The following is a 111,968-nucleotide window of genomic DNA, read 5'->3' as shown; positions in this document are numbered from 1 at the left end:
CCATCCTGTCGAGGGAGAGACGATGATCGAGCGGTTGACGGCGACGGAATCGTCGGTCCACTGCCGACGACGGCCGGTTCGAGCGGGGTGACGACGACCAGAAGCCGCCGCGTGCAGCCGGAGGGGGCGGCTCGTCCGCTCGGCTTCCGTCGGTCCGGCGGACGCGGCGCGGTCCGGCACCGTCGTCGACGGGATCGAGCCGGACGGCGTTCCCGCCGCGACGGCGCTCGACGTGGTCATGTCCGCTTCCTCTCTCCGTTGAGTACCGACGCTGCGAGCGACCAGGGATAAAACCTAGCAAAGTGTGGTTTTGAGTATTCCCGCCCGAGCGCCGATGCGCAAGCGGTCGTCTCGCGCGAGCGTTCGCGTGGTGGACGCGACTCCGTCCGCCCGCTTCCGGACATGACCGCTAGAGGCTGTTGTCACCGCGACCGCGCACCTGCCAGGGTTCGCAGAGCGACCGACGACGGTCCCCCGACTCGAAGGACCGGCTCATGAACGACTCCTCCTCGACCGAGACCAGCGCGAGTGAGATGACGCCCGAGATCCTCGCGGCGTTCAGCGACGCCTGGGCCCGCCACGACCTCGAGGCTCTGATGAGCCACATCACCGACGACTGCGTCTACAGCGCGTCCGTCGGTCCCGAGCCCGGCCGCACCTGGACCGGCCGGGAGCAGGTGCGGGAGGGCTTCGCGCTCATGCTCGCCTTCGACACCGGGCAGGAGCGCCACGAGGACGCGCAGCCCCTCATCGCGGGCACCCGCGGTGCGGGCACGTGGTCCTTCACCGGGACGGGCCCCGACGGCGAGGTCCAGGTGACGCGCGGCTGCGACATCTACGAGTTCCGCGGCGGGAGGATCGCACGGAAGGACGCGTTCCGGAAGGTGTACAGGGCCGACGACGAGTAGCCCCCTTCGCCGATCGCGGATCGGGACCCGTCTACTGCAGCGCCGGCAGCACGACCGAGCGGATCGCCTCCGCGAAACGGTCGTACCCGGCGTCGTCGAAGTGCAGGCCGTCCTCGACGAAGAGCGACGGATCGATCGCTCCCTCCGAGGTGAGCAGCGCCTCGGCCGTCGGCACGAACACGACGCGGTCGTCGGTGTCGGCGTACGCGCGGATCAGGTCGTTCGCGATCCCGACCTCCTCGCGGACGGCCTCGCGCGCCGGCGTCTCGGCGATCTCGACGTAGAAGACCTCGGCGTCCGGCGCGACCTCCTCCAGCCGGCCGAGGTACTCGATGACCGCATCGGCGGTCTCGGCACCGGAGAGCCCGTCGGCGTCGCCGCTGATGTCGTTCGCGCCGACGTAGACGAGGACCGCGCGCGGATCGAACGGCGCGATCATGCTGTCGAGGTGGGCCAGGTGATCGGCCACGGTGGTGCCGCCGATGCCGAGGTTGTAGGTCTCGAGGGGGCGCAAGTCCTCCTTCGACGTCGTCCACCGGCCGAACGACGAGCTTCCCGTGAGCAGGATGCTGTGCTGCGGGTAGCCGTCGGGGAAGCGCTCCGCGATCGCGGCGACGCGCTCCTCCATGTCGACCGTCGAGCGCGACGAGGTCGCCCCGTCCCTCGGCACGGCGACGGCCACGACCACCCCCGCGACTCCGGCGAGCAGCAGGACGCCGAGCAGGGCGAGGAGGACGGGACGTCGGCGACCTCCGTCGCCGATCGGAGGCGTCGCGCGAGTCATACGACGATCATCGGGCACGGCAGTCGGCGGGTGACGCCTCCGCCCCCGTCGGGGGGCGCGTGCTCGGCACTCCCCCGCACCGGGCCCGACTGTCACATGCCCGTAACGCACCGAGCCGCTGAACCACTTTCAGGGGCCCCACAGCCGTGCAACACTTGCTCGGCACCGACGCCACTGTCATCGATGATCACGACGGACGAGGGACCATGGCACGCACGCGCATCACCTGGGTGGATACGGCGAAGGGGATCGCCATCATCCTGGTCGCCCTCGCGCACTCGGTGCAGTGGACGATCTCGGCCGGCATCGCCCCGCGGGCCTGGGACGACATCAACCTGCTCCTGATCGTCTTCCGCATGCCGCTGTTCTTCCTCGCCTCCGGGCTCTTCGCGGGCTCGGTGCTCAAGCGCTCGTGGCGCGAGCTCTGGCGCTCGCGCCTCAGCCTCCTCGTCTGGGCGTTCCTGCTGTGGACGCTCGTGCGCTTCCTCTTCTTCACCGTGGTCCCGAACCCCGGAGGAACCGACGAGACGAACCCGATCGACCTGCTGCTGTCGCCGCTCATGCCGCACAACGGGCTCTGGTTCCTCTACGCCCTCACCATCTTCTTCGTGCTCGCGAAGCTGGCCGACGGACGCGTCGACTGGCGCGTGCAGGTAGGCATCGCGACCGCGATCGCCGTGGCCTGGTACGCGATCCGCTCCACGACGTCGGAGGGGACGGGCAACATCGCCTGGGACGGCATGTCCCGCTACCTGATGTTCTTCCTGATCGGGCTGCACCTGCGCACGGCGATCCTCGCGTTCGTCGAGCGCCGCGGACTGCTGAGCGGGATCGGCTTCGGCGTGCTCTTCCTGGTGGCCGCGGCCGGCATCCTCGTCGCCCGCGGACCGTTCCCGCTGCTCACCGTGGGCCTCGTGCTCGTGAGCGTGCTCGCGGTCCTCGCCGGCCTCGTCCTCGCGCGCTTCCTCTCGGGAGTGCGCGCCGCCGACTGGATCACGTACATCGGCCGCAACACCCTGCCGGTCTACGTGGTGCACGTACTGTTCGTCTCGCTGACCACGAGCTTCCTGCTGCTCTTCGAGGGGCAGCGCTGGCTGGACGCCATCGGGCCGGCCGTGCCCCTGATCGTCTGCGGCGTCGCGGTCGCGGCGGCGCTCGGCTACTGGCGCCTCACCCGCGACCTCCCGGTGCTGAAGTACGGCTTCCAGGCGCCGCGCTGGTTCTCGGGCAGCCGCGAGAGCGTGGAGTCGCGCTCGGTCTGAGCGCGGGGAGTCAGTCCGCGTCGAGGACGTCGAGCACCGCTCCGGTCAGGCTCTCCTCGATGTGCGCCCGCGCCAGGGCCGCGGCTCCCTCGACGTCGCCGGCGACGACCAGGTCGAGCAGCTCGCCGTGCTGGCGGTGGTCGACGGTGCGCGGCTCGTCCCCCGACGGCAACTCGAGCCCCCTCCGCCGGTACCGGTCGGACTTCGCCCACAGGTCGTCGAGGAGCCGTACCAGCGCGGCGTTGTGCGAGGCCCGGTACATGGCTCGGTGGAACGCGGAGTGGGCGAGGATCGCCTCCTCCCCCTCCTCGCGCGTGACGGGTCGGAGGGCGGCGGCGGCCTCGCGCATCCGCTCGAGGTCCTCCTCGGTGCGGCGCTCGGCGGCGAGCGCCGTCGCGGCAGGCTCCAGTGCGAGGCGCACCTCGAACAGCTCGCGCCCCTCCTCCGCGCTGAGCCCGGCGACCCGCACGTCGCGGTGGGCGTCGAGCTCGACGAGGCCCTCGCTGGCGAGCCGCCGGAGCGCCTCGCGCACGGGGGTGATGCTCATGCTCAGGTCCTCGGCGAGCTCGTACTGCGGCACGCGGGTCCCGGCGGCCAGATCGCCCATCAGGATGCGGCGGCGCACCTCGCTGTAGGCGACGTCGCCCTTGCTGGAGAAGACGGTGACGGTCACGGTTCTCGCTTCCTGTCTAGCGGTCCGGAGGCACTCAGCATACGGTGGTGATCGCATCTTATAAGATGCATCCAGCAATCGGAGGAGCATACGTGAAGATCGTCGCCGCCCATGTCGGAACCATCCCCATCAGCTCGTCGATGCGCAACGCGTACATCGACTTCTCGAAGATGGACAGCTCGATCATCGCCCTGGTGAGCGACGTCGTCGTCGACGGGAAGCCGCTCGTCGGCTACGGATTCAGCTCGAACGGCCGCTACAACGCCACGCCGATCATCCGAGAGCGCCTGCTCCCCCGCCTCCTCGCCGCCTCGGACGACGAGCTGCACGACGAGAGCGGCGAGTTCTCACCGACGAGGGCATGGACCGTGATGATGGCCAACGAGAAGCCCGGCGGTCACGGCGAGCGCTCGGTCGCGGTCGGCGTCGTGGACATGGCGCTGCACGACCTGGTGGCGAAGGTCGCGGGCGTCCCCCTCTACCGGTGGATCTCGGACCACTACGGCGACGGCTCCCCCGACGACGACGTGTTCGTCTACGCCGCCGGCGGCTACTACGCGCCGGGTAAGACCACCCGCGACCTGCAGGACGAGATGCGCCGCTTCCTCGACTCCGGCTACGAGGTCGTGAAGATGAAGATCGGCGGCACCGATCTCGCCGACGACCTCGAGCGCATCGAGGCGGTCATCGACGTCCTGGGCGGAGACGGCTCCCGCCTCGCCGTCGACGTGAACGGCAAGTTCGACCTCGCCACCGCGCTCGAGTACGGCCGCGCGATCGAGCCCTACGACCTGTTCTGGTACGAGGAGGTGGGCGACCCGCTGGACTACGCGCTGAACGCCACGCTCTCGGAGCACTACTCCAAGCCCATCGCCACCGGCGAGAACCTCTTCTCGATGCAGGACGCCCGCAACCTGCTCCGGCACGGAGGCATGCGCCCCGACCGCGACTACATCCAGGTCGACCCGGCGCTGTCGTACGGGCTGGTCGAGTACCTCCGCGTGCAGGAGGAGCTCGCCCGGCACGGCTGGTCCTCGCGCCGCTGCGTGCCTCACGGCGGGCACCAGTTCTCCCTCCACATCGCCGCCGCGCTGCACCTGGGCGGCAACGAGTCCTACCCGGGCGAGTTCCAGCCGACGGGAGGCTTCACCGACGACGCCGTGATCGACGGCAGCCGGGTCGCTCCGGGCGAGCTGCCGGGGATCGGCCTCGAGGGCAAGAGCGCGTTCTTCCGGATCCTGAAGGACCTCGTGGAGTGAGCGGCGGGTGGTGCGTCAGGCGGGGACGCGCCGCCCCGCCGCGAGGCGCACCGCCAGCGTCGCCACGAGCACCACCACCGCCGCGACCAGCGCCGCGATCCCCGCCGGAACCGAGATCAGCTCGCCGCCGAACCGGCCGACCGCCACCCAGACCAGTCCCCAGCACAGCGAGAGCATCGGAGCGAGGCGACCGCGTCCGGCCACGGCGAGCGCCACTCCGATCACCGCGGCCACGGCCAGCACGACGACCGCCCAGACGTCCGCGCCCGGGCCGTCCGCACTTCCGACGCCGGAGCCCACGAGCGCCGCCGTGACGTTGGCGACGGTCGCGACGCAGACCCAGCCGAGGTAGAGGCCGAAGGTGCCGTCGGTGACGACCGCGTCGACCTTCCCGGAGGTGCGCGTCGTACGCAGCAGGACGAAGATCCGCGCGAGGACCGCCAGCAGGAGGACGATCACGACGACGCTGAGCACGAGCAGTCCGGCCTGCACGACCAGGATCCACGCGGCGTTCAGGAGGAGGCTCGCCGCGGCCCAGTAGCCGAGGCGGCGGTGACGGGTCCGCGCGGCCTGGGAAGGGAGGAACTGCCAGATCGCGTAGGCGATCAGTCCGGCGTAGATGACACTCCAGATCGCGAAGGCGGGGCCGTCCGGAGCGACCGGGGTCGAGGAGGCGCTGAGCGCGCCGCCGGCGGCGTCGGCGATCTGCGTGCCTCCGGCGGCGCCGGAGCCGAGGAAGGAGCCGACGAGGGCCAGGACGGCGCTGACGGCGACGACCGTCTGCCGGATCCGGTCGGCGCGGGTGGGGGTCTCTGCGGCGGACATGTCGCTCCTCGATCGATCAGCTAGCTGACTATTTACAGTAGCGCGCTTCTGGCTGCGACGGACCGGGGCTCGCGGTCCTCAGTCGGCCAGCACCCACGGGAACGCCTTCGCGGGCGACCGCGCACCCTGCCGCGCCTTCGACCGGTTCGGCTCGCCGAGCTCCTCCAGCAGGCTCTCCGACTGACGGACCAGCGCCGCGAACGCCGCGGTGTCGAGCCACTCCGGTCGCATCGCGAAGAGCAGGTCCTCGGAGGCGGTGTTGCCGCTCGCACCCGGCGCGAACGGGCAGCCCCCAAGTCCGCCGAGCGCTCCGTCGACGACCGAGGCGCCCGCCTGCACGGCGGCCAGCGCGTTCGCGACGCCCGAGCCCCAGGTGTCGTGGCCGTGGAACACGATCTCGCGGGGCGGGGTCTCGGCGGCGACCCGCGCGACGAGCGATGCGACCTGCCCCGGATGCGCCTGACCGAGGGTGTCGCAGATCACGACGTCCTCGGCACCCTCGGCCCGGGGGTCGTTCGCGATCGCGAGGACGCGCTCCTCCGGCACCGCCCCCTCGAACGGGCAGGTGAAGGACGTGGCGATGCAGAGCTGGATGCGCCCGCCGACGCCGTGGGCGAGCGCGACCGCCTCCGGCATGGCGTCCAGGCTCGCCTCGGTGGGGCGGCCGATGTTCGCGCGGTTGTGCGAGTCGGAGGCCGAGAAGCAGTACTGGAAGTTCCGCGCTCCGGCCGCCGCGGCCTTCTCGATGTGCCGCGGAGTCGCGACCCAGACCCAGCTCCGCTCGAGCTCCTCCGGCGTCAGCGCCGCGATCACCTCGAGCGTGTTCGCCATCGGAGGCACCACGTCGCCGCGGGCCATCGAGCCGATCTCGAGCTCGGGCACCCCGGCGGCGAGGAGCGCGCGGGCGAGGCCCACCTTGCGCTCGGTCGACAGCATCCGGCCCGTGAGCTGCAGTCCGTCGCGCAGGGTCACGTCGCGCAGGCGCGCGGTCATCGGGCGTCCGCCTCGGCGGCGCGGGGGGTGGGGGTCGCGCCCTGGAGCATCGCCAGGACCTCCTCGGTGTCGTGCCCCAGCTCGGGGGCGAGTGTGCGGATCGGGAGCGATCGGCCGCCGAGCACGGGGACGACGCCGGGGAAGCCGACGTCCTCGATCGTGCCGGCGCCCGTGTCGACGTCGAACTTCTGGATCATGTCGCGCGCGGCGTACTGCTCGCTCGCGCTGATGTCGGCCGCCGTGTAGATCGGGCCGGAGGGGACGCCGCTCTCGTCGAGGACCGCGAGGGCCTCTGCAGAGGTCTGGGTCGCCGTCCACGCGCCGATCGCGGCGTCGAGCTCGTCGCGGCGCCGCCAGCGCAGGTCGTTCGAGGCCAGGCCCTCGTCGGCGGCGAGATCCTCGCGTCCGATGATCTCCATGAGGCGCTGGAAGATCGCGTCGCCGTTGCCGGCGATCACGATGCTCGACCCGTCGGAGCAGGTGTACGCGTTGGTGGGCGCGATGCCCTCCATCCGCCCGCCGACGCGCTCGCGGACGACGCCGTGGGCCTGGTAGTCGGGGATCAGCGACTCCATCATCGAGAACATCGCCTCGTTCAGGGCCACGTCGATCACCCGCTCCTCGAGCGGTGCGGGGCCCAGGCCCGCCGCCCGCCGCGTCTCGCGCTGGAAGAGCGCCATCATGACTCCGTACCCCGCGTAGAGGCCGGCGATGGAGTCGCCGATCGAGACGCCGACGCGCACGGGCGGCCGGTCGGGGTCGCCGACGAGCTCGCGGAACCCGCCCATCGCCTCCGCCACCGCGGCGAACCCGGGGCGCTCCGACAGCGGGCCGGTCTGCCCGAACGCCGAGATCCGGCCGATCACGAGGTCGGGGTTCGCCTCGTTCAGCACGTCGGGCCCGATCCCCCAGCGCTCGAGGGTGCCGGGCCGGAAGTTCTCGAGCACCACGTCGCACTCGGCGGCCAGCCGGCGGACGGCGTCGCGGCCCTCCTCCGTCCGCAGATCGAGGGTGATCGACTTCTTGTTGCGGTTGATGGTGTGGAACAGCATCGACGTCGTCGAGCCGGCGTGCAGGCGCCACTTGCGCAGCTCGTCGCCGGTGCCGGGCCGCTCGACCTTGATCACCTCGGCGCCGAAGTCGGCCAGCAGCCGGCCCGCGGTCGGAGCGGCGATGAAGTTGCCCAGCTCGAGCACGCGGAGCCCGTCGAGCGGAGCGATGCGGGGTGCGGTGGTCATGGACTGCCTTCCGGTCGGATCCGACGACGGCGTCGGGGCTCGGGCGGTGCCCAGCGCACCCCTGCGTCGTGCTCCCGTCGAGTCTGCCGCGTGGAGCGCCTCCGCACCGCACCGGAACCCCTGCCCGGTGTCGGAACCCGGACGTACACTGACGAGACACCATGCGCAGACACACCTCGACCCCGCGTCCGGAGTGGCGCGCCCGCCTCGACGAGGTCGGTTTCAGCTTCTACGACCTGCCGTCCGAGGGCGGCCGGCCCTACTGGAACGAGCTCGCGGCCTACAGCTTCGCCCCGGCCGAGATCGACCTGCTCGAGGGCGTGACCAAGGAGCTGTTCGACCTCTGCATGGAGGCGTGCGAGAAGGTCGTGCGCGAGGGGCGCTTCGCCGAGTTCGGCATCCCGGAGCGGTTCCACGAGCTGGTGCGCACCTCCTGGGACGAGGACGACCCCACCGTCTACGGCCGCTTCGACCTCGCCTACGACGACCGCGGCGCGGTGAAGCTCCTCGAGTTCAACGCCGACACCCCGACCTCGCTCGTCGAGACGGCCGCCGCCCAGTGGCAGTGGCTGATCGACGTGCACGGGCCCGATGCCGACCAGTTCAACAGCCTGCACGAGCAGCTCGTCGAACAGTGGCGCCACCTCCGGCTCGAGCGCTGGACACTCGACGAGGGGGCCCGGCTGCACCTCGCGTCGCTCCGCGACTCCGGCGACGGCGAGCTGATCGTGGAGGACGCCGACACCGTCGCCTACATGGCCGAGACGGCGGCGCAGGCGGGCTTCGACCCCAAGCTGATCTTCGTCGAGGACATCCGGTACGAGCTCGACGGCGCGGGCTTCGTCGACGCCGACGGCGAGCCGATCCGCCGCATCTTCAAGCTCTACCCGTGGGAGTGGATGCTCGGCGAGCAGTTCGGCGGGCTCCTGCTCGACCGGCGCGAGCGCACGCGCTGGGTCGAGCCCGCGTGGAAGCTCCTGCTCAGCAACAAGCAGCTGCTCGTCGTGCTCTGGGAGATGTTCCGCGGGCACCCGAACCTGCTCCCCGCCTCCGCCGAGCCGCTCGTCGGCACCGCCCAGGTGCGCAAGCCCCGCCTCGGCCGGGAGGGCGCGAACGTCACGGTCCTCGACGCCGACGGCTCGGTCGTCGCCGAGAACGGCGGCGTCTACGGCGAGGAGGGCTTCATCCACCAGGCACGCGCCGAGCTCGCCCGCCTCGACGGCAAGACGGTCGTGATCGGCAGTTGGATCGTCGGCGAGACCCCCGCCGGGATCGATGTGCGCGAGACGAGCGGCCTGATCACGGGCGATCTCGCCGAGTTCGTGCCCCACTACATCGAGGGCGGGCGGAGCGATCCCGCCTTCGGCAGTCCCGAGCCGACCCGCCCCCAGGACGCCCGCGACGACCGCCCGCAGGACGAGGAGACCCGATGACCGACCCCGAGAACCGTCCCCGCGACGCCGCCACCGAGGACGACGACAGCGCCGTCCGCACCGACCGCCGCCGCTCCGCCGACGTGGGCATCAGCGGCATCGCCTCCAAGCGCCGCGGCCTGATCATCGGCGGAGTCGTCGCGGTCGGGGCGATCGGCCTGGCCGTCGCGCTGAGCGCGGGCGATCCGTCGTCCGACGGCGTCGTGACTACCGGAGCCGACGGCGAGGACTACGTGATCCCCGAGAACGCCGAGCGCCCGGTCTACGCCAGCCGCGAGGACTGCCTGGCCGACGTCCGCGAGCAGATCGCGAAGCTGCAGGCCGAGGGCGAGACCGTGGCCGACGATCCGGAGCAGCTCTGCGAGGCGACCGACGAGTACCGCGGCCACTACGCCGGCGGCTTCTGGCTCGGGCCGCTCATCTTCGCGTCGTCGCGGTGGAACTCGACCCGCGCGACCAGCTGGGCGCCCGTCACGAGCGGCGGATTCGCGGCGCGCGGAGCGACGCAGCCCGACGTCGTGCAGAAGGCGCCGGCCGGAGCGACGGTCGGCTCCAAGCAGACCCTCTCGGGCGGCTTCGGCAGCACGGGCAAGTCGGGCTTCGGCTCGAGCGTCGGCGGCTGAGCGGGGGCTCCCGCGACGGGAGCCCTCGCCGTCGTCAGGCCGCCGTGCCCGTGGCGACCTCCTCGAGCACCGTCGCCCCGTCGTGATGCGGGGTGCTGGAGCGGACGAACACCACGGCGAGCATCGCGGCGATCGCCGCGACCACCGCGGCGGCGAGGAACGCGGTGTGCAGCCCGCTCAGGAACGCGTCGGCGGCCGCGGCCGCGACGTCCGGTGCAGCGCCGGCGGGGACGAGCCCCTGCGCGACGCCCTCGCGGGCCGACTCCGAGAGCCCGAGCCCGCTGGTGCCGGCACTCGCGGCCGCCGCGACGACCGCGGCGAAGACGGAGGTGCCGAGCGCACCGCCGAGCTGCAGCGACGTGGCCTGGAGCCCGCCCGCGACGCCGGCCAGGCGGACGGGTGCGCTGCCGACGATCGCGTCGGCTCCGGAGGTCATGACCAGGCCGACCCCGAGGGCGAGCAGCACGAACGGCACGGCCATCGCGAGGTAGGCCGAGTCGGTCGTGAGGAAGGTCAGCCCGAGCATCGAGACGGCGATCAGGCCGAGCCCCGTCGTCATCGTGGGCCGGATGCCCCACTTCGCGACCAGCATCGCTCCGAGCGGCGACGCGATGATCGACACCCCGCTGAGCGGCAGGAGCATCACGCCGGCTTGCACGCCCGCGACGCCGCGCAGGTTGAGCAGGAACAGCGACAGGAAGAACGTCGCTCCGAACAGGGCGAAGAAGTTGACGGCGATGGCGACGGCCCCGACCGAGAGCGTCGGGTTGCGGAACAGCGACATCGGCACCAGAGGCGTCCCGACGCGGTTCTCGACCACGACGAAGGCCGCGAGCAGCGCCAGGCCGAGCGCGATCGCGCCGAGCGTCAGCGGACTCGTCCAGCCCCACGACTCCGACTGGACGACGCCCAGCACGAGGCCGAAGAGGCCGAGAGCGAGCAGGGCCACGCCGGCGACGTCGAAGCGGCCGCGGGTCGGAGCGGTCGACTCCGCCAGCACGCTGCCGCCGAGGATCAGGCCGACGACGGCGATCGGGGCGTTGATGAAGAAGACCGACTCCCAGCCGAAGAGCGCGACGAGCGCCCCTCCGACGATCGGGCCCGCCGCGATGGCGACCGACGAGACGCCGCCCCAGATGCCCACCGCCATGCCGAACTTCTCCTTCGGGAAGGTCGAGCGCAGCAGGGCGAGCGTCTGCGGCATGAGCAGCGCGGCGCTCAGCCCCTGGAGGGCGCGGAAGGCGATGACCCCCTCCGCGGACCCGACCAGGCCGATCGCGACCGAGGTGACGGCGAAGGCGGCGACGCCGATCAGGTACATGCGGCGGCGGCCGAAGCGGTCGCCGAGCGTGCCGCCCAGGATGAGGAACACCGCGAGGCCGAGCAGGTACGCGTTGGTGATCCACTGCAGCTCGGCGAACGAGGTGCCGAGCGAGGCGGCGATGGCGGGGTTGGCGATCGAGACGACGGTGCCGTCGAGTCCGACCATGAAGAGGCCGAACGAGACGGCGGCGAGGGTGAGGCCGGGACGGCCCCGACGAGGAGTGCGGCGCGCGCTTTCGGGCGCGCGGGAGGGCGTGGGCACGGGTGTTCCTGACGGGAGAGGGTGACGGGGATGCGGGAGCGGTGCTCCTGCTATCCGGGTCCGGCCGTCGGCCCCTTCGTCCGTCGTCCCGTCGCGGCCGGCGCCAGCACCGGCAGCACCCACGCCGCGAGCAGCGCCTCGAGCTCGGCCGGGGTCGCCGCGGCGCCCGTGGCGACGGCGCGGTCGACCGTCAGCGCGATCAGCGCCTGCGCGGCCAGCGCGGTGTCGGCGTGCGCGTCGATCACTCCGGCGTCGCGCAGTTCGTCGAGGGCGGCCGCGGTGCCGCGGTGCAGCGGCACGACGAGCTCCTCGTGGACCGTCGCGCGGATGTCGGGGTCGTCGACCGCCGCGGTGGTCAGCGCGGTGACGAGGCGGCCCAGCCGGCCGACGGTCATGGACCGCAGGCTCTCGAGGACGGCGCGCAGTGCGTCGGCGGCGTCGGCGTCGACCTCGGCCGGGACCGTCTCGACCTCGACCAGCGCGGCGGCGGCGCGCACCAGCTCGGTCTTCGTCGCCCAGCGCCGGTAGATGGTGGCCTTGGACGCGTGCGCCCTCGTCGCGATCATGTCGACGGTCAGGCGGGCGAAGCCGACCTCGGCGAGAACGTCCAGCGTCGCCTCGAGCACCGCGTCCGCGCGGCGGAGCGAGTAGGCGGACACGGCAGGCTGCACGAACAAAACTGTACCATACAGTTCTGTTTCCGAGGCCGGTCGCGTGGCGGCGACCCCTGGACGCTACTCGGGGCTCAGGCGCGCGCTGCGCGCAGCGCCTCGAGCGACTGCTGCACCGCGCGGCGGACGTCGCGGTCGGGGTCGCGCAGCATCGCGGTCAGCGTCTGCTCCACGCTGGCCGCGAACTCGCCCTTCTCGTCCCGGCCGGAGCCGATGCCCGCGATCGCGACGGCGACCAGCGCCCGCGCCCCGGCGCTCCGCACGCGGGCGTGCTCGTCGGTGGTGAGGCGCGACAGCTTCTTCTGCCCGCCGAGGATCCGCTCGGCGCAGACCCGCGCGCACATCTCGCGGACCCGCCACGACGCGTTCGAGAGACCCGCGACGACGGCGTCGGCCGCCTGCTCGTCCCACACGTAGAGCAGGGCGCGAGCACCCCACAGCTCCGGCCAGTACAGCGACGGCGCGCCCTTCAGCACGCCGTCGGCGTGCTCGCCGCCGACGGTGAGGAGGAACGACTCGCCCTCGTACCCGCCCGTCAGCAGCGACGCGGAGCGCAGCGCCACGGTCTGCTCGCCCTGGCGGGCGACCTGCGCGCGCAGGCGCTCCTCGAGGGGGTCGGTCAGGGTGACGGGGTACTCGCTGTCGGATGCCATGTGGCTTCCCAGCGTAGTCACGCGGGTCGGATCCGGCCCGTCCCGCTAGCGCGGTCGCCGCGTCAGGACGAGGTGCACCACTCCGGACGGCGAGGGCGTCGCCTCGACCGAGTAGCGCTCCTCCAGGCCCTCGAGTCCGTCCCAGAGCCGCTCGCCCCGGCCGAGCACGATCGGCATGACCACCACGTGGAGGTGGTCGATCAGATCCGCCTCGAGGAACTGCCGCACGGTCGCGACCCCGCCGCCGATCCGCACGTCGCCGCCGCCCGCCAGCTCCCGCGCCGTCGCGAGGGCGGTCGCCGGATCGGCGTCGACGAAGTGGAAGCTCGTGCCGCCCGCCATCTCGAGGGTCGGCCGCGGGTGGTGCGTCAGGACGACGACCGGCGTGCGGAAGACCGGATCCTCGCCCCACCAGCCGCGCCACTTCTCGTCCTCCCACGGTCCGCGCTGGGGCCCGAACTTGTTCCGGCCCATGATCTCGGCGCCGATGCCCTCTCCCCAGGCGCTCGCGAACGCGTCGTCCACCCCGCGCGAGCCGGGCCCGTCGCCGGGCAGCCCCATGTCGCGGAAGGTCCGGGTGCCCATCGCCCAGCCCATCAGCCGGTGGCCGGCGTGACCGAAGGGGGCCTCGAGCGTCTGGCCCTCCCCCGCGCCGAAGCCGTCGAGCGAGATCGAGAAGTTGTGCACGCGGACGAGGGACACGGGAGCCTCCGGAGGTCGGGTTCGCCGCTCAGAGTAGGGGCGCCGTGCACCGGAGGGGAAGCGGCTCCGCGTCGAGGATCAGCGCTCGTACACGTCGCGGCGATGCCCGACCGTGACGACCACGACGACGAGCACGCCGTCGTCGACCGTGTAGAGGATTCTGTAGTCACCCACGCGGACCCGCAGGCCGGGACGCCCCTGGAGCGCTCGTGCACCCGGCGGTCGAGGATCCTCGCCGAGCAGTGCGATCACCCCCTGCAACCGCGTGCGGTCCCTCGCGTCGATCCGGCGCAACGCCTTCACTGCGGCCGGCCGCAGCTCGATCCGGTAGCGGCTCATCCCCAGCCCAGGTCGGCCTTGGCCTGGGCCCAGGGGATGTTCTCGCCCTCCTCTGCGAGCGCCTCATCGAAGGCCCTGACGTCCTCGAGCTCCTCCAGCGCGTCCCGCATCCGCTCGTACTGCTCCGGGCTGACCACCACCGCCTCCGGCCGGCCGTGCCGCGCGAGGATCACGGCCTCGAGACGGGACTGCTCGAGGACCTCGGAGAAACGAGCGCGTGCTTCGGAGACGGAAACGGTCGACATACCCGGATCGTACGTCCTCGACATTCTTTTGTACAGAAAGCGCCTCCCTCACACCGCGTTCCGCCGCACCCGCGCCACCACCAGCACCGGGATCAGCAGCAGCGCCAGCAGGCCCCCGCCCAGGCTCAGCACCGCGAAGTCCGAGCTCGCGACGACCACTCCGGAGGCGGCTCCCGCGCCCGCCCCGGACAGGGCGACCAGCACGTCCAGCGACCCCTGCACCCGGGCGCGGTCGGCGGGCGAGGTGCCCTCGACGACGAGGGCGGTGCCCGAGATCAAGCCGAGGTTCCAGCCCAGCCCGAGCAGCGCGAGCGCGGCGATCAGCAGGGCCAGGGAGTCGCCGGGCGCGAGGGCGGCGATCGCTCCGGCCCCGAGGAGCACGATCCCCGAGGCGCCCGCCACGGCCGTGGGGCCGACGCGGTCGACCAGCGGACCGGTGACCAGCGACGGCAGGTACATCGCTCCGATGTGGATCCCGATGACCAGCCCCACGTCGCCGAGGTCGTGATCGTGGGCGAGCATGTGCACCGGGGTCATCGTCATGATCGCGACCATGGCGATCTGCGTGAGCACCATCACCGTCGCTCCCACCGGCGCCGCCCCGCGCCGCACCGGTGCCGCCGCGACGGGCGCCGCCGTCGCGCCGAGGCGGCGGGCGAGCAGGAGCGGGTCGGGCCGCAGGAGCAGGAGGAGGGCGGCGCCCGCCGAGAGGTAGGCCGCCGCGGCGAGCAGGAACGGCCCCGCGAGCGCCGGCAGCCCGAGGCCGGTAGCGACGACGCCGAGGGGCTCGACGACGGCCGGGGCGGCGACCGCTCCGAGCGTCGTCGAGACCAGCGCGGTGCTGATCGCGCGGCCGCGGTGCGAGGGCAGCGCGAGGTCGGTCGCGGCGTAGCGGGCCTGGAGGTTGGTGGCGCTGCCCGCGCCGTAGACGACGAGCGAGGCGAACAGCAGGGCGGCACTGCCGGTGGCCGCCGCGACGACCACGCCCACCGCGCCGAGCCCGCCCGCGGCGAAGCCGAGCCCGAGTCCGAGCCGACGGCCGCGGCGCTGCGCCGTGCGCCCGACGAGGAACGCGGCGAGCGCCGATCCGAGCGTGAGGAGCGCCGTCGACAGCCCTGCGAGCCCCTCGCCGCCGAAGAGGTCCTGCGCGAGCAGCGCGCCGACGGTCGCTCCCGCCGCCAGGCCCGCCCCGCCGAGCACCTGCCCGACGACGACCACGATCAGCGTGCGGCGCTGGACGCGGGCGCGCTCCGTCTCGTCGTGCATCCGCCCGGCACCTCCCGCGTCGCGTTCAGGCTACGCGCGCAGTCGCGTCACCAGCTCGCCCACCGCGTCGAGCCGCCGCCGGGACAGCAGCCCCAGGTGATAGAGGTACAGGTCGTCGAGATCGCGGAGCCGCTCCGCCCAGCCGGGCACCGCCTCCGGATCGACGGGCGGGAGCACGGGCAGGTAGCCGCCGACGCGGACACCGGGCGGTACCGCAGGACGGACCCCTCCGTCGAGCGCGAGATCGGTCACCGGGAGCACGACGCCGTCGACGCCCGGCGTGTCCAGGAGCGCCGCGAACGGCCCGGTCGCCCACGGGTCCGCCTGCGCGTGGAACAGCAGTCGCCGCGCGCCCGCCGCTCGTGCCGCGGCCGTCACCTCTGCGGTGAGCTGTCGGCGGGAGTGGTCGCGCACCTCCAGCAGCAGCGGCGCCGCCTCCCCCAACGCGTCCTCGACCCGGGCCGCTCCGGTGCCGACGGCGGCGAGCACGGTCGCGGCGACCGCCTCCGGTTCGCCCCCGCGCGAGCGGATCGACGCTCGGCACGCCGCGCAGAAGCACAGCGAGAGCAGGTCCTCGTCGACCCGGGACCAGTCGGCGCCCGCGGTCTTCTCGTGGTGGCCGAGGTGCCCGAGTCCCAGCGGCCCGCACGCCTCGATCATGAGGGTGTCGACGCCGCCGAGCAGCACCGTCTCGGTCACGACCGACACCGCGTAGGCGCGCACGTCCTCGTGGGACGGGCAGAGCGCGTACGGGTAGACGTCGCCGGCGGCGCTCCGCACGCAGAGCTCGGGATGCGCGGTGCCGAGGACCGACGAGTGCGTCAGCACCACCCACGCCTCGACGTCGAGTCCCGCGCGGCGGGCCGTCGCGGCGGCGCGCTCGAACGCGTCCTCGCCCGCCCACGGTGCGGCCGATCGGGGCACGAGCCGCCCCCACGCCTCCGGGCGCACCGGCAGGTAGAAGGCCGCGGTCGCCGCATCGACGACGCGGTGGCGGGGGTGCAGCGGAGTCGCGGCGCGGACGGAGTGGTACGCGGCCGCGATCGCGACGCCCGAGACGCCCGCGGCGAGCGCCCGGTCGGCGGCCGCCGGGTCGTCGGCGAGGTCCCACGAGTAGGCGCAGAAGCGGGTGAGCGGGTTCACCGCACGCCCGAGCGCTGCAGGGTCGTCGCCAGCTCGTCGGCGATGTCGCGCACTGTCTCGGCGACGTGCGCGATCTCGTCGTCGCCCGCGCGGTCGAGCGGGATCGAGACGCTGATCGCGTCGGTCGCCGGGATCCGGTACCGCACGGGGACGCCGATGCAGCAGACGCCGGGAGTGTTCTCCTCGCGCTCCACGGCGTAGCGGCGGGCGTGGACCTCGTCGAGTTGCGCCTCGAGCGCCGCGCGGTCGGTGATCGTGTGCGGGGTCAGCGCCACGAGCTCGCCCTGCCCGAGGGCCTCGGCCCGCTCGACGCTCGTGCGCTCGCTGAGCAGCGCCTTGCCGAGCGCGGTGGCGTGGGCGGGCAGGAACCGGCCGACGCGGGAGGTCCGGCGACGCGACTCCTGGGCCTCGCGGGTGGCGAGGTAGAGCACGTCGGAGCCGGTGAGCCGGGCGTAGTGCGCGGTGTAGCCGACCTGCGTGCGCACCCGTTCGAGGGCGGCGACCGCCCAGGGCAGCGCGGGGTCGTGGTCGAGGTACGACGTGCCGACGATGAGGGCGCGGGAGCCGATGGCCGCGTGCGCGCCGTCGGCCGTCATCGCGATCCAGTCGCTCGCGGCCATGGTGTGCAGCAGCTGGTGCAGGCTCGAGCGGGGATAGCCGGTGAGCCGATGCAGCTCGGTGATCGCGAGGGGCCCCGGATGCGCGGCGAGCACCTCGAGCAGGCGGAGCGTGCGCTCCGACGACTTCACCGCCCGGACGGCGGCCGCCCCCGCCTCGTCGCGCTCGCTCACCAGACTCCTCCCAGCGGATGCTCGTCATCCGCGAACGCGCCGCCGATCAGTCCGTGGGACACAGGCGGCTCCCCCTGCGTCGACGCCTCGATCTCCGGGGCGAAGCGCTCGGCGTCGTCCTCGGGACGGTACCCGATCGCGAGGCCCGCTTCGAGCGGGAACCAGCCGCGGGTGTTCGCCGAGACGGCCCAGACCACGTGGAAGCCGCTCCGCTCGGTCGTCGCCGTCGCCCCGATCAGCCGCACGAAGTCCTCGAACGAGAGCCAGGTCGAGAGCGAGCGCCGCCCGCTGGGCCGCTCCTCGATCGTGCCGATCCGCGCGGCGACCACGGTCGTGCCGAAGCGGTCGGCGTAGACGCTGCCGAGTGACTCCATCGCCGCCTTGGACACTCCGTAGAACGTGTCGGGACGGGGCTGCATCACGTCGACCGGCGTGCCGACGGGGTGGAAGCCGACTGCGTGCGTCGAGCTCGCGAGCACGATGCGCGTCACCCCCGCGAGGTGCGCCCGCTCGAGCAGGAGCTGCGTGCCGCCGATGTTGACCTCGGCGATGTCGGGCCACGGCCGCTCGCGGGAGAACCCGCCGAGGTGGACGACGAGGTCGATACCGTCGAGGGCCGCGTCGAGGACCGCGGCGTCGGTGATGCTGCCCTGCACCACGGTCTCGGTGGGCGCCGCAGCAGCGATCGGGGCGATGTCGAGCAGCACGACGCGGTGGCCGAGGGCGGCGAGCAGCGGCCGGATTCCCGTGGCGGCGGCACCCGCGGCGCCGGTGAGGAGGATGCGGTTCGGCATGCGCCTGACTCCCTGGTCTCGATCGGGGAGCGGCTCTCCGCTCCGCATTGACAACGTCGTCGATGCGTACATACGCTACCACTCGCATTCACAAGGATGTGAACGGTTTGCATATGCGAATGGAGATTCGATGAAGAACACCATGCGAACGCGGCGGCTCGTCGGGGCGGTCCTCGCGGCCGGCCTGGTCGCCTCCGTGGCCGGCTGCTCGAGCGAGCCCGCCGACGACGCCGCAGAGGGCGAGCAGAGCCTCGAGGTCTGGACCCGCAGCGCAGCGGAGTCGGCCGCGTCCTACCAGATGGTGTTCGACGCCTTCACCGAGAAGACGGGCGTCGAGATCGACTACCAGCCCGTCGTCGAGTTCGACACCCAGCTGCAGGCCCGCGCCTCGCAGAAGGACCTCCCCGACGTGCTGATCAACGACGCGTCCTCGCTCGGCACCTACGTGGCGCAGGGCCTGATCCTCCCGATCGAGCGCGACTCGATCGAGGGCCAGGGCGACATCGCCGACGAGACCTGGGAGCAGAACGTCGGCCTGGACGGCGCGACCTACGGAGTGCCGTGGTCGCGTCAGGCCAACGTCACGATCATCCGGAAGGACTGGCGCGAGAAGCTGGGGCTCGAGATCCCCACCACGTGGGACGAGCTCTCGGCCCTCGCGAACGCCTTCGCGACGCAGGATCCCGACGGCAACGGGCAGGCCGACACCTACGGCATGGTCGTCCCCGGCAGCGCCAAGAACGGCTACATCGCCCGCTGGGGCAACTCCTACCTCTGGCAGGCCGGCGCCGACATCCTCGAGGAGGACGGCGAGGGCACGTACGCCTCCGTCATCGACTCCCCCGAGGCCGAGGAGGCGATGACCTTCATCCGCGACCAGTTCTGCACCCCGGGCAACATCGTCCCCGGCTCCGTCAACCTGACCACCGCCGAGACCCCGTTCTTCGCGCAGGGCACCGCCGGCATCTACCTCACCGGCCCTTACAACATCAGCTCGTTCGACGCCGCGGTGGGCGCCGAGAACGTCGAGGTGATCCCGATGCCGTCCGGCCCCGAGGGCAGCACCACCTTCGCCGAGGGCGAGAACATCTACTTCGGCGCCAGCTCCGAGAAGGCCGACCTGCAGAAGCAGCTGGCCGAGTTCCTGATCACGCCCGAGGCGCAGGAGATCGCGATGAAGATCGAGACGAACGCGGCCGGAATCACCTCCCAGCCGGTCGTCCGCCTCCCCGTCAACGACCAGGTCGACGTCGCGGCGGTGACCGGTGACGACCGGTGGAGCATCGTGGCCGAGGACTACGCGAACGACTCGAAGACGTTCCCGTGGAACATCGACTTCACCGCGTTCCGCCAGATCCTCGCCGACAACATGAACGCGATGGTCGCGGACTGCGACAGCGACATCCCCGCGGGCCTCGCCACCATCGACGAGCAGTTCCAGGCGCAGCTCGAGGCCCAGGACCTCGTGAAGTGACAGCCCCCCTCGTCACCGGCGCGGTCGCGGGACCGCCCGCTCGGGAGCCTCAGCGCTCCCGGGCCGGGCGGCCCGCGGCCCGCCGCCGCCCCTGGACCGCCCGGTCGCTGATCCCCTGGGCGTTCCTGGCGCCGGGCCTGCTGCTGGGCCTGGTCTTCAAGTTCTACCCGATGATCGAGGGCTTCCGGATGAGCACCGTGAAGGTGCAGCCGTTCCTCGGCGACATCTTCGTCGGCGCGGACAACTACGTCCGCGTGCTCTCGGACACCCGCTTCCGCGACGCGCTCGGCCACACCGTGGTCCTCGGGCTCGTGCAGACGATCGGCGCGCTGGTGTTCGGAGCGGTGCTCGCCCTCCTGCTCGAGGGCCAGGCCCGCCGCCTGTGGTTCGTCCGCACCGCCGTCTTCCTCCCGGTCGTCACGGCCCTCGCGGTCGTCGGCGAGATATGGCGCATCCTCTACTTCCCGACGGAGTCGGGCTTCCTGAACCAGGCCCTCGGGCTCATCGGAGTGCCGCCGCAGCAGTTCCTCAGCGACCCGTCCACGGCGCTGGGCTACATCGCGGTCGTCGGCATCTGGACCGGCGCCCCCTACAACATGGTCATCATCCTGGCGGGCCTCACCGGCATCGACCGGACGCTCTACGAGTCCGCCGCCCTCGACGGGGTGAGCGTGCGCCAGCGCCTGCGCTTCATCGTGCTGCCGGCGCTGCGGCCCGCCGTCTCGGTGGTGCTCACCCTCGCGGCCATCCGGAGCCTGCGCACCTTCACCGAGGTCTACGTGCTCACCGGCGGCGGCCCGGCCGGCAGCACCGAGGTCTGGATGACCCGGGTCTACTCGCTCGGCTTCCAGGCGAACGATCTCGGCGTCGCCTCGGCGGCCTCCGTCCTGCTCCTCGTCGCCACTCTCGTGCTCACCGTCGTGGTCCGCACTCTCTCGAACCGGAAGGCGTCCGCATGACCGCCCTCTCGCCGCGCCGTGCCCGTAGCACCGCGCAGAACACCCAGTTCGACAGCGCGATCGGCTGGCGCCCGGGCTTCTCGGTCTCGAACGTCGTCCGCTTCGTGCTCTGCGCGCTGGTCGTCGTGATCTTCGCCGTGCCGTTCGTCACGATCCTGTCGGGCGCCTTCGACTCCAACGCCGACTCCACGAGCCTCAGCCTGTTCCCGGCCGCGCCCTCGCTCGAGCCGTTCCGCGTCGCGACCGAGAAGGGCGTGTGGGGCTACTTCCTCAACTCGCTCGTCATCGTCGGCGGCGGCCTCGTCCTGCAGATCGCCGTGTCGATCCTCGCCGCGTACGCGCTGGCCCGGCACCGCTTCCGCGGTCAGTCGTTCGTGCTGCTGCTCTTCCTGCTCACGATGATGCTGCCGGAGGAGGTCATCGCCGTTCCGCTCTCGCAGGTCATCGGCGACGTGCCGCTGCTCGGCATCAGCCTCCGCGGCACTCCGTTCGGCGTGATCCTCCCTGTCGCCGTCTGGGGCTTCTCGATCCTGCTCATGACCGAGTTCATGAAGGAGATCCCCGACGAGATCGAGGAGGCCGCCCGCCTGGACGGCATCGGCGAGCTCCGGATGCTGTGGCAGATCATCCTGCCGCTGTGCACGCCGGTGCTCGGCGTCGTGACGATCTTCGGCTTCATGATGATCTGGGACCAGTACCTGCTCCCGCTCATCGCCGCCGACTCCCCGGACGACTACACGCTCACCGTGGCCCTGAGCATCCTGCGCGTCGATGCGCAGGTCGGCACGGGCGTCCTCCTGGTCGGCGCGCTCCTCGCACTCCTCCCCAGCCTGGTCATCTACCTGCTCATGCAGAAGTCGCTGATCCGTGGCATCACCTCCGGCGCAACGAAGGGCTAGTCCGCAGTGATCATCCGCGATCTCCTCATCACCCCCATCGCCTTCCGCGATCCTCCGCTCCTCAACTCCGACGGCGTGCACGAGCCGCTCGCGCTGCGCACGATCCTCCAGCTCGTCGTCGACGGCGGAGTGATCGGCCTCGGCGAGGGCACGGGCGGAGCGGTCGTCCTCGACCGGCTCCAGCGCGTGCGCTCCGCCGTGATCGGCCGCAGCGTCTTCGACCTCGTCGGCATCGAGCGTGCGATCAGCACCGCCCTGCTGCACGACGAGCCCGACCTCGCCCGGCGTGAGCAGCGCACCGTCTTCTCGATCGTCGAGGTGGCCTGCCACGACGCGCAGGGGCACCTCGTCGGCCTGCCCGTCGTCGACCTCCTGGGCGGAGCGGCGCGCGACCGCGTGCCCTACAGCGCGTACCTCTTCTACAAGTGGGCGGCGCATCCGGATCTCGACGGCAGGAGGGACGTCCCGGCCGACGAGTGGGGCGAGGCGCTCGATCCCGACGGCATCGTCCGCCAGGCCCGGCAGCTGATCGACCGCTACGGCTTCCGCTCGATCAAGCTCAAGGCGGGCGTCTTCGCCCCGGAGCAGGAGATCGCCGCGATCCGCGCGCTCGCCGAGGCGTTCCCCGGCTACCCGCTCCGCATCGACCCCAACGGCGCGTGGACCGTCGAGACCGCCCTCCACGTCGCCGACGAGCTGCGCGACGTGCTCGAGTACTTCGAGGACCCGGTCCTCGGCATCGACGGCATGGCCGCGGTCGCCCCGGGCGCCGGCCTCCCGCTCGCGACCAACATGTGCGTCGTCGCGTTCGAGCACATCCCCGAGGCGGTGGCGAAGGGCGCGGTGCAGATCGTGCTCTCGGACCACCACTACTGGGGCGGACTGCGGCACACCCGCGAGCTCGGCGCGATCTGCGAGACGTTCGGCATCGGCATGTCGATGCACTCGAACTCGCACCTCGGCATCTCGCTCGCCGCCATGACGCACGTCGCCGCGGCGAGCCCCGAGCTCAGCTACGCCTGCGACACCCACTACCCGTGGAACCGGGGCGACGACATCGTCCGGCCCGGAGCCCTCGAGATCGTCGACGGCGACATCGTCGTGCCCAGGGGTCCCGGCCTCGGCGTCGAGCTCGACGAGGAGGCGCTCGAGCGCCAGCACCGCGTCTTCCTCGAGTCCGGGCGCAGCCGCCGCGACGACACCGGCTACATGCGCCGCATCGATCCCACCTACGACCCCACCCTGCCGAGGTTCTGATGACCACCCTCACGAGGAGCACCCCGATGACCGACGCGACCACCGAGGCACCCGGGGGCGTCCGCGCTCTGGACGGCGTCCTCTTCTTCCCCGTCACCCCGTTCGACGAGCACGACCGCGTCGACGTCGAGGCGCTCGCCGCGCACGTGGGCGGAGGAGTCTCGGCCGGAGCCGGCGGAGTCTTCATCGCCTGCGGAACGGGCGAGTTCCACGCGCTCGGCATCGACGAGTACGCCACGACCGTCCGCACCGGTGTCGAGGCCACCGCGGGTCGAGTGCCGGTGATCGCCGGAGTCGGCGGCCCGCTCGGCCACGCCCGCGCCTGCATCCGCGCGGCCGAGGAGAGCGGCGTCGACGGCCTGCTGATCCTGCCGCCGTACCTGGTGCGCGGGCCGCAGGAGGGCATCGCGCGCTACGTCGAGCAGCTCGCCGCATCCACCTCGCTGCCGCTGATCGCCTACCACCGCGGCACCGCGGCCTTCAGCCTCCGCACGGCCGAGCGCCTGCTCGCCCTGCCGACCCTCGTCGGCATCAAGGACGGGGTCGGCGACATCGCGCTCGCCCAGCAGTTCGTGAATCTGGCCGCCCGCGTCGGCCGCGAGGACGTGCAGTTCTTCAACGGACTGCTCACCGCCGAGGCCAGCCAGGCCGCGTACCGCGCGATCGGCGTGCCGCTCTACTCCTCCGCCGTGTTCGCCATGGCGCCGGACATCGCGCTCGCCTTCTACGCCGCCTACCGCGACGGCGACGTCGCCGTGCAGCGCCGGCTGCTCGACGGCTTCTACACGCCCCTGATCCAGCTGCGCGACACCACCCCGGGCTTCGCCGTCTCGCTGATCAAGGCGGGAGTCCGGCTCGGCGGGATCGACGCCGGCTCCGTGCGCGCGCCGCTCGTGGATCCGTCGCCGGCGCAGCTGTCGGTGCTCTCCGGGCTGCTCGAGACCGCGCGGGAGATGGTCGCGTGAGCGCCGTGGACTCCGCCGTCCGGGCGGCCGTCGCTGCAGCCCCCGCGGCCCGCCGCGCCTCCGACGCCGAGCGCGCGGGCTGGCTGGTCGCCGTCGCCGACGCCCTCGACGCCGCCTCGGCCGAGCTCGTCGCGCTGGCCGACGCCGAGACCCACCTGGGCTCGCCGCGCCTGCCCGGAGAGGTCGCCCGCACGACCGCACAGCTGCGGCTGTTCGCGTCGGTCGTGCAGGAGGGCTCGTACCTCGAGGCCGTCGTCGACCACGCCGACGCCACGACCACCCCGCCCCGCCCGGACCTCCGGCGGGTGCTCGTGCCGCTGGGCCCGGTCGCGGTGTACGCCGCGTCGAACTTCCCGTTCGCCTTCTCGGTGGCGGGCGGCGACACCGCCTCGGCCCTGGCCGTCGGCTGCCCCGTCGTGGTGAAGGCGCACCCGGGCCACCCGCGCACGTCCCTCCGCACGGCCGCGATCGTCACGGAGGCGCTCGCCGCCGCGGGCGCTCCCGCCGGGCTCTTCGGCATGGTCGAGGGGTACCAGGAGGGGATCGACCTCGTCGAGCACCCCGGCATCACCGCCGCGGCGTTCACGGGCTCCGTCCGCGGAGGCCGCGCGCTGGCCGACCGGGCCGCCGCGCGACCGGCTCCGATCCCGTTCTTCGGCGAGCTGGGCAGCGCGAACCCGGTCGTCGTGACCGCGGCGGCCGACGCGGCGCGCGGAGGCGAGCTCGCGGCTGGACTCGCGGGCTCCTTCACACTCGGGGTCGGCCAGTTCTGCACCAAGCCGGGCATCGTCTTCGTGCCGGAGGGCTCCGCTCTCGAGCAGGCACTGCCCGCGGCCGTCACCGCGCCGGCCGCGACCATGCTGACCGGATCGATCGCCGACGGGTTCGTCCAGGGCTCCACCGCGCTGGCCGGGGTCGAGGGCGTGCAGACGCTGCTCGCGTCCTCCGGCGCCGGCAGCCCCGGTGTCTACGCCGTCGACAGCGCCGTGTTCGTCGACCAGCACGAGGTGCTCGGCGCCGAGGTCTTCGGCCCGGCCACGCTGCTCGTGCGCTACGGCGAGCGCGACGACCTGCTCGCCGCTCTCGACGGACTCGAGGGCTCGCTCACGGCGACCCTCCACTCCGAGGCCGACGACGACGTCGACGACGTGCTCGCCGCGCTCGTCGACCGCAGCGGCCGGGTGCTCTTCGCCGGCTGGCCGACGGGTGTCGCCGTCTCGTGGGCGCAGCAGCACGGAGGGCCGTGGCCGGCGACCACCTCGCAGCACACCTCGGTCGGAGCGACGGCGGTCCGCCGCTTCCAGCGTCCGGTCGCGTTCCAGGACGCTCCGGAGCGCCTGCTGCCGCTCGCCCTGCGCGAGGGCAACCCGCTGGGTGTCCCCCGTCGGGTCGACGGCGTGTACCTCGCGTGAGCCACCGGCGGGTCGAGCCCGCGTAGCGTGGAGCGCATGGAAGCCGCCTCGATCGAGATCGTGCGGTTCGTCGTGTCGCCGCTCCACCGCTACGAGGGCCGGCCCGCCGACGGGGCGATCCCGTTCGAGGGCAACGAGCAGCCCGATCGGATCGAGATCCGCGCCGGGCTCGGCATCGTCGGCGACCGCTACTTCGCGCAGCGGGCCCATCGCACCGCCGCGATCACCCTGTTCGCGATCGAGTCGCTCGAGCACGCGGCCGCCGAGCTGCGGGCGGCGCCGTTCGATCCGGCGGATGCACGCCGCAACATCACCCTGCGCGGAGCGGACGTCGACGCGCTCGCCGGCCGCACCTTCGCACTCGAGCAGGACGACCAGCGGATCGAGTTCCAGGGCGGCCGTCCGGCGAACCCCTGCGCGTGGCTCGACGTCGCGCTCGCCCCCGGCGCTCACAAGGCGCTGCGACGGCGCGGCGGCGTGCGGACAGCACCGCTGGGCAACGGCGTCCTCCACCTCGGCCCGGCCCGGCTGATCCTCCACCGTTCGGAGGACATGCTGATCTGAGCGCTCGGACGAGCCTCTAGGCTCGCTCCGACCACTCACCCCCGATCGAAGGAGGCGCTCCGTGCCCCGAGGCCTCCGCTCACTCGCCCTCGGTGCCCGCACCCGCGTGCGCGAGGCGTTCGCCACCGCCCGGTCCCGCCGCCGCGATCCGCGCCGCCGCTACAAGCGCACCGACGTCTCGGTGCAGCGCGTCCGCCACGAGGACGTCTGGGCCCGGGTCAGCACCGTCGGCCGCACCGGCGAGCGCACCTTCGTGCTGGTCCCCGGCATCGGAGTCGCGGCCACGTACTTCGAGCGCCTCGCGCCCGCGCTCAACGAGTTCGGCCCCGTGCACGCCCTCGATCTACCCGGATTCGGCGGCGTCCCGCACCCGCCGCACGCCCGGCACATGAGCATCCCCGACTACGCCGCGCTCGTCGGGCGCGTGATCGACGAGCTGGGCCTCGTGGACCCGGTCGTCCTCGGCCACTCCATGGGCACGCAGGTCGTCGCCGAGCTGGCCGCCCAGCGCCCCGAGCTCACGACGATCGTGCTGCTGGGCCCCGTGATGAACCGGCACGAGCGCCGCGTCCCGATCGCGGGCCTCCGCTTCGCGCAGTCGAGCCTGCGCGAGCCCCGCCGGGTGGCCCTGCTCGCCGTCGGCGCCTACCTGCTCTGCGGTCCGCGCTGGTTCTCGCGCGTGCTGCCCGAGATGATGCACTACCCGATCGAGGACACGGTGCCGCGGATCCGCGCGTCCGCCCTCCTCATCCGCGGCGAGCACGACCGTCTCGTGCCCCGGGAGTGGATCGAGGAGCTGGCGGAGTCGATGCCGCACGCCCGCGCGTGGGAGATCCCCGGCGCCGCCCACTCCGTCATGCACGCGCACGCCGAGGAGGTGGCGAGGCTCTGCGTCGAGCACGCCCGCGCTCCGCAGCCCGATCGCGACGAGGCCGAGCTCCAGCGCTACCCCGACGCCGAGATAGACCGCTCCGAGGAGGACGCTCCGATCGCCGATCCGCTCGGCGCCGCCCGCGGCCGCGTGACCGAGCTGGTCGGCATCCTCACCGACGACGACTCGCTCATCGCCGAGGGCAAGACCCAGCACGCCGAGGCGACCGATCCGGCCGCGCTGCGCGACGACGCCTAGGGCCGCTCAGGACTCCTCACCCACGATCTCCTCGCGGATCCGGCGCAGGTCCTCGGCGAGCGCCCCCACGAGGATCCAGTGCTCGGGGTGCGGCGTCGCGATCACCAGCGGCGCCGTCAGCGCGGGCAGCTCGTCGGTGATGACCTCCGGCTCCGGCACGTCGACCGCCGACTGCACGAGCAGCCGCAGGTCGTGCGCCGCCCGGTGCAGCTGCACCGCGATGTCGGCGATGGTGGGTTCGCGCACCAGCTCCACGTCGTAGAGGTCGTGCACGGTGCGGGTCATCCCGCGCACGCGCGTGACGATCCGGCCGAGCCGCGGAGTGACGGAGTCGAGCGCCTCGAGGCGGTCGCGGTGGGCGGAGCGGCGCGGATTGAGGCGGAGCGACTCCTCGCCCGTGACGATCGCCGCCTCGGCCTTCCCCTGCATGGTCTGCAGCAGCCGCGCGTTGATCAGCAGCTCGTCGAGGCGCCGCCGCTGGACCGGCGCCTGGAGGGCGTCGGCCAGGTCGTCGAGTGCCGCGGCGAGCTGCGCCGTGAGGTCGCCGACCGCCCTCTCGGCGGGCCCCAGCGCGACCGGTGGCACGAGGAGCCCGTTGACGACGACTCCGACCGCCGCACCGATCAGCGTCTCGACGATGCGGTCGAACGCGTAGTTCGGAGTGACCGCGCCGACCGAGAGCACGAGCATCGCGCTGATCGGGATCTGCACCGCCGAGGCCGGCGTCAGCCGCACCGCCCAGCCCACCGCGATCGCGGCCACGATCGCGATCAGCACGATCACGCTCTCGCCGCCGAACAGCGTCCCGATCACCGAGCCGAGGACCACGCCCAGGATCACGCCGACGCTGCGCTCGAGCGCCTTCGCGAACGACTGGTTCACGCTCGGCGCGACGACGAGCAGCGCCGCGATCGCGCCGAACACGGGCAGCGTGCCGGGGAACACCGCGGCTGCGATGCCCCAGGTGACGACGGTCGCGACGGCCGTCTTGACCAGCTGCAGCAGCGGCGGCCGGGTGGCCACGGTGAAGCTGGAGGTCAGGCGCATGCCCCCACGGTAGCGAGCGCGCCGGAGCGGAGGCCGGGGGATCTCAGCGCTCGTGCGCCGACTCCACGCTCGCGAGCACCGCGCGGAGCGAGCGCGCCGCCTCGGCCCGCTGCGCCGCGGACACGCCCGCCAGCAGCTCGCGCTCGACCGCGAGCACCTCGGGGAACGCCCGGTCGATCAGCTCGACACCGTTCTCGGTGAGCGCGATCAGCGCCCCCCGCCCGTCGGCCGGATTCGCCGACCGCACGACGAGCCCGCGCTTCTCGAGCGCGTGCAGCCGCTTCGTGATCGCGGGAGCGGAGGCGAGCCCGATGGTCCGCAGTGCGCTCGGCGACCGCGGCTCACCCGCTCGCCGCAACGTCGTCAGCACGTCGAACTCGCCGCGGGTGAGCCCGTGGGCGGCGAGCCGCTCCTCCGTCGCCCGCACGACGAGCGCGGAGGCGCGGATCAGCCGGCCGATCACGTCGACCGCCTCGGTGTCGAGCTCGGGCCGCAGCGCCGCCCACCCGTCGCGGATCTCGTCGACCGCGTCGCGCGCTGGACTCCCCAAGTGATTCACGAGTAAAGTATATCTGATTCACCCGTGAAACACTTCCGGCCGGTGCCGCTCGGATCCGCCCGCCGACCCGAGGACGCCATGCCCACCACCCTGCTGCCACCGCTCCCCCACCCCAAGGAGCTCGTCGCTCTCGGCCCGCACGCCGGCGCCCATCGCGTCGCGCTCCGTGCAGGCATCTCGATGGCCGTCCCCCTCCTCGTACTGTGGGCCTTCGGACGCACCGACCTCGCGCTGTACGCGACCTTCGGCGCCTTCACCGCCCTCTACGGCCGCCAGCACACCCACCGCCCGCGCCTGCGGATGCAGCTCTCGGCCGCCGCCTACCTCGTCACCGTGGTGACCGTCGGCACCGCCGTCGCTCTCTCCCCCGCCCGCGAGTGGCTGATCATCCCCGTTGTCGTCGCGGTCGCCGTCGCCGCCGCGTACCTGAGCGACGCCCTGCACTGGCACCCGCCCGGCCCCCTCTTCCCGGTCTTCGCCGTGACGGCGTGCGCCTCGGTCCCCACCGATCCCGCCCGCATCCCGGAGGCGTTCCTCCTCTCGGCCGCGTCCGCCGCCTTCGCCCTCCTCGTCGGTGTCGCCGGAGTGGCCTCCCCTCGCGCCCGCCGCCTTCCGCCCACCCCGTGGCGCACCTCGTTCCGCGCGGCCGCCGCCCGACCCTCGACGCGCGCAGCGATGCTCCGCTTCGGCGCCGTCGTCCTGGTCTCCGGGGCGATCCCCACCGCCACCGGCCTCGGCCACCCCTACTGGGCGATGGTCGCCGCGGTCGCCGCCGTCTCGGGCGCCGACACCGCCGCCCGCCTCGTCCGCGCGGGCCACCGGATGCTCGGCACCGTCGTCGGCGTCGCGATCGCCGCCGCCCTGCTCGCCCTCCCCCTGTCGCCGCTGGCCACGATCGCCGTCGTCGTCCTGCTCCAGGTCCTCGCCGAGCTCTTCGTCGGCCGCAACTACGGCGTGACCCTCGCCTTCGTCACCCCGCTCGCGATCCTGATGGTCGAGTTGGCCCACCGCACCGACGAGCTCGTCCTCCTCCGCGACCGCGCCCTCGAGACCGCCGTCGGCGTCGCCGTCGGAGTCGTCGCCACCCTGCTCGCGCACGCGGCGTCCTCCCGCCGCCGCTGACGCCGGCCCGTTCCGGAACGTCAGCCAGGACCACCCGTCAGCCACGATCGTGGCTGAGCACCACTCCTGGCCGAGGTTCTGCGCGTCGGACCGCGGAGACAGCGACCGGACCCTTTCGCGAGATGCGCGAGCGGAACCGCGCCCGCCACCGCACTCCAGAGGACGGACGGCAGCAGAGCCCAGCGCTCCTCCGCCATGAGCGCCTGCTGCTGCGCTACGCCTCCCTCGCTCGAGATCGGGGAGCTCTCGAGGACGACGAGCAGCACGGCAGCCACCGCCGCTCCCGCCAGCAGGCCGGCCGACGCCCCCGCCCACCAGCGTCGGCGCCCGATCAGTCGGAGCGTGCCGACGAGGACGAGCATCCAGAGCACCCCGAGCGGGAGCGACAGCGCCGCTCCCCAGACGAGGCCGATCACGCCGCCGACCACTCCTGTGATCAGGTCACCACCGTGCAGGGCGTAGCGAAGACCTCCGAGGAGGACCGTCCCTGCAAGCGCGAGCAGGCCCGCGGTCGCTCCGTACGTCACCGGTCGCATCCGACGAGTGTCGCAGCGAGCCTCCGTCGACGGGCGACGAGCGCAGGACGTCGTTCGTGAGCCGAACGGACCGGTCCACGCTCTCGCCGCCTCCGCCGAGGAGCTCGGCGAGCCGAACACGATGAAGGCCCCCGCTCACGGTGAGCGGGGGCCTTCATCCGACCGTCGAACGGGTCCTCTTCGCGGTTACCTCGCCACTGCCGCCGTCGCCGTGGAGGTGCGCGTCGCCGTGGTGTACGCGGTCTTCTTCCCCGTGACGGTAACCGTGATCGTCTTCCCCACGGTCGCGCTGGTCGGCTTGTAGGTGGTCGCGGTCGCGCCGCTGATCGCCGTTCCGTTCGCCTTCCACTGGTAGGTCAGCGCCACCGGCGCAGGCCCCCACGTTCCGGCGGTCGCGGTGAGAGTCGAGCCGACCTTCGCGGTGCCGGTGATCTTCGGGGTCACCGCGGTCAGGGTGCCGGAGGCGACGGCCGCAGTGGCCGCCGACGTCCGAGTCGCCGAGGTGTAGCCGGCCTTCGTCCCGGACACCGTGACCGTGATCGTCTTGCCCAGGGTGGCCGCTGACGGCTGGTAGGTGCTGCCCGTCGCGCCGGAGAGCGCCGTTCCGTTCGCCTTCCACTGGTAGGTGAAGGCGACCGGCGCGGGACCCCACGCGCCCGGCACCGCGGTCAGGGTGGAGCCGACCTTGGCGGTGCCGGTGATCGTCGGCGTCACCGCGGTCAGAGTGCCGGCCACGACGGCCGCGGTGGCGGCGGACGTGCGACTCGAGCCGGTGTACCCGGTCTTGCTTCCCGTGACCGTGACGGTGATCTTCTTGCCGAGAGTCGCACTGGACGGCGTGTAGGTACCGGCCGTCGCTCCCGAGAGTGCGACGCCGTCGGCCTTCCACTGGTAGGAGAAGGTCACGGGCGCAGGACCCCACGTCCCCGTGTTCGCGGTGAGGGTGGAGCCCACCTTCGCCGTGCCGGTGACGGTCGGAGTCGCCGCCGTCAGCGCGCCCCCCGAGACCGCCGCGGTCGCGGTCGAGACCCGCGTCGTCGACACGTACCCGCTCTTGGAGCCGGTCACCGCGACGGTGATCGTCTTCCCCGCATCCGCCGACGCGAGCCGATAGGTGCCCGCGGTCGCGCCGCTGATGGCCGTGCCGTTCGCGCGCCACTGGTACGCGAGCGCCACCGGAGCCGGCCCCCACGTTCCGGCGTTCGCCGTCAGGGTCGACCCGACGGTCGCGGTGCCGCTGATGGTCGGAGTGGGGGCGGTGAGCGCGGACCCGCTGAGCGCCACGACCGTCGAGGTCGGCGAGCTCTCTCCGCCGGCGTTGATCGCCGTGACGCTGAGCGTGTAGGTGCCTCCCGCTGCGAGGTTGGTGAAGGTGTACGACCGAGCGCTTGAAGCGACCACGGTCGACCACGGACCGGAGCCCGCGTTGTCGACTCCGCTGCGGGAGACGCGGTAGCCGGTGATCGCCGGGTTCCCGGGGCTCGTCGGCGGCATCCACCCGATGGTCGCCGTGCGAGCCGTGTTGTTGACGGTTCCACCTACCGATGTCGGCGTGGAAGGCGGCGAGTACGGGTTGGAGACACCCTCGACGGATAGGAAGGGGCCGACTCCGATCGCATTGATCGCCTGCACCGTGAAGGTGTAGTTCGTGTTCGAACGCAGATTGGTAAAAGTCTGCGATCGCTTGTCGGCGGAGACGGTCGTCGACCAAGGGCCGTTGCCCGACGCATCCACCCCGGTGCGGGCAACTCGATAGCCGGTGATATCGCTACCGCCGTCGGTGTAGGGCGAGCGCCATCCAACGGTGATCGATGTTCCGACAGTTTCTGACCACACGTCACCCGGCTCCGAGGGTATTGCCCTCCCGGTACCGAACAGGACGCAAGATTCCGGGGAACTAGCATATTCAGTGTACTCATCCCCGTAATAACCCTCGAACGGAGACGACGCCCAAATGCAGAACTCGTATCGATGGTTAGTTTCGAGTTGGACGGTCTTTGATGAAGTCGTCGGTTCCAGCCAATCGACGTCCGGGTCGGACCCGTAGTCATCGTCCGACACGTACGTGTCACGCACATACGAGCGATACGACTGGAAGTCGCAGGGCTGGCCTGCGAGAGACGGCGCTTCCCAACGGAGAGTCGTAAGCCCAGTGTCTGTATCCGCTGCCGCTGTCACGTTGATAGGCGCCGGCACAGCACCGAAATGATAGAGCTTCGTGGTTGCGGAGATACTCTGAGTCGACGAACTCTGAAGCGACTCCCCATTGGCCCCTCCTGTAAAAGGAGCGGACATATTCGTGACGGCCGCAACTTCGATATGAAGTTCGCGGTCGTACCGAGGAATCTTTACGACGGCCGAAGTCCGACCGGCAACGTCCAGCGAAGCGAGAGTGTACCGTTCGTCTCCATAGTATTCCCCACCTTCATAGATCTGCTCGATTCCGTAGATGTGAATACGGTAACCGGCGACTGCCTGAGTGGACGCAGTCCACGAAAGCGTCACCGTATCGGTGCAACCGTCGTCTGTTGCGACGACATTCGTGGGCGGGGAGGGCGATCCTGCGGCCTGCGCTGGGGCGGCCACAAGCAAGGACATCACGAGGGCGAGCAAGAGGGAGAAGCTGAGTGCGGCTTTGCGCATGAAAGTCGGGATCTTCCGGGTTCGTCGAGTGAGCGGGTCGACGATCGCCGAGTCCTACCGGATCGTCCCACCCCGCCGCATTCCGCCCTAGACCCCGTTCAAGGGGGACAAAACTCGCTACACGAGCGGCTTGTCCCCACCCTGAGGACAAGGCGTCCGAGCCAATCAGGATCAGCGGTTCCGAGCAAGACGAAAGGCCCCCTGCTTCCGTGGAAGCGGGGGGCCTTCTCGTGGCGGTACCGGTGGGATTTGAACCCACGGTGGACGCAAGCCCACACATGTTTTCGAGACATGCTCCTTCGGCCGCTCGGACACGGTACCGGGGTCGAGTGTACGCGACGCTCTCAAGTCGCGCCAATCGGCGCGGACGCGAGGCGCCGGACGGTCGGTGGCCGCGAGCAGGGGCGGCTCAGACCGCCGCGAACAGGAGGAACGACAGCACGCGGTCCCATTCCGAGACGGCCAACAGGTGGCCGCGGCCCGGGACGACCTCGAGGCGGGAGTCGGCGAGGCGCGCGGCGTACCACTCGCCGTGCACGCGGCCGACCTCGGGGTCCTCGGCGCCGTAGAGGAGGAGCGCGGGCGACGCGACCTGGTCGACCGCGAAGCCCCAGTCGAGCAGGGTGTAGCCGACGATGTCGGCGGCCATGCCGGTGGTGCCCTGCGCGGCGGCGCGTTCGAGCATGCGGAGGAGGCGGTCGCGGACGCCGGGTGCCTCGAGGAGCGGGGCGTCGGCGCCGGCCGCGCCGAGCATCCCGAGGAGGGCGGCCGGGTCGGGGGCCGGGCCGAAGGCCTCGCCGAGCATCGTGTCGAGGGCACGGACGGCGTCGGCGGACGGCAGCGCCCGGAGCGATTCGAGCATCGCCCGGTTGGCGTCGCCGACCCACGGCACGGCGTCGTCGGGCGCCGGAGTCGCGAGGACGGCCACGCGCTCGACGAGACCGGGGTAGTTGGCCGAAAGGGCGAGCGCGACGCGGCCGCCGGCCGACCAGCCCGCCGCGGTGACCGAGGCGATGCCGATCGTCGCGAGGTACTCGGCGATGTCGGCGGCGGCCTGCTCGGGGGTGGCGGGGGCGCCCGCGCCGGCCTGGTCGAGATCGTTCAGCAGCTCGGACGCGCCGTACCCGGGACGGTCGACCGAGAGCAGGCGCACGCCGTGGCGCGCGGTCGCCTCGGGGTCGGGGTCGAAGTCGGCCGATCCGGGAGCGGGATGCGCGAGCACGACGACGTGCTCGGCGTGCTCCGGCCCCGTCCAGGTGACGCCGAGCGCGCGGCCGGACTTGAGGTGGTGCACTGACGACGACATGGGGTCAGTCTCGCGCAGACCTCCGACAGCTCGGGCTCGCCGCTCCACGAAGCGGCGCTTCTCCCCAGGCCTCGATCCCGAGCACTTCTCCCCGGGCCGGGCGCGCTGCGGACGAGTGTCGGCGGTGGCGGCTATCGTCGAAGACACGTTCGAAGGAACGCTCCGATGTCGGAGGCCGCTCGTAGCCTCGCTGACGCCGATCCACCCCCACCCAGCCCCGCTCCGAAAGGACCTCATGGCCGCCTCGAAGACGCGCACCGCCGCCTACCGCTGCTCGGAGTGCGGCTGGACGACCGCGAAGTGGGTCGGCCGGTGCGGCGAGTGCCAGCAGTGGGGCACGGTCGTCGAGAGCACCGAGCGCACCGGGCTCGTACGCGCGGTCGCGGCTGTCGCCCCCTCGGCGAACCGCGTCGCCCGCCCCATCACCGAGATCCCGACCACCTCCGGCGCCCGCCACCGGCCCACCGGGGTCGGCGAGCTCGATCGCGTGCTCGGCGGCGGCATCGTCTCGGGTGCCGTGGTCCTGCTCTCGGGCGAGCCGGGCGTCGGCAAGTCCACGCTGCTGCTCGAAGTGGCCTCCCGCGCCGCCGCCGAGGGCCAGCGCGTCCTCTACGTCAGCGCCGAGGAGTCGGCCGCGCAGGTCCGCATGCGCGCCGAGCGCACCGGCGCGATGCACGACAGCCTCTACCTCGCCGCCGAGACCGACCTCGCGACGGTCCTCGGTCAGATCGACGAGGTGCAGCCCGACCTCCTCATCGTCGACTCGGTGCAGACCGTCGCGAGCGACACCGTCGACGGCCTGCCCGGCGGTCCGAGCCAGGTCCGCGAGGTCGCGGCCACGCTCATCCGGGTCTGCAAGGAGCGCGCGCTCCCCCTGGTGCTCGTCGGCCACGTCACGAAGGACGGCTCGATCGCCGGCCCGCGCCTGCTCGAGCACCTGGTCGACGTGGTCTGCCACTTCGAGGGCGACCGGCAGACGGCCCTGCGCTTCGTCCGCTCGCTCAAGAACCGGTTCGGCCCGACCGACGAGGTCGGCTGCTTCGAGATGACCGCCGAGGGCATCGCCGAGATCCCCGACCCGAGCGGCCTGTTCCTCTCGCGCACCCGCTTCCCCACCCCGGGCATCTGCGTCACGGTGGCGATGGAGGGCCGACGCGCCCTGCCCGTCGAGATCCAGGCGCTCGTCATCGCGAACGACGGCGAGCACCCGCGCCGCGTCACCAACGGAGTCGACGCCTCGCGCGTCGCGATGATCCTCGCCGTCCTCGAACGGCAGGCCGGCATCCCGCTGCGCCGGTGCGACGTCTACGTGTCGACGGTCGGCGGAGTGAAGCTGATGGAGCCCGCGGCCGATCTCGCCATCGCCGTCGCGATCGCCTCCGCCCACGCGTACACGCCGCTCCGGCCCGGCATCGCCGCGTTCGGCGAGATCAGCCTCTCCGGAGACATCCGCCCCGCCTCCGGAGCCAAGCAGCGCGCCAACGAGGCCACTCGCCTCGGCCACTCCTCGCACCTCGACTCCGGCGCCTTCACGCTCTCGAGCGCCATCACGCACGCCCTCGTGCCGGTGCCCACGCGCATCCCCGAGGGCCGCTCCGGCCCGCGATCGAGCATGCAGGGCGCCTAGACCGAGCACGGCTCGGATCGGCCAGCGCCCGTCATGCAGGGCGCCTAGACCCCGCCGCCTCCGCCACCCCCGCCGCCTCCGCCCGAGCTGCCGCCGCCACCGGCACCACCGCTCGACGAGCTCGTCGACGAGCCCACGAAGCTCGATGCCGACGACGAGAACGACGACACGCTGCTCGCGAACGCCGCCGCCTGGAATCCGCTCGACCCGGAGTACCAGACCGGATCCTCGCCCGCCTGCTCGTACGCGACCGACAGCGCCGTCGCCCACTCCGACTCGAGCCCCAGCAGCACCGCCCACGGCAGCAGCCGCTCGGTCACCTCCACGACCTCCACCGGTCCGAGCATCCGGCGCTGCGCGCCCTCCGGCGACTGCAGAACGGCGAACCGATCCGCCTCCGCCAGCTTCAGATACAGCTCCAGCCCGCGCAGATGATCGCGCAGCTCCGCCCCCGCCGCCATCACGGGCACCTTCGCCAGCAGCACGCACACCAGCGCCCCGATCGCGATCGCCACGAGCACCAGGACGAACGGCAGCGCCCCACCCAGCGACGCCGCGAGCAGACCCGCCCCGCCGACCACCGCGACGATCACCGCCACGACCGTGGCCAGGATCAGCCAGACCGATCCGCGCACCGTCCCCGGCCGCCGCAGCCCCTCCTCCTCGGCCCGCTTGGGCAGCGTGCTCAACAGAGCGGTGACCTCCTTGCCGAACGCCTTGTCCTTCTCGGCCAGATCACGGACTGTCCCGGGCGCCGGCGACGGACCGAACGCGATATCCCGGAAGCGCTGCTCGTCGACCGCCAGCGGACGCGGCCGCCCGGCGCGCCGCAGCGACACCTCGGCCGGATCCAGTACCCGCAGGAGGAACGACGGCTTCCCCTTGCGCCCCTCGACCTCCTCGATCCGCGCGAACCGCCGCACCGCGGAGTCGACCAGCGCCGCCGCGGCGGCCCGCGTCGTCTTCGACCTCAGCTGCGCCGACAGGAACAGCCCCTGCACCGGAGGCTCGTACTCGGCGATGATCGTCGGCCTGCCCGGTGCGTCCTTCAGCACCGTGGCACGCCGTCGCGCGGCAAGGACAAGCAGCACCAGCGACGCAGCCAGTCCGATCAGCTGCACCCACCCCCAGGCGGCCGCGAAATAGCTGTCGTCGCGCGGGGTGAACGTGCCCGGCGCGAACCCGACCGCGATCGTGACGTTCTCCCCCGCGGCGAGGTCGCTGCCGGAGGCGGTGACCACTCCGTCGGCCTCGTCGAGCACGCAGCCGTCCGTCGAGCCGGCGACGCCCCGGTAGCAGGACGCCGTCCCGGTCGCGGCCTCCGCGAGCCCCGGGCCCAGCTCCACCCGGATCCGGTAGCCGTCGAACGGCTGGCGCCAGGCGGTGCCGTTCGCGTCCCAGTAGAACTCGTCCTCTCCGCTCGACGTCCCCGAGGCGGGCAGTGTCACGTTCCGCTGCGTGTAGGTGAACACGTAGGTCTGGCTGCCGCTGACGTAGTCGTCCGCGGCGCTCGTGACGATCAGGAAGCCGTCCTCCGACTCCGTGTCGACGGGCCGGGGCGCGCCGTCGCCGTCCGTCACCGAGACGAGATCGACGTCGGTCGGCCGCCCCTCGAACTCGAGCGGGATCGCCCGCTGCATCCCGCGGTTCTGGTTCGACGGGAACTCGGCGACGAACGTCTCCTCCGTCGTCAGGATCGATCGGCCCTCGGCGTCGCGGTCGAGCACGAAATCGGCCGAGTACTCCGAGAAGCGGAAGACGTCCACGCCCGCTCGCAGCGCATCGGCCGCAGCGGCCGGCGCTGCGAGGAGCGCCGCGAGGAGCAGCCCACCGGCCGTGGCAGCGGACAGGACAGCGGAGAGAGTGGCCCTCATGTCCCCGAGCGTAGGCGCGGAACGTGGCGCGCCGCGTCCGCCGAGCGGGCGAGACCTACCGCAGCAGGAACTGAGTGGTCGACCCGGACGGGATGCCCGCGATCGACACCGAGAGTGCGTAGGCGGCACCCTCGCCGGGGACCGCCTCGCGTCCGCCGTCGCAGGTGTCCGGCGAGGAGCGGGTGCGATCCCAGGTGATCGGGCTCCCGGTCACCGTGCGGCCCGACTGCAGCAGCACGTCCAGGTCGGAGGCGCCGGTCTGGCAGTCGGTCGACGACCAGATCGGGTCGGAGCCGCTCGTGATCGTGAAGACCTGCTGCGACGTCCCCGCGTTGATCACGCAGTCCGAGTTCGAGATGTTGGCGAGCGAGAGCGAGAGCTGCGGATTCTCGTCCGAGGAGTAGCTCGTCGAGTCCGTCACCGCCGTGACCGCCACCATGTCGGCGGTGCAGTCCGGCACGGCTCCCGAGGCCGTCGGCATGGTCGAGGGGTAGAGCGTGGGCAGCGGGCTGCTCGACGGACCCGCGTCGTCGGCCGCCTCCCGCGATCCCGCCCACGGCCGGAGGGACAGCAGCACGACCAGGCCCGCCACGATCACGAGGAGCGCCAGCAGCACGCCGGCCCTGCGCCTGCGGTAGACCCGGGAGGGCAGGCGGCGGGGCGGCGGAGTCACCGGAACAGGCTACGACGCCGCAGCCGTCAGAGCGTCTTCAGCATCCGGGTGTTGCCGAGCGTGTTCGGCTTCACCCGGGCGAGGTCGAGAAACTCCGCGACACCCTCGTCGGGAGAGCGGAGCAGCTCGGCGTACACCTCGGGGTCGACGACCTTCTCGCCGATCGGCGCGTAGCCGTGGCGCTGGAAGAAGTCGACCTCGAAGGTCAGGCAGAACAAGCGCTTGAGCCCCAGCTCGCGGGCGTCGTTCTCGAGCCGCTCCAGGATGTGGTGGCCGACTCCGCGGCCGAGCCAGTCCTGCGAGACCGCGAGAGTGCGCACCTCCGCGATGTCGTCCCACATCACGTGCAGCGCGCCGCAGCCGATGGCGTTGCCCTCGCCGTCCTCGGCGATGCGGAACTCCTGCACGGCTCCGTAGAGCACCACTCGGTCCTTGCCCAGGAGGATCCGCTCGTTGACGAGGGGCTCGCTCAGCTCCTGGATGAAGGGGACGTCACTCGTGCGCGCCCGGCGCACCGGGTACTTCCAATCGGCCATCGGACCAGCGTAGGGCCTGGTGAGCACAGGGCCCGGTGAGCGCAGGGCCGAACGACGACGAGCCCGCCCCTCCGGAGGGAGGAACGGGCTCGTCGAGGTGGTGCGGGTTACGCCATCAGGTCGGGCGTCGCCGGGCCGGCGGTCGCCGCTCCGGTCGTCGCACCGGCGCTGATCGAGATGAGGCGCGGAGTCGTCGTGAAGACGAACTTGCCCTCGGCGAAGTCCACGTGGATGTGGTCTCCGGAGCCGAGCTGGCCGTGCAGGATCTGCTCGGACAGCTGGTCCTCGATCTCGCGCTGGATCGCACGGCGGAGGGGGCGGGCACCGAGGGCCGGGTCGAACCCGACCTCGATGAGGCGCTCCTTCGCCGGCTGGGTCAGCTCGACCGTCATGTCGCGGTCGAGCAGGCGGTCGCTCAGGCGCTTGATGAACAGGTCCACGATCTGGAGCAGCTCGGGCTTGGACAGCTGCGGGAAGACGATGACGTCGTCCACGCGGTTGAGGAACTCGGGCTTGAAGTGCTTCTTGAGCTCCTCGTTGACCTTGCCCTTCATGCGGTCGTAGCCGGTGGCGTTGTCGCCCTCGATCTGGAAGCCGACCGGGCCGCCCGCGATGTCGCGCGCACCGAGGTTGGTGGTCATGATGATCACGGTGTTCTTGAAGTCGACCACCCGGCCCTGACCGTCGGTCAGGCGTCCCTCCTCCAGGATCTGGAGGAGCGAGTTGAAGATGTCGGGGTGCGCCTTCTCGATCTCGTCGAACAGGACCACGCTGAACGGCTTGCGGCGGACCTTCTCGGTGAGCTGGCCGCCCTCCTCGAAGCCGACGAACCCGGGAGGGGCGCCGAAGAGCCGCGAGACGGTGTGCTTCTCGCCGTACTCCGACATGTCGAGCGAGATCATCGCGTCCTCGTCGTCGAACAGGAACTCGGCGAGCGCCTTCGCGAGCTCCGTCTTGCCGACGCCCGTGGGGCCGGCGAAGATGAACGACCCGGAGGGGCGCTTGGGGTCCTTGAGGCCGGCGCGGGTGCGGCGGATGGTGCGCGAGAGGGCCGCGATGGCCTCCTCCTGACCGATGACGCGCTGGTGCAGCGCCTTCTCCATGAAGACGAGCCGCGAGGACTCCTCCTCGGTCAGCTTGAACACCGGGATGCCGGTCGCCTGGGCGAGGACCTCGGCGATCAGGCCCTCGTCGACGACACCGGTCGCCTTGACGTCGCCCGACTTCCACTTCTTCTCGAGGCGCAGGCGCTCACCGAGCAGCTGCTTCTCCTCGTCGCGGAGCGACGCGGCCTTCTCGAAGTCCTGGTCCTCGATCGCGGCCTCCTTCGCGGCGCGGACGACGGCGATGCGGTCGTCGAAGTCGCGCAGCTCCGGCGGGGCCGACAGGATCGACAGGCGCAGGCGTGCGCCGGCCTCGTCGATCAGGTCGATGGCCTTGTCGGGCAGGAAGCGGTCGCTGATGTAGCGGTCGGCGAGGTTGGCGGCCGAGACGATCGCGCCGTCGGTGATGGACACCTTGTGGTGCGCCTCGTAGCGGTCGCGCAGGCCCTTGAGGATGTTGATCGTGTGAGGGAGCGACGGCTCCGCCACCTGGATCGGCTGGAAGCGGCGCTCGAGAGCGGCGTCCTTCTCGAAGTGCTTGCGGTACTCGTCCAGCGTGGTCGCGCCGATCGTCTGCAGCTCGCCGCGGGCGAGCAGCGGCTTGAGGATCGAGGCGGCGTCGATCGCGCCCTCCGCGGCCCCTGCGCCGACGAGGGTGTGGATCTCGTCGATGAAGGTGATGATGTCGCCGCGGGTGCGGATCTCCTTCGTCACCTTCTTCAGGCGCTCCTCGAAGTCACCGCGGTAGCGGGAACCGGCGATGAGCGAGCCGAGGTCGAGCGTGTAGAGCTGCTTGTCCTTCAGCGTCTCGGGCACGTCGCCGCGCACGATCGCCTGGGCCAGACCCTCGACGACGGCGGTCTTGCCGACGCCGGGCTCGCCGATCAGCACGGGGTTGTTCTTGGAGCGGCGCGAGAGGATCTGCATCACGCGCTCGATCTCCTTCTCGCGCCCGATGACCGGGTCGAGCTTGTTGTCGCGCGCGGCCTGCGTGAGGTTGCGGCCGAACTGGTCGAGGATCTGCGAGCCGCCCTGGGGCTGCTGCTGCTCTCCTCCGACCGCGACCTGCTCCTTGCCCTGGTAGCCGGACAGCAGCTGGATGACCTGCTGGCGCACGCGGTTGAGGTCGGCGCCGAGCTTGACGAGGACCTGCGCGGCGACGCCCTCGCCCTCGCGGATGAGCCCGAGCAGGATGTGCTCGGTGCCGATGTAGTTGTGGCCGAGCTGCAGAGCCTCGCGGAGCGAGAGCTCGAGCACCTTCTTGGCGCGCGGCGTGAACGGGATGTGGCCCGTCGGCTGCTGCTGCCCCTGGCCGATGATGTCCTGGACCTGCTCGCGCACCGCGTCGAGCGAGATACCGAGGGACTCGAGCGCCTTGGCGGCCACTCCCTCGCCCTCGTGGATCAGCCCGAGCAGGATGTGCTCGGTGCCGATGTAGTTGTGATTGAGCATCTTGGCCTCTTCCTGGGCCAGGACGACGACGCGCCGTGCGCGATCGGTGAATCTCTCGAACATGCTGTCACTCCCTACGGAACCCGCAGGGGTGGGCTCCGATAGGACGACTGTAACCAGCGCTCCCCCGGGTCGGACCCCCTGTTCGCCCTGGGCGTGCAGCCGATCCCGCCCGGGGCCGCGGTCCATGCGCAGGCATACACTTCCCGCATGAGCAACCTGGAGAAGCACCCGGACGAGCACCCGGTGTCCTCCGCCCGCGGCGCGGCGGTCGGCTCACCCGGCATCGAGGTTCTGGAGGCGCGCCTCGTGCCCCTCGGCGGCCCCCGCGCCATCGAGGTGCGGCGCACGCTGCCGCAGCGATCGCGGTCGACGATCGGCGCCTGGTGCTTCGCCGACCACTACGGGCCGGTGGCGCTGGGCGAGGAGGCCGGGATGGACGTGCCTCCGCACCCGCACACGGGACTCCAGACGGTCAGCTGGTTGTTCGAGGGCGAGATCGACCACCGCGACAGCGTCGGGAGCCACCAGCTCGTGCGGCCGGGCGAGCTCAACCTGATGACCGCGGGCAGCGGCATCTCGCACTCCGAGGTCTCGACCGGAGGCGCTCCCGTGCTGCACGGCGTGCAGCTGTGGGTCGCCCTGCCCGAGAGCGCGCTGGCCATCGATCCGTTCTTCGAGCACCACCGCGGCGTCCGCGTCGACCTGCCGGGCGCGGTGGTCCGCGTGTTCCTCGGAGGGATGCTGGGCGCCTCCGTGCCCGCGAGCACCTTCACTCCGCTCCTCGCCGCGCAGATCGACCTGGAGCCGGGCGCGTCGATCGATCTGCCGATCGACTCCGGCTGGGAGCACGGCGTGCTGGTCGACTCCGGTCCGGTCGTCGTCGAGGGGGTCGAGGTCGCTCGCGCGGATCTGGCCTACGTCGCACCGGGACCCGAGACCCTGCGCCTGTCAGTGGGCGACGCGGGCGGCCGCGTGGTCCTGATCGGCGGTGAGCCGTTCGAGGAGGACCTCGTGATGTGGTGGAACTTCGTCGGCCGGCGCCACGACGACATCGCGGCGGCGCGCGAGCGCTGGCAGGCCGACGTGATCGACGAAGGAGACCCCGCGGGTCCGTTCGGCACCGTCACCGGCTACGACGGCCGCGCCCTCCCGGCGCCGACTCTCCCGACGGTGCGGCTCAAGCCGCGCCGCCGGGTCTGATCGCGCCGGGCCGGACCGCTCAGGGCCGGGCCGCTCAGGACTCCGTCGCAGCACTCGCCTTGTCGGCGCCGCTCTGCTGCTCGCCGCTCTCCTGGCCGGCGCTCTCCTGGCCGGCGCTCTCCGCTTCCTTCTGAGCCGCCTTCTCGGCCGCCGCCCGGTCGGTCGCCTCCGCCGACTCGCGGAAGGCACGCCGCGGATCCTGCGTCGCGCTCATCGGCGAGAGGTCGCGCGAGCCGATCGCGTCGACGACCCAGCCCGAGATCACGCGCCACTTGCGATCCAGGGTCGGCATGGCCGCTCCGTGGTACGCCCGGTGGGCCAGCCAGGCGAGCGGACCCCGGAGCTTGACGCCCTTGATCACGCCCGCGCCCTTGCCGATGCCGTACTCCGCGACGGTGCCGACGGACGCGTGCCGGTACTCCTCGACGGTGCCGCCGGTGAGATCGGCGACGATGTTCGCCGCGAGCAGCTTGGCCTGGCGGACCGCGTTCTGCGCGTTCGGCGGGTAGTACGCGGGCTGCTTCTCGGAGGTGAGATCCGGGATCTGCGCTCCGTCGCCGGCCGCCCACGCGCCGGGCACCGGAGTGCCGTCCTCGCGGATCACGCGCAGCCGCGCATCCGCCATCACGTGGCCGCGGGGGCCTCGGGGCGCGTCGGTGGCGTCGAGGACAGGGTTCGGCTTCACTCCCGCCGTCCAGACGATGGTCGCCGACGGGATCCGCTCGCCGCTCGAGAGCTCGACGACGCCGTCCTCGCACGAGGGCATCGTGGTCTTCAGGTGCACGTGCACGCCGCGGGCGCGCAGGTGCTCGAGCGTCCACTTCGACAGCTCGGGGCCGACCTCGGGCGCGACCCGGTCGAGCGCCTCGACGAGGTGCCAGGTCACGTCGCCCATCGAGAGCGAGGGCTGCGCGGCGAGCGTGCGGCGGCTGAGGTCGAGCAGCTCACTCAGCGCCTCGACGCCCGTGTAGCCGCCGCCGACGAAGACGAAGGTGAGCAGCCGCCGGCGCTCCGCCGAATCGGTCGTGAGCGCCGCCCGCGCGATGTTCTCGATGACGCGGTCGCGCAGATGGGCGGCCTCCTCGAGGGTCTTGAAGCCGATGCCGTGCTCGGCGAGCCCGGGCGTCGGGAAGGTGCGCGTCACGGCGCCGAGGGCGAACACCACCTGGTCGAAGGCGATCGTGCGCGTCGAGCCGTCGAGTGCGGCGACCTCGGCGCTGCGCTCCTCGAGGCTCACTCCGGTGATCGATCCGCGGATCACGCGGGTGCGCTTGAGGGCGGAGATCAGCGGGACGGTCACGTGCCGCGGCTGCACGTGCCCGCCGGCCACCTCGGGCAGCAGCGGCTGGTAGGTCATGTAGGGGTTTGGCTCGACGACCGTGACGTCGATCGGAGCGAGACCCCGGCGCTTCTCGAGCCCCCACGCCGTGTAGAGGCCGACGTAGCCGCCGCCGAGGATGAGGATGCGCGTGGTTCCGGATGCCGTCATGTCGGTCCCTTCTCGGACCCGGCGCGACGAGCGGCCGGGTGCAGCGGTGCGGAGGAGTGTCCGACGCTACGCCGAGGGTGTTCCGGGGGACAGGGCCTTGCGCCCGCGCGGCTGAGCGGCAAGAGTGCCGCCGGTCAGCCGACCGCGCGCTCCTCGTCGCGCAGGCGCCGGCGGTACTCGCTGGGCGAGAGCCCCGTCTGCGTGGCGATCGCCCGGCGCAGCCGCTCGGGCGACGAGAACCCCGCCCGCCGAGCGATGTCGCTGAGCGGCAGGTCCTCCCCCTCCGGACCGCCGACGATGCGGAGCGCGCTCTCGGTGCGCACCGTCGAGATGAGCTCCCGGAGCGTCGTGCCGCGCTCGTCGGCGATCGCCCGCTGCAGCGTGCGCAGGCTCACCCGGCAGCGGCGGGCGACGGTGCCGGGATCGAGGCCCGGATCGGTGTGGTCGGCCTGCACGACCCGCTCGGCCGCCTCGACCATGTCGTGGATCCCCATCCGCTCGAGCGACGGATCGGAGCGCTCGGAGTCGAGGACCCGGCCGAGGCGCTGCACGGCGTCCTTCAGGAACTCGGCCTGCACCGCGTGGCCGATGTCGAGATCGGCGAGGAACACGCGCAGCAGCGAGCGCGCCGTGTCGGTGAGCGGCGACGCAGGGACGTACCGCGGCGGCTCCGGCCTCCTGGAGCGCTCGGCGGTCGGCACGGCGAGACGCAGGAGGAGCAGCCGGACGGGGCGGCGCGCGGACACGACGACCGGCACGTCCGACGACAGCGCGAGGACACCCTCCGACACCGCGATCGTGCCGGCCGACGACTCGACGACGAGCTCCCCCTCCATCGGCAGGAGCAGGACGGTCGACGGCTCGACGATGCGGTCGCTCGGCCAGCGGACGACCAGCGGGCCGGTGACGATGTGCAGTGCGCGCACGCCGTCGACGCCGGCGAGGGCGAGATCCATCCGGAAGGCCAGGGGCAGGTCGACGTCGATGTCGGCCGCGCGACGCAGCGCCGCGACGCCGTCGGCGCCGCGCAGCCGGACGGTGCGGGCGCCGGCGCCGATCGGGATGCTGGCGGGATTCTGCAGGACGGGGCGTGGGACCACGGTGGCGACTCCGATCGTGAGCACGGCCGCCGCGGAGGCGCCGTCTCTCGGAGCTTAGAAGAAGTGAGACTTGCTCGTCTCCGCCCAGAAAGGGGCACCGGGCGTCACTGCAGCGCGGAGGTCAGCCTCGCGAGGTTGTCGAGGATCGTCGAGCGCAGCGGCTGCCGGCGCCACTCCCGCAGCGTCAGCTCGCGCGAGTGCTCGCGGTAGTCCTGCTGGACCTGGCGCAGGTCCTCCACGAACTCGGCCCCGCGCACCATCAGCGACACCTCGAGGTTCAGGGTGAACGAGCGCATGTCCATGTTGCTCGAGCCGATCACGGCGACGTCGTCGTCGATCGTGAAGTGCTTCGCGTGCAGGATCGTCGGAGCGCGGTACATCCAGATCCGCACGCCGGCCGTGAGCAGCGTCTCGTAGTACGAGCGCTGCGCGTGGTAGACGACCGCCTGGTCGCCGATCTCGGAGACGAACAGCTCGACGTGGATCCCCCGGCGCGTGGCCGTCGTGATGGCGTAGAGCATCGCCTCGTCCGGCACGAAGTACGGGCTCGTGATGATGATCGACTTCTGCGCCGAGTAGAGCAGGGTGAGGAACAGCCGCAGGTTGTTCTCTCCGTCGAACCCGGGCCCGCTCGGCACGACCTGGCAGTCGATGGTGTCGCGCTGCTGGAGCGCCTCCATCGGCTCGGACTCGCGCAGCAGCAGTTCGTCGGTCTCGCTGTACCAGTCGGTGATGAAGATGGCGTTGAGGCCCTGCACCACCGGACCCTCGAGCCGCACCATCAGATCGTGCCAGTGCAGGCCCCGGCGGATGTTGCCGCGCTTGTTGTAGCTGGAGTCGACGACGTTCTGCGAGCCCATGAAGGCCGCGTTGCCGTCGACGATCAGGAGCTTGCGGTGGTTGCGGAGGTCGGGGCGCTGGTACTGCCCGCGCCACGGGCGCACGGGGAGCATGTAGGACCAGTGCGCACCGGCGTCGCGCAGGCGGCGCAGCCGCCGGTAGGTGCCCCCCGCGTAGCCGGGCACGCGGATCGACGCGATGTGGTCGAGCAGGATCCGCACCCGCACGCCGCGGGCGACCGCCCGGTCGAGCGCGTCGAAGAAGGGCTCGGTGGTCGAGTCGGCGGCGAGGATGTAGAACTCGCAGTGCACGTACCGGCGCGCACGATCGATCTCGGCGGCCATCGCCCGGATCGTCTGCTCGTAGTCGCCCTGCAGCCGGGCGTCGTTGCCGCCGACCAGCGGCATGGCGCCGAGGTTGCGGTTGAGGGTCACGACCGACTCGAGCCACTGCGGCCACGGGTGGTTGCGCGCGACCCGGTCGATGCCCTCCGTCGACTCGAGGATGAACCGGTTGATCTCCTCCTGCTTGCGCCGGCGCTTGCGCGGCAGGCGGTAGCTCCCGATGAAGAGGAAGAGGAGGATGCCGACGTAGGGGATCAGGAAGATCGCCATCAGCCAGGCGAGACCGGTGGTCGGGCGCCGGTTGCGCGGCACGACGATGACGGCGACGACGCGCACCACGAGCTCGACGACGATCGCGGCGATCGCGAGGACGAGCGACCAGTCCGGTTGCGGCACCGCGTCTCCTCGCCGTTCGCGTGCAGGGGGTCGGCGACGGCGCGGGCTGCGCGCCGCTCCCCGATCCGGGGTCGGTCAGGAGGGGTCGGTCAGGAGGCGTCGCGCGGAGGCAGACCGCGGCGGGCGCGCTCCTTCGCCTCGATGCGGTCGTAGGCGCGGCGCTCGTTGCGGTCGGAGCGGATGAGCGCGCGCATGATGAACCAGAAGAGGAGACCGATGCTGACGGTCGGCAGAAGAGCCCACAGCCCCTGATTCCAGATCTCCCAGTCCATGCGGCGATCCTACCCGGGCGCACCGGACCGGGCCTGGGGATGGCCGTGACGTGAGTGTCAGCCGCTCTCGACGGACTTGTTGAGGGCGGCCGCGTCGGCGTTCAGGCCCTCGAGCTCGGTGCGGAGCGCGTCGTACGCCGCGATGTCCGCGTCGATCGCGTCGCGCCGGGCGTCGATGGCCTCTCCGCGGGCCAGCAGATCGGCCCGGGCGGCGTCGAACGCGGACTGCGAGGCGAAGTCGCCGCTGTCGGCGCGGGAGTTGAAGGAGTCGATCTCGGCGTTCAGGGCGTCGTACTCGGCGTTGTTCGCCTCGACCCGCGCCGTCAGGTCGACGTACGACGCCTCGATCCGGGCGACCAGGTCGGTGATGCGGTTCTCGAGATCGGTGAAGACGGCCTCGTAGCGCGCGTTCAGCCCGACGACCACCGAGCGGTCGGTGAAGTACTGGGCGTAGTGCGCCTCGAGCGCCGGCGGCAGGTCGACGGCCTCGGTGCCCAGGATGGAGTGCAGCTCGTTGACGCGCTCGCCCAGCCCGCCGGTGCGGTACAGCTCGAGCCGCTCGGCGACGGTGCCGCCCTCGGGAAGGGTCTCGTACGCGGCCTCGAGCTGTGCGCCGAGGTCGCTCCGCTCGTCGTCGTCCAGCCGGTCCCACGCCGCGTGCAGCATCTCGTGAGCCGCGGTGACGTCGCGGATGCCGTCGAGATCGGGGTTGTCCACGTCCGAGATGTAGATGTCGCTGCCGGTGTAGCAGCCGAGCACGATCTCGTCCGAGGCGCCGTAGCCGCACAGCTCGTTGAAGCCGGTGGTCGGCTCGACCGAGGGGTGCGAGGCGTAGTAGAGGGCGCGGCCGCGCGTGGACATGGCTGTGCGCTCCGCGAATCCGGCGATCGTGGCGTCGGGCTCGAACGCCTCGGCCGCCTGCCGATCGGCGACGGCCGCTCCGAGGTCGCGGGAATCGGCGAGCACGGACGCGGCGACCACCGTGCCCACCCCGAACTGCGCGACGGTGAGCACGCTCGCGACCGCGATCGCGACGATGCTGGATGCCCGGACCACGTCTCCCCCGTCCGGCCGCGAGGGCCGCCGTCGTGCTCGGCGGGGGCGGACCCGCCGTTCGTCCAGGCTACTTGACGAGCGGGAACAGGATCGTCTCGCGGATCCCGAGGCCGGTGATCGCCATCAGGAGCCGGTCGATGCCCATGCCCATGCCGCCCGTCGGCGGCATGCCGTGCTCGAGGGCGCGGAGGAAGTCCTCGTCCAGGCGCATCGCCTCGTCGTCGCCCGCGGCCGCCTGGCGCGCCTGCTCGACGAAGCGCTCGCGCTGCACGACCGGGTCGACGAGCTCCGAGTAGCCGGTGGCGAGCTCGAAGCCGCGGACGTAGAGATCCCACTTCTCGACGACGCCCGGGATGGTGCGGTGCGCGCGCACGAGCGGCGAGGTGTCGACGGGGAAGTCGAGCACGAAGGTCGGACGGGTCAGCCCGCCCTTCACGAAGTGCTCCCACAGCTCCTCGACGTACTTGCCGTGCGTGGGCACGTGCACCTCGACGCCCTCGCGCTCGGCGAGCGTCTCGAGCTCGACCAGCGGGGTCTCGGGGGTGATCGCGATGCCGGTGGCCTGCGACAGGCTCTCGTACATCGAGATGCGGTCCCACTCGCCGCCGAGGTCGAACTCGGTGCCGTCGGCCCAGGTGACCACGTGCGATCCGGCGACGGCGAGCGCCGCGTTCTGGATCAGCTCCTGCGTGAGATCGGCGATCGAGGTGTAGTCGCCGTAGGCCTGGTACGCCTCGAGCATCGCGAACTCGGGCGAGTGCGTGGAGTCGGCGCCCTCGTTGCGGAAGTTGCGGTTGATCTCGAACACGCGGTCGATGCCCCCGACGACGGCCCGCTTGAGGTACAGCTCGGGGGCGATGCGGAGGTAGAGCTCGGTGTCGAACGCGTTGGAGTGCGTCGCGAACGGGCGGGCCGAGGCTCCGCCGTGCATGACCTGCAGCATCGGCGTCTCGACCTCGAGGAAGCCGTGCGACGAGAAGGTGCTGCGGAGGGACGCGTTGACCGCCGCGCGGGTGACGACCGTCTCGCGGGCCTGCGGACGCACGATCAGGTCGAGATAGCGCTGGCGCATCCGGGTCTCGTCGCCGAGCTCGTTGTGCAGGTTCGGAAGCGGGAGGATCGCCTTCGCGGCGATGGTCCAGCTCGACACCCAGACGCTCAGCTCGCCGCGCTTGCTCGAGAGCACCTCGCCCTCGACGAACAGGTGGTCGCCCAGGTCGACGAGCTCCTTCCACTCGGCCAGCGACTCCTCGCCGACGTCGCCGAGCGAGACCATGGCCTGGATGCGGGAGCCGTCGCCGGACTGCAGCGTCGCGAAGCAGAGCTTGCCCGTGTTGCGCTGGAAGACCACGCGGCCGGCCAGGCCGACCCGCTCGCCCGTGCGGACGTCGGGCTCGAGACCAGCGTGCCGCGCGCGGACCGCGGCGATGGTGTCGGTCACTCCGACCGCCACCGGGTACGCGCCGCCGCCGAGGTCCTCGCCCGCGCGCTCGATCAGCCGCTCGCGCTTGGCGAGACGCACGGCCTTCTGCTCAGACGCCTCCTCGGCGGAGAGCTCGGACGGGGGCACGGGGGCGTCGGGGGTGTCGGCCATGTCGGGGCGCAGGTGCTTTCGGTCGGGGGCGGAGGGGCGCGATCAGGCGAGCAGGATCGGGCCGTTGTCGAGGAGCCGGGTGGATCCGACGATCGCGGCGACGAGCACGAGGGCCGGGCCGCGATGGTCGTCGTCGACCGGGAGGAGCGTCGCCGGGTTCACGACGACGAGGTAGTCCAGCTTAACCAGCGCCTCGCCCATCGCCGCCGACTGGGCGGCCGCGATCACGGCGTCGATCCCGCCGTCGGCCGCGGAGGCGGCGGCCTCGAGCACGTTCGGGACGGTGCGCGCGGCGCGGCGCTCGCGGGCGTCGAGGTAGCGGTTGCGGCTCGAGAGGGCGAGGCCGTCCTCCTCGCGGACCGTCTCGACGGCCTCGATCGCGACGGGCACGTCGAGGTCGCGCACCATGCGCCGCACGAGGAACAGCTGCTGCGCGTCCTTCTGCCCGAAGAACGCGACGTCGGGCTGCACGATGTGCAGCAGCTTCGCGACCACGGTCAGCATGCCGTCGAAGTGACCCGGGCGGGAGCGTCCCTCGTAGAGGGTGCCGACGTGCCCGGCGACGACGCGGGTCGACGTGGGCCCGTCCGGGTACATCTGCGCGACCGACGGGGCGAAGACGACATCGACGCCCTCGGCCTCCAGCAGCGCCGTGTCGGCGGCGAGGTCGCGCGGGTAGCGGTCGAGGTCCTCGGTGGGGCCGAACTGCAGCGGATTCACGAACACCGACACGACGACGAGGTCGGCGCTCGCGCGTGCCGCGTCGACGAGCGCGAGATGGCCGTCGTGCAGGGCGCCCATCGTGGGGACGAGGGCGACGCGGGATCCGGCGCGACGCGCCTCCGCCACCCGCTCGCGGAGGGCGTCGATGCGTTCGATGGTGCTGATCACCCGACGATGCTACCGGCGACGCCCGCCCCTCCCCCTGCTGATCGAGTAGCCCGCGCAGCGGGCCTACCGAGATCCACCATCGCTGAGGCGGGCGGTCAGCCGGCGGCGCGGCGGAGGGCGTCGTCGACGGAGGAGCGGACGAGGCTCGAGAGGAAGAAGCCGGGCTTCTCGACGCCGATGCCGGCGAGCAGGCCGGCGGCCTGGTCGACGATGGCGCTCGAGAACGTGGTGGCGGTCGAGACGGCCTCTGCGTAGGCCGCGCGGTCCGCCTCCGCCACGGTCACCGGCTCGCCGCCCATCTCGACGACGAGGGCCTGCGCGATCGGGAGGACGGGACCCGGTGCGGTGACCGCGAAGTAGGTCTCGACGAGTCGCGCGAGGTCGAGGCTCGTACCGCTGAAGGCCATCGCGGGGTGCACGGCGAGCGGGATCACTCCGGCCGCGAGAGCGGGGGCGAGGATCCCGAACCCGTGCTCGGGAGCGGTGTGCAGCACGAGCTGGCCCGGCTGCCAGACCCCCGCGGCGGCGAGCCCGGCGACCAGCGACCCGAGCTCGTCGCCCGGGACCGCCAGCACGACGAGCTCGCTGCGCTCGACGAGCTCGGGGATCGCGAGGATCGGCGCGCCGGGCAGCAGGGCGTCGGCGCGCTCGCGGCCGGCCTCGCTCGTGGTCGCGACTCCGACGATCGCGTGGCCGGCGCCGGCGAGAGCGGCGCCGAGCACGGGGCCCACGCGACCGGCTCCGATGATCCCGACGCCGAGGCGTCCGTCGCGGCGGGGCTCAGGCATACGGGTCTCCTTCGGGGGCGGGCCACGACGGGGCGGGCGCGGCGGCCGCGCGCCTCCCCCACAGGTGGCTGGCATCGCGCTCGGCCGCGCGCACTCCCGCGTGCGCCAGAGCGTCGAAGAACGCGAGCCCGTCGGCCGCTCCCATCACGGGCACCATCGGAGTGACGGGGCCGGTGACCGTGTGCACGCGGGCCGAGGCGAGCCCCAGCAGGCGCTGGACGGGCCCCTGCTGGACGCCGATGCTCTGCATGCGCGCGAGCGGCACGACGGCGACGCGCCGCCAGACGGCTCCGCTGCGCAGGATCACCACGTCGTCGGTGAGCCGGTAGCCGGTGCGGCGCCACGAGAACGGGCGGAGCCAGGCCGCGGCGCGGGGCGCCCGGGTGAAGCCGGCGGCGTCGCGGTGCCGCAGCGCGTCGCCGACCGGAGTGGCCTCGGCGCCCTCCGCGGCGCCCGGCAGCAGCAGGCCGAGCACCTTCTCGACGTCGCGCAGATCGCCGACCGGGAGGATCGTCGTGTTCGGCTGTCCGTTCGCGCCCTGGGATGCGGCGTGGCCGGCGCGGTCGATCTTCACCTGCCACCACCCGAAGGGCCGCCACAGCAGCGGCTGGGTGATCTCGACCGCGTGGACGCGGCCGGGCGGCAGCGTGTCGCTGCTGGTCGAGAAGACTCCGTAGCCGACGCGCACGCCGTCGGGAGTGGCCGCGATCGAGTAGCGCAGCGAGCGCACGAACTGGCGCACGTAGTAGCTGCCGGAGCCGAGCAGGCCCGGCAGGATCGCGATCAGCACGTAGGGCGACCCGTAGACCGCGACGAGCACCACCGCCACGATCGACGCCGCCAGGAACAGGGTGAACCCGCTGAAGACGAGCGAGCCCAGCAGCCGGCCGGGCGGGATCGACACGATCGACTCCGGGGGCGTGCCGTCGTCGTCCGTCCCGCCGAACTCCTCCAGTCGGCGCGCGAGGAACCCGCCGGCCGGAGCCTCCCCCGGAGCGCCCGCCTCGCGCTCGCGGACACCGGAGGCGAGCCGCAGGATGTCGCGGCGGAGCGCGTCCACCAGGCGGGAGCCGAGGTACGAGAGCTGGACGTTGGCGTCCTGGCCCGCGACGCCGACCTCGAGCTTCGCGGCGCCGAAGATCCGGGCGACGAGCGGGCGCTGCACGGCGATGCCCTGGATGCGGTCCAGGCGCGCCCGGCGGTTCGTGCGGAACAGCACGCCCGAGCGCACCTCCACGACCTCCTCCGTGATGCGGAAGGTGTGCATCCGCCACGACAGCCAGAAGGCGAAGACCGCGACGCCGAGTCCGATCGCCACCGCGAGCAGCGCCCAGCCGATCAGTCCGCGGTTCACGAGCTGATCGACGGGGTCGCCGCTCTCGTACTCGCCGGCACCGGGCAGGAACAGCTCGACGAGGCGCTCGCGCAGGTTCGTGATCAGGATGCCCAGCACGACGATCAGGCCGATCCCGCCCTTGAGGACGGGCGTCGCCGGGTGCAGGCGGTGCCACTCCCCGTCGGCGAGGTCGGTCTCGATGCCGCGGACCGCTCGCTCGGGAGCCTCGCTCACAGCCCGGCCCGGCGCGACTCGGCGAGCGCGACGAGACTGTCGCGCAGCTGCTCCGCGTCGGCCTCGGCCAGGCCGGGGATGCTCACTCCGGTCGCCGCGGCGGCGGTCACGAAGCGCAGGTCGGCGAGGCCCAGCGCCCGGGCGAGCGGTCCGCGGTTGACGTCGATGAGCTGCATCCGGCCGTAGGGCACGGAGACGAAGCGCTGGAACATGATGCCGCGGCGGAAGAGCAGGTCGTCGTCGCGGAGGAGGTAGCCGTACGCCCGGGCGCGGCGCGGCGCGACGATGAGGAGGGTCAGCGCGAGCGCGGCGGCGGCGAGGAGCGCGATCCACGCCCAGCCCACTCCGACGAGCCACAGCACGACCGGCACGGCGAGCAGCACCACGCTCGAGACGACGGCCGACACGATCTCGACCGCGATGTAGCGGGGCGAGACGCGGCGCCAGTCGCCGGTGAGCTCGAGGCGGGTCCCGAGGGCGCTCGGCTCGACCTGCGCCACCGGCGGCTCGGCCTGCGCCGCGAGCGGCTCGTCCTGCGCGAGCGGCTGCGGCTCCGCGCGCTCCCGGCGCGCCTCCTCCTCGAGCCGCGCCTCGCGGCGGGACTGCGGCTGCTGCGGCTCGTCCGTCATGCTCACGTACTCCTGTCGGCGACCCTCCGGCGGCCGGCGTCAGGCGCGGTTCGCCTCGCCGACCACGGCGTCGTCGTCGTCATCGCTCGGCGGGATGGTGCAGAGGTGCTCGGCGACCAGTCCGGCCACCAGCAGGACGATCGATCCCGCGATCGTGGCGACGTCCTGCCACACGGAGCCTAGCGAAGGCACCGCGCGGCTCAGCAGGTAGACCAGGATCCCGCCCGAGGCTCCCAGCAGCAGCGCACCGACCAGGCTCGACGCCTTCGCGAGCACCACGACGCGCATCGCGCGGAACGGATCGATCCGTCGGCGCAGCGTTCCCGTGGTGGCTCGGTGGATCGGGATCGCGAAGGCGAGGACCACGGCCGCGACCACGACCAGGGTGAGCGGCACCGTCAACGGCGGCAGCAGCACGGGGCGACCGGAGGAGGCGATCGCCAGGTCGAGGAGGAACCCCGCCACAGCGCCCGCGAGGGCGAGGCCGAGCAGGGTGCTGAGGCGGGTGCGCGTCACGGAGTGCTGCTCTCGGGGTCGGGTGTGCCGGGGGCGGTGCTCGTCGGTGCGCTCGCGGCGCGGGCGCCCCTCCACGCTATCGCTCCGGGCCACGGATGCACCTGGTCGCTCGCGAGGGCCCGCAGCTGCGCGACGGAGCCGTGCCCCGGCAGGACCGCGTCGGGCTCGACGTCGAGCCACGGCTCGAGGACGAAGGCGCGCTCGGCGGCGCGGGGGTGCGGGAGGGTGAGGTGCGGGTCGTCGCGGACGACGGCTCCGACCGCGATCAGGTCGATGTCGAGCGTGCGGTCGCCCCAGCGTTCCTCGCCCTCCCCCCGGAGGCGGCCGCCCGCGCGCTCGATCGCGGAGGTCGCCGCGAGGAGGTCCTCAGGATCGAGAGTCGTGGATCCGGTGACCACCGCGTTGAGGTAGCCGGGTGCGTCGTGGTCGACCCCGTCGAGCTTCCACGCGGGGGTCTCGACGACCTTCGAGACGGCGTGCACGCGCAGTCCCGGAGTGGTGGCGAGCGCGCGGACCGCCTCCTCCAGGTGCGCGAGGCGGTCGCCGAGATTGCTGCCGAGCGCGAGGACGACCCGGCGCTCCGGGAGGATCCGCTCCTGTCGGGGCCTCACGAGCGGGCCCGGGTGATCTGCACGGCGACGTCGTCGAACGGCAGCGGGATGGGCGCGTCGGGCTTGTGGACGGTGATGCGCACCACGTCGGCCGCCGCGAAGCCGAGCGCGACGGCGGCGAGGCGCTCGGCGACCGTCTCGATGAGGTCGACCGGATCGCGGGTCACCGCGTCCGCCAGTGCGATCGCGAGCTCGCCGTAGTGGACCGTCTCGGCAAGGGCGTCGGCGCCGGCGGCGGGCGCGACGTCGAGCCAGACGGTCGCGTCGATCACGAAGTCCTGGCCGTTCTCGCGCTCGAAGTCGAAGACGCCGTGGTGCGCGCGCACACGCAGCCCCGTGAGGGTGATCGAGTCGCGCAGCGCGAGGGCGGCGGGGTCGACGGCGGACTGGACGGACGGGGACGGTTCGGACTCGGTCATGGGAGCTCCTCGTGCAGGCGGGCGGAGAGCGCCAGGGCGCGGGCGCTCGAGCGGACGTCGTGCACCCGGACACCCCAGGCGCCGCGGTCGGCGGCGAGGAGGCTGAGCATGGCGGTCACGTCGTCGCGCTCGGCGGCGGCGGCCTCGGCGGCGAACGGAGCGAGGAAGCGCTTGCGCGAGTGCCCGACGAGCACAGGGAAGCCGAGCGACACGATCGAGTCGAGGTGCGCGAGGAGGGCCCAGTCGTGGCCGCCGTTCTTCGCGAAGCCGAGTCCCGGATCCAGGATCAGGCGGTCGTCGCGGATGCCCGCCTCGCGCGCCGCGTCGATCCGGCGCTCGAGCTCGCCCCGCACCTCTCCCACGACGTCGGCGTAGGAGGCGAGCGCGTTCATGTCGGCGCTGTGGCCGCGCCAGTGCATGGCGATGTAGACGGCGCCGCGCTCGGCGACGAGCGGCAGCATGGCCGGGTCGGCGAGGCCGCCCGAGACGTCGTTGACGACCAGCGCGCCCGCATCGAGAGCGGCCTCGGCCGTCGCCGCGCTCATGGTGTCGATGCTGACCTGCACGCCCTCGGTGGCGAGCGCGCGGACCACGGGGAGCACGCGCGCCTGCTCCGCGTCGGCGTCCACGCGCGCGGCGCCCGGTCGCGTCGACTCGCCGCCGACGTCGATCAGGTCGGCGCCGAACGCGGCCGGCCCGTCGCCGCTCGAGCGCGTCATGCCGATGCCGTGCCGCACAGCGTCGTCGACCGAGAACCAGCGGCCGCCGTCGCTGAAGGAGTCGGGGGTGACGTTGAGGATCCCGAGCAGGGCGGCGCGCCCGGTCGGCGCGAGGTCGGCGGCGGAGGGGGGCACGTCACTCCCCCCGGGCGGCGCCGATCAGCGCGATGATCTCCGCACGGGCGGCGGGCTCGGCGAGGGTGCCGCGGGCGGCGACCGTGACGGTCGAGCTGCGCGTCTGGCGCGGTCCGCGCATCCGCACGCAGCCGTGCTCGGCGTCGACCACGACCACGACGCCCTCGGGCGCGAGGCCCGTCTGGATCACGTCGGCGATCTGCTCGGTCAGCCGCTCCTGGAGCTGGAGTCGCGAGGCGACGGTCTCGACGACGCGCGGCAGACGGCCGAGGCCGACGACCCGCTCCCCCGCGCGGTAGGCGATGTGCGCGACGCCGACGAACGGCAGGAGGTGGTGCTCGCAGACGGAGCGGAACGCGAGATCGCGGACGATCACGGTCTGCCCGTCCGGGTGCGCGGTCGCCTCGCCCTCGACGACCGCGAAGGTCTCGTCGAGGTGGGAGGCGGGGTCGACGTCGCTCTCGCCGAAGAACTCCTCGTACGCCTCGGCGAAGCGCCGCGGAGTGGAGGCGAGCCCCTCGCGACCGGGGTCGTCCCCGATTGCCGCGAGGAGCTCGACGACGGCGGCCTCGATGCGCGCCCTGTCGACGGCCACGGGAGCCTAGGCCGTCGCGGGACGCGGGTTGATCAGCGGCGGACGCTGCGGCGCAGTCTGCTCCGTGCTCTCGGAGACGACTCCTCCGTCGGTCGCCCCGGCGTCGATCGGGGCCTTGGCGGCCGGGATCGCGATGGGCGGGAGGTCGGACAGCGGGCGCTTGTCGCTCGAGAGCCACTGCGGGCGCTCGTCGATGCGGCGGACGTCCTTGAAGATGTCGGCCAGCTGGTCGTGGTCGAGCGTCTCCTTCTCGAGGAGGTCGGCGGCGAGCCGGTCGAGGATGTCGCGGTTGGCGTTGATGACCTGCCACGCCTCGTCGTGCGCCTGCTCGATGAGCTGCCGGGTCTCGGCGTCGACCCGCTCGGCGATCTGCTCGGAGTAGTCGCGCTGGTGGCCCATGTCGCGCCCGAGGAACATCTCGCCCGAGGACTGGCCGAGCTTGACGGCTCCGACGTTCGAGGACATGCCGTACTCGGTGACCATCTTGCGGGCGATCGCGGTCGCCTTCTCGATGTCGTTCGACGCACCCGTGGTGGGGTCGTGGAAGACGATCTCCTCGGCGACGCGGCCGCCCATGGCGTAGGTCAGCTGGTCGAGGAGCTCGTTGCGGGTGGTCGAGTACTTGTCCTCGAGCGGCAGCACCATCGTGTAGCCGAGGGCGCGGCCGCGCGGCAGGATCGTCACCTTGGTGACGGGATCGGTGTGGCGCATCGCGGCGGCGGCGAGAGCGTGCCCGCCCTCGTGGTACGCCGTGATCAGCTTCTCCTTGTCGCGCATGACGCGCGTGCGGCGCTGCGGGCCGGCGATCACGCGGTCGATCGCCTCGTCGAGCGCGCGGTTGTCGATCAGCTGCGCGTTGGAGCGGGCCGTGAGCAGCGCGGCCTCGTTGAGGACGTTCGCGAGGTCGGCACCGGTGAAGCCCGGGGTCTTCCGGGCGACGACCTCGAGGTCGACTCCCTCGGCGAGCGGCTTGCCGCGGCCGTGCACCTCGAGGATGCGCTTGCGGCCGAGCAGGTCCGGAGCGTCGACGCCGATCTGGCGGTCGAAGCGACCGGGGCGCAGCAGCGCCGGGTCGAGGATGTCGGGGCGGTTGGTCGCGGCGATCAGGATGACGTTCGTCTTGACGTCGAAGCCGTCCATCTCGACGAGGAGCTGGTTGAGCGTCTGCTCGCGCTCGTCGTGGCCGCCGCCCATGCCGGCACCGCGGTGACGGCCGACGGCGTCGATCTCGTCGACGAAGATGATGGCCGGCGAGTTCTCCTTCGCCTGCTGGAACAGGTCGCGCACGCGGCTCGCGCCGACTCCGACGAACATCTCGACGAAGTCCGAGCCCGAGATCGAGTAGAACGGCACGCCCGCCTCCCCCGCGACGGCGCGGGCGAGCAGGGTCTTTCCGGTCCCGGGAGGGCCGTAGAGGAGCACGCCCTTCGGGATCCGCGCACCGACCGCCTGGAACTTCGCGGGCTCCTTCAGGAACTCCTTGATCTCGTGCAGCTCCTCGATGGCCTCGTCGGCACCGGCGACGTCCTGGAACGTGACCTTCGGCGACTCCTTCGAGACCAGCTTCGCCTTCGACTTGCCGAACTGCATGACGCGGTTGCCGCCGCCCTGCATGCCTGAGAGCATCAGCCAGAAGAACGCGCCGATCAGGAGGATCGGGAGCAGGAAGCCGAGCGCCGACAGGAACCAGTTGGTCTGCGGGACCTCGTCGTCGTAGCCGTCCGACGGGTCGGCCGCGGTCACGGCATCGATGACCTCGGTGCCGCGCGGAGCCACGTAGTAGAACTGCACCTGCGTGCCGTTGTCGCCGTCGGCCTGCGAGAGCGTCAGGTCGACCCGCTGCTCCCCGTCGACGATCTTCGCCGACTCGACCTGGCCGTCCTGCAGCAGCTGGAGGCCCTCCTGCGTGCTGATCTGCCGGAACCCGGACATCGTGATCAGAGAGGACCCGATCCACACCGCGACGATCGCGAGGACGACGTAGAGAATGGGACCCCGGAAGATGCGCTTGACGTTCATGAATGTTGCGGGTCGAGACCCGGCACCTTTCTGACGGAGAAATGTGAGTGTCAGGCTACCTCCCGCACTCTGAACGCGCCCCGCGCGTTCGCCGTGGGCGTGCGTCGCGTCCTACGGCTCGTCGTCGGGCTGCGCGATCTGCAGGGGATCCGGGGCAGGACGGGCGGGGACAAGCGGAGGGAAGCGGATTCCCGCGCGCAATGCCTGCAGATCGTACGTGGGCGCCAGGGTCAGGGGGCCGGGAGGAGGCGCGCGGCGGCCTCGGTGGCGAGGACCGCGCCGAGCTGGGCCGAGAGGGTGGCGGGGAGGGTCGGCGGGGCGTCCCAGCGCGGGCCGGCGAGCAGGACGCCGTTCCTCTCCCCAGACCGCCAGAGCGCGTCGACACTGCCGAGGACGAAGGAGCGGAGGCGCTCGGCGGTCGCGGGGGCGACCCCCTCCATCAGCGCGAGATCGACGAGGTGGCGGTAGGCGATGCCGCCGAAGAGGGCGCCGTCGCCCGCGCCCTGGTCGACGAGGACGTCGTCGGGAGCGAGGCGGTCGATCAGGTCCTCGGCCGTGCGGGACGCGTGGGCGATGAGGCGCGCATCCGGCTGCAGTCGGTGCAGGGCGAGCGCTGCGCCGATGTAGACGCCGTGGTTGTAGCTGAAGGCCCAGTCGTCGCGCGCCGAGCCGCCCTCGCGGCCGATGCCGTCGGCGACGAAGCCCGACTCGTCGTCGCGCAGGCGCACGTGCATCCAGTCGAACGCCGCGCGGGCGAGCACCTCGCGCCCATCGGGACGCAGCAGCTCGAGGCGCGCGCCGAGGATCGCGAACGGCCCGTTCGCCGGGGCGTTCTTGTAGTCGAGCTGGCTGCGGCGCCAGGCCAGGCTGGCGCCGTGGCGGAGGTTCCAGCCCTTCCGGGCGGAGAAGCGCCAGAGCCGGTCCGCGCGGTCCAGCCAGCGCGGCTCGCCGGACGCCGCTCCGAGGCGTGCGAGAGCGCCTCCGAGCCACATCATGTCGTCGAAGTAGCCGTTGACCAGGCGCCCGCCGTTCCGGAGCCGGATCGCCCGGTGCACGCGCCGCGCCCGCTCGACGTGCGCCGCGTCTCCGGTGCGCTCGAACGCGTCGACCGCGGCGTCGATCGCGTGCGCGAGCCACCAGTAGTGGAACGGCGCGTCGGCGGCGACCGAGGTCGGGTAGCTCGCGTGGTACCCGATCAGGGGCGCCCGGAACAGCCGGTCGAGGCTGCGCTGCGCGACGTCGGCCCGCTCGGCGAGCGGAGTCGGATCAGGCGTAGACGTGGGGCGCGAGGATCGCGACATCGCGGAGGTTGCGGTAGCGCTCGGCGTAGTCGAGACCGTAGCCGATGACGAAGTCGTTGGGGATGTCGAACCCGACGTACGCGACCTCGACCTCGACCTTGGCGGCGCGGGGCTTCCGGAACAGCGCGCAGATCTCGACCGACTCGGCGCCTCGGCTCCGCAGGTTGCCCTGCAGCCACGAGAGGGTGAGACCGGAGTCGATGATGTCCTCGACGATCAGCACCTTGCGATCGGTGATGTCGGTGTCGAGGTCCTTCAGGATCCGCACGACACCCGAGGACTTGGTGCTGCTGCCGTAGGAGGAGACGGCCATCCAGTCCATGACGATGTCGATCTTGAGCTCGCGGGCGAGGTCGGCCATGACCATCACGGCGCCGCGCAGGACGCCCACGATGAGCAGGTTCTCCCCGGCGTAGTCGCGCTCGATCGCGCGGGCCAGGTCACGGATCCGCGCATGGATCTCGGCCTCGGTGTAGAGGACCTCGGTGATGTCGTCGGCGATGTCGGCTGCTTCCACCCGATCACTCTACGGGGGCGTCGCGCCCGCTCGGCGAGCCGATCCCAGCTCTGCAGGTCGAGTAGCCGCGCAAGCGGCGTCTCGAGACCCGCGTCCTGCAGAGCGCGCAGCGGGAGGTCAGCGCGGGCGGGCCGGGGCGAAGACGAGGTCGGGGCCGGAGCGGGTCGCGAGGACGCCGGGGAGGTCGACGCCCTTCTGGCCGTGCCAGTCGGTGACGAGCGCGGCGACGGCGAGAGTCTGCGCGCGCGAGAGCGAGACTCCGAACTCGTTCGACACGACCAGGCGGATGATGCGCTGCCGCAGCGCGGGCGGATCAGCCGCGAGCCCGCGGGCGTCGACCGTCACATGGCCCTCGTCGTTCTGGCCGACGAGCTCGAGCGCCCAGTCGAGCGCCATCGCGTCGAGCGCGTCGCCGTCCTCGCGCAGCTGCTCGGCCGTGCGGGCGAGCGCCTCGGCAACGCCGGGGCCGAGCTCGTCCTCGAGAACAGGCAGCACCGAACGGCGAACGCGCACCCGGGAGTAGCGGACGTCGTCGTTGTGCGGGTCGTCCCACGGCTCGAGGCCGGCGTCGGTGCACGCGGCCCGCGTCGTCGCCCGGCGGAGGCCGAGCAGCGGCCGTCGCAGCGGTCCGCTCACCGGAGCCATGCCGTGCAGGCTCGCGGCGCCGGCTCCGCGGGCGAGGCCCAGGAGGACCGTCTCGGCCTGGTCGTCGAGCGTGTGCCCGAGGAGGACCGCCACCGCCCCGGTCGCCTCGAGCGCATCGGCGAGGGCGCCGTACCGCGCGGTGCGGGCGGCCGCCTCCGGGCCGTCCTCCCCCTCCTGCACGGAGACGACCTCGACGAGGACGGGCGCGAGACCGAGTGCGTGCGCCTGCTCGGCGGCGCGACGAGCGACTCCGTCCGACCCCTCCTGCAGGCCGTGGTCGACGATCACGACGCCTGCGCGCAGCTCGGCACGCGGCGCCTCGAAGGCGACGGCTGCGGCGAGGGCGAGCGAGTCGGCTCCTCCGCTCAGCGCGACGAGGACCAGGGAGCCGCGCTCGAGGCCGTCGAGGCCGGTGCGGACGGCTCGGCGCAGGTCGGCGACGGCGGGGGTCAGACGGGGGCGATCGGGCACATCAAGTAACGTTAGGCCAGCGATCCGGCCTGCGAGCGCTGGCGTGTGCACGCGCTCGGGAGGCGGATCCGATCCGCCGATGCGCCGCCCGCGGCGCCACCGACTCAAGGAGCGAACATGGCCGCATACGACGTCGTCGTAGAGATCCCCAAGGGCAGCCGCAACAAGTACGAGGTCGACCACGAGACCGGTCGCGTCTACCTCGACCGGGTGCTCTTCACCTCCTTCGTCTACCCGACGGACTACGGCTACTTCGAGAACACGCTGGGCCTGGACGGCGACCCCGTCGATGCGCTCGTGCTGCTCGAGTACCCGGTCTTCCCGGGTGTGGGCGTCTCGGTGCGCCCCGTGGGCGTCCTCAACATGAGCGACGAGGCCGGCTCCGACGCCAAGGTGATCGTGGTCCCCGCGAAGGACCCGCGCTGGCAGCACATCCAGGACATCGGCGACGTGCCGGAGCAGACCAAGAACGAGATCAAGCACTTCTTCGAGCGCTACAAGGACCTCGAGCCCGGCAAGTGGGTCAAGGTCGAGGCGTGGGGCGACGCGGCCGAGGCCGAGCAGATCGTCCAGGACGGCATCAAGAAGCTGGCCGAAGAGGGTCACTGACCCCTCGGGTCGCCTCTCGAACGACGAGAACCCGCTCCCGCCGGAGTCCAGCACTGCTGGATCGCCGGTGGGGGCGGGTTCTCGTCGTTCGCGGGGAGCGCTAGGCGCTCGGACGGCCGACCATGCCGGTCGGCACTCCCCAGATGGAGTGGATGCGCACCGGTGCGTTCGGGTTCGGCGCCTCGATGATCTGGCCGTTCCCGAGGTAGATGGCGACGTGGTAGTAGTCGCCCGCCGATCCCCAGAAGATCAGGTCGCCGCGCTGACGCTCGCCGTAGGGCACCAGCTTCCCGTCGCCGGCCATGGTGTTGTACTGGTTCGTCGCGGAGTGCGTGCCGATGTAGACGCCCGCGGTGGCGTACGACTGCTTGGTCAGGCCGGAGCAGTCCCAGACGTCCGGGCCCATGCCGCCGAGCACGTAGCGCTCGCCGAGCTGCGCGGACGCGTACGAGATGGCGGTCTCGACGGCGTTCGTCTGCGGCGGTCCGACGGGGGCGGGAGCCGGAGCCGGTGCGGGCGCCGGGGCCGGAGCGGGCTGGACGGGCGCCGGAGCCTGGACGGGCGGCGGCGCCGGCTGGACGGGCGCCTGGACGGGAGGCGGCGGGGGCTGAGAAGGCGCAGGCGCCTGCACGGGCGGCGCCGGCTGGGCGGGCGGCTGCACGGGCTGCTGCACAGGGGCCTGAACCGGCGGCTGCTGCGGCGGTGCCGCCGGTCGCGACGGCGTGGCGCCCACCGGAGCGGTCACGACGGGAGCGGGACGCGAGTCCTCCTCCGTTGCCGCGGCCTCGGCATCGGCCTGCGCGCGCGCCGCGGCGGCTGCTGCGGCGGCCTCGGCGCGCTTCTGCTGCTCGCCCGCGAGGAACGCGGTCTCGACCTCGACCGTGGAGTCCTTGAGCAGGGCGAGCTGCGCGATCAGCTCGGAGGACTTCGCCTCCTGCACGGCCAGAGCCGACCGGGCGGACTCGGCGGCGGAATCGGCCGTCGCGCGGGCGCGGTCCGCCTCGTCCGAGAGCTTCCGGTGCTCGTCGACCGCCACGTCGGCCTGCTCGGCGAGCGACTCGGCGAGCTGCTTGTCGGCGAGCGCGTCGGCGTAGACCTTCTGCGACTGCTCCGACAGCTGCGACATGGCGCCGAGCTGGTAGAGCAGATCCCCGGCGTCCTCGCCGCGCGCGACGAGGCTCATCGAGAGGTCCCCGCCCGCGGCGCGGGAGAGGTGGGCGGCGAGCAGGCCCGCGCGCATCCTCGAGGTCTGCGCCTTCGTGGACGCCTCGACGGCGCGGTCCTCGAGATCGGTGACGGTCTGCGCGGCGGCGGCCAGCGCATCCGTCGCCTGGCGCCAGGTCTCGGCCTTGCGCATCGCCTCGACGGAGGTCTCGTCGACCGCGGTCTGGAGCCCCGCGACGAGCCCGGTGATCGAGTCGATCTCGGCCTGCTTCGCGGCCTCGTCGAGCTTGGCGTTCTGCACGTCGTCCCACGAGGGGTACTTCGGGTCGTCGGCCGTCGCGGGCGTGAGCCCGAAGGACGCCGTGATCGCCGTCACGGCGAAGGCGGCCGACACCGCGATCGGGAGGCGACCCTTCCAGGCCCGCTCGCGCGGTGCCGGGGTGAAGCTCCGAGCGGTGGTGCGGGGGTCAACCAAGTGTCACTCCTCGTGCGGCCATGAAGGGCTGGGCGTTGACGGCGGTGCCGTTGACGCGGGTCTCGTAGTGCAGGTGGCAGCCGGTCGATGCGCCGGTGGAGCCGACGGACGCGATCTGCTGACCCGCCTCGACCCGCTCGCCGACGCGCACGTAGATGCCGCCCGCGATGATGTGGGCGTAGCCGGTGCTGATGCCCTCGCCGTGGTTGATCTCGATCCAGTTGCCGTACGTGCCGAAGACGCCGGCGTAGGTGACCGTGCCGCTGTGCGCGGCGAAGATCGGGGTGCCGCAGGAGGCTGCGAGGTCGGTGCCGCGGTGGTACGAGCTGGTCGAGCCGCCGCCGGTCGAGAGGCTGCTGCGCGGGCCGAAGGTGCCGGTGATCCGTCCGTTGACGGGCTCCACCCAACCGGAGTCGCTGACCGCGGTCGATCCGCCGCCCGCGGAGGGCGCCGGTGCGGTGTAGTTCGAGCCGCCCGTGCTCGGGCGCGATGCAGCTGCTGCGGCAGCGGCGGCGCGGGCCGCTGCGGCGGCGATCCGCTGAGCCTCGGCGGCGGCCTGACGCGCGGCGGCCTCCTCGGCGAGCTTGCGCTGGCGCTCGGCCTCCCGCGCCGCGACTCCGGCCTGGTACTCGGCGACGGTGCGCGACTCGGTGTCGCGGAGTGCGGCGAGCTGCTGCTCGAGCACGATGCCCTGCTGCTGCTGCTCGGCGAGGACCGACTCCGACGCCTGCTGGGCCGCCGTGGCCTCGGCCAGTGCGGCCTCGGCCGACTGCCGGAGGCGCTCGCGCTCGCTGCGGGCGACCTCGGCCTGGTCGGCCAGCGAGGACGCCGTGTTGCGGGCCGTGCTCGCCTGCTCGTAGATCGCGTTCGAGCGCTCGACGAGCTTGGTCATGTTGCCGATGCGGCCGAGCAGGTCCTCGGACCCGCCGCTCTCGCCCTCGAGGAAGATGTTGACCGACAGGTCCGTGCCCGTGGTGCGGTAGAGCTGCGCGGCGAGGAGGCCGGCCTGCTGCGAGGCGGCGTCGGCCTCGTCGGCGCTCTCGGTCGCGCGGGCGTCGAGCCCGGCGGCCTTGTCCGCGGCCTCGTCGAACTTCTCCTGCGCCGCGAAGTACTCGGCACCCCGCTCCTCGGCGAGCTGCTGAGCGGCGGCGACCTCGTCCTGGAGGTCGGCGATCAGCGAGGTGATGCTGTCGACCTGGGCGGCCGCGGCGGCGGTGTCGCCCTTGGCGGCCTCCACATCGGCCCACGTCGGGTACTCGACGGCCTGGGCCGGAGTGGCGACCAGGAGCCCGGCGACCAGCGCGAGGGTCGCCGACGCGAGAGCCGTGGCGCGCAGTCGCCCGAGCCGTGGCGCGGCCGACGACGGTGCGGGGCTGCGGCGGCGCGGGAGAGAGAGCATGGGACCTCGGGGTTGCAGGGGGAGCCGGAGTCCGGACAGGCGGAGGTGACCGCCACCGGGGGAAGGGCAATTCCGACCAACCCTAACCAAGCCCCTACCGGTATGCCTAGGGACCGGGCAACCCCGGACGGGGTTCGTGGCGTGTGCGGAACGTTCGGATTTTGCATCCGGGGCGATCATCCGTATGCTTGCGTGTCGGTAGTCATGGTGGGGTCGGCCGCAGGGTCAGCCCTGCAGCTTCCGGCCCCATCGTTTAGTGGCCTAGGACGCCGCCCTTTCACGGCGGTAGCACGGGTTCGAATCCCGTTGGGGTCACGAAGACGACACCGAGAAGATCCGGTCGGAGACGACCGGGGTGAAAATCGAATAGCCTCGAAGGCAGTATGCTTGTCTTCGCAACGAGGCCCTGTAGCGCAGCTGGTTAGCGTGCCGCCCTGTCACGGCGGAGGTCGCGGGTTCAAGTCCCGTCAGGGTCGCAAAGGGGCCCTTCCGAGAGGAAGGGCCTTTTTCAGCGGCGTACTCGTCGCAACGGCTCTGTAGCTCAGTTGGTAGAGCGCACGACTGAAAATCGTGAGGTCACGGGATCGACGCCCGTCGGAGCCACGGAAACCCTCGCCTAGCTTCTACATGGCGGGGGTTTCTCTCGTTTCCCGGGACGTTCGCGGGGCTCGCCCGCCGCGCCGTTCGCCCAGGGTCGCTGCGTAGCCTGGTGAGGCCATGAATCCCGCCGCCTTCCCGCCGCCCGATCCCTCGACCGTCGCTCCCGAGGAGCCCGCGGTCGTCTCCACCGGCGGATGGCCGGCCCCGCACCAGGCCTTCGAGCCGCAGCCGTCGGTCGATGCGCCGTACTCGTCTCTCCTCTACCTCCCCGATCCGCGGGTGCGCTGGGGGCTGCCGACGGCAGTGCTGACCATCGCCGGGATCGTGCTGCCGCTCGCGGTGCTGATCGTGCTGTTCGGGCTCGGCGTGCTCCCCTACTCCCCCGCGCTGGCCTTCGCCGGTGCGTTCGGCAGCTACCTCATCGGGCTCGTCGTGCCGGTGCTCGCCTCCCGGCTGCGCGGGCTGAAGTCGCTCGCCCGCGACTACGGGCTGACGTTCCGCTGGATCGACGTGCCGATCGGCATCGGGCTCGGGATCGCCGTGCGGATCGTGATCGTCCTCGTGCTGATCGGGTTCTCGCCGTTCCTCCAGGAGGCGCAGGGCAACCTCGCGCTCGAGCCCGACCCGGTGTGGTTCGTGCTGAGCTCGGTGGTCATCCCCGTCGTCGTCGCGCCGATCGTCGAGGAGATCCTGTGCCGCGGCGTCGTGATGCGGGCGGTGCGCAACCGGATGCTGCGGACGAAGGCCGAGGCCGCTCCTCCGACGCGGGGGCGGCGCATCTGGGCGGCGGTCTTCAGCATCGTCGCGTCGACCCTCGTCTTCGCGCTGCTGCACGGGCACCAGATGGTGAACCCGGCGACCATCGTGACGCTCGGAGTGACGACCGTCGTCGCGGGGCTCGCCCACGGCTGGATCGCGACGGCGACCGGGCGGCTGGGCGCGGCGATCATCTCGCACGCGACGCTGAACGGCAGCGCGGTGCTGCTGCTGGTGCTGGTGACAGCGCTGGGCTGAGCGGGATCGACCCCGAGCACCGCTACCACCCGAGCCCCGGCAACGGCTCGACGTGCATCTGGACGACAGCGTCAGCGCATCGACTCGGGGCCGCTGCGAAACACCCCGAAGAGCAGACGACCTCGCCTTGTGCCTCGTCGGCGCGCGGGAGTAGCTTCAGCCCCATCGAGCGCCGACGCTCACCCGGGCACTGGCGCACACCCTCGTTCAGGAGAGCGTCATGAGCTGGTTCGGCGATTTGTTGAAGCGTGCGAGCACGACGGCTCCCACGGACTGGACGTTCCTGCGCGACCTCGCGGATCCGGGCTCGGACGTCGCCGACAAGGCGTTCGTCACTGACGAGCACTACGTCGAAGTGTGGATCGAGTCGGCGCGGCTGGAGGCAGGGCGCCGCTGGTTCTCGAGATTCAGCGCAACGGTCTACAGCTCAGTGACTCTCGCAACCGAAGGAGCGGAGAGTGCGCACGCATTAGGAATGCACACTCCCAGCGAGGAACTGCAGAAGGATGACCGCGACAGGGTGCTTCTGGTGAGCAAACGGGTTCTGCCGGCGGTTCCCTGGCGGGGCGGCGTGCTCGACCTCGAGCTCGGACTCTTCTCGGTCAACCACGGGGACCTCATCACCCCGGTGCTGAAATACGTCACCAGCGTTGCTTCGAAGGCAGGCATCAGCGTGGCGGTAGCTGTCGATCCTTTCGTTCCACTGGTGACCGAAGGGCTGGGCATCATCGCCGGACAGACCAGCGAGACTCAAGTCGAGATCGGCCTGGACACGAGCCTGCCGCTCACGAAGTCGGGCTACTACGCTGTCGTGGCCGCTCCACGAACCGATATCGGTGATCGCTCATTGGTCATCGATCCCGACGACATGAGACTCGAGTTCCCAGATGGAGAACGGCTCGCTGCCGGCTACTGCGTGTTCTCCATCCGCCGCGTCGAGCAGAACTCTGAATGGGCGAGCATTCCGGATCTGAAGAAGAGTTGGGCGTCCATCGCCACCGCGGTCGTCGAGCGGGAACAGGCGAGGGCGTACGACGCGTTGGATAATTTCCGGTCAGTGCTGGCGTTCGATCCGAACCTGGTTCAGAAAGACAAGGACGCACTGTTGAGGAAGGCGAAGGAGCGTGTCGATGGAGCCTTCGCCCCTTCGCCGAACTGGGCGCCCCAGCAGCAGCCGGACCTCGAGCCGCTGGATTCACTCGATCTCTACAGCGCCGAGGCCTGACGACTCGAGCAGTGCTGCGGGTCAGACGTCGAGGGCGCGCAGGGGCGGGCGCTCGATCGGGAGCTCGCCGCGGACCTGCCGGTGCAGGCGCTCCATGTCGGCGTCGAGGGCCGCGGCGGTGCGGGCGGCGTCGGCCAGGCCGTCGAGCAGCTCGGAGGGCACCTGGCGGTCGTACTTGTAGTAGATCTTGTGCTCGAGGCTGGCCCAGAAGTCCATCGCGATGGTGCGGAACTGGACCTCGACGCAGACGTCGACGGAGCCTCCCGAGAGGAACACCGGCACCTCGACGATCGCGTGCAGGCTCTTGTAGCCGTTCTCCTTCGGCGACGCGATGTAGTCCTTCACCTCGAGGACGGTCACGTCGGACTGCGAGGTGAGCAGCTCGAAGACGCGGTAGACGTCCGAGACGAAGCTGCAGGTGATCCGCACGCCCGCGATGTCGGTGATCGCTCCCGCGATGCCCTCGAAGGTGGTGTCGCAGCCCTTGCGCTCGATCTTCTCGATGAGGCTGTCGGCCGACTTCAACCGGCTCGAGACGTGCTCGATGGGGTTGTACTCCTGCAGCTCGCGGAACTCCTCCTGCAGGATCGACACCTTGGTGACGATCTCGTCCATGCCGAACTTGTACTGGAGCATGAACCGCGCGAAGTCGTCGCGCAGCGCCCGGATCTCGGCGACGGTGCCCGCGTCGAGCGCCTGCGCCCCGGCGTCCGAGAGCGGAGGGACGGGCGAGGGGTCGGGCGAGCGCGGATCCACAGTCGGACACCCTACGCGGACCCGCCCGCCGGGCCGGTGTGAGGTCGGCATGGATCCCCTCACGGCCGCTGCCGCGATACTGAATGCCGTGAGCACCGCCGACTCCGCCGCCGCGCCTGCTGCCGCCTTCCCCCCGCCCGATCCGGACACCCTGGTGCCCGGGCGGCCGCCGCGGCGCCGACTCTCGCGCACGGGACGCCGGGTGGTCGCGGGCGGTGCGGCCCTCCTCCTGCTGGCCGGCGGGGGCACGACCGCGGTCCTCGTCCGCGACGCGCTGTCGGAGCAGAGGTACGAGGAGGCGGCGGAGCGGTTCGAGCGGACCGCCGCCGAGCACGATCGTGCGGCGGCCTCGTGGCAGGCGCTCGAGGACTCGGTGGAGGGCGAGACGGCCGACATCCGGCCGGCGCTCGACGAGGCGGGCGACGCGGCCGTCGATCCCGCCGCCCGGGACGCGTACCGAGCGGCGATCGACGCCGTCGTGGACGCGGCGGACGACGTGCCGGTCGCCGAGCCGGCGACGGCCGATGCCTCCGAGGCTCCGGAGGGCGCGGACGAGCGCTTCGCCGCGGCCGACGCTCTCGACTCCGACTCCGACGCGCTCGCCTCCGAGGCCGCCGACCAGGACGAGCAGCGGGAGCGCATCCGCCCCCTGCTCGCCGCCGTGACGGACGCCGCGACCGCGTTCACGGAGAGCACCGCGGCGACGGCCGACGCGCTGGTGGCGAGCAGCACCGCGGCGTCGCGCCAGTCGCGCTGGCTCGTCGAGCGGGCGCTCTACGGCTACGGCTCCGAGCGGGCGGCGGTGCGCCTCTCGGAGCCCACCGCTCTGCGGGCCTACCTCGCGCAGGCCGAGGTGATGCGGGTGTCGCAGGAGGAGGGGCTCGCCGAGCGCGCCGCCCCGGACTGGCCGCGGAAGCAGCAGGTGCTCGACTTCGCCGACTCGATCTCGGGCGGCGTCCCGATCGACATCGAGTGGCGCGAGAGCATCGAGATCGCCGGCACGGCCTACGGCGACCGCGACTCCGGTGCGGGGCTCGCGACGTGGAGTCTGCAGGAGGGCGCGCCGTCGCAGATCCAGCTCACCGAGAGCATCCAGCGCTACTGGGACGCGAGCTGGACGGTGGGCCTGGTCGCGCACGAGGTCGGCCACTCCATCACGTCGAAGGAGAGCTGCTACGACCTGTACCGCGCGGCGCCGTTCGACGGCGACGACGAGAAGTGGGCGACGGCGTGGGCGCTCTCGCTGGGGTACACCGACGGGTCGGGCGTCGAGCCGTACGGCTACCCGGGCGAGGACGCGATCGCGGTCGCCGCGGGATGCCGCTGACGCGTCCTAGCCTGGAGCGATGAGCTCCGAGCCGCGTCCGCTGCGCTACTGCGCGTTCGTCATGAACACCGCCTCCCACATCCAGCACGGGCTGTGGCGGCATCCGGAGGCGCGGCAGCACGAGTTCGACGACGTGCAGCTGTGGATCGACCTCGCCCGGACGCTGGAGCGCGGACGGTTCGACGCGATGTTCTTCGCCGACGTCGCCGGACTCTACGGCCCGGCGGACGGCGACTGGGAGGTCAACGCCCGCGAGGGGCTGCAGCTGCCGAGCAACGATCCGTCGGTGCTGCTCTCGGCCCTCGCGGTGAGCACCGAGCACCTCGGCTTCGCCTTCACCAGCTCGGTGCTGCAGTCGCATCCGTTCGACTTCGCGCGGAAGGTCTCGACCCTCGACCACCTCTCGAAGGGGCGGATCGGCTGGAACATCGTCACGAGCGCGCTCGACGGCGCCGCGCGCAACTTCGGCTACGACCGGCTCGAGGAGCACGACGAGCGCTACGCGTGGGCACAGGAGTACCTCGACGTCGTCTACAAGCTGTGGGAGGGGTCGTGGGACGACGGCGCGCTGCTCCGCGACAAGTCGGGCGCGTTCGCCGACGCGTCCCACATCCACCGCATCGACCACGTCGGGAAGCGCTACCGCGTGCAGGGCCCGCACCTGTCGGCTCCGTCGCCGCAGCGCACGCCCGTGCTGTTCCAGGCCGGCTCCTCCCCTGCCGGTCGGCGCTTCGCCGCGCGCAACGCGGAGGCGCAGTTCGTCTTCTCGGGGTCGCCCGAGAAGACCCGCGAGCTGATCGCCGACACCCGCCGTCTCGCCGCGGAGGCGGGGCGCGAGGCCGACGTGCCGGCTTTCTACCTCGGTCTGTCGTTCATCACGGGCGACACGGAGGAGGAGGCCCGCCGGGCCGAGCGCGAGATCGACGAGTACCTGTCGTCGGACGCGTTCCTCCTGCACTCGAACCTCGGCTTCGATCCGAAGACGGGTGAGAAGCTCGACCCGGACTTGCCCCTGTCGGCGATCGAGACCTACGCCGGCCAGAGCCACCTGCAGTGGATCCGCGACGCCTCGCCCGACCGCGAGCCGACGGTGCGCGATCTCGCGCGGCTGTCGGCGAAGCTCCGCGGCCGCGTGGTCGGCACTCCGGAGCAGATCGCCGACCACTTGGGCGAGTGGCGCGACTCCGGCATCGACGGGATCAACGTCGTGAACTGGATCCTGCCGGGGAGCTACGAGGAGTTCGTCGACCGGGTGATGCCGGTGCTGCAGGAGCGCGGCCTCGCGCAGACGGAGTACGCGGAGGGCACGCTGCGGCGGAAGCTGTTCGGCACCGACGAGCTGCCGTCGACGCATCCGGCGCGGGCCTACCGGGGCGCATTCGCCTGACGTCGGACCGGCCGCACTCCGTCGGGAGGGGGAGGGATCCGGACGCCGGCCCGCCTACCGTGGAGCGATGACCACTCTGCCGGGCACCGTCTTCTTCTCGCTGTACATCGTCGTCGTGGTGGTGGGCGCGGTGCTCGCCGTGGTCCTCGTGGTGCTGCTGTGCCGCCTCGCGATCGCCGCCCGCGAGACGCTGCAGACCACGACGCGACTCCGCGAGCTGCAGATCGTGCGGCTGCTCGAGGAGGAGGGCGACGGGGTTCCGCCGCAGAACCTGAGCTGAGAGGAAGGGATGTCGCCTGACAGGCGACAGACCCCCATCTCAGCAGACGTTCTGCGCAGCGGTCGGCGTCCCCTTCCCGTGCGCGGCGGGCGGGACGAGGATGTGCGCATGATCGACATCGAGAACTGGATCGCCGGCTACGAGACGGCGTGGGCGAGCGACGACCCCGCCGACATCGCCGCGCTCTTCACCGAGGACGCCGAGTACTTCACGGCCCCGCACCGCGACGCGATCACTCCGCGCGACGCGATCGTGGAGTGGTGGCGAGCGGAGTCGGAGCCGGCCGAGCCGACCTTCGCGTGGGGTCTCGTCGCGCTGACGGACGAGACGGCCGTGGTGCAGGGGCGGACCGTGTACCCGGGGGCGGAGACGTACCTGAACCTGTGGATCATCCGCTTCGCCCCGGACGGGCGGGCGTGCTCGTTCACGGAGTGGTTCATGGAGGAGCCGGCGGACTCGGTCTCCTGAGGGGCGCGGCTGCTGGAGGTCGCGAGACGCCGCTGCGCGGCTACTCGACCAGCAGGAGGCTCGCTGATCGAGTAGCGGCCGCAGGACGCGAACCGAGATCCGGCCGCAGGGCAGGGGTCAGAGCTGGGCGCCCGGGACGGCGAAGGTGTCGCAGTCGACGGCGTCGCCCTCGAAGCCGGCCTCGAACCAGCGCTGGCGCTGCTCGGCCGAGCCGTGGGTCCAGCCCTCGGGGTCGACCGTGCCGGTCGCCTGCTCCTGGATCCGGTCGTCGCCGACGGCCGCCGCCGCGCCCAGGGCGTCCTGGTACTCCTGCGCGGTGACCGGCTTGAGGTAGGGCGTGCCCGTCTCGTCGGGCACCGTCGAGGCGTCGCCGACCCACGCGCCGGCGAAGCAGTCGGCCTGCAGCTCGAGGCGCACCGAGTCGGAGTCGGGGCCGGTGCCGGAGCGGTCGGCCGACTCCATCGCGCCGGTCAGGTTCTGGATGTGGTGGCCCCACTCGTGGGCGAGGATGTACATCTGCGCGAGCGATCCGCCCGAGGTGTCGAACCGGGTCCGCAGCTCGTCGAAGAACTCGGTGTCGAGGTAGATCGTCTGGTCCGGCGGGCAGTAGAACGGTCCGACGGCCGCCGTCGCGCCGCCGCATCCGGTGCTCGTCTCGGTGTCGAAGACGATGACACCGCCCGGAGTCGTGTAGGTCGCGCCGATCGTGCCGGTCGCGGTGCCCCAGTAGCGGTCGAGCGACTCGGCGGCACCCTCGAGGCGGCAGTCGACCTCGGCGTTGGCGTCGGCGCCGCTGTCGCAGGCGACCGCGGTGCTGGTGATCTGCTCGGGCGACGTGCCGCCCCCGCCGACCAGACCGCCGAGCCCCGAGAGATCCACGCCGAGCAGCTGCGACAGCAGCGCGAGCACGACGACGACGCCCGCGCCGCCGCCGACGGCGATGCCCGTGGTGCGTCCGCGCCGGCGGACCTTGCCGCCGCTGAGCTGGGAGTCGTCGTTGAAGGTCATGCGGTCACGGTAGTGCTCCGGCGCCGCCCGCCGCCGGGGCTTGCGGAGGGGCGGCTCAGCCCCAGCGCGACTCGCTCGTGGCGCGGATGATCTCGAGCAGCGCGTCGCGCAGAGGCCCGTGCTCGAGGCTGCCCGGGAACATGTCGACCTCGAGCCGGTGCGCGCGCTGCCACGCCTCGGTGCCCTTCGCGGTCAGCGAGACGAGCTGGCGGCGGCGGTCGGCGGGGTCGCTCCTGCGCTCCACGTGACCCTCGCGCTCGAGCCGCTCGATGGTGCGCGACATGGTCTGCACCTCGACGTGGGCCGACGCGGCGAGCGCCTTCTGCGCCACGGGACCCTCCTGCAGCAGGTGGAGGACGATGAGGCCCGCGTGGGTCAGGCCGATCTCGGCGAGCGCGCCGTGCCAGGCGTGCTCGACCATCCGGGACGCCGTCGACAGCAGCCGGCCCGTGGGCCAGCTGTCCATCTCCGAGGCGGCGTCCGGGCGCATCCGCTCAGGATAGACCCGGCCGCCGGCCCCCTCGGCTCACTCCGCGAAACGGTCGGTCGCCTCGATGAGCGCGTCCAGGATGCCCGGCTCGTCGAACGCGTGGCCGGCGTCGGCGATGAGGTGGAAGTCGGCCTCGGGCCACACGCGGTGCAGGTCCCAGGCGGTGAACGCGGGGGTGCACATGTCGTAGCGGCCCTGGACGATGACCGCGGGGATGCGGCGCAGCACCTCCGCGTCGCGGATCAGCTGCCCCTCCTCGAACCAGCCCTTGTGCACGAAGAAGTGGTTCTCGATCCGCGCGAAGGCGAGCGCGAAGGCGGGATCGGACCAGGCCTCGATCATCTCGGGCTTCTGCAGGAGCGAGATGGTCGACGCCTCCCAGGTGGTCCAGGCGACGCCGGCCGGGCCGTGCACGGCCGGGTCCTCGTCGTGCAGGAGGCGATAGTACGCCTCGATGAAACTGCCGCGCTCGGAGGCTGGGACGACCGCGGTGTAGGACTCCCAGAGGTCGGGGTAGACGGCCGCCGCGCCGCCCTCGTAGAACCACTCGAGCTCGGCGCGGCGCAGGGTGAAGATTCCGCGGAGGACGATCTCGCTGACCCGATCCGGGTGCGTCTCGGCGTACGCGAGGGCGAGGGTCGAGCCCCAGGAGCCGCCGAGGACGAGCCAGGTGTCGATGCCGAGGTGCTCGCGCAGGCGCTCGATGTCGCCGACGAGGTACCAGGTGGTGTTCGTCGAGAGGTCCGCACCGGGCTCGCTCGCGTGCGGGGTCGAGCGTCCGCACATCCGCTGGTCGACGAGGACGATGCGGTACTTCGCGGGATCGAAGAGGCGGCGGTGGGCGGGCGAGGTGCCGGCGCCGGGGCCGCCGTGCAGGAACACGACGGGCTTGCCGTCAGGGTTGCCCGAGACCTCCCAGTAGACGGAGTGGCCGTCGCCGACGTCGAGCATGCCCGATTCGTAGGGCTCGATCTCGGGGTAGAGGGTGCGCATGATCGGCACTCTACGGAGTCGCAGTGGCGCGTTCGGCGATCTCGGCGGCGCGGTGCGGGATCGACCGGGCGCGGCGGTGCCTCCGCTCGATCGCCTGACCGGCGTAGGCGGCGGCCACGATCAGGGCGGCGCCGAGGGCACCGAGAGGCCCGATCGCCTCGCCCGCGAGTACCGTGCCGACCAGCAGCGCCCAGACCGGCTCGGTCCCCATCAGGATGCTCGCCCGCGACGCGGAGGTGCGCCGCACCGCCCAGAGCTGCACGACGAAGGCGAAGACCGAGCAGAGCAGACCCAGGAAGAGCACGTTCCCCCAGTCCGCCGCGTCGAGAGCGGCTGCCGCGGCCGGGAGGGAGGGGCCGGCGATGAGCGAGAACGCGACGGCGCAGACGAGCATCTGCACGAGCACCACGCCGAGCGTGCCGTCGGAGCGCCCCCTGGTCAGGTGCCCGCTCGCCGTGACGTGGACGGCGCGGACCACCGCGGCGGCGATCACCAGCGCATCACCCGGGGCGGGCGCACGGAGGCCGCCGTCCGAGACGAGCAGCGCCACTCCGACCACGGCCGCGACCGCGGCGACGAAGAACGAGCGCGGGAGCCAGGAGCGGGACGCGAGGCCCTCGAGCACCGGGGTCATCACCAGCGCGAGGCTGATCAGCAGGCCCGCGTTGGTGGCGGAGGTGAGGTGCACTCCCCAGGTCTCGAGGCCGATCACCGCGGCCTGCGAGCAGCCCAGCAGCGCGGCGATCGCGAGTCCCCGGCCGCGAGGGAGCCGCTCGCGGCGCGCGACGCAGAGCAGACCGGTCGCCGCCGCGGCGACGAGGAAGCGGAGGCCGACGGCCGCGGGCACACCGGTCTCGGCGGCCAGGTCCTTCGCTGCGAGGAAGCTCGCTCCCCAGACCGCGGCGACGCCGAGCAGGAGCAGATCGGCAACGGTGTCGGCGGAGCGGCGTGACGGCATGGGGCTACTGTCGAGGCCTGGACGATGAAGAACAACGGGCATCATCTTGATCGACGATGAAGGGAACGCTCATGGATCCGGCACGACTCCGTCTCCTCCGCGAGCTCGGCGACCGCGGGAGCGTCGCCGCCGTCGCCGCGGCGCTGCACGTCAGCGCCTCGGCCGTGTCGCAGCAGCTCGGCGCCCTGCAGGCCGGGATCCCGGTGCCGCTGACCGTGCGCAGCGGCCGCCGGCTCGTGCTGACCGAGGCAGGCGAGGCGCTGGCCGTTGCGGGTGCCCGCGTCGAGGAGGCGCTCGCCGAGGCCCGCGCGGCCGTCGGCTCGTTCCTCGAGCAGGACGACCGGCCCGTGCGCGTCTCGGCGTTCCACAGCGCCGGGCTCACGCTCTTCGGTCCGCTCCTGCGCGCCCTGGGCGAGGGCCAGCGGGTCGCGCTCGCCGACGCCGACGTCGCCCAGGACCGCTTCGCCGGGCTGACCGCCGATCACGACCTCGTGATCGCGCACCGCCTCGCCCACGATCCGGACTGGCCGACCGCGCGCCTCGTCGTCACTCCGCTGCTCGTCGAACCGCTCGACATCGCCCTGCACGCCGCGCACCCGCTCGCCGCGCAGTCGAGCATCCGGCCCGAGCAGCTCCGCGACGAACGCTGGATCTCGACGCACGAGGGCTTCCCCCTGGCGGGTGTGCTCGACCACCTCGGCGCGCTGGCGGGGCGGGCCCCGCGCATCGAGCACCGGATCAACGAGTTCTTCGTCGCCGCCGAGGTGGTCCGCACCGGCGCCGCGATCGCGGTCATGCCCCGGGTCACGGCGGCGGCGCTCGCCGTCGACGGCATGGTGCTGCGGCCGGTGGACGGAGTGGCGCTCGTCCGTCACGTGGACGTGCTCGCCCGGCCCGACGCGCTCGCGCACGCCCCGGCGCGGCGGGTGCTCGCGGTGCTGCAGGAGGTGTCCGCCCGCTGACTCCTACCGCGCACGCAGGACCCGCGCCTACGCTCGGCGGCATGAGCACGCAGCGCACGCCGGTGAAGGTCACGGTCACGGGAGCGGGGGGCGCCATCGGCTACGCCCTGCTGTTCCGCATCGCCTCGGGTCAGATGCTCGGGCCGGACGTGCCCGTGCGGCTGAACCTCCTCGAGATCCCGGCCGGGCTGCGCGCCGCCGCCGGGACGGCCCTCGAGCTGCAGGACGGGGCCTTCCCGCTCCTGGACGGGATCGAGGTGACGGACGACGCCGCCGCGGCCTTCGACGGTGCGAACGTCGCGTTGCTGGTCGGCGCCCGCCCGCGCTCGGCGGGGATGGAGCGGGCCGACCTGCTCGCGGCGAACGCGGGGATCTTCGGACCGCAGGGCGCCGCGCTGAATGCGCACGCCGCCGACGACATCCGGGTGCTGGTGGTCGGCAACCCGGCCAACACGAACGCCTGGATCGCCCGGGCGAGCGCCCCGGACATCCCGCACGGCCGCTTCACCGCGATGACCCGGCTCGACCACAACCGCGCAGTGGCGCAGCTGGCCGCGAAGCTGGATGCGCCGGTCGGCTCGGTCGCGGGCGTCGCGATCTGGGGCAACCACTCCGCCTCGCAGTACCCGGACGCCACGCACGCGAGCGTCGACGGGCGTCCGGTGACCGAGCTGGTCGACTCCGCGTGGCTGCACGACGAGTTCGAGCCGCGCGTCGCGAAGCGCGGCGCCGAGATCATCGAGGTGCGCGGCGCGTCCTCGGCGGCCTCGGCCGCATCCGCCGCGATCGACCACGTTCACGACTGGGTGACGGGGACCGACTGGACGTCGGCCGCCGTCGAGTCGGACGGGTCCTACGGAGTGGAGGAGGGGCTGATCTCGTCGTTCCCGGTCCGCTCGGTCGACGGCGAGTGGCGGATCGTCGAGGGGCTCGAGATCGACGAGTACTCGCGGCGCAAGATCGACGAGTCGGTGCTGGAGCTGCGGGCCGAGCGCGACGCAGCGCAGGCGTACCTGCGGCACTGAGTCCGGGGCCCCGAGCCCGCCCCGCGCTCAGTGCCGCGGCGCCTTCTCGGGACGCGGGAGGGTGCCGTCGGCGCGGGCCGCCTCGTACCAGGCGCGCGCCTCCTCCTGCCGCGTCTGCTCGGCACCGGTCGCGATCGCCGCGCGCAGGTGCTCGGGGCCGTACCCGAACGCCGCGACGAGGGCGCCGGCGTGCGGGCGGAGGCGGGCCAGCAGCCGGTCGATGTAGGAGGTCACCGCGACGGCGCGCTGCGACGAGAGCCGGCCGTGCAGCAGGTACCAGTCGAGGTGCTCCTCGATCAGGCCGAGGCCGAACAGGTCGCGGAGCCACGTCAGGACGGTGCGGGTGCCCTCGTCCTCGATCCGGGACAGCGCGTCGGTGAACGCCTCCCACTGGAGCAGCTGGGCGTGCGCGCGAGCCGCCTCGATCAGCTGGTCCTGGTGAGCGTTGAACAGGCGGGCCGCATCGTCGGCCGGGAGCTTCGACGCCGATCGGAGCCGCGACGCGATGCCCGAGACCATGGTCTCGACGCGGCCGGTGAGCAGCTCGCGCTGGTCCTCGCGGAGCTGACCGACGGAGCGGGCGGTGGATCCGCGGTCCGAGACGACCTGCGCGAGACGGCGGAGCCGCGAGGTGTCGACGGTCGCCTCCGCCACCTGCCCGACGGCGTAGCGCGCCAGCTCGGTGGGCTGGGCGTCCTTGAAGCGGCGCCCGACGTCGGTCAGCAGTCGCTTCGCGACGAGCTGCAGGAGCACGGTGTTGTCACCCTCGAAGGTGACGTAGACGTCGAGGTCGGCGCGCAGCTGCGTGAGCCGGTTCTCGGCGAGGAAGCCCGCTCCTCCGCAGGTCTCGCGCGCCTCCTGGAGGGTGTCGAGGGCGTGCCAAGTGGAGAGCGCCTTGAGGCCGGCGGCGAGGGTCTCGAGGTCCTGGCGCGACTCGTCGGTGTCGTTCGCGCCCGAGAAGACGTCGTCGAACGCGCGCAGGAGCGTGTCGTGCGCGAATCCGGCCGCGTAGGTCGTGGCGAGGCGCGGGAGCAGCCGGCGCTGGTGGCGCTGGTAGTCGAGGAGCACCTCCTCGCGCTCCCCTCCCCCGGTGAACTGCCGGCGCTGGTCGCCGTAGGTCACGGCGATCGCCAGGGCGATGCGGGAGGCGGCGACGGCGGCTCCGTCGAGCGAGACTCGGCCCTGCACGAGGGTGCCGAGCATGGTGAAGAAGCGTCGGCCGGGGCTCGCGATGGGCGAGGAGTAGGTGCCGTCGGCGGTGACGGAACCGTAGCGGTTCAGCAGGTTCTCACGGGGCACGCGGACGTGGTCGAAGTGCAGGCGGCCGTTGTCGATGCCGTTCAGACCGCCCTTCAGGCCGTCGTCCTCTCCGCCGATCCCGGGGAGGAACGCACCGGTCTCGTCGCGCAGGGGCACGAAGAACGCGTGGACGCCGTGGCCGACCCCGCGGGTGACGAGCTGGGCGAAGACGACGGCGGCGCGGCCGTCGATCGCGGCGTTGCCGAGGTAGTCCTTCCACGCCGCGCGGAATGGGGTGTTGAGCACGAAGTCGCCGGTCTGCTCGTCGAAGGTCGCGCTGGTCGCGATCGAGGCGACGTCGGAGCCGTGACCCGTCTCGGTCATCGCGAACGCGCCCGGGATCTCGAGGTTCATGATGCCCGGCAGCCACTTCTCGTGGTGCTCGCGGGTGCCGAGGTGCAGGACGGCCGCACCGAAGAGGCCCCACTGCACGCCGGACTTGATCTGCAGCGACGGGTCGGCGGTGACCAGCTCCTCGAAGCCGGCGATGTTGCCGCCGTGATCGGCGCCTCCGCCGAGGTCGGCCGGGAACGCGCGCAGCACGCCCTTCTCGGCGGCGAGGAGGCGCATCTGCTGCGTCACCCGCGCGCGGTGCTCGGCCATGGGGAGGCCGGCCTCGCCGTGGAGCTCGGGGCGAGCGGTCAGCGCGCGGGACGCGAGGCGCTGCTCCTTCCACTCGCCCAGCAGCAGCTCGCCGAGGGCGGCGACGTCGACGGAGGGCGAACCGTCCTCGTCGAGGCGGGCGTCGACCTCGGTTCCGAGCGCGTCGATCGGAGGAGTGGGCGCGATGGCCCCGGCGCGGGAGCGGCGCCGGCGGGACGTGCCGGTCGCGGCCTTCTCGGCGGCGTCCGCGGCGGAGCGGGGGCGGGGAGCAGTGGTGACCATGAGTGGAGGATCCCTTCGACCGGCCGCGTGCGACCGGAGCGGTGGGCCCGGTCGCTCCCCCGAAGCGTCGTGGATCAGGAGGCGGTCACTGCACGGTAGGTCGCTCTCGCGGAAGGCGGAAAGGTTCCGTCGCGGGCCGACAAACAGGGACGGGCGGAGGCGGCGGCGCGTTGTCGGAAGCGGCCAGGCGGGGCGTCGGCCGCGTGCTGCGGGCCCGTGAGTAGGCTCGCGGTATGAGCGAGCCGCCGCTTCCTCCGCCCCCGCCGCCGCGCCGCGAACCGGAGCGCCCCGCGCCCGCCGCGGTCGTCGATCAGCGCCCGGCGGGACCGGGCACGCCCTGGACTGCTGCGCGCGCCCGGCGGCCGGTGCGGGTCTGGGATCTGGTGCTCACGATCGTGCTGCTGGCGGGCGAGTTCGTGCTGACCGCGCTGCTGTCGTACTTCGGGCTGTTCCTCGCGATGGCGAGCGACGCCTGCATGGGCGGGAACGACTGCGACTCGGGGCTGATCGGCGGCGGAGTCCTCGTCGCCGCGGGCGGCGTGTGGATCGGGATGCTCGTGGCACTGGTGGTGTCGATCGTGCTGCTGATCCAGCGGAGGATCACGTTCTGGGTGCCGATCGCGGGCACGGTGCTCTCGTTCGTCGCGACGATCGTCGGCGCGGGGATGGCGATGGCCGGGACGGGCACGTGAGCGGGCAGCCTCCGTCTCCGCCTGCTCCGGGTCCCCGGCGCCCGATTCGGGTGTGGGACCTCGTCCTCACGATCGCGCTGCTCCTGGCCGAGGTCTGCGTGACGCTGCTGCTGACCTACGTCGGCGCATTCTCGGGCATGGCGAGCGACGGCTGCATGGGCCGCGACGATTGCGACTTCACGCTGCTCAACTGGGGCGTCCTGATCGCGGCGGGCGGGGTGTGGATCGGGATGCTCGCCGCGGTCGTCGCGTCGATCGTGCTGCTGCTGCGGCGGAGGATCGCGTTCTGGGTGCCGATCGCCGGGACGGTGCTGTCGTTCGCCGCCACCGTGATCGGCATCTGGATGGTGACGGTCAGCACGGACTGACCGTCGCTCAGTAGCTGTCCCAGCCCGGCTCCCAGTCGGGCTCGTCCGGCGGCACCCAGTCGTCCTCGGGCGGGGCGGAGGAGACCGGCGGGCCCGAGGCGCGCTCGGACGAGCCGCCGCCGAACGCGGGGCGTGCGCCCTTCGCCGCGGCACCACCGGAGCGGGCGGCACCCAAGCGCGCGGGGCGTCGGGGAGCCGATTCCTCCTGGTTCGTGTCGGGCTCGGCGATCTCGGGGGTCTCGCCGGCGACGACGGCGAGCACCGCGGCTCCGTAGGTGAGGAGCTTCTTCTGGCCGACGCCGCCGATGATGCTGAGCGCGTCGATCGTGGCGGGCTCGGCGGTCGCGATCTCGCGGAGGGTGGCGTCGTTGAAGACGATGTACGCGGGCACCGACTGGGCGCGGGCCTGCGCGGCACGCCACTCGCGGAGGCGCTCGAACAGCGGCTGCGCCTCGGTCGGCAGGTCGGACACGGTGGAGCGACCGGAGCGCGAGGATCCGCTCGAGCGGGCGGGCTTCTCGGGCTCCTGGCGCAGCTCGACCTTGCGCTCGCCGCCGAGGACGGAGCCGGACGCCGGAGTGATGACGAGCGTGCCGAAGCCGTCGTCGTTCACCCCCAGCAGGCCCTGCGCGAGCAGCTGGCGCGCGACTCCGCGCCACTGGGTGTCGCTCAGGTCGGCGCCGATGCCCCAGGTCGACAGCGCGTCGTGACCGTGCTGGGTGGTGCGCGGGGTGGTCTTGCCGCGGAGGATGTCGATGACGTGGCCGGCGCCGAACTGCTGGTTGCGCTCGCGCTTGAGCCGGACGACGGTCGAGAGGAACTTCTGCGCGGCGACCGTGCCGTCCCACGAGGCGGGCGGCTCGAGGCAGGTGTCGCAGTTGCCGCAGGCCGTGCTCTCCTGGCCGAAGTAGGCGAGCAGGTTCACGCGGCGGCACTGCACCGTCTCGGACAGCGCGAGCATCGCGTCGAGGTGCGCGGACATCCGGCGGCGGTGGGCGAGGTCGCCGGGCGACTCGTCGATCATGCGGCGCTGCTGCACGACGTCCTGCAGGCCGTAGGCGAGCCACGCGGTGGACGGGAGGCCGTCGCGGCCGGCGCGGCCCGTCTCCTGGTAGTAGCCCTCGACCGACTTGGGCAGGTCGATGTGCGCGACGAAGCGGACATCGGGCTTGTCGATGCCCATGCCGAACGCGATGGTGGCGCAGACGATCACTCCCTCCTCGCGGAGGAAGCGCGACTGCGCGGCGGCGCGGACGCGGGCGTCGAGACCGGCGTGGTACGCCACGGCGTCGAAGCCGGCGCCGCGCAGGGCCTCTGCCGTGGCTTCGACGCTCTTGCGCGACAGGGCGTAGACGATGCCGGCGTCGTCGGCGTGCTCGCGGCGGAGGAAGTCGATCAGCTGCTTGCGGGGCTCGACCTTGTTGACGATCCGGTACTGGATGTTGGGCCGGTCGAAGCTCGAGACGAAGTGCCGGGCCTCGCCCATGTGCAGCCGCGTGGTGATCTCGCGGTGCGTCGCCTCGGTGGCCGTGGCGGTGAGCGCGATGCGCGGGACGTCGGGCCAGCGCTCGGCCAGCTCGCCGAGGGCGAGGTAGTCGGGCCGGAAGTCGTGGCCCCACTGGCTCACGCAGTGCGCCTCGTCGATGGCGAAGAGGGCGATGCGGCCGCGGGCCAGGAACTGCTTCATGCCCTCGTTGCCGAGGCGCTCGGGGGCGACGTAGAGCAGGTCGAGCTCGCCGTCGAGGTACGCGCGCTCGACGCGGGCGCGCTCACCCGGGTCCTGGGTGGAGTTGAGGAACTCGGCGCGGACGCCGTTGGCGCGCAGGGCGTCGACCTGGTCCTGCATGAGGGCGATGAGGGGCGAGACGACCACTCCGGTGCCTTCGCGGACGATCGACGGGATCTGGTAGCAGAGCGACTTGCCGCCGCCGGTGGGCATCAGGACGACGGCGTCGCCGCCTCCGATGACCTGCTCGACGATCTGCTCCTGCTCGCCGCGGAACGAGGAGTAGCCGAAGACCTTCTCGAGGATCGCCTGCGCGGGCGTCTGAGAACCGGGCTGCTCGGCGAGCGGGAGGGCGGTCGCGGTGGTCTCTGTCACCCGGGGAACTCTACCCGCCGCCTCCGACGGCGCTCCGGGTCCGACGGAGGCTGGGGAGAGCTCTCGGAAGGCGCGGCTGGGGAGGAGTCAGAGCTCGGTGACGGTCTTCGTGTCGCCGTCCCAGAAGCGCGCGCCTGCGAGGCCGACCGTGAACGGCTCGCCCAGCAGCGGGACGGCCTCGGCGAGCTGCTCGGCGCGGAGGCGGCGCGAGACGCTCACGTGCGGTGTCCACGACTCCGGGAGCGACGTGGGGACGCCTCCCGGGACCGCGGCGACCGTGCGTCGGTGCAGCGCGTCGAGGGTCGGCGAGCGGACGACGCCCCAGGCGAGCACGAAGCGGCCCGCGTGCGGGAAGAGGAGGACGGCGCCGAGGTCGACGGCCGCGGGGAGCGGGCCGAGGGCGCCGGTCGCCGGGCAGGGCAGCTCGGGGCCGGCGACGAGCGTGATGTGGGGGCGGTTGCTGTCGGAGCGGTGCAGGGCGAGGCTCGGGACGCCGGCGGCCTCGAGCGCCTCCCACTGGCCGCGGACGCGCGCCTCGGACTCGTGGTCGAGCAGGAGTTCGACGCTGCGCATCCGTCCATCCTGCCGCGGCGGGCGAGGGGCGGCGCGGGCTCGCCGTTCCGCAGGAGTTGCGGTAACGGCGCACGCTTCCCGCAACTTCTGGCGGATCGACGGGCCCGAGGTCGGACGACGATGTCGAGTGCGCAGGAGTTGTCGTAGTGGAGCTCGAGTACGACGACTTCCGAGGAGTCGGCGGGGTGGGAGGGGCGGGCGCCTCTGCGCCGCCCTGCTTCCGCAGGAGTTGCGGTGACGGCGCGCGCTTCCCGCAACTTCTGGAGGATGGACGGGCCCGAGCGTCGGCGACGACGTCGAGTGCGCAGGAGTTGTCGTACTCGAGCTCGAGTACGACGACTTTCGAGGAGTCGGCGGGGCGTGGCGGCGCGTCAGCCGACCGTCACCAGGGTGGCGAAGAGCTCCGGGGCGCGGCGGTCGACGAGGCGGCCGCCGAGGCGGATGCCGAGCACGGCGAGGAGGCCGCCGACGACGACGGCGAGCGCCAGCGACACGAGTCCGAGCGCGACGTCGTCGCCGACGAGCGCGATCGCTCCGACGACGATCGACGGGAGCGAGAGCACCGCGGTCGCGCCCATGCTGGCGAGCATCACGACGCTCGAGATCATGCCCGAGCCGGGCGGCGTCTTGAGCGGGCTGTCGCCCGGCGCGGGCACGGGGTAGACGACCAGCGCGGAGGCGATGCTCGACACTCCGAAGCCGCTCAGCACGAGGGCGAGCGAGAGTCCCAGGATCGCGGGGATCGCCTCCGGTCGCCCCGCGTAGACGCACGTGCCGACGGCGACGATCACCACGGCGGGGACGCCCACGATCGCGGCGGCGATGACGCGGCCGGCGCGGTCGGCCGCCCCCGTCACTCCGGCGCTGACGTGCGCGGCCCACGCGGTGCCGTCGTAGGAGACGTCGGCGCAGAGGGTCACTCCGAAGATCAGGCCGATGAAGACGGCCGAGAAGATGGCGATGGTGCTTCCTCCGCCGCCGATCGCGCCGTAGAAGACCGTGAGGACGACGATCGCGGGCACGACGAGCAGGCCGCGGCTGTAGCGCGGGTCGCGCCACCAGTAGCCGAGGGCGCGGGCGGCGATCGCCCCGGTCGGGGTGCCGGGGAAGCGGCCGAACAGGCCGATGCCGGCCGATCCGGAGGCGGTGCCGGACGCGGAGGCGGCGGGCTCGCGCAGGGCGCGGCGCAGCGCGCGCGACCAGGCCCACACGACGACCGCGAGGGTGGCGACCCCGATCGCGAAGCGGGCGAGCGCGGCGAGCCACTCCCCCGCGACGATCGAGCCCGGGACCGCCCAGATCGCGCCGAGCGGCGACCAGCCCAGGGCCGAGGCGACCACGGGCAGCACGTCGATGCCGTCGCGGACCACGTTCATCACTCCGATGAGCAGGGGCCCGAGCAGGATCATGACGACGAGCACCACGCCGCCGATCACCTCGCGGTAGCGGCGGCTCGAGCCGAGGCCCGTGGTGAGGGCGCCGATCAGGCGCGACGCCACGACGCAGGTGGCGACTCCGATCGCGGCGCAGACGAGCGCGGGCAGGACGCCGATCGGAGCGCTCCACCAGGCGGCCGCGGTCGCGAGGGCGCCGAGGGTGGTGACGATGCCGGGGATGCCGGCGAGGCCCGCCGCGGCGAGGCCCAGCATCAGGGTCTTCAGTGGGATCGGGAAGGTGGCGAGCGTCGAGAGGTCGAGGCTCTGATCCGAGCCCGACACGAAGATCGGGCCCAGCACCCAGCCCAGCAGCAGCACGGAGCCGCCGAGCACGATCGCGGCGTTCACGAGCGCGGGATCGGTGCCGCCGAGCGCGACGAGGCCGACGACGACCAGGCCGAGGACGAAGACCGCGTACAGGCCGCCGAAGATCACCCCGATCAGCTGCCACACGTTGCGCGTGAGCGCGTTGCGCAGCAGGAGCAGTCGCAGCCTCAGGAGATGCGCAACCATGCCGGTCCCTCCTGGTGGGTGCGGCCGCCGACGAGCTCGACGAAGCGCTCCTCGAGGCTCGAGCCGGCGCGCACCTCGGCGAGCGTGCCCGCCGCGAGGACGCGACCGTCGGCGATGACGGCGACGCGGTCGCACATCCGCTCGACCAGGTCCATCGAGTGGCTCGAGACGATGACCGTGCCTCCGGAGGCGACGAAGCCGGTGAGGATGTCGCGGATGTTCGCCGCCGACACCGGGTCGACCGACTCGAACGGCTCGTCGAGCACCAGGAGTCGCGGGGCGCGCACGAGCGCGCAGGCGAGCGCGATCTTCTTGGTCATGCCTGCGGAGTAGTCGACGACGAGGGTGCGATCGGCCGGATCCAGGCCGAGCAGCTCGAGCAGGTCGTCGGCGCGCTGCAGGACCGTGGGGCGGTCGATGCCGCAGAGCAGGCCGTAGTAGGTGATGAGCTGGAGTCCGGTGAGGCGGTCGAACAGTTTCACTCCGTCGGCCAGCACGCCGATCAGGCGCTTGGCCTCGAGCGTCCGCGTCCAGACGTCGACCTCGTGGATCGTGACCACGCCCTCGTCGGGACGCAGCAGCGCGGTCGCCATCGAGAGCGTCGTCGTCTTGCCCGCGCCGTTCGGGCCGACCAGGCCGAAGAAGGAGCCGGCGGGCACGTCGAGGTCGATGCCCTTGACCGCCTCCTTGTCACCGAAGCGCTTGCGGAGGCCGCGGATCCGCAGGGCGATCTCGCCGGAGCGGCCCGACGCGTCCGGGGCGGCCCAGGAGGGGGCGGCGGCGGGCCCGTCGGTCGCGTCGTCGCCGGGAGTGATCCCGTTCGTCCCGTCCATGAGAGTCCCTTCGGTGCGAACCGCGGGCCGCGGTGGGCGGCCGCTCGTTCCACGGTAGCCACGCCACTCGGCCCGAGGCATCCGCCGCCGGAGGGATCCAGCACCGGAGGCATCCGGCACCGGAGGGATCCGGCGCGCCTACGCTGACTCCATGCCCACCCTCCTCCTCGTCCGGCACGGGCGCACCACCGCGAACACCGCCGGGATCCTGGCCGGCCGCACCGCCGGGGTCCGGCTCGACGACGTCGGACGCGCGCAGGCAGTCCGCACCGGCGAGCGCCTCGCTGCGGTGCCGCTCGCAGCCCTCGTGACGAGCCCGCTCGAGCGCTGCCGGCAGACCTCGCGCGCGATCCTCGACCGCCAGGAGGCGCCTCCGGAGCCCGTCGTCGAGAAGGGCGTCACCGAGGCCGACTACGGGCAGTGGTCGGGGCGGCACCTGCTCGACCTGGCGAAGGAGCCGCTGTGGGCGACGGTGCAGAACCAGCCCTCGGCGGTCGTGTTCCCGGGCGGCGAGGGGCTCGCGGCGATGCAGGCGCGCGCGGTCGCGGCGATCCGGAGGCACGACGCGGCGGTCGCGGAGCGGCACGGACCGGGTGCGGTGTGGGCGGCGGTCAGCCACGGCGACACGATCAAGGCGATCCTGGCCGACGCGCTGGGCATGCACCTCGACCTCTTCCAGCGGCTGTCGGTCGGACCGGCGTCGGTGTCGATCATCCGCTACGGCGCGGGACGGCCCGAGGTCGTCGCGATGAACACGGAGGCGGGCGATCTCGGCTGGCTGCGGGCGGCGGCGGCCCCCGCGGCCGATGCGCCGGTCGGCGGCGGGGCGGGCCACGAGTAGGTCCCGCCCTCGGATCCCGATCAGCCAAGGCGCGGGAAGCGGCTCCTAGACTGGGGACATGCCTCTCGTCCACGCGTTCGACTGGCCCGACCGGATCGTCGTCGGCACCGTCGGCTCGCCCGGTTCGCGCTCCTTCTACCTCCAGGCCCGCACCGGGCCCCGCGTGGTGAGCGTCGGACTCGAGAAGCAGCAGTCGGCGCTCCTGGCCGAGAAGATCGACGAGATCCTCGACCAGCTGATGGCCGCCGAGGGCAACCCGGCGAGCGTCCCGGCCGGCACCCCCGCCGAGCTCGTCGACAACGAGCCGCTCGACCAGCCGGTGGAGCCGGAGTTCCGGGTCGGCGGGCTCAGCCTCGGCTGGGATCCGACGACCGCGCAGATCGTGATCGAGGCGTTCCCGCTGACCGAGGCCGACGAGTCGGCCGAGGAGGCGGAGCCCGAGGAGATGGTCGTGCTGCGGATCCCCGTCGGCACCGCTCGCGCCTTCGCCAAGCGCACCCTCGAGGTCGTGGGCGCCGGGCGTCCGCTGTGCCCGCGCTGCGGCGATCCGATGGACCCCGACGGGCACGACTGCCCGCTCGCATGAGCGACGGCGCGGAGCCGACCGACGACGGCGAGCTCATGAGCGGTGCGCTCGAGCTCACCGGGCGGATCACCACGGCCTCCAACGCCACGTTCCTCGCGCGGATCGGCGACACGTCGGTGGTCTACAAGCCCGTGTCCGGCGAGAAGCCGCTCTGGGACTTCCCCGACGGGGACCTCGCGGGCCGGGAGGCGGCCGCGTACCTCGCCTCCGAGGCGCTGGGCTGGAACGTGGTGCCGCGGACGTGGCTCCGCGACGGGCCGCTCGGCCCCGGCATGGTGCAGCTCTGGCAGGACATCGACCCCGAGCAGGACGCGGTGGACCTGGTGCCGTCGGCGGAGGTCGCCGAGGGTTGGCGGCACGTGCTCGACGGCAGCGACGAGCAGGACCGCGACGTCTCGCTCGTGCACGAGGAGTCGGCGGCGCTGCGGCGGATGGCGGTCTTCGACGTGGTCGTCAACAACGCCGACCGCAAGGGCGGGCACGTGCTCGCCATGCCCGACGGGCACCGCTACGGCGTCGACCACGGCCTGACGTTCCACGTCGAGCACAAGCTGCGCACGGTGCTGTGGGGCTGGATCGGCGAGCCGCTGACGGCCGACGAGATCGACGCGCTGGGACGCCTCCGGAGCGCGGTGGACGGGCCGCTCGGCACGGCGCTGTCGGAGCTGCTGCTGGACGAGGAGATCGAGGTGCTGGGGCGGCGCTGCGACCGGCTGCGCTCCTCCGGCCGGTTCCCGGCGCCGCGGGGCGGCGTGCCCGCGGTGCCGTGGCCGCTGTTCTGAGGCGGACTGCGACGCCCGCCTAGAAGGCCCAGCCGCGGCCGAACATCTCGTCGCCCGTGGCGCGCCCGCCGTCGGAGCGGTCGCGCGAGCCGAGGTACGAGCTCACGACCGCCGCCCCCAGGTCGTCGGCCTCGGGGTTCACGACCGTGCCGCCGGCTCGCCTCGCGAGCGAGTCGAGGAACCGCGCGAGCCCGGGGTCGTCGCCGAGGCGGAAGAACGTGGTGTGCGCGCCGAGCCGCACGGAGGCGTCGAGCTCGCGCACCGAGACGGCGATGGTCATCGCGTCGGGCGGGTAGTCGAAGAAGACGTCGCCGGCGGGCTCGAGGTGCGCGGTCGGCTCGCCGTCGGTGACGATCAGCAGCACCGGCTGGGCGTTCGGGTGCTTGCGGAAGTGCCGGTTGGCCAGCAGCAGGGCGTGGTGCAGGTTCGTGCCCTTCTCCCACTCCGCGTCGAGGCCGACGAGCTGCTCGATGCCCATGACCTCGGCCTGGCGTCCGAACGCGATCATCTGCAGCTCGTCGCCGCGGAACCGGCTCGTGATGAGCGTGTGCAGGGCGAGGGCGGTGCGCTTCATCGGCACCCAGCGGCCGTCCATCGCCATCGAGAAGGAGGTGTCGACGAGCAGGGCGACGCAGGCCTGCGTGCGCGCCTCCGTCTCCTGCACCTCGACGTCGCCGATCTCGATGCGCACGCCGGATGCCGTCGAGCGGCCCTCGCCGGCGGTGCGGGTGAGCGTGTTGGTGATCGTGCGCGGGAGGTCCCAGGCCTCGGTGTCGCCGAACTCCCAGGCGCGCGTCGCTCCGGAGCGCTCGCCCGCGGCACCCGCCCGGCGCACGTCGCGCGCGCCCTGGCGGCCCGACATCGTGTCGGCGATGTCGCGCAGCAGGGACTTGCCCAGCTGCCGCATGGCCTTGGGGCTGAGGGCGAGCGAGCCGTCGGAGCCGCGGCGCAGGGTGCCGGAGTCGCGCAGCGCCCGCTCCAGCTGCTTCAGCGTCTGCGCGTCGACCGCCGCGTCGTCGCCGAGGCGCCGGGCGAGCAGGTCGAGGTCGAGGTCGTCGAGCTGCGAGCCGTTCTGCGACTGCGCGAGCTGGTCGGCCAGCGCGTCGAGGTCGGCGAGCTCCTGGAACACCCCGGTGCCGTCGCCGAGGCCGAGTCCCTCCTCGCCGTCCATCCGCTCGGAACCGCCCCAGTCCTCGCCGGGGCGCAGGCCCCGCAGGGTCTCGTCGAGCTTCCCGAGCGACTGCATCAGCTCGGGGGTGCCGAAGGCCTGCTGCGCGAGGGCGTCGAGCTCGTCGCGCTGCTCCTGGGTCATGGAGTTGCGCATCCGCTGCGCCGCGGCCGCTCGGGCGGCGAGGGCGTCGATCAGCTCGTCGACGGTGCGGGGGTTCTCGGGGAAGTACTCGCCGTGCTGCGCCAGGAACGCGGCGAACTGCTCCGGAGTGTCCTCGCCGCGGGCGTGCGCCTCGAGCAGGTCGTTGAGGTCGCGGAGCATCGCGTCGATCGCGGCGCGGTCCTCGTCGCTCGCGTTCTGGAGGGCCTGCTTCATGCCGGCGAAGCGCTGCTCGAGCATCTCGGCGCCGAGGAGCTGCTTGATCCGCTCGAAGTCGGCCCGCGCCTCGGGGCTCCGCCACGCGTAGTCGCCGAGCTCGGAGACGGCCGCGGCGGCGGACGGCGGCAGGCTGTCGAGCTGGATCTCGGCGAGCGCCCGGTCGCCGTCGTCCATCCGCGTGTCGCGGGCGAGCTGCTTGCGCTCAGCGAGGACCGCCTCGTCGAGCAGCTCCCGGACCTCGCGGAGCGTGCCGTCGAGGTTGTGCTTCTGCGCGAGGTCGCGCCGGCGCTCGGCGACGCGCTGCCCCAGGTCGTCGAGACCGAAGGTGTCGCGGCCGCCGCGACGGAGGAACTCGCGGAGGGCGCGCTCGGGCGAGGTGCCGGCCATGACGTCCTGGCCGATCGCCTCGAGAGCCTCGGCGAGGTCGACGGGCGGGGCCAGCGGATCCGGTCCACCGCGGTACTCGGAGTAGCGGGCGTCGCGGTGCAGGCGGCGGTTGGTCCGGCGCGCCGGCTCAGCCATACACGGCCTCGCCGCCGCCGGTCTCCTTGCTCAGGCGCCGCGAGAGGTACAGGCCCTCGAGGGCGAGCTCGACCGCTCCGGCCCGCTGCCCCTCGTTCGTCGCGCCCAGGCGCTCGGCCAGATCCTCGTAGACGGTGGCCTCGCCCAGCAGCGGGAGGCCGGCGAGGAACTCGCGCGCGGTCACCTGCTCTCCGGTCGTGATCATGGCGCCGTCCTCGACGGCGGTGACGAGCGGGCCGAGGTCGATGCCGCGCAGGTGCGCGCGCACCGTCTCGGCGGTGGCCTGGCGCAGCAGGTGCTCGAGGATCTCCTCCTCGCGCCCCTCCTCCCCCGACTCGAACTCGATCTTGCCGCCGAGCACGTCGACCGCGGTCTCGAGGTCGATGGGACGGGCGACGGCCTCGGCCTCGCCCCGCCGGGTGGCGCGGTGCAGCGCGGCCGCGGCGATCGTCTCGGCGCCGGCGATGGCGAAGCGGGCGCTCACTCCGCTGCGCTGGTCGACGGAGCTCGACTCGCGCAGGGCCCGGGTGAAGCGGGCGAGGATCTCGATGAGCGCGTCGGGCACGGTCGCGACGAGGTCCGCCTCCTGCCGGATCACGGCGATCTCGTCGTCGAGCTCGGTCGGGTAGTGCGTGCGGATCTCGGCGCCGAAGCGGTCCTTCAGCGGAGTGATGATGCGGCCGCGGTTCGTGTAGTCCTCGGGGTTCGCGCTGGCGACGACGAGCACGTCGAGCGGGAGGCGGAGGACGTAGCCGCGGATCTGGATGTCGCGCTCCTCCATCACGTTGAGCATCGCGACCTGGATGCGCTCGGCGAGGTCGGGCAGCTCGTTGATCGCGACGATGCCGCGGTGGCTGCGCGGGATGAGGCCGAAGTGGATGGTCTCGGGGTCGCCCAGGCTGCGGCCCTCGGCCACCTTCATCGGGTCCACGTCGCCGATGAGGTCGGCGACGCTGGTGTCGGGAGTGGCGAGCTTCTCGACGTAGCGCTCCTCGCGCGAGCGCCAGGCGACGGGCAGGTCGTCGCCGAGCTCTTCGGCGCGGCGGATGCTGACCGTGGTGATCGGCTCGTAGGGGTGCTCGCCGAGCTCGGAGCCGGCGATGACCGGCGACCACTCGTCGAGGAGGCCGTTGAGGGTGCGCAGGAGCCGGGTCTTGCCCTGGCCGCGCTCGCCCAGCAGCACGATGTCGTGGCCGGCGATCACCGCGCGCTCGACCTGCGGGATCACGGTGTCGGCGAATCCGTGCAGCCCCGGCCACGGGTCGCGGCCCTCGCGCAGGGCGTCGAGCAGGTTGTCGCGGATCTCGGTGCGGAGGCTCTTCTGCACGTGCCCGGAGGCGCGGAGCTGGCCGAGGGTCTGGATCGTCGGGCGCATCACCCCGGCAACGCTACGCCTGGGCGTCGGCGCATGGCGGAGGTGTGCGGAAGTCGGCCGGGCGGGGATCGTGGTCCGCGGCTCGCGCCCCTCGTCCGGGGCTCTTGCCGAGCGGGGTCCGCCCGAGTAAGTTCCTTGATGATCAAACTAGATCGCGCGTGACCGGTTACCCGACCTCGACCGCGCATCACCCTCTCGGCGCATCCGAAGCGCCGACGAGGGCGCGACAACTCCCCCTCAACCGGCCTCCCTGGATCTTCGGCCGGACCGCCCCCATACCCGAGATGAGGCGCAGCCGTGCCCGAAAACGCTGCCACCGAGACCCTGACCATCCTCCGCGACCTGCTCGGCGCGCTCGAGACGCCCGGCGCCCTGAACCCCGGGTTCGCGGCGCACCTCGGTGCGCAGGTGCGCGCCGCACTCGGCGACGAGCACGCCCTGCTGGTCTCCCGGGCCGCCTGAGCGCGGCGGGCGTCACACCCGCCCAGTGAAGGCGGTGCGGCGGCCGATGACCGTCAGGAGCAGGGCGAGCACTCCGAGCGCCGCCATCAGCACCGGCAGCACCAGCGCGTCGAACGCGCCCAGGAGCACCGCTCCGAGGATCCCCGCGGCGAAGATCGCGAGGTTGAACGCGACCGGCAGGAACGCGTTCGCGACGTCGGAGTCGGCTCCGCCCGCCTTCGTCAGCGCGGCCTGCAGCTGAGCGGACGCGCCGCCGAAGCCGACGCCCCAGAGCACGGCGCCCGCGACGATCACGGTGCCCGAGTCTCCGGCGAGCAGCAGGAGCACGGCGGCGAGCACGAACACGGCGACGCTGCCGTGCAGCAGCGGGCGCGACCAGCGGTCGATCAGGAGCGCCGTGAGCGCGACTCCGGCGACCGAGGCGATGCCGTAGACCAGCAGTGTCACGTCGGCGCCGAGGCCCGAGCCGGTCTCGCGCAGGTACGGCGCGATGTAGGTGTAGATCGTGTTGTGGGCGAGCATCCAGACGGCGATGACCGCGAGGACGATCACGATGCCCGGCTTCGCGACGATGCGGGCGAGCGGCAGGCGCGAGGACGCCTCCTGGCCCGGCGCGTCGGGGACGACCAGGACGATCAGCACGAGCACCAGGACCGCCGCGAGCGAGAGGCCGCCGAACGACCAGCGCCAGTCGAAGGCGGTGCCCAGCCACGCGCCGAGCGGGGTGCCGAGGGCGAAGCCGAGCGGGGCGCCGGTCGAGACGACGGCGAGGGAGAGTCCGCCGCGGCTCTCGGGGCTGATCCGGCGGCCGTAGGCGGCGAGCATGCCCCAGATCACGCCGGTGAAGGCGCCGGCGACGAAGCGCGAGACGAGCGAGAGGGTCACGTCGCTCGAGAGCGCGGTGACGGTGTTGGCGAGCACGAGACCGGCGATCGCGGCGAGGATCAGCGGCTTCCTCCGGAACCCGCGGGTCAGGCTGATCGCTGGCACGGTGACGATCACCGTGCCGAGCGCCCACACGCTGACGAATTGGCCGACGACGCCCTCGCTCGTGCCCATGCCGTCGGCGATCACCGGGAGCAGTCCCGCGGGCATCGTCTCGGCCGCGACGAGGACGAAGCCCATCGCGGCGAGGATCATCAGGGCGGCCCACGGCATGCGCTCGGCGGGCGCGCGGGGCACGGTGGCGGTCGGGGCGGTGGCGGTCATCTCGGGGTCCTCACTCGGCGGTCGCGCGGGCGCGCTCGACGACGCCCTCGGTGGCGGCCCAGCTGGAGAGCAGGCGCAGTCCCTCGTCGGAGGAGCTGCCGGGGACGGCGGGGTAGACGGTGATCGAGTGCCCGGGATCCTGGTCGAGCTCGATGGCCTGGAAGGTCAGCTCGAGGAGCCCGACGACCGGGTGCCGGAACTGCTTGCGGCCGGCGTAATGGCGCCGCACGTCGTGCGCGGCCCAGCGGGTCCGGAACTCCTCGCTCCGCATCGACAGCTCGCCCACGAGCTCGGCGAGCTGCCCGTCGTGCGGGCTGCGGCCGGCGTCGCGCCGCAGGATCGCGACGTTCACGTTCGCCGCGCGCTCCCAGTCGGGGTAGAAGTCGTGCGCGCGGGGGTCGAGGAAGATGAAGCGCGAGTGGTTCGCGGGTCGCTGCGGCCCCCGGTACATCTCGGAGTAGAGGGCGAAGCCGAGCGCGTTGGCGGCCAGCATGTCCATCCGGTTGTTCGTGATGAAGGCGGGGGCACCGGTGATCGCGTCGAGCAGGTACTGCAGCTCGGGGCGCACGGTCGCGGCGACCACCGCCGGGCGGACACGGCGGGCGGTCGGAGCGGCGGCGCGGGCGAGGTCGTACAGGTGGTCGCGCTCGGCGGGGTCGAGGGCCAGCGCCCTGGAGATCGCGTCGAGGACGCTGTCGGAGACGCCCTCGAGGTTCCCGCGCTCGAGGCGGGTGTAGTAGTCGACGCTCACCCCGGCGAGGCGGGCGACCTCCTCGCGACGGAGCCCGGGCACCCGTCGCCGACCGCCGATCGGCTCCACGCCCGCCTGCTCGGGGCTGATGCGCCCTCGGCGGGAGGCGAGGAACTCGCGGATCTCGGCTCGGTTGTCCATGCTTCGAACGCTACGGGGGTGCCGGGCGGCGGTGGGAGTGTCTGCTGGACCCCGTCTCGGGAGGGCCCTGGCACGGCTGCGGCGGTGTCCCTTCACTGGGAGCGCCCCCCTCCGACCGCTGCGCGGAACGGAGGATTCCCGAGAAGAGGAGCACCATGCACGCCACCCTGATGTACGGATCCGGCGACGTCCGCGTCGTCGAGGTCCCCGACCCCGAGATCCTGGAGCCGACCGACGCGATCCTGCGCGTCACGTACGCGTGCGTCTGCGGATCCGATCTGCACCCGTACCACGACCTCGAGGACACCCCCGAGGGTCGGCGCATGGGCCACGAGGCCATCGGGGTCGTCGAGCGGATCGGCTCGGACGTCGCCTCCCTCGAGGTGGGCGACACGGTGATCGTCCCCTTCGCCTGGTCCGACGGCACGTGCGCGTTCTGCCGCGACGGCCTCACCACCTCGTGCGTGCACGGCGGCTTCTTCGACGGCGCCGCGTCGGCCACGCAGGCCGAGAAGCTGCGCGTCCCGTTCGCCGACGGCACCGCCGTGGTGATCCCCGAGGGGACGGACGAGGCGTTCATGCCCTCGCTGCTGACCCTCTCGGACGTCTACCTGACCGGCCACCACGCCGCGGTGCGCGGGGGCGTCGGCCCGGGGACGATCGTCACGGTCATCGGGGACGGCGCGGTCGGGCTCTCAGCCGTCCTCGCGTCGAAGCAGCTGGGCGCCGAGACGATCATCCTGATGGGCCGCCACACCGACCGCACTGACCTGGGCCGGTCGTTCGGAGCGACGCACGTCGTCGCCGAGCGAGGCGAGGAGGGCGTCGCGAAGGTGCTGGAGATCACCGGGGGCGAGGGGTCGCACGTGGTCCTCGAGGCCGTGGGACACCTGCCCGCCTACGAGCAGGCGTACGGCGTCCTCCGCCCCGGTGGCGTCCTCTCGCGCGTGGGCGTGCCGCAGTACGAGGAGGCTCCGATCGGATTCGCGTCGCTGTTCGGCAAGAACGCGACGCTCACCGGAGGGCCGGCGACGGTGCGGGCGTACCTCGAGGCCGCGATCCCGCAGGTGCTCGACGGCACGATCGACCCCGGGCGGGTGTTCGACCGCGAGCTGCCGCTGTCCGAGATCGCCGAGGCCTACCGGCTGATGGACTCGCGCGAGGCGCTCAAGGTGCTCATCCGCCCCTGACCCGGGCGGGCGCTCGTCGGAACGGGGGCGGCTCCCCGAACCGGGGGCCCTCCCGGTCGACAGCGGGGCTTCGAGGCTCGACGAGGGCGGGTGGTCGGGTCGTGACGCGGCGGCCGGTGGGAGTGGTCCAGTCCGCTCGGCCGTCGGGCTGGAGCACGTAGGTCCAGCGATCGCCGTGGCGCACGTGGTGGTGGCTCACGCAGAGCGAGGCGAGGTTGTCGAGCGCCGTCTCGCCTCCGTTGCGCCACTCGAGGGCGTGGTCGGCGTCGGCGGTCGCCGCGGAGCGGGTGCAGCCGGGGAACCGGCAGGTCCGGTCGCGCAGCTGGAGCGCGAGCCTCATCCGCGGCGGGGGCACTCGATGGGTGCGGCCCACCGCGACGACCGCGCCGGACACCGGATCGGTCAGGACGCGCGTCAGCGAGGCCGATTCCCCCATCAGCGCCCGCGCGAGCTCGGCGGGGACGAGGCCGTAGCCGTCGAGCTCCGCCGGGGCCTCGTCGCACCCGGCCGCCGTGCTCGCGGCGAGGGTCAGGCGCACCTCCGCGCGCACTCCCGGAACGAAGGTCGGAGCGACGCCGTCTGCGCCGGGGCCGGGGCCCGCACCGCTGACCTCGCCGTCGCACAGCAGGTCGGCGCACGCGTCCGCGCGGAGCTGCGCGAGGGTCCGCTCGTCGCCGAGACGGGTGCCCGCCTCGTCGGCAGCACCGCCGGCAGCACCGCCGCGGAGGGAGCGGGCGATGCGGTCGAGGCGGTGGTAGGCGCCGAGTGCCACGGTCGCGGGCCGCAGCGCGCAGAGAGTCGCCATGCCGTCGATCTCCGGGCTGACCCAGACGGAGCGGTCCTCGCGGGCGCGGGCGTGCCGCTGGGCGAGCGGCTGCTCGTGCAACTCGTCCCGCAGCCGGGCCACCACCCTCCGCAGCTGCGTCGGCGTCGAGGAGAGCGCCGACTCGGCCGCGCGCTCGTCGAACTCGGCTCGGGAGCCGGCGGGCAGTGTGCTCGCCACCGCGCAGATCACCTCGCCCGACTCCCAGAGGATCCGGGCCTCCGCCAGCGCGGCGCGGGTGCGTGGGAGGTCCTCGACGAGCAGCTGAGCCTGCTCGAGCAGGCGGGAGGCCGCCCGCTCCGAGACTTGGAGCGCGACCGCGATCTCGGCCCGGATGGACCGCTCGACGAGATCGCTCGCTTCGCTCCAGGACAGACGGTCGCCGCGGGCGTACGACTCCGGAACCGCGAGCGCCGCTCGATGCGCCGCGTGCAGCGCCACCGCCCTGGCGAGGAGGACCGGCGCGGTCGACCGCGCGAGGCGCGCGGCGAGATCGGAGAGGGCCCGGACCGGGTCGGGCCCGACCGGCGCGCCCTCGTCTGGTTCTGTCATACGCGTACTCCACCAAACGCCTCCGACAATCCCTCACCTCTGCCGTCCAGAAAGGACGGTCGGGGCGCCTTCGGCACCTGGGGGGGACGTTCGCCTCCCCGCGGGCGCCGGACGTACAGTGGAGGCATGCATGCGACGCTGCGATTTCTCAGCCCTCGACCGGTCACCGGTCGTGCAGGGCTGAGCGTGCGCGCGTAGATCAGTCCGCGCGCCGGGTCGGTCGAGGGGTCTCCCCCTTCACTCCGACTCGAAATGGACTGTCATGCCCTCCTCCCTCTCCGCCGATGACCTCGGCTCCTCGCTCGCTCTCCGGGACCTGAGCGATCCCGCGCAGGGCGAGCACGCCCTGCAACTCCTCCTCGCCGCCGTCACGGAGGCGCTCGCCGAGACCTGGGGCGTGCCCGCCACGACGGTGCGCGCGAGTCCCCTGGTCGCCGTGGAGGACAACTACGACCGCCTCGGCTTCGACGCTTCCGCGGTCACCCGCGACGAGCGGTACTCGCGGTACGTCAGCGAGACCGTGATGCTCCGCACCCACACGTCCGCGATGATCCCGCCGCTGCTCCGGGCTCTCGCCCGCGAGGAGACCGGTGACCACGACCGCCTCCACGTGCTGCCCGGTCTCGTGTACCGCCGCGACTCCATCGACCGCACGCACGTCGGCGAACCGCACCAGGTCGACCTGTGGCGCGTGACGAACACGGCGCGGATGACGACGGCCGACCTCGAGGGCATGCTCGAAGCCGTCGTGGACGCGGTGCTTCCCGGCGCACGATGGCGAGCGGTTCCCGCCGAGCATCCGTACACGACCGACGGCTGTCAGCTCGACGTGCAGGTCGGGGGCGACTGGCTCGAACTGGCCGAATGCGGTCTGATCGATCCCGGACTCCTCCTGCGATCGGGGCTCGACCCGGCCGTCTGGTCGGGGCTCGCTCTCGGGATGGGTCTGGACCGCGCGCTCATGCTGAGGAAGCGGATCGACGACATCCGAGTGCTGCGCGCGAGCGATCCGCGCATCCTCGAGCAGATGGCCGACCTCGAGCCCTGGCGTCCGGTCTCGTCCCTGCCCGCGGTGCGCCGGGACATCTCGGTCGTCGTGGACCGCGACGACGACGAGGAGACCCTCGGCGACCGGATCCGCGCCGCTCTCAGGGTCGACGCCGCGGCTATCGAGAGCGTGCACGTCCTCGCCACGACGGCCGGAGAGCTCCTGCCCGACCGCGCTCGGGAGCGGCTCGGGATCCGAGAGGGGCAGATCAACGCGCTCGTCCGCATCGTCCTCCGTCCGCTGGACCGGACGCTCACGGACGACGAGGCGAACATCCTGCGGAACAGGGCCTACCTGGCCGTCCACCGCGGGCCGAACCTCGAGCTGATCTGATCCGTGCTGATCCGAGCTGATCCGATCCGTGGCGGGCGGGCTCAGCCCTGGGCGGCGACCAGTTCGCGGAGGGCCTGCACGACGAGGGCGTGGTCGTCGAGGGAGGCGAGGCCCGAGACGGTGGCCGCGGCCACCACTCCGACGCCGCGGACCCGGATCGGGACCGACCCGCCGGTGACGGCGTACTCCGGACCGAGCCAGCCACGGGCCGACGGGTCGGCGCCCGCCGCGGTGAAGCGGGCGTCGGCGAGGGCGCTGCTGGTCTCGAGACGGAGGACGACGGCCGACTTGCGGGCGATCCACGACTCCTGATCGGGAGTGCTGCCGGGCAGGGCGGCGCGGAAGAGGAGGAGCCCGGGGCGGCGGATGTCGACGGCGACCGCCGCCCCGGCCTCCCGGGCGAGTTCGGCGATGCGGGAGCCGAGCCGCCACGCCGTGTCGTGGTCGAAGGAGTCGAGCACGAGATCGCGCTCCTGCTGCTCGAGCTCGGCGATGAGGACGGTCAGGTCCTCAGTGCTGCCCTCGGCGGTGCTGCTGTCGGTCACGGTGTCCTCCTGCGCGTCGTCCCCGGTGAAGCCGACCACCTCGCCGCCCCTCGGCGGTCACGGCGCGCCGGAGGAGGCGTCACCGCCCCTCGTACTCGTCGTCGGTGATGTGCTCGGCCCAGACCGTGCTCGCAGCCGGATCGTCCGCGCTCTCGAACAGGGCGAGGTGCTCCATGAAGACGCCGGGAGCGCTCGCGTGCCAGTGCTCCTCGCCGGGCGGGGTGTAGAGGGTCTGCCCGGCGTGGAGCTCGAGGATCGTGCCGTCGCGAGCACCGAAGCGCGCGACTCCCTGCGTCACGTGCAGGTACTGGCCGCGGGCATGCGAGTGCCAGGCCGTGCGGGCGCCGGGGGCGAAGCGGACGCGGCCGAGGGTGGCGCGCTGGTCGGGATCGTGCGGCACGGCGAGGAGGTCGAGCCAGACGTCGCCGACGAACTGCTCGGGCGGGTTCTTGACGGTGGGTGCGGCGGGTTCGATGTTCACGAGGTCCTCTCGGCAGTGGCGCGGTCAGCGCGGTGATCGGAGCGGGAGCAGGCGCATGGTCGCCGAGACCGGGCCCTCCCCGAGCATGGGAGCCAGGTAGGGGCTGCCCGCGTACTTCTCACGGTAGGCGGCGTCGACGGCGTCGCGCCTCGCGGGGTCGGCCTGCTCGAAGGCGACCTCGTGCTCGGCGCCGGCCGCCCGGATGCGCCCGGCACCCTGCTCGACAGCGGCTCGGTACCAGCGCGAGCGCTGACCGTTCCAGGCGCGGACGAGGAGATCGTCGCCGACGACGACCGACCAGATCCAGGTGGGAGTGCCGTACGTCGCTCCGTCGGCGCGGAAGGGCGAGACGTGCAGATCGTCGGAGGCGGCGATCGCCGCGAGGGTCGTCGGGTTCCAGGTCATTGGGAGCTCCTCGGTGTCGGGGGCGGGACGAGGCGCGGCGCGGCGAGGTCGCGACCGGCAGGTGGCGCATCCTGCTGCCTCGTCGCCCACCAGGAGGCGAGCAGCGTCAGCGCGTCGGCGCTCGGCGAGCCGGGCTCGGCGCTGTAGATCAGGAAGTTCAGGCCCGGATCGCCCATCGGCTCGAACGCCTCGTAGCTGAGGTGCAGATCGCCGACGACCGGGTGGTGGAAGAACTTCGCACCGCTCGCGTGGTGGCGGACGTCGTGCGCGCCCCAGCGCCGGCGGAACTCGTCGCTCCTGGTCGAGAGTTCGCCGACGAGGGCCTGCAGACCGGCGTCGTCGGGCGTGCGGCCGGCCTCGGTGCGCAGGATTCCGACGCTGATGTCGGCGGCCGTCGCCCAGTCGGGGTGGAAGCGCACGGAGAGATCGCGGCGGAGGAAGGTGTAGCGGGCGAGGTTCACCGGGCGCTCGGGATGCTCGCGGGCGCCGTACTCGTCGGCGTAGAGCGCGCGGAACAGCTCGTTCTCGGCGAGGACGTCGAGGCGGCCGTTGCGGACGAAGGCCGGCGCGGTGGTGATCGACTCGACCGCGAGGCGGAGCGAGGGCCGGACTCCGACCGCGCGCCTCGGGCGCCGGCGCACCGGCGCGCCTCCGGATGCGCGGGCCAGATCGAACAGGTGGGCGCGCTCGGCGTCGTCGAGCCGGAGGGCCGCGGCGAGCGCCTCGAGCACCGACTCGGAGGCTCCGCGGAGGTCGCCGCGCTCGAGGCGCGAGTAGTACTCGATGCTCACGCCCGCCAGCTGGGCGACCTCGCTGCGGCGCAGGCCCGGGACGCGGCGGACGCCTCCGGAGGGCAGCCCGACGCGGTCGGGCGACAGGCGGGCGCGGCGGGAGACGAGGAAGTCCTTCACCTCGGGATCGTGGGGCATGGGTTCACGCTACGTCGCGCCTCCGCTCGGCGGGATGCCCTGCGGGAACACCTCTGGACAGAACCTCTCGCCCACCCCCTGGGGAGGAGTTGTCTGGATTCGCGCGCCCCGTCCCCGCGCCGCGAGAGGATCGCTCCATGCCCGTCACCACGACCCCCACAGCCCCGTGAGCACCGTCGATCGCCCCGCCGGCATGACCCGCGGGCTCACCCTGCTCTTCGCGATCGCCGGAGGCGCCGCGGTCGGCAACCTCTACTGGGCGCAACCGCTGCTCGGGGTGATCGGTGCGACCTTCGACGTCTCCCCCGGCTCCGCGGGACTGCTGGTGACGGTGACGCAGGTCGGCTACGCGATCGGGGTGTTCCTCCTGGTGCCGCTGGGCGACACCCTCGACCGGCGACGGCTGATCCCGGCGCTGATGGTGCTGGCGGCCGTGTTCCTGGCGACGACCGCGCTCGCGCCGGCGTTCCCGGTGCTGCTCGCGACGCTCGCCCTGATCGGCGTGACGACCGTGGCGGGGCAGCTGCTCACTCCGCTCGCCGGCGACCTCGCCACCGACGAGCAACGGGGGCGCGTGCTCGGCACGGTCGCCTCCGGGCTGCTGCTCGGCCTGTTGATCTCGCGGGCGATCAGCGGGATCCTGGCCGATCTGCTCGGCTGGCGGTCGGTGTTCGGCCTCGCCGCCGCGCTCGTCCTGGTGCTCGCGATCGTGATGGCGCGCCGTCTCCCGCGCCTGCCTCCGCGCGCCAAGGTGCGGTACGGGACGCTGCTCGCCTCGGTGCTGCGCACGGTCGCGGGCAGTCGGGCCGTGCGCGTGACGGTGCTGATCGGAGCGTCGGCCATGTGCGCGTTCACGCTGTTCTGGACGGGTCTGACCTTCCTCCTGGGTGCCGAGCCCTTCTCGTACTCGGCCACCGCGATCGGACTCGTGAGCCTCGTCGGCATCGCCGGCGCGATCTCGGCGCAGCGGGTCGGGCGCCTCTACGACCGTGGGCTGTCGCTGCCGGCGATCGGAGCGGGGCTCGTCGTGGCGCTGATCGGCGTCGTGATCGCGGGCCTGGGAGCGACGTCGATCGTGGTCGTGCTGATCGCGGTGGCGGTGTTCTCGATCGGGCTGCAGGGCGTGCAGGTGCTGGCGCAGACGCGCATGCTCTCGATCGATCCGTCGGCGCGGAGCCGGCTGAACACGGTGTACATCGTGGGCAACTTCACGGGAGGCGCGATCGGATCGGCGCTCGCGGGCCTGCTGTGGCAGGCGGGCGGCTGGACGGCACTGATGCTGGTCGCCGCGACGGTGCTGGGCTTCGGGCTGACGGTGTGGGCGGTGCAGCGGACGCGGGCCCTGGCGGGGTGAGGGGTGCCGGCGGGCGGACCCACCGGCTCCGCGCGCCGACGAGTGGACCCGGAACGGGGCCCGGACAGGCGGCACACCCCGCTCCGCGCCCAGTCTTCGACGCGGACACTCGCGAGAGGACTCGGAACGGGCTCTGAGTAAGCCGCGCGGCCCGGTCCGCGCCCACTCGTCGACGCGGATGCCCGCGAGTGGACCCGGGACGGGGCCTGACCGAGCCGCGCGGCCCGGTCCGCGCCCACTCGCCGACGCGGGCGCTCACGAGTGGACTCGAGACGGGCTCTGATCACGCCGCGCGGCCCGGTCCGCGCCCACTCGAGGACGCCCGGCCCAGCGGCCCGCGGATTCAGCGCCGGTCGAGCCGCGGAGCGTCCGCCAGCAGCCGCCGCGTGTACTCCGACGCCGGCGCCCGCAGCACCGCCGCGGCCTCCCCCGACTCCACCACGCGCCCCTCGCGCATCACCGCGATGCGGTCGCTCATGTGCGCGATCACCCCGAGATCGTGCGAGATCAGCAGCAGCGCCAGGCCGTGCCTGCGTTGAAGGTCGTCGAGCAGGTCGAGGATCTGCGCCTGCACCGAGACGTCGAGCGCCGACACCGGCTCGTCGCAGATCAGCACGTCGGGGCGGGTAGCCAGGGCGCGCGCGATCGACACCCGCTGACGCTGCCCGCCCGAGAGGGTCCGCGGCGAGCGCTGGGCCAGCGCCGGAGCGAGGCCCACGCGCCCCAGGAGCTCGCCGACGTCGCCGGCACCCGCGTCGCGCAGCAGGCGGCCGACGCTCCAGCGCGGGTCGAACGACGACAGGCTGTCCTGGTAGACGGCTCCGATCCGCGGGCGGAGCGGGCGGCGCTCGCGCTCGCTCGCCGACGACCACGGGCGGCCGAGGAACTCGACGCTCCCCTCCTCCGGTCGCCGCAGCGCCAGCAGCAGCCGCGCCATCGTGCTCTTCCCCGAGCCGGACTCGCCGACGACCCCCAGTGTCTCGCCGCGCCGCAGCTCGAGGTCGACGCCGTCGACGGCGACCCGCACGCCTCCGCCCGGGCGGGCGAAGGTGGTGCGCAGCCCCGTCGCCCGCAGGACCACGTCGCCCGGGACCGGCGGGGGCAGGACCTCGGCCCCGGCGGACGACAGGCGGGTGCCGCGGGGCCGCCCGGCAGGCACGGCGGCGACCAGGGCGCGCGCCTCGGCGCTCGACGGGGCGCGCAACACGTCCGCGGCCGGTCCGTCCTCGACCACGCGCCCGTCGGCGAGCACCAGGATGCGGTCGGCGAGCCCCGCGACCACCGCGAGGTCGTGCGACACCAGCAGCAGGGCGCGTCCGCGCGCCTTCTGCTCGGAGAACAGCTCGAGCACGCGCGCCTGCACCGTCACGTCGAGCGCGGTGGTGGGCTCGTCGGCGACGAGCAGCGGAGGATCGAGGGCGATCGCGGAGGCCAGCAGCGCCCGCTGACGGAGTCCGCCCGAGAGGTCGCCCGCGCGGTCGCGCATCCGCTCGGCCGCCTCGGGCATGCCGACGCTGGTCAGCGCCGCCGCCGCCCGACGCGCCCGCTCGGCCGCGGGGAGGCGGCCGTGCAGGCGCCACGCGTCGCCGATCTCGCGACCGATGGGGCGCAGCGGGTCGAGCGAGAGCAGCGCGTCCTGCGGCACGAAGCCGACGCCCGCCCCGCGAAGACCCCTCAGCGTCCGCTCGGCGGCGCCGACCACCTCGGCCCCGCCGACGCGGACGCTGCCGGTCACCGCGCCTCCGCTCAGCCCCAGCAGCGCCCGCGCCGTGACGCTCTTGCCCGAGCCCGACTCGCCCACGATCGCCACGCACTCGCCCGGCTCGACGCGGAACGACACTCCGTGCACGACCTCGACGCCGTCGAACGCGACACGCAGGTCCTCGACCACGACGGCGCTCATCGCGCCCCCCGCAGTCGGCCGCCGAGCACGGTCGTGGCGATCGTGGTCAGCACGATCACCAAGCCCGGGAACACCGTCAGCCACCACGCGCTCGCGAGGTAGGTGCGGCCGGCCGAGAGCATCGCGCCCCACTCCGGGGCCGGCGGCTCGGCGCCGAGGCCGAGGTAGCTGAGCGCCGACGCCCAGACGATCGCCTGACCCACGCCCAGCGTCGCGAGCACCGCGAGGGGCGCGAAAGTGTTGGGCAGAACGTGCCGGAACAGGATGCGGATCGGGCCGTGACCCAGGACGCGCGCGGCCTCGACGTAGCCGGAGTCGCGGATGCCGAGCAGCTGCGTGCGCAGGATGCGGGCGTAGCCGGGCGCGGTCGAGAGGCCGACCGCGACGGTGGCGGGGACCACTCCGGGGCCCGTCACGACGATGACGAGCAGCGCCAGCAGCAGGGCGGGGAACGCGAACAGCACCTCGAGCACGCGGCCGATCACGCCGTCCACCACCCGCCCGCCGAACGCCGCGACCACACCGAGCACGGCGCCGACCGCCAGGCCGATGGCGGTCGCGCTCACCCCGATCAGGAGCGACGCCCCGGCGCCCGCGATGACGCGGCTGAGGACGTCGCGGCCGGACTCGTCGGTGCCGAGCAGGTGCTCCGCAGAGGGGGGCGAGAACGCCTCGGTCGGGGCGATCGCGAGGGGGTCCGAGGGGGCGAGGAGCCCCGGGGCGAGCGCGGCGAGGAGCAGCAGCAGGACGAAGGCGAGCGCGACGATCTCGCCGAGGCGCAGGCGCCGGCCTCGTCGGCGCGCGGGGGCGGCGGAGGTGCGCAGCTCGAGCTCGCTCATGCGGCCGTCTCCGCGACGGCGGGAACGACGCGGGCGGGAGCGAGCCGCGGATCGACGAGGCGCGCCACGAGATCCGTCGCGAACGTCACGAGGATGTAGGCGAGGGCGGTGACCAGGACGACGCCGGTCACGACCGGCACGTCGCGCACGGTCACCGCCGACAGCAGGGTCCGGCCCAGGCCCGGCCGCGCGAAGATCGTCTCGACGACGACCGCTCCGCCGATCAGGTAGCCGAACGCCCAGCCCGAGAGCGCGATGCCCGGGAGCACGGCGTGGCGCAGGGCGTGGCGGAGTCGGAGCCCCAGCTCGCTCTCGCCGCGTGCACGGGCGGCGAGCACGAACGGCGACTCGAGGGCGTCGAGGAGGGAGCGGCGCATCACCTGTCCGAGGAAGCCTGCCAGCGGGATCGCGAGAGTGAGCGCGGGCAGCACGAGTCCGTTCGGCGCTCCGGTGCTGACCGGGGGCAGCCAGCGCAGGGTCGTGGCGAACACGGCGATCAGGACGGTGGCCAGCCAGAAGTGCGGGAGGGCAGCGGCGGTCAGCTCGAGGCCGGCGCCGAGCGCCGCGGCGATCCGGCCGCCGCGGGTCGACCAGAGCGCGGTCGCGAGGGCGAGGATCCATGCGAGCGCGAGAGCGAGGACGGCCAGCAGCAGGGTGCCCGGCAGCTGCTGCCCGAGCAGCTCGACGACGGGGACGCGCAGCGAGTAGGAGGTGCCGAGGTCGCCCTGCGCGAGCCGGCCGAGCTGGGTGAGGTACTGCAGGAGGAGGGGCTGGTCGAGTCCGTACTCCTCCCGGACCGCGGCGAGCGCCTCGGCGGACGCCTGCGAACCGGGGCCGCCGAGGATCGCCTGCGCGGGGTCGCCGGGGATCAGGCGGATGAGGAAGAAGACGGCGGTCGCGACGGCCCAGAGCACGACGACGGCGCCGCCCAGGCGGAGGAGGACGCGGCGGATCATGCGGGGTGCTCCTTCCGAGGGGGGGTCACAGGACCAGGATGCCTCGTGCTGACCGGACACGGAGCGCACCCTGTTGATCGAGTAGTCGGCGCAGCCGACGTATCGAGATCCGCGATCACCCGGCGTTCGGGAGGACGTGGATCTCGATACGCCCCTGCGGGGCTACTCGATCAGCAGGGCGGCGGCCCGCTGCGCGGGCTGCTCGATCAGCGAGAGGGAGGCCGCTCGATCAGCGGAGCGTCAGACCGAGGCGTCGGCGAACCACGGCGTCGAGACCGTGGCGAGCGCCTCCACGCCCTGCACCGACGAGCGGAGCAGGTAGTGGTTCTGCTGGTCGTAGAGCGGCAGGATCCAGTACCCGGACAGCACGATCTCCTGCGCCTGGCGGTACAGGTCGGCGCGCTCGTCCGCGTCCGTCGTCGCGCTGGCCTGCTCGAGCAGCGCGTCGAGCGCCGGGTCGGCGATCTGCGCGTGGTTGGCGAAGTAGCCGCTGGGCGCAGGGGTGATGCCCGAGGAGGAGTAGAGGATCCGCAGGACGTCCGGCCCGACCTTCGTGTACGGCGCGCTGACCAGCTCGTACTCGTTCGCCGCGAGGGCCGCGTACCAGCTCGAGAGGTCCAGCAGGCTGATCTCGACGTCGAAGCCGACGGCCTTCGCCGAGGCCTGGATCTGCTCGAAGAGCGACTGCTCGGCCGGGATCGACTGGTTCGTGCTGACCGGGAAACGGAGCGTGAGCGGCTGCCCGTCCTTCTCGCGGATGCCGTCGCCGTCGGAGTCGGTCCAGCCCGCGGTCTCGAGGAGCTCCTCGGCCGCCGCGACCTCGTCGTCGGAGCCGGCGTCCTCGAAGAGCGAGGGGTCGGAGTAGGCGGTCGCCTCGCTGCTCGACAGCGGCGAGTAGGAGCGCTCGGCGGTGCCGAAGAAGAGGGAGTCGATGGCGTCGTTCACGCCGACCGCGCGGATGAACGCCTCGCGCACACCGGCGTCGTCGAACGGCGACTGGCCGCTGTTGAGCTCCAGGCGGTTGACCGAGCCGGGGCGCGGGGCGTCGAGCTCGACGAGGTCGGAGGCGTCGGTGGCGGCCTGCAGCGTGTCGGGCTGAGCGTTGTCGATCACGTCGACCTCGCCCGCCTGCAGCGCCGCGTAGCGGGTGGCCGAGTCGGGCAGGAAGCGCCACTCGATGCTGGAGAGGTACGCGGGGCCCTCGTGGCCGTCGCCGGTCGGGCCGAACGAGGCGTCGTACGCGTCGTTGCGGGTGAGGGTCACGTGGTCCTGCTTGACCCACTCCGTCACCGTGAACGGACCGGTGCCGACGGGCGCCTCGCAGTTGGCGGCCTCGCCGCGCGCGATGCCGGTGGGCGACTGGATCGCCGTCCACGGCTGGGCGAGCGACTCGAGCAGCGCGCTGTCGGGGGCGCTGAGCGTGAAGCGCGCGACGGTCGGCGAGACGGCGGTGACCGACTCGACCTTGGCGACGGCGAGGTAGCCGGTCGAGGACTTCGTGGCCGGGTCCTGGAGGTGCGCGATGTTCGCGGCGACCGCCTCCGCGTCCAGCGGGGTGCCGTCGGTGAACTCGACGCCCTCGCGCAGCGTGAAGTCGTAGCTGAGCGCATCGTCCGAGACGGTCCACGACTCCGCGAGCCACGGCGTGATCGTGCCGTCGGCCTCGCGCGAGACGAGCGACTCGAGCACCTGCGTCGCGAGCAGGGCCTGCGGATAGTTGCCGCCGACGTGCGGGTCGAGGCAGGTGGGCTCGGCGTCGCCGGACGCGTAGGTGAGCACTCCGTCGGCGACGGGGGTCGCGGAGTCGCCTCCCGCGTCGGATTCTGCGGTGCAGCCGCTGAGCAGGAGGGCGCCGGCGGCGAGCGCGGCGGGGAGGATCAGAGAGCGGCGCATGACGTCTTTCGTGGAGGGGTCGGGAGTGCCGGGTTTCTTGGACGCGGCCCAGGAAACGCTAGCAGGACGCGCGGGCCCGCGGGCCGGGTCGCCCGGATCCGCTCGGCTCAGCCCGCCGTCGACGCGCGCACGACCAGCTCGGGCTGGAAGAGCACCTGGCGCGGCTCGGCGTCCAGCAGCAGGTCGACCGCTGTCGCGCCGATCAGCGCGCTCGGCTGGCGGATGCTCGACAGCGGCACGACCGTCGCCGTCGCGAACGCGATGTCGTCGTAGCCGATGAGGGCGACGTCCTCGGGCACGCGGACGTCGCCCAGCAGCATCAGGGCCTGCAGCACCCCGACCGCGAGCAGGTCGTTCGCGCAGAACACGGCGTCGGGGCGATCGGAGGCGTCGCGCGCGGCGAGAGCGCGCCCCGCCTCGCGCCCGGCGAGCACCGACAGCGAGTCGGTCGCGATCTCCTCGAGCGAGGCTCCGTCGACCTCGCGCACCGCCGCGCGCGCCCCCGCGAGCCGGTCGGCGACCTGGCGGATCGACTCCGGACCGCCCACCACGGCCAGGCGCCGGCGCCCGAGGCTCAGGAGGTGCTCCACGGCCAGGCGTCCACCCGCCACGTCGTCGACGGCGACCGACGAGAGCGCCGGGTCGAGCGAGTGGCGGTCGACGAGCACGCAGGGGATGCCGTGCGAGCGGAGGCGGTCGAGGCGCGTCGAGTCCTCCCCGAGCGGCGAGATGAGGACGCCGCCCACGCGCTGCTCCTCGAAGAGGTCGAGGTAGGCGGCCTCGCGGCGGGCGTCGTCGTCGGTGTTGCCGAGCAGGACGGCCAGTCCGGACTCGGCCGCGCGCGCCTCGGCGCCGCGAGCGAGGTCCGAGAAGAAGGGGTTGCCGGCGTCGAGGACGACGAGCCCGATGCTCCGGCTGCGACCGGCGCGCAGCTGCCGCGCGGCGTCGTTGCGGACGAACCCGAGCTCGGCGATCGCCTCCTGCACGCGGCGGACCGACTCGGCGCCGACCCGCTCGGGCCGGTTCAGCACGTTCGAGACGGTGCCGACGGAGACGCCCGCTCGGGCGGCGACGTCGCGGACGCTCACGGACGGCACGGCGCCTCCTGGGGTCGGGCCGCGCGGCGGGCGGCGGTCCCGGAAGTATGGCACCGGCGCTCGGGTCGTCATCTCCGGGACTGGACGTGCACGGGTGAATGCCTAGTCCCTAGGCTGTGCCCTGACTCGATCATTGGAGCACGGCATGGCCCTCGCCAGCATCCCCGACACCGTCGCCGCCCTCCGGAAGGGCCGCCCCGTCATCGTCGTCGACGACGAGGACCGCGAGAACGAGGGCGACGTGGTCCTGGCCGCGCAGACCGCGAGCGCCGCGACGATCGCGTGGACGGTGCGCAACAGTTCCGGGTTCCTCTGCGCGCCGCTGACGAACGCGATCGCCGACCGGCTCGACCTCCCGCCGATGATCGCCGTCAACCAGGATCCGCGCGGCACCGCGTACACCGTCACGGTCGACGCGGCCGACCGGCTGAGCACCGGGATCAGCGCGGCCGACCGCGCGCACACCCTCCGGGTCCTCGCCGACCCCGACGCCGCTCCCACCGCCCTCACCCGGCCGGGCCACATCCTGCCGCTACGTGCCGTCGACGGAGGGGTGCTCGAGCGCGACGGGCACACCGAGGCCGCCGTCGACCTGCTCCTGCTCGCGGGGCTGCACCCCGTCGCCGGCATCGCCGAGATCGTGGACGACGACGGCGAGATGGCGCGACTGCCGCGCCTGCTCGAGATCGGCGAGCGCGAGGACGTCCTCGTCACCTCGATCGAGCTGCTACAGGCGTTCCTCCGCGAGCGCGGCGGGAGCAGGGACGCGCTCGACGCGGACGGCGCCGATGAGTAGGCCGGGGCCGGTGTCGCCGAGCCGGCTCTCGATCGACCGGCTCTCGCTGGTGACCAAGGTCGCCCGGCTGTACCACGAGGACGGGCTGCGCCAGCCCGAGATCGCGACGCGCCTGCACGTCTCGCAGTCGCGCGTCTCGCGGCTGCTGAAGGAGGCGGTCGCCCTCGGCATCGTGCGCACGATCGTGGTGCCGCCCGCCGGCGTGCACTCCGAGCTGGAGGACACGGTGCGCGACCGCTTCGGCCTGGCCGACGTGGTCGTCGCCGACACGAGCAGCGACGACGAGTACTCGATCCTCGCCGCGCTCAGCGGAGCGGGCGCGGCCTACTTCGAGACGACGCTGACCGGCCACGACCGGGTCGGGATCTCGTCGTGGTCCTCGACCCTGCTCGCGACCGTCGACAAGATGGCGCCGCGCACGGTCAGCACCGCCGACGTGATCGTGCAGGTGCTCGGCGGGCTGGGCACGGCGTCGGTGCAGATGAAGGCCACGCACCTGGTCGAGCGGATGGCGGCCGTCACCGGCGCCTCCCCCGTCTTCTTCTCGGCGCCCGGCATCGTCGCCAGCCGAGGCGCGCGCGACGCGATCCTCGAGGACCAGTTCGCCCGCGAGGTGCTGGACGAGTGGTCGCGCCTGACGGTGCTGATCGCCGGCATCGGCAGCGTCGCCCCCTCCCCCATGCTGAAGGACTCGGGCAACGCGATCTCGGCGACCGAGATCGACGCACTCAGCGAGGCGGGCGCCGTGGGCGACATCTGCCTGCACTTCTTCGACGCGCAGGGCCGCCTGATCGAGACGGGCTTCTCGGAGCGGACGGTCGGCATCGACGCCGCCGCGATGCGCGCGGTGCCGCGTCGGGTCGGCATCGCTGGCGGCGCCCGCAAGTACGAGGCGGTGCGCGCGGCTCTGCGCGGCCGCTGGATCGACGTGATGATCACGGACGTCGACACGGCGCGGAGGCTCGCCGCCGAGCCCGAGGTCTGAGCGCTGCTCGAACGCCGTCGGGACCCGGCGGCGCGCTGCTCACCAGATCGTGAAGCCGCCGTCGGCGAGGAGGTCGTGGCCGGTCACGAACGACGCGGCCGGCGACAGCAGGAACACCGCGGGGCCCGCCATCTCGAACGGCTCCGCGGTGCGCTGCATCGGAGTCTCCGTGGCGAAGACGGCGACCTGGTCGGCCACCTCGGGGCGGGAGTTCATCGGCGTCATCGTGTAGCCGGGGCTGAGCGAGTTCACCCGCACGCCGCGGGTCGCCCACTCGGCCGCGAGCGACTTCGAGAGGTGGATGACCGCGGCCTTCGCGCTGTTGTAGTGCGCCTGCATCAGTCCGCGGTTCGCGATGCTGCCCGACATCGAGGCGATGTTGACGATGGAGCCGCGTCCGTTCTCGAGCATGGCGCGCGCCTCGGCCTGGCTCGAGACGAAGACGCCGGTGACGTCGACGTCGTAGAGCCGCTTCCAGACGTCCAGCTCCATCTCCTCGGCAGGAGCGGCGTTGGCGATGCCCGCGGCGTTGACCGCGAGGGTCAGCGGGCCCAGCTCGGACTGGATCGTGGCGACCGCGGCGGCCATCGACTCCGGGTCGGTGACGTCGGCCGGCACGGCGAGGGCGCGCCCCCCGGCGGCCTCGATGTCGGCGACGGAGGCCGAGAAGTCGGCGCGGGGCAGGTCGACGAGGCCGACCGCTCCGCCGCTCTCGGCGATCCCGAGCGCGATCGCGCGGCCGATGCCGCTGGCGCCTCCGGTGACGAGGGCGACGTCGCCGTCGAGGCGGAAGGAGAGAGTGGGCATGATGCTCCTGATCGGGGTGGTGGACGGGTTCAGACGGTGGCGAGCGACATGACCGCGGCGGCCGAGGCGGAGTCGCCGTCGAGGATGCCCTGGTTGCGGCCGCGGGCGAGGACCATGACGCGGTGGGCGAGGCCGAGGACCTCGTCGAGGTCGGAGCTGACGACGATGACGGCCGTGCCGCCCTCGGCGAGGTCGCGGATGATCTCGTAGATCGAGGCCCGCGCGCCGACGTCGATGCCGCGGGTCGGCTCGTCGAGGATCACGACCTTGGGGCTGCGTTCCAGCCATTTGCCGATGACGACCTTCTGCTGGTTGCCGCCGGACATCGACGACGCGGCCTGGCCGAGCTGGCCCTTCACTCCCATCTTCTGCGAGATGGCGCTCGCCATGGCGAGCATCCGCTTCGGGGAGACCCAGCCGCCGCCGTCCTTCACCTTGTCGAGGTTGGGGAGGGTGATGTTCTCGGTGATGCTCTGCTCGAGCACGAGGCCCTGCTGCTTGCGGTCCTCCGGGATGAGGACGATGCCCTC

At 72.7% G+C, this 111,968-nt stretch carries 106 protein-coding genes, 4 tRNA genes and 1 pseudogene (1 of these 111 cut by a window edge); 39 read left to right on the top strand and 72 right to left on the bottom strand.

Annotated elements, in window-relative coordinates; genetic code table 11:
- The first annotated feature begins 494 nt into the window (after positions 1-494).
- The gene (locus ASF48_RS08890) at positions 495-908 is read left to right on the top strand and encodes a nuclear transport factor 2 family protein (RefSeq protein ID WP_055789947.1); all 414 of its coding nucleotides are present in this window, start codon (positions 495-497) and stop codon (positions 906-908) included.
- 31 nt (positions 909-939) lie between these two features.
- Here ASF48_RS08890 and ASF48_RS08885 read toward each other — a convergent pair whose 3' ends face one another.
- Complete coding sequence (locus ASF48_RS08885; protein WP_055789944.1) at positions 940-1,692, bottom strand: GDSL-type esterase/lipase family protein; 753 nt, start codon at positions 1,690-1,692, stop codon at positions 940-942.
- Positions 1,693-1,898: 206 nt separating this feature from the next.
- On the opposite strand from ASF48_RS08885, the gene ASF48_RS08880 reads away from it, so the two are divergent.
- Positions 1,899-2,954 carry an acyltransferase family protein gene (locus tag ASF48_RS08880; protein WP_055789941.1) on the top strand — a complete coding sequence of 352 codons (1,056 nt, stop codon included), beginning with the start codon at positions 1,899-1,901 and terminating at the stop codon, positions 2,952-2,954.
- Between the two features lie 10 nt (positions 2,955-2,964).
- On the opposite strand, the gene ASF48_RS08875 is transcribed toward ASF48_RS08880, so the two are convergent.
- The gene (locus ASF48_RS08875) at positions 2,965-3,627 is read right to left on the bottom strand and encodes a GntR family transcriptional regulator (protein ID WP_055789938.1); all 663 of its coding nucleotides are present in this window, start codon (positions 3,625-3,627) and stop codon (positions 2,965-2,967) included.
- 92 nt (positions 3,628-3,719) lie between these two features.
- On the opposite strand from ASF48_RS08875, the gene ASF48_RS08870 reads away from it, so the two are divergent.
- Positions 3,720-4,886: a mandelate racemase/muconate lactonizing enzyme family protein gene (locus tag ASF48_RS08870; RefSeq protein WP_055789935.1), complete on the top strand. Its 1,167-nt coding sequence runs from the start codon at positions 3,720-3,722 to the stop codon at positions 4,884-4,886.
- 15 nt (positions 4,887-4,901) lie between these two features.
- Here the strand turns inward: ASF48_RS08870 and ASF48_RS08865 are convergent, their stop codons facing one another.
- The 3 genes from ASF48_RS08865 to ASF48_RS08855 form a co-directional block, all read right to left on the bottom strand.
- Positions 4,902-5,711, bottom strand: a complete 810-nt coding sequence (locus tag ASF48_RS08865) for a tryptophan-rich sensory protein (RefSeq protein ID WP_055789932.1) — start codon at positions 5,709-5,711, stop codon at positions 4,902-4,904.
- A gap of 78 nt (positions 5,712-5,789) precedes the next feature.
- A complete protein-coding gene (locus ASF48_RS08860) occupies positions 5,790-6,704 on the bottom strand; it encodes a hydroxymethylglutaryl-CoA lyase (protein WP_055789930.1) in 915 nt (304 codons plus the stop codon).
- A complete protein-coding gene (locus tag ASF48_RS08855; RefSeq protein ID WP_055789927.1) occupies positions 6,701-7,942 on the bottom strand; it encodes a CaiB/BaiF CoA transferase family protein in 1,242 nt (413 codons plus the stop codon). Before ASF48_RS08855 ends, ASF48_RS08860 begins: the two co-directional genes overlap by 4 nt.
- A gap of 161 nt (positions 7,943-8,103) precedes the next feature.
- On the opposite strand from ASF48_RS08855, the gene ASF48_RS08850 reads away from it, so the two are divergent.
- The gene (locus ASF48_RS08850; RefSeq protein ID WP_082481161.1) at positions 8,104-9,375 is read left to right on the top strand and encodes a glutathionylspermidine synthase family protein; all 1,272 of its coding nucleotides are present in this window, start codon (positions 8,104-8,106) and stop codon (positions 9,373-9,375) included.
- Positions 9,372-9,998: a hypothetical protein gene (locus ASF48_RS08845; RefSeq protein ID WP_055789924.1), complete on the top strand. Its 627-nt coding sequence runs from the start codon at positions 9,372-9,374 to the stop codon at positions 9,996-9,998. Before ASF48_RS08850 ends, ASF48_RS08845 begins: the two co-directional genes overlap by 4 nt.
- A gap of 34 nt (positions 9,999-10,032) precedes the next feature.
- Here ASF48_RS08845 and ASF48_RS08840 read toward each other — a convergent pair whose 3' ends face one another.
- From ASF48_RS08840 to ASF48_RS08795, 10 genes are all read right to left on the bottom strand, one after another.
- Entirely contained in the window at positions 10,033-11,583 is a 1,551-nt protein-coding gene (locus tag ASF48_RS08840; RefSeq protein ID WP_055789921.1) for an MFS transporter, read from the bottom strand.
- Positions 11,584-11,633: 50 nt separating this feature from the next.
- Entirely contained in the window at positions 11,634-12,254 is a 621-nt protein-coding gene (locus ASF48_RS19900) for a TetR/AcrR family transcriptional regulator (protein WP_235577217.1), read from the bottom strand.
- Between the two features lie 74 nt (positions 12,255-12,328).
- Positions 12,329-12,907 carry a HEAT repeat domain-containing protein gene (locus tag ASF48_RS08830; RefSeq protein ID WP_235576958.1) on the bottom strand — a complete coding sequence of 193 codons (579 nt, stop codon included), beginning with the start codon at positions 12,905-12,907 and terminating at the stop codon, positions 12,329-12,331.
- 45 nt (positions 12,908-12,952) lie between these two features.
- Positions 12,953-13,609 carry a dihydrofolate reductase family protein gene (locus ASF48_RS08825; protein WP_055789915.1) on the bottom strand — a complete coding sequence of 219 codons (657 nt, stop codon included), beginning with the start codon at positions 13,607-13,609 and terminating at the stop codon, positions 12,953-12,955.
- Between the two features lie 78 nt (positions 13,610-13,687).
- Positions 13,688-13,948 (bottom strand): type II toxin-antitoxin system RelE family toxin, encoded by a 261-nt coding sequence (locus tag ASF48_RS08820; RefSeq protein WP_055789912.1) that lies wholly within the window; start codon positions 13,946-13,948, stop codon positions 13,688-13,690.
- Positions 13,945-14,193: a type II toxin-antitoxin system Phd/YefM family antitoxin gene (locus ASF48_RS08815; protein ID WP_055789909.1), complete on the bottom strand. Its 249-nt coding sequence runs from the start codon at positions 14,191-14,193 to the stop codon at positions 13,945-13,947. The genes ASF48_RS08820 and ASF48_RS08815 overlap by 4 nt, the downstream gene beginning before the upstream one ends.
- A 48-nt stretch (positions 14,194-14,241) precedes the next feature.
- A complete protein-coding gene (locus tag ASF48_RS08810) occupies positions 14,242-15,459 on the bottom strand; it encodes an MFS transporter (RefSeq protein WP_055789907.1) in 1,218 nt (405 codons plus the stop codon).
- A gap of 30 nt (positions 15,460-15,489) precedes the next feature.
- Positions 15,490-16,602 (bottom strand): hypothetical protein, encoded by a 1,113-nt coding sequence (locus ASF48_RS08805; RefSeq protein WP_055789904.1) that lies wholly within the window; start codon positions 16,600-16,602, stop codon positions 15,490-15,492.
- The gene (locus ASF48_RS08800) at positions 16,599-17,393 is read right to left on the bottom strand and encodes an IclR family transcriptional regulator (protein ID WP_200930999.1); all 795 of its coding nucleotides are present in this window, start codon (positions 17,391-17,393) and stop codon (positions 16,599-16,601) included. The genes ASF48_RS08805 and ASF48_RS08800 overlap by 4 nt, the downstream gene beginning before the upstream one ends.
- Positions 17,390-18,187, bottom strand: a complete 798-nt coding sequence (locus ASF48_RS08795; RefSeq protein ID WP_055789899.1) for an NAD-dependent epimerase/dehydratase family protein — start codon at positions 18,185-18,187, stop codon at positions 17,390-17,392. Before ASF48_RS08795 ends, ASF48_RS08800 begins: the two co-directional genes overlap by 4 nt.
- Before the next feature lie 130 nt (positions 18,188-18,317).
- On the opposite strand from ASF48_RS08795, the gene ASF48_RS08790 reads away from it, so the two are divergent.
- The 8 genes from ASF48_RS08790 to ASF48_RS08755 all read left to right on the top strand — a co-directional run bounded on the left by ASF48_RS08790 (position 18,318) and on the right by ASF48_RS08755 (position 26,846).
- The gene (locus ASF48_RS08790; RefSeq protein ID WP_082481158.1) at positions 18,318-19,661 is read left to right on the top strand and encodes a sugar ABC transporter substrate-binding protein; all 1,344 of its coding nucleotides are present in this window, start codon (positions 18,318-18,320) and stop codon (positions 19,659-19,661) included.
- Positions 19,658-20,620 (top strand): carbohydrate ABC transporter permease, encoded by a 963-nt coding sequence (locus ASF48_RS08785; RefSeq protein ID WP_082481157.1) that lies wholly within the window; start codon positions 19,658-19,660, stop codon positions 20,618-20,620. Before ASF48_RS08790 ends, ASF48_RS08785 begins: the two co-directional genes overlap by 4 nt.
- On the top strand, positions 20,617-21,519 hold the full coding sequence (locus ASF48_RS08780; protein ID WP_055789898.1) for a carbohydrate ABC transporter permease: 903 nt from the start codon (positions 20,617-20,619) through the stop codon (positions 21,517-21,519). Before ASF48_RS08785 ends, ASF48_RS08780 begins: the two co-directional genes overlap by 4 nt.
- A 6-nt stretch (positions 21,520-21,525) precedes the next feature.
- On the top strand, positions 21,526-22,776 hold the full coding sequence (locus tag ASF48_RS08775; RefSeq protein WP_055789895.1) for a glucarate dehydratase family protein: 1,251 nt from the start codon (positions 21,526-21,528) through the stop codon (positions 22,774-22,776).
- A 26-nt stretch (positions 22,777-22,802) separates the two neighbouring features.
- Positions 22,803-23,741, top strand: a complete 939-nt coding sequence (locus tag ASF48_RS08770; protein ID WP_055791420.1) for a 5-dehydro-4-deoxyglucarate dehydratase — start codon at positions 22,803-22,805, stop codon at positions 23,739-23,741.
- Entirely contained in the window at positions 23,738-25,153 is a 1,416-nt protein-coding gene (locus tag ASF48_RS08765; RefSeq protein WP_055789891.1) for an aldehyde dehydrogenase family protein, read from the top strand. Before ASF48_RS08770 ends, ASF48_RS08765 begins: the two co-directional genes overlap by 4 nt.
- 36 nt (positions 25,154-25,189) lie before the next feature.
- Positions 25,190-25,717: an MOSC domain-containing protein gene (locus ASF48_RS08760; RefSeq protein WP_055789888.1), complete on the top strand. Its 528-nt coding sequence runs from the start codon at positions 25,190-25,192 to the stop codon at positions 25,715-25,717.
- Between the two features lie 61 nt (positions 25,718-25,778).
- The gene (locus tag ASF48_RS08755; protein ID WP_157603114.1) at positions 25,779-26,846 is read left to right on the top strand and encodes an alpha/beta fold hydrolase; all 1,068 of its coding nucleotides are present in this window, start codon (positions 25,779-25,781) and stop codon (positions 26,844-26,846) included.
- Positions 26,847-26,852: 6 nt separating this feature from the next.
- Here the strand turns inward: ASF48_RS08755 and ASF48_RS08750 are convergent, their stop codons facing one another.
- Together ASF48_RS08750 and ASF48_RS08745 are read right to left on the bottom strand one after the other, a co-directional pair.
- Complete coding sequence (locus ASF48_RS08750) at positions 26,853-27,893, bottom strand: FUSC family protein (protein WP_055789885.1); 1,041 nt, start codon at positions 27,891-27,893, stop codon at positions 26,853-26,855.
- Between the two features lie 43 nt (positions 27,894-27,936).
- Positions 27,937-28,452: a MarR family winged helix-turn-helix transcriptional regulator gene (locus ASF48_RS08745; protein ID WP_162238031.1), complete on the bottom strand. Its 516-nt coding sequence runs from the start codon at positions 28,450-28,452 to the stop codon at positions 27,937-27,939.
- A 78-nt stretch (positions 28,453-28,530) separates the two neighbouring features.
- Between ASF48_RS08745 and ASF48_RS08740 the strand changes: the two genes are divergently transcribed.
- Positions 28,531-29,574, top strand: a complete 1,044-nt coding sequence (locus ASF48_RS08740; protein ID WP_055789882.1) for an FUSC family protein — start codon at positions 28,531-28,533, stop codon at positions 29,572-29,574.
- Positions 29,575-29,594: 20 nt separating this feature from the next.
- Here the strand turns inward: ASF48_RS08740 and ASF48_RS08735 are convergent, their stop codons facing one another.
- The 4 genes from ASF48_RS08735 to ASF48_RS08720 form a co-directional block, all read right to left on the bottom strand.
- The gene (locus tag ASF48_RS08735) at positions 29,595-30,110 is read right to left on the bottom strand and encodes a hypothetical protein (RefSeq protein WP_157603113.1); all 516 of its coding nucleotides are present in this window, start codon (positions 30,108-30,110) and stop codon (positions 29,595-29,597) included.
- A gap of 186 nt (positions 30,111-30,296) precedes the next feature.
- Positions 30,297-32,405, bottom strand: coding sequence for a fibronectin type III domain-containing protein (locus ASF48_RS20030; RefSeq protein WP_268788509.1), 2,109 nt, complete (start codon positions 32,403-32,405; stop codon positions 30,297-30,299).
- Between the two features lie 579 nt (positions 32,406-32,984).
- Positions 32,985-33,074 (bottom strand) — tRNA-Ser (locus ASF48_RS08725).
- 88 nt (positions 33,075-33,162) lie between these two features.
- Positions 33,163-34,059 carry an alpha/beta fold hydrolase gene (locus tag ASF48_RS08720; protein WP_055789871.1) on the bottom strand — a complete coding sequence of 299 codons (897 nt, stop codon included), beginning with the start codon at positions 34,057-34,059 and terminating at the stop codon, positions 33,163-33,165.
- A 235-nt stretch (positions 34,060-34,294) separates the two neighbouring features.
- Between ASF48_RS08720 and radA the strand changes: the two genes are divergently transcribed.
- Positions 34,295-35,686 (top strand): DNA repair protein RadA, encoded by a 1,392-nt coding sequence (radA, locus tag ASF48_RS08715; RefSeq protein WP_082481152.1) that lies wholly within the window; start codon positions 34,295-34,297, stop codon positions 35,684-35,686.
- A 44-nt stretch (positions 35,687-35,730) separates the two neighbouring features.
- Here radA and ASF48_RS08710 read toward each other — a convergent pair whose 3' ends face one another.
- From ASF48_RS08710 to ASF48_RS08695, 4 genes are all read right to left on the bottom strand, one after another.
- Entirely contained in the window at positions 35,731-37,560 is a 1,830-nt protein-coding gene (locus tag ASF48_RS08710) for a DUF2207 family protein (RefSeq protein ID WP_055789868.1), read from the bottom strand.
- Positions 37,561-37,615: 55 nt separating this feature from the next.
- Positions 37,616-38,233 (bottom strand): hypothetical protein, encoded by a 618-nt coding sequence (locus ASF48_RS08705; protein ID WP_230673195.1) that lies wholly within the window; start codon positions 38,231-38,233, stop codon positions 37,616-37,618.
- A 26-nt stretch (positions 38,234-38,259) separates the two neighbouring features.
- Positions 38,260-38,769 carry an amino-acid N-acetyltransferase gene (locus tag ASF48_RS08700; protein ID WP_055789862.1) on the bottom strand — a complete coding sequence of 170 codons (510 nt, stop codon included), beginning with the start codon at positions 38,767-38,769 and terminating at the stop codon, positions 38,260-38,262.
- Between the two features lie 107 nt (positions 38,770-38,876).
- Positions 38,877-41,387 (bottom strand): ATP-dependent Clp protease ATP-binding subunit, encoded by a 2,511-nt coding sequence (locus ASF48_RS08695; RefSeq protein WP_055789859.1) that lies wholly within the window; start codon positions 41,385-41,387, stop codon positions 38,877-38,879.
- Between the two features lie 147 nt (positions 41,388-41,534).
- Here ASF48_RS08695 and ASF48_RS08690 point away from each other — a divergent pair, with 147 nt between their 5' ends.
- Positions 41,535-42,527 (top strand): pirin family protein, encoded by a 993-nt coding sequence (locus ASF48_RS08690; protein WP_055789855.1) that lies wholly within the window; start codon positions 41,535-41,537, stop codon positions 42,525-42,527.
- A 34-nt stretch (positions 42,528-42,561) separates the two neighbouring features.
- On the opposite strand, the gene ASF48_RS08685 is transcribed toward ASF48_RS08690, so the two are convergent.
- The 19 genes from ASF48_RS08685 to tilS form a co-directional block, all read right to left on the bottom strand.
- On the bottom strand, positions 42,562-44,016 hold the full coding sequence (locus tag ASF48_RS08685) for an NAD(P)/FAD-dependent oxidoreductase (protein WP_082481151.1): 1,455 nt from the start codon (positions 44,014-44,016) through the stop codon (positions 42,562-42,564).
- Between the two features lie 134 nt (positions 44,017-44,150).
- On the bottom strand, positions 44,151-45,116 hold the full coding sequence (locus ASF48_RS08680) for an AraC family transcriptional regulator (protein WP_146168342.1): 966 nt from the start codon (positions 45,114-45,116) through the stop codon (positions 44,151-44,153).
- Between the two features lie 104 nt (positions 45,117-45,220).
- Entirely contained in the window at positions 45,221-46,696 is a 1,476-nt protein-coding gene (gene cls / locus ASF48_RS08675) for a cardiolipin synthase (RefSeq protein WP_055789849.1), read from the bottom strand.
- Positions 46,697-46,785: 89 nt separating this feature from the next.
- Positions 46,786-46,968, bottom strand: coding sequence for a hypothetical protein (locus ASF48_RS08670; protein ID WP_055789846.1), 183 nt, complete (start codon positions 46,966-46,968; stop codon positions 46,786-46,788).
- A 57-nt stretch (positions 46,969-47,025) separates the two neighbouring features.
- Positions 47,026-48,024 (bottom strand): hypothetical protein, encoded by a 999-nt coding sequence (locus ASF48_RS08665; RefSeq protein ID WP_055789843.1) that lies wholly within the window; start codon positions 48,022-48,024, stop codon positions 47,026-47,028.
- Positions 48,025-48,091: 67 nt separating this feature from the next.
- Positions 48,092-49,618: a lysine--tRNA ligase gene (gene lysS, locus ASF48_RS08660; RefSeq protein WP_055789840.1), complete on the bottom strand. Its 1,527-nt coding sequence runs from the start codon at positions 49,616-49,618 to the stop codon at positions 48,092-48,094.
- A gap of 42 nt (positions 49,619-49,660) precedes the next feature.
- Positions 49,661-50,509: a pantoate--beta-alanine ligase gene (gene panC, locus ASF48_RS08655; RefSeq protein WP_055789839.1), complete on the bottom strand. Its 849-nt coding sequence runs from the start codon at positions 50,507-50,509 to the stop codon at positions 49,661-49,663.
- A gap of 95 nt (positions 50,510-50,604) precedes the next feature.
- Positions 50,605-51,297: a Rossmann-like and DUF2520 domain-containing protein gene (locus ASF48_RS08650; RefSeq protein WP_055789836.1), complete on the bottom strand. Its 693-nt coding sequence runs from the start codon at positions 51,295-51,297 to the stop codon at positions 50,605-50,607.
- Positions 51,290-52,867 carry a PH domain-containing protein gene (locus ASF48_RS08645; RefSeq protein WP_055789834.1) on the bottom strand — a complete coding sequence of 526 codons (1,578 nt, stop codon included), beginning with the start codon at positions 52,865-52,867 and terminating at the stop codon, positions 51,290-51,292. The genes ASF48_RS08650 and ASF48_RS08645 overlap by 8 nt, the downstream gene beginning before the upstream one ends.
- Positions 52,864-53,496 carry a PH domain-containing protein gene (locus tag ASF48_RS08640; protein ID WP_082481150.1) on the bottom strand — a complete coding sequence of 211 codons (633 nt, stop codon included), beginning with the start codon at positions 53,494-53,496 and terminating at the stop codon, positions 52,864-52,866. Before ASF48_RS08640 ends, ASF48_RS08645 begins: the two co-directional genes overlap by 4 nt.
- 39 nt (positions 53,497-53,535) lie before the next feature.
- Entirely contained in the window at positions 53,536-54,012 is a 477-nt protein-coding gene (locus ASF48_RS08635; protein ID WP_055791409.1) for a DUF3180 domain-containing protein, read from the bottom strand.
- Positions 54,009-54,623, bottom strand: coding sequence for a 2-amino-4-hydroxy-6-hydroxymethyldihydropteridine diphosphokinase (gene folK, locus ASF48_RS08630; protein ID WP_082481149.1), 615 nt, complete (start codon positions 54,621-54,623; stop codon positions 54,009-54,011). The genes ASF48_RS08635 and folK overlap by 4 nt, the downstream gene beginning before the upstream one ends.
- Positions 54,620-55,042 (bottom strand): dihydroneopterin aldolase, encoded by a 423-nt coding sequence (gene folB, locus ASF48_RS08625; protein ID WP_082481148.1) that lies wholly within the window; start codon positions 55,040-55,042, stop codon positions 54,620-54,622. The genes folK and folB overlap by 4 nt, the downstream gene beginning before the upstream one ends.
- Positions 55,039-55,896 (bottom strand): dihydropteroate synthase, encoded by an 858-nt coding sequence (gene folP / locus ASF48_RS08620; RefSeq protein WP_055789830.1) that lies wholly within the window; start codon positions 55,894-55,896, stop codon positions 55,039-55,041. The genes folB and folP overlap by 4 nt, the downstream gene beginning before the upstream one ends.
- Before the next feature lies 1 nt (position 55,897).
- Positions 55,898-56,491, bottom strand: coding sequence for a GTP cyclohydrolase I (folE, locus tag ASF48_RS08615; protein ID WP_055789828.1), 594 nt, complete (start codon positions 56,489-56,491; stop codon positions 55,898-55,900).
- A 6-nt stretch (positions 56,492-56,497) separates the two neighbouring features.
- A complete protein-coding gene (gene ftsH, locus ASF48_RS08610) occupies positions 56,498-58,510 on the bottom strand; it encodes an ATP-dependent zinc metalloprotease FtsH (RefSeq protein WP_055789825.1) in 2,013 nt (670 codons plus the stop codon).
- Positions 58,511-58,740: 230 nt separating this feature from the next.
- Positions 58,741-59,811: a glycoside hydrolase family 76 protein gene (locus ASF48_RS08605; RefSeq protein WP_055789823.1), complete on the bottom strand. Its 1,071-nt coding sequence runs from the start codon at positions 59,809-59,811 to the stop codon at positions 58,741-58,743.
- Entirely contained in the window at positions 59,777-60,328 is a 552-nt protein-coding gene (gene hpt, locus ASF48_RS08600) for a hypoxanthine phosphoribosyltransferase (RefSeq protein WP_055789820.1), read from the bottom strand. The genes ASF48_RS08605 and hpt overlap by 35 nt, the downstream gene beginning before the upstream one ends.
- A 117-nt stretch (positions 60,329-60,445) precedes the next feature.
- Positions 60,446-61,444 carry a tRNA lysidine(34) synthetase TilS gene (tilS, locus tag ASF48_RS08595; protein ID WP_055789817.1) on the bottom strand — a complete coding sequence of 333 codons (999 nt, stop codon included), beginning with the start codon at positions 61,442-61,444 and terminating at the stop codon, positions 60,446-60,448.
- 117 nt (positions 61,445-61,561) lie between these two features.
- Between tilS and ppa the strand changes: the two genes are divergently transcribed.
- Complete coding sequence (gene ppa, locus ASF48_RS08590) at positions 61,562-62,053, top strand: inorganic diphosphatase (RefSeq protein WP_055789813.1); 492 nt, start codon at positions 61,562-61,564, stop codon at positions 62,051-62,053.
- Positions 62,054-62,153: 100 nt separating this feature from the next.
- Here the strand turns inward: ppa and ASF48_RS08585 are convergent, their stop codons facing one another.
- Positions 62,154-63,692 (bottom strand): C40 family peptidase, encoded by a 1,539-nt coding sequence (locus ASF48_RS08585; RefSeq protein ID WP_157603111.1) that lies wholly within the window; start codon positions 63,690-63,692, stop codon positions 62,154-62,156.
- Positions 63,685-65,091 carry a peptidoglycan DD-metalloendopeptidase family protein gene (locus ASF48_RS08580; protein ID WP_055789809.1) on the bottom strand — a complete coding sequence of 469 codons (1,407 nt, stop codon included), beginning with the start codon at positions 65,089-65,091 and terminating at the stop codon, positions 63,685-63,687. The genes ASF48_RS08585 and ASF48_RS08580 overlap by 8 nt, the downstream gene beginning before the upstream one ends.
- 242 nt (positions 65,092-65,333) lie before the next feature.
- Between ASF48_RS08580 and ASF48_RS08575 the strand changes: the two genes are divergently transcribed.
- The 5 genes from ASF48_RS08575 to ASF48_RS08555 all read left to right on the top strand — a co-directional run bounded on the left by ASF48_RS08575 (position 65,334) and on the right by ASF48_RS08555 (position 67,930).
- Positions 65,334-65,406: transfer RNA gene (locus ASF48_RS08575), tRNA-Glu, on the top strand.
- Positions 65,407-65,493: 87 nt separating this feature from the next.
- Positions 65,494-65,567 (top strand) — tRNA-Asp (locus ASF48_RS08570).
- A 54-nt stretch (positions 65,568-65,621) separates the two neighbouring features.
- A tRNA-Phe gene (locus tag ASF48_RS08565) sits at positions 65,622-65,694 on the top strand.
- 114 nt (positions 65,695-65,808) lie between these two features.
- Positions 65,809-66,705 (top strand): CPBP family intramembrane glutamic endopeptidase, encoded by an 897-nt coding sequence (locus ASF48_RS08560; protein WP_055789806.1) that lies wholly within the window; start codon positions 65,809-65,811, stop codon positions 66,703-66,705.
- Between the two features lie 220 nt (positions 66,706-66,925).
- Positions 66,926-67,930 carry a hypothetical protein gene (locus ASF48_RS08555; protein WP_055789804.1) on the top strand — a complete coding sequence of 335 codons (1,005 nt, stop codon included), beginning with the start codon at positions 66,926-66,928 and terminating at the stop codon, positions 67,928-67,930.
- A gap of 21 nt (positions 67,931-67,951) precedes the next feature.
- Here ASF48_RS08555 and ASF48_RS08550 read toward each other — a convergent pair whose 3' ends face one another.
- Positions 67,952-68,566, bottom strand: coding sequence for a GTP pyrophosphokinase (locus ASF48_RS08550; RefSeq protein WP_235577235.1), 615 nt, complete (start codon positions 68,564-68,566; stop codon positions 67,952-67,954).
- Between the two features lie 208 nt (positions 68,567-68,774).
- Between ASF48_RS08550 and ASF48_RS08545 the strand changes: the two genes are divergently transcribed.
- The 4 genes from ASF48_RS08545 to ASF48_RS08530 all read left to right on the top strand — a co-directional run bounded on the left by ASF48_RS08545 (position 68,775) and on the right by ASF48_RS08530 (position 72,148).
- Positions 68,775-70,013, top strand: a complete 1,239-nt coding sequence (locus tag ASF48_RS08545; protein WP_055789797.1) for a hypothetical protein — start codon at positions 68,775-68,777, stop codon at positions 70,011-70,013.
- A gap of 19 nt (positions 70,014-70,032) precedes the next feature.
- Complete coding sequence (locus ASF48_RS08540; RefSeq protein WP_055789794.1) at positions 70,033-71,400, top strand: LLM class flavin-dependent oxidoreductase; 1,368 nt, start codon at positions 70,033-70,035, stop codon at positions 71,398-71,400.
- Between the two features lie 67 nt (positions 71,401-71,467).
- Positions 71,468-71,680 (top strand): hypothetical protein, encoded by a 213-nt coding sequence (locus ASF48_RS08535; protein ID WP_055789792.1) that lies wholly within the window; start codon positions 71,468-71,470, stop codon positions 71,678-71,680.
- 108 nt (positions 71,681-71,788) lie between these two features.
- Complete coding sequence (locus tag ASF48_RS08530; RefSeq protein WP_055789789.1) at positions 71,789-72,148, top strand: nuclear transport factor 2 family protein; 360 nt, start codon at positions 71,789-71,791, stop codon at positions 72,146-72,148.
- 117 nt (positions 72,149-72,265) lie between these two features.
- On the opposite strand, the gene ypfJ is transcribed toward ASF48_RS08530, so the two are convergent.
- The 4 genes from ypfJ to ASF48_RS08510 are packed head-to-tail and all read right to left on the bottom strand — an operon-like array spanning position 72,266 to position 75,597.
- Entirely contained in the window at positions 72,266-73,156 is an 891-nt protein-coding gene (gene ypfJ / locus ASF48_RS08525) for a KPN_02809 family neutral zinc metallopeptidase (RefSeq protein ID WP_055789787.1), read from the bottom strand.
- Between the two features lie 55 nt (positions 73,157-73,211).
- Entirely contained in the window at positions 73,212-73,646 is a 435-nt protein-coding gene (locus ASF48_RS08520; RefSeq protein ID WP_055789784.1) for a MarR family winged helix-turn-helix transcriptional regulator, read from the bottom strand.
- Positions 73,647-73,682: 36 nt separating this feature from the next.
- Positions 73,683-74,639 carry a prolyl aminopeptidase gene (gene pip / locus ASF48_RS08515; RefSeq protein WP_055791403.1) on the bottom strand — a complete coding sequence of 319 codons (957 nt, stop codon included), beginning with the start codon at positions 74,637-74,639 and terminating at the stop codon, positions 73,683-73,685.
- Positions 74,640-74,649: 10 nt separating this feature from the next.
- Positions 74,650-75,597, bottom strand: a complete 948-nt coding sequence (locus ASF48_RS08510; protein WP_055789781.1) for a DMT family transporter — start codon at positions 75,595-75,597, stop codon at positions 74,650-74,652.
- Positions 75,598-75,668: 71 nt separating this feature from the next.
- Between ASF48_RS08510 and ASF48_RS08505 the strand changes: the two genes are divergently transcribed.
- Together ASF48_RS08505 and ASF48_RS08500 are read left to right on the top strand one after the other, a co-directional pair.
- Entirely contained in the window at positions 75,669-76,559 is an 891-nt protein-coding gene (locus ASF48_RS08505) for a LysR family transcriptional regulator (protein WP_055791399.1), read from the top strand.
- 41 nt (positions 76,560-76,600) lie between these two features.
- A complete protein-coding gene (locus tag ASF48_RS08500; protein ID WP_200930998.1) occupies positions 76,601-77,584 on the top strand; it encodes a malate dehydrogenase in 984 nt (327 codons plus the stop codon).
- 27 nt (positions 77,585-77,611) lie between these two features.
- Here the strand turns inward: ASF48_RS08500 and ASF48_RS08495 are convergent, their stop codons facing one another.
- Entirely contained in the window at positions 77,612-79,768 is a 2,157-nt protein-coding gene (locus ASF48_RS08495; RefSeq protein ID WP_082481143.1) for an acyl-CoA dehydrogenase family protein, read from the bottom strand.
- Positions 79,769-80,001: 233 nt separating this feature from the next.
- Here ASF48_RS08495 and ASF48_RS08490 point away from each other — a divergent pair, with 233 nt between their 5' ends.
- Positions 80,002-80,460, top strand: a complete 459-nt coding sequence (locus ASF48_RS08490; RefSeq protein ID WP_157603110.1) for a DUF6264 family protein — start codon at positions 80,002-80,004, stop codon at positions 80,458-80,460.
- Complete coding sequence (locus tag ASF48_RS08485; protein ID WP_442965562.1) at positions 80,457-80,828, top strand: DUF6264 family protein; 372 nt, start codon at positions 80,457-80,459, stop codon at positions 80,826-80,828. Before ASF48_RS08490 ends, ASF48_RS08485 begins: the two co-directional genes overlap by 4 nt.
- 7 nt (positions 80,829-80,835) lie before the next feature.
- Here the strand turns inward: ASF48_RS08485 and recQ are convergent, their stop codons facing one another.
- The 4 genes from recQ to ASF48_RS08465 form a co-directional block, all read right to left on the bottom strand.
- Positions 80,836-82,929 carry a DNA helicase RecQ gene (gene recQ / locus ASF48_RS08480; protein WP_055789772.1) on the bottom strand — a complete coding sequence of 698 codons (2,094 nt, stop codon included), beginning with the start codon at positions 82,927-82,929 and terminating at the stop codon, positions 80,836-80,838.
- Positions 82,930-83,016: 87 nt separating this feature from the next.
- Positions 83,017-83,502 carry a 2'-5' RNA ligase family protein gene (locus ASF48_RS08475; RefSeq protein ID WP_055789769.1) on the bottom strand — a complete coding sequence of 162 codons (486 nt, stop codon included), beginning with the start codon at positions 83,500-83,502 and terminating at the stop codon, positions 83,017-83,019.
- A gap of 371 nt (positions 83,503-83,873) precedes the next feature.
- A complete protein-coding gene (locus ASF48_RS08470) occupies positions 83,874-85,451 on the bottom strand; it encodes a hypothetical protein (protein WP_055789767.1) in 1,578 nt (525 codons plus the stop codon).
- On the bottom strand, positions 85,433-86,284 hold the full coding sequence (locus tag ASF48_RS08465; RefSeq protein WP_082481142.1) for an ABC transporter ATP-binding protein: 852 nt from the start codon (positions 86,282-86,284) through the stop codon (positions 85,433-85,435). The genes ASF48_RS08470 and ASF48_RS08465 overlap by 19 nt, the downstream gene beginning before the upstream one ends.
- A 151-nt stretch (positions 86,285-86,435) precedes the next feature.
- On the opposite strand from ASF48_RS08465, the gene ASF48_RS08460 reads away from it, so the two are divergent.
- Genes ASF48_RS08460 through ASF48_RS08450 form a run of 3 tightly spaced genes read left to right on the top strand, consistent with a single transcriptional unit; the run spans position 86,436 to position 88,493 of the window.
- Positions 86,436-87,125 carry an MSMEG_4193 family putative phosphomutase gene (locus ASF48_RS08460; protein ID WP_055789764.1) on the top strand — a complete coding sequence of 230 codons (690 nt, stop codon included), beginning with the start codon at positions 86,436-86,438 and terminating at the stop codon, positions 87,123-87,125.
- A gap of 58 nt (positions 87,126-87,183) precedes the next feature.
- Positions 87,184-87,711 carry a DUF3090 domain-containing protein gene (locus tag ASF48_RS08455; RefSeq protein ID WP_055789760.1) on the top strand — a complete coding sequence of 176 codons (528 nt, stop codon included), beginning with the start codon at positions 87,184-87,186 and terminating at the stop codon, positions 87,709-87,711.
- On the top strand, positions 87,708-88,493 hold the full coding sequence (locus tag ASF48_RS08450) for an SCO1664 family protein (protein ID WP_055789757.1): 786 nt from the start codon (positions 87,708-87,710) through the stop codon (positions 88,491-88,493). The genes ASF48_RS08455 and ASF48_RS08450 overlap by 4 nt, the downstream gene beginning before the upstream one ends.
- 19 nt (positions 88,494-88,512) lie before the next feature.
- Here ASF48_RS08450 and ASF48_RS08445 read toward each other — a convergent pair whose 3' ends face one another.
- Positions 88,513-90,564, bottom strand: coding sequence for a vWA domain-containing protein (locus tag ASF48_RS08445; RefSeq protein WP_055789755.1), 2,052 nt, complete (start codon positions 90,562-90,564; stop codon positions 88,513-88,515).
- Positions 90,557-91,939 carry a hypothetical protein gene (locus ASF48_RS08440; protein WP_055789752.1) on the bottom strand — a complete coding sequence of 461 codons (1,383 nt, stop codon included), beginning with the start codon at positions 91,937-91,939 and terminating at the stop codon, positions 90,557-90,559. The genes ASF48_RS08445 and ASF48_RS08440 overlap by 8 nt, the downstream gene beginning before the upstream one ends.
- 297 nt (positions 91,940-92,236) lie before the next feature.
- On the opposite strand from ASF48_RS08440, the gene ASF48_RS19375 reads away from it, so the two are divergent.
- Positions 92,237-92,401 (top strand): hypothetical protein, encoded by a 165-nt coding sequence (locus ASF48_RS19375; protein WP_157602582.1) that lies wholly within the window; start codon positions 92,237-92,239, stop codon positions 92,399-92,401.
- 12 nt (positions 92,402-92,413) lie between these two features.
- On the opposite strand, the gene ASF48_RS08435 is transcribed toward ASF48_RS19375, so the two are convergent.
- Both ASF48_RS08435 and ASF48_RS08430 read right to left on the bottom strand, forming a co-directional pair.
- Positions 92,414-93,610 carry an MFS transporter gene (locus tag ASF48_RS08435; RefSeq protein WP_055789749.1) on the bottom strand — a complete coding sequence of 399 codons (1,197 nt, stop codon included), beginning with the start codon at positions 93,608-93,610 and terminating at the stop codon, positions 92,414-92,416.
- Positions 93,611-93,620: 10 nt separating this feature from the next.
- A complete protein-coding gene (locus ASF48_RS08430; protein ID WP_055789746.1) occupies positions 93,621-94,502 on the bottom strand; it encodes a helix-turn-helix transcriptional regulator in 882 nt (293 codons plus the stop codon).
- 155 nt (positions 94,503-94,657) lie between these two features.
- Here ASF48_RS08430 and ASF48_RS08425 point away from each other — a divergent pair, with 155 nt between their 5' ends.
- The gene (locus ASF48_RS08425) at positions 94,658-95,692 is read left to right on the top strand and encodes a zinc-binding dehydrogenase (protein WP_082481141.1); all 1,035 of its coding nucleotides are present in this window, start codon (positions 94,658-94,660) and stop codon (positions 95,690-95,692) included.
- On the opposite strand, the gene ASF48_RS08420 is transcribed toward ASF48_RS08425, so the two are convergent.
- Entirely contained in the window at positions 95,679-97,067 is a 1,389-nt protein-coding gene (locus tag ASF48_RS08420) for an HNH endonuclease signature motif containing protein (RefSeq protein WP_055789741.1), read from the bottom strand. The two genes, ASF48_RS08425 and ASF48_RS08420, sit on opposite strands and share 14 nt — an antisense overlap.
- A gap of 262 nt (positions 97,068-97,329) precedes the next feature.
- Here ASF48_RS08420 and srmL point away from each other — a divergent pair, with 262 nt between their 5' ends.
- Positions 97,330-98,448 (top strand): PheS-related mystery ligase SrmL, encoded by a 1,119-nt coding sequence (gene srmL / locus ASF48_RS08415; protein ID WP_055789738.1) that lies wholly within the window; start codon positions 97,330-97,332, stop codon positions 98,446-98,448.
- Between the two features lie 41 nt (positions 98,449-98,489).
- On the opposite strand, the gene ASF48_RS08410 is transcribed toward srmL, so the two are convergent.
- The 4 genes from ASF48_RS08410 to ASF48_RS08395 all read right to left on the bottom strand — a co-directional run bounded on the left by ASF48_RS08410 (position 98,490) and on the right by ASF48_RS08395 (position 100,808).
- Positions 98,490-98,993, bottom strand: coding sequence for a heme-degrading domain-containing protein (locus ASF48_RS08410; RefSeq protein WP_235577215.1), 504 nt, complete (start codon positions 98,991-98,993; stop codon positions 98,490-98,492).
- A 79-nt stretch (positions 98,994-99,072) separates the two neighbouring features.
- Positions 99,073-99,474 carry a cupin domain-containing protein gene (locus tag ASF48_RS08405; protein WP_055789735.1) on the bottom strand — a complete coding sequence of 134 codons (402 nt, stop codon included), beginning with the start codon at positions 99,472-99,474 and terminating at the stop codon, positions 99,073-99,075.
- 24 nt (positions 99,475-99,498) lie between these two features.
- Positions 99,499-99,879 (bottom strand): DUF2255 family protein, encoded by a 381-nt coding sequence (locus tag ASF48_RS08400; RefSeq protein ID WP_055789730.1) that lies wholly within the window; start codon positions 99,877-99,879, stop codon positions 99,499-99,501.
- Entirely contained in the window at positions 99,876-100,808 is a 933-nt protein-coding gene (locus tag ASF48_RS08395) for a helix-turn-helix domain-containing protein (protein ID WP_055789721.1), read from the bottom strand. Before ASF48_RS08395 ends, ASF48_RS08400 begins: the two co-directional genes overlap by 4 nt.
- A 166-nt stretch (positions 100,809-100,974) precedes the next feature.
- Here ASF48_RS08395 and ASF48_RS08390 point away from each other — a divergent pair, with 166 nt between their 5' ends.
- A complete protein-coding gene (locus tag ASF48_RS08390) occupies positions 100,975-102,162 on the top strand; it encodes an MFS transporter (protein WP_230673157.1) in 1,188 nt (395 codons plus the stop codon).
- Positions 102,163-102,505: 343 nt separating this feature from the next.
- Here ASF48_RS08390 and ASF48_RS08385 read toward each other — a convergent pair whose 3' ends face one another.
- From ASF48_RS08385 to ASF48_RS08365, 5 genes are all read right to left on the bottom strand, one after another.
- A complete protein-coding gene (locus ASF48_RS08385; RefSeq protein ID WP_055789719.1) occupies positions 102,506-104,065 on the bottom strand; it encodes an ATP-binding cassette domain-containing protein in 1,560 nt (519 codons plus the stop codon).
- A complete protein-coding gene (locus ASF48_RS08380) occupies positions 104,062-104,904 on the bottom strand; it encodes an ABC transporter permease (RefSeq protein WP_055789716.1) in 843 nt (280 codons plus the stop codon). Before ASF48_RS08380 ends, ASF48_RS08385 begins: the two co-directional genes overlap by 4 nt.
- Positions 104,901-105,860 carry an ABC transporter permease gene (locus ASF48_RS08375; protein ID WP_055789712.1) on the bottom strand — a complete coding sequence of 320 codons (960 nt, stop codon included), beginning with the start codon at positions 105,858-105,860 and terminating at the stop codon, positions 104,901-104,903. The genes ASF48_RS08380 and ASF48_RS08375 overlap by 4 nt, the downstream gene beginning before the upstream one ends.
- Positions 105,861-106,100: 240 nt before the next feature.
- On the bottom strand, positions 106,101-107,753 hold the full coding sequence (locus tag ASF48_RS08370) for an ABC transporter substrate-binding protein (protein WP_055789707.1): 1,653 nt from the start codon (positions 107,751-107,753) through the stop codon (positions 106,101-106,103).
- A gap of 107 nt (positions 107,754-107,860) precedes the next feature.
- Positions 107,861-108,850, bottom strand: coding sequence for a LacI family DNA-binding transcriptional regulator (locus ASF48_RS08365; protein WP_055789703.1), 990 nt, complete (start codon positions 108,848-108,850; stop codon positions 107,861-107,863).
- Between the two features lie 145 nt (positions 108,851-108,995).
- Between ASF48_RS08365 and ribB the strand changes: the two are divergent.
- Both ribB and ASF48_RS08355 read left to right on the top strand, forming a co-directional pair.
- Positions 108,996-109,598 (top strand): annotated as a pseudogene (gene ribB, locus ASF48_RS08360) (3,4-dihydroxy-2-butanone-4-phosphate synthase); the annotation flags it as partial.
- A 40-nt stretch (positions 109,599-109,638) separates the two neighbouring features.
- Entirely contained in the window at positions 109,639-110,631 is a 993-nt protein-coding gene (locus tag ASF48_RS08355; RefSeq protein ID WP_055789699.1) for a sugar-binding transcriptional regulator, read from the top strand.
- Positions 110,632-110,670: 39 nt separating this feature from the next.
- On the opposite strand, the gene ASF48_RS08350 is transcribed toward ASF48_RS08355, so the two are convergent.
- Entirely contained in the window at positions 110,671-111,438 is a 768-nt protein-coding gene (locus ASF48_RS08350) for an SDR family oxidoreductase (RefSeq protein WP_055789696.1), read from the bottom strand.
- A 29-nt stretch (positions 111,439-111,467) separates the two neighbouring features.
- On the bottom strand, positions 111,468-111,968 hold the final stretch of the coding sequence (locus ASF48_RS08345) for a sugar ABC transporter ATP-binding protein (RefSeq protein WP_055789692.1). The gene runs 1,008 nt beyond the window's last position; only the last 501 of its 1,509 coding nucleotides appear in the window; its start codon lies off the right edge, out of view; the stop codon is at positions 111,468-111,470.

The sequence above is a fragment of the Rathayibacter sp. Leaf299 genome, from assembly GCF_001423055.1.
Classification (GTDB): Bacteria; Actinomycetota; Actinomycetes; order Actinomycetales; family Microbacteriaceae; genus Rathayibacter; species Rathayibacter caricis.
Note: the sequence above shows the minus strand (reverse complement) of the source record. Positions and strands in the feature narration are given on the sequence as shown.

Excerpts from the sequence above, each read along its gene's own strand:
- ASF48_RS08890 (WP_055789947.1), top strand. The coding sequence starts at position 495 with ATGAACGACTCCTCCTCGACCGAGACCAGCGCGAGTGAGATGACGCCC.
- ASF48_RS08885 (WP_055789944.1), bottom strand. The coding sequence starts at position 1,692 with ATGACTCGCGCGACGCCTCCGATCGGCGACGGAGGTCGCCGACGTCCC.
- ASF48_RS08880 (WP_055789941.1), top strand. The coding sequence starts at position 1,899 with ATGGCACGCACGCGCATCACCTGGGTGGATACGGCGAAGGGGATCGCC.
- ASF48_RS08865 (WP_055789932.1), bottom strand. The coding sequence starts at position 5,711 with ATGTCCGCCGCAGAGACCCCCACCCGCGCCGACCGGATCCGGCAGACG.
- ASF48_RS08860 (WP_055789930.1), bottom strand. The coding sequence starts at position 6,704 with ATGACCGCGCGCCTGCGCGACGTGACCCTGCGCGACGGACTGCAGCTC.
- ASF48_RS08855 (WP_055789927.1), bottom strand. The coding sequence starts at position 7,942 with ATGACCACCGCACCCCGCATCGCTCCGCTCGACGGGCTCCGCGTGCTC.
- ASF48_RS08850 (WP_082481161.1), top strand. The coding sequence starts at position 8,104 with ATGCGCAGACACACCTCGACCCCGCGTCCGGAGTGGCGCGCCCGCCTC.
- ASF48_RS08845 (WP_055789924.1), top strand. The coding sequence starts at position 9,372 with ATGACCGACCCCGAGAACCGTCCCCGCGACGCCGCCACCGAGGACGAC.
- ASF48_RS08830 (WP_235576958.1), bottom strand. The coding sequence starts at position 12,907 with ATGGCATCCGACAGCGAGTACCCCGTCACCCTGACCGACCCCCTCGAG.
- ASF48_RS08820 (WP_055789912.1), bottom strand. The coding sequence starts at position 13,948 with ATGAGCCGCTACCGGATCGAGCTGCGGCCGGCCGCAGTGAAGGCGTTG.
- ASF48_RS08815 (WP_055789909.1), bottom strand. The coding sequence starts at position 14,193 with ATGTCGACCGTTTCCGTCTCCGAAGCACGCGCTCGTTTCTCCGAGGTC.
- ASF48_RS08810 (WP_055789907.1), bottom strand. The coding sequence starts at position 15,459 with ATGCACGACGAGACGGAGCGCGCCCGCGTCCAGCGCCGCACGCTGATC.
- ASF48_RS08795 (WP_055789899.1), bottom strand. The coding sequence starts at position 18,187 with ATGCCGAACCGCATCCTCCTCACCGGCGCCGCGGGTGCCGCCGCCACG.
- ASF48_RS08790 (WP_082481158.1), top strand. The coding sequence starts at position 18,318 with ATGAAGAACACCATGCGAACGCGGCGGCTCGTCGGGGCGGTCCTCGCG.
- ASF48_RS08780 (WP_055789898.1), top strand. The coding sequence starts at position 20,617 with ATGACCGCCCTCTCGCCGCGCCGTGCCCGTAGCACCGCGCAGAACACC.
- ASF48_RS08770 (WP_055791420.1), top strand. The coding sequence starts at position 22,803 with ATGACCGACGCGACCACCGAGGCACCCGGGGGCGTCCGCGCTCTGGAC.
- ASF48_RS08760 (WP_055789888.1), top strand. The coding sequence starts at position 25,190 with ATGGAAGCCGCCTCGATCGAGATCGTGCGGTTCGTCGTGTCGCCGCTC.
- ASF48_RS08750 (WP_055789885.1), bottom strand. The coding sequence starts at position 27,893 with ATGCGCCTGACCTCCAGCTTCACCGTGGCCACCCGGCCGCCGCTGCTG.
- ASF48_RS08740 (WP_055789882.1), top strand. The coding sequence starts at position 28,531 with ATGCCCACCACCCTGCTGCCACCGCTCCCCCACCCCAAGGAGCTCGTC.
- ASF48_RS08735 (WP_157603113.1), bottom strand. The coding sequence starts at position 30,110 with ATGCGACCGGTGACGTACGGAGCGACCGCGGGCCTGCTCGCGCTTGCA.
- ASF48_RS20030 (WP_268788509.1), bottom strand. The coding sequence starts at position 32,405 with ATGTCCGCTCCTTTTACAGGAGGGGCCAATGGGGAGTCGCTTCAGAGT.
- ASF48_RS08720 (WP_055789871.1), bottom strand. The coding sequence starts at position 34,059 with ATGTCGTCGTCAGTGCACCACCTCAAGTCCGGCCGCGCGCTCGGCGTC.
- radA (WP_082481152.1), top strand. The coding sequence starts at position 34,295 with ATGGCCGCCTCGAAGACGCGCACCGCCGCCTACCGCTGCTCGGAGTGC.
- ASF48_RS08710 (WP_055789868.1), bottom strand. The coding sequence starts at position 37,560 with ATGAGGGCCACTCTCTCCGCTGTCCTGTCCGCTGCCACGGCCGGTGGG.
- ASF48_RS08700 (WP_055789862.1), bottom strand. The coding sequence starts at position 38,769 with ATGGCCGATTGGAAGTACCCGGTGCGCCGGGCGCGCACGAGTGACGTC.
- ASF48_RS08695 (WP_055789859.1), bottom strand. The coding sequence starts at position 41,387 with ATGTTCGAGAGATTCACCGATCGCGCACGGCGCGTCGTCGTCCTGGCC.
- ASF48_RS08690 (WP_055789855.1), top strand. The coding sequence starts at position 41,535 with ATGAGCAACCTGGAGAAGCACCCGGACGAGCACCCGGTGTCCTCCGCC.
- ASF48_RS08685 (WP_082481151.1), bottom strand. The coding sequence starts at position 44,016 with ATGACGGCATCCGGAACCACGCGCATCCTCATCCTCGGCGGCGGCTAC.
- ASF48_RS08670 (WP_055789846.1), bottom strand. The coding sequence starts at position 46,968 with ATGGACTGGGAGATCTGGAATCAGGGGCTGTGGGCTCTTCTGCCGACC.
- lysS (WP_055789840.1), bottom strand. The coding sequence starts at position 49,618 with ATGGCCGACACCCCCGACGCCCCCGTGCCCCCGTCCGAGCTCTCCGCC.
- ASF48_RS08650 (WP_055789836.1), bottom strand. The coding sequence starts at position 51,297 with ATGCCTGAGCCCCGCCGCGACGGACGCCTCGGCGTCGGGATCATCGGA.
- ASF48_RS08640 (WP_082481150.1), bottom strand. The coding sequence starts at position 53,496 with ATGACGGACGAGCCGCAGCAGCCGCAGTCCCGCCGCGAGGCGCGGCTC.
- folB (WP_082481148.1), bottom strand. The coding sequence starts at position 55,042 with ATGACCGAGTCCGAACCGTCCCCGTCCGTCCAGTCCGCCGTCGACCCC.
- ftsH (WP_055789825.1), bottom strand. The coding sequence starts at position 58,510 with ATGAACGTCAAGCGCATCTTCCGGGGTCCCATTCTCTACGTCGTCCTC.
- ASF48_RS08605 (WP_055789823.1), bottom strand. The coding sequence starts at position 59,811 with ATGTCGCGATCCTCGCGCCCCACGTCTACGCCTGATCCGACTCCGCTC.
- ppa (WP_055789813.1), top strand. The coding sequence starts at position 61,562 with ATGGCCGCATACGACGTCGTCGTAGAGATCCCCAAGGGCAGCCGCAAC.
- ASF48_RS08580 (WP_055789809.1), bottom strand. The coding sequence starts at position 65,091 with ATGCTCTCTCTCCCGCGCCGCCGCAGCCCCGCACCGTCGTCGGCCGCG.
- ASF48_RS08560 (WP_055789806.1), top strand. The coding sequence starts at position 65,809 with ATGAATCCCGCCGCCTTCCCGCCGCCCGATCCCTCGACCGTCGCTCCC.
- ASF48_RS08555 (WP_055789804.1), top strand. The coding sequence starts at position 66,926 with ATGAGCTGGTTCGGCGATTTGTTGAAGCGTGCGAGCACGACGGCTCCC.
- ASF48_RS08550 (WP_235577235.1), bottom strand. The coding sequence starts at position 68,566 with ATGCTCCAGTACAAGTTCGGCATGGACGAGATCGTCACCAAGGTGTCG.
- ASF48_RS08540 (WP_055789794.1), top strand. The coding sequence starts at position 70,033 with ATGAGCTCCGAGCCGCGTCCGCTGCGCTACTGCGCGTTCGTCATGAAC.
- ASF48_RS08535 (WP_055789792.1), top strand. The coding sequence starts at position 71,468 with ATGACCACTCTGCCGGGCACCGTCTTCTTCTCGCTGTACATCGTCGTC.
- ASF48_RS08530 (WP_055789789.1), top strand. The coding sequence starts at position 71,789 with ATGATCGACATCGAGAACTGGATCGCCGGCTACGAGACGGCGTGGGCG.
- ypfJ (WP_055789787.1), bottom strand. The coding sequence starts at position 73,156 with ATGACCTTCAACGACGACTCCCAGCTCAGCGGCGGCAAGGTCCGCCGG.
- ASF48_RS08520 (WP_055789784.1), bottom strand. The coding sequence starts at position 73,646 with ATGCGCCCGGACGCCGCCTCGGAGATGGACAGCTGGCCCACGGGCCGG.
- pip (WP_055791403.1), bottom strand. The coding sequence starts at position 74,639 with ATGCGCACCCTCTACCCCGAGATCGAGCCCTACGAATCGGGCATGCTC.
- ASF48_RS08510 (WP_055789781.1), bottom strand. The coding sequence starts at position 75,597 with ATGCCGTCACGCCGCTCCGCCGACACCGTTGCCGATCTGCTCCTGCTC.
- ASF48_RS08505 (WP_055791399.1), top strand. The coding sequence starts at position 75,669 with ATGGATCCGGCACGACTCCGTCTCCTCCGCGAGCTCGGCGACCGCGGG.
- ASF48_RS08500 (WP_200930998.1), top strand. The coding sequence starts at position 76,601 with ATGAGCACGCAGCGCACGCCGGTGAAGGTCACGGTCACGGGAGCGGGG.
- ASF48_RS08495 (WP_082481143.1), bottom strand. The coding sequence starts at position 79,768 with ATGGTCACCACTGCTCCCCGCCCCCGCTCCGCCGCGGACGCCGCCGAG.
- ASF48_RS08490 (WP_157603110.1), top strand. The coding sequence starts at position 80,002 with ATGAGCGAGCCGCCGCTTCCTCCGCCCCCGCCGCCGCGCCGCGAACCG.
- ASF48_RS08475 (WP_055789769.1), bottom strand. The coding sequence starts at position 83,502 with ATGCGCAGCGTCGAACTCCTGCTCGACCACGAGTCCGAGGCGCGCGTC.
- ASF48_RS08470 (WP_055789767.1), bottom strand. The coding sequence starts at position 85,451 with ATGGTTGCGCATCTCCTGAGGCTGCGACTGCTCCTGCTGCGCAACGCG.
- ASF48_RS08465 (WP_082481142.1), bottom strand. The coding sequence starts at position 86,284 with ATGGACGGGACGAACGGGATCACTCCCGGCGACGACGCGACCGACGGG.
- ASF48_RS08460 (WP_055789764.1), top strand. The coding sequence starts at position 86,436 with ATGCCCACCCTCCTCCTCGTCCGGCACGGGCGCACCACCGCGAACACC.
- ASF48_RS08455 (WP_055789760.1), top strand. The coding sequence starts at position 87,184 with ATGCCTCTCGTCCACGCGTTCGACTGGCCCGACCGGATCGTCGTCGGC.
- ASF48_RS08450 (WP_055789757.1), top strand. The coding sequence starts at position 87,708 with ATGAGCGACGGCGCGGAGCCGACCGACGACGGCGAGCTCATGAGCGGT.
- ASF48_RS08445 (WP_055789755.1), bottom strand. The coding sequence starts at position 90,564 with ATGGCTGAGCCGGCGCGCCGGACCAACCGCCGCCTGCACCGCGACGCC.
- ASF48_RS08440 (WP_055789752.1), bottom strand. The coding sequence starts at position 91,939 with ATGCGCCCGACGATCCAGACCCTCGGCCAGCTCCGCGCCTCCGGGCAC.
- ASF48_RS08435 (WP_055789749.1), bottom strand. The coding sequence starts at position 93,610 with ATGACCGCCACCGCCCCGACCGCCACCGTGCCCCGCGCGCCCGCCGAG.
- ASF48_RS08430 (WP_055789746.1), bottom strand. The coding sequence starts at position 94,502 with ATGGACAACCGAGCCGAGATCCGCGAGTTCCTCGCCTCCCGCCGAGGG.
- ASF48_RS08425 (WP_082481141.1), top strand. The coding sequence starts at position 94,658 with ATGCACGCCACCCTGATGTACGGATCCGGCGACGTCCGCGTCGTCGAG.
- ASF48_RS08420 (WP_055789741.1), bottom strand. The coding sequence starts at position 97,067 with ATGACAGAACCAGACGAGGGCGCGCCGGTCGGGCCCGACCCGGTCCGG.
- srmL (WP_055789738.1), top strand. The coding sequence starts at position 97,330 with ATGCCCTCCTCCCTCTCCGCCGATGACCTCGGCTCCTCGCTCGCTCTC.
- ASF48_RS08400 (WP_055789730.1), bottom strand. The coding sequence starts at position 99,879 with ATGACCTGGAACCCGACGACCCTCGCGGCGATCGCCGCCTCCGACGAT.
- ASF48_RS08395 (WP_055789721.1), bottom strand. The coding sequence starts at position 100,808 with ATGCCCCACGATCCCGAGGTGAAGGACTTCCTCGTCTCCCGCCGCGCC.
- ASF48_RS08385 (WP_055789719.1), bottom strand. The coding sequence starts at position 104,065 with ATGAGCGCCGTCGTGGTCGAGGACCTGCGTGTCGCGTTCGACGGCGTC.
- ASF48_RS08380 (WP_055789716.1), bottom strand. The coding sequence starts at position 104,904 with ATGAGCGAGCTCGAGCTGCGCACCTCCGCCGCCCCCGCGCGCCGACGA.
- ASF48_RS08375 (WP_055789712.1), bottom strand. The coding sequence starts at position 105,860 with ATGATCCGCCGCGTCCTCCTCCGCCTGGGCGGCGCCGTCGTCGTGCTC.
- ASF48_RS08370 (WP_055789707.1), bottom strand. The coding sequence starts at position 107,753 with ATGCGCCGCTCTCTGATCCTCCCCGCCGCGCTCGCCGCCGGCGCCCTC.
- ASF48_RS08355 (WP_055789699.1), top strand. The coding sequence starts at position 109,639 with ATGAGTAGGCCGGGGCCGGTGTCGCCGAGCCGGCTCTCGATCGACCGG.
- ASF48_RS08350 (WP_055789696.1), bottom strand. The coding sequence starts at position 111,438 with ATGCCCACTCTCTCCTTCCGCCTCGACGGCGACGTCGCCCTCGTCACC.